Source organism: Micromonospora sp. NPDC049662, from assembly GCF_040675055.1.
Lineage (GTDB): Bacteria > Actinomycetota > Actinomycetes > Mycobacteriales > Micromonosporaceae > Micromonospora.
Genome location: NZ_JBFAOC010000003.1, coordinates 111,990 through 225,050, shown reverse-complemented (window position 1 = coordinate 225,050; position 113,061 = coordinate 111,990). Strand labels below are relative to the sequence as shown.

Below are 113,061 nucleotides of genomic sequence, written 5' to 3'. Positions count from 1 at the left end.
ACCACGAGCTTGCGGAGGCGGGGCGCCCGCTGGCAGGCGGCGAGGAGCTGCATGGTCCCGATGACGTTCTGGTCCTTCATGGCCGACCGGCCACCGTGCTGCCGGTCGGGAGAGCTGACCAACGCGAGGTGGACCACCGCGTCGACGTCCAGATCGGCGAGGAGCCCACCGAGCGAAGCCGGGTCGACACGGATCCGCTCGACCCGGTCCAGCAGATCGGTGAACTCGGCGGCCGACTCCGGCGCGTCCACACCGATGACCCGCTCGATACGCGGATCGGCGGCCAGTCGGGCCGCCACGTGGGCGCCCAGGTAACGACCGACCCCGGTCACGACGACGACCCCCGGAGCACCTGGGGTGCTACCGGGGGTCATCTGACGCACCTACCCCGACAGGCGGGATCGAGCCGGGACGACCACGGCCTGATCACCTGAGCCTCCGGAGGTCGACAGTTTGGCAAGCGACGCTGCCGGGCAGAGCCCGGCGCCGGTCACTTGCCGAGACGGCGACGCTGGACGCGGGTCTTACGCAGCAGCTTGCGGTGCTTCTTCTTAGCCATGCGCTTACGGCGCTTCTTGACCACCGAGCCCATACGACAGCCTTTCGATACAACGTGCGGGGCGGACCGGATGACACCACGCAGGTGACGACGGAGACCGCATGCGGACAACGGACCGGACCAGTCTGGGCGGCGGGGCGCACCGGCAGGGTCTCGGTCGCGCTCCAGGGTAGCCGCAGAGCCTCAGCAGGACCAACGCGCCCCCGTCCATGACGCCTAGGGGGCGCTCAATCGGCCGTCCGGTGGCTCAGGCGGTTTCCTGAAAGGCGCCTCGCAGGTATTCGTGCACCGCGTGCTCGGGCACCCGGAACGACCGGCCCACCCGGACCGCGGTCAGCTCACCGCTGTGCACGAGACGATAGACCGTCATCTTCGACACCCGCATGACCGTCGCCACCTCCGCGACGGTCAGGAACTTGACCTCCGACAGCCGTCCGTCGGACTGCGACCCGGCCATGGCTCACCGACCCATCCCATGCCCGGCGCGGGCCAACCCGACGGATGCTCCGGGCCGGGCGGCGACGCGCGTGTTACCAGTACGGTAGCGGGGCCGCTGTGACCGGCGCGATCCCTTCGTACAACTGATCATGTTTCGGTGGTCGGTTCACCCGATCCGACCGGCCGTTATCTCCCCGGCTGCGTCCGTCGTCCGGTTGCTCACTCGGCACGCAGCGCCACCACGGTTGCTCACTCGGCGCGCAGCGCCACCACGGTTGCTCACTCGGCGCGCAGCGCCACCACCGGGTCGAGCCGGCCGGCGCGCTGCGCGGGAACCACGCCGAAGACGATCCCCACCGCCGCCGACACACCGAAGGCCAGCGCCAGCGACCACCACGTGATCGCGGCGGGGATCGGTGACAACGCGTCCACCAGCAGGGCGGTACCCACGCCCAGCGCCATCCCGGTCAGCCCGCCGATGGTGGTGAGCAGCACCGCCTCCAGCAGGAACTGCACGCCGATGTCGCGGGGTCGGGCGCCGACGGCCTTGCGCAGCCCGATCTCCCGGGTCCGCTCGCGGACGCTGACCAGCATGATGTTGGAGACGCCGACGCCGCCGACGAGCAGCGAGATGCCGGCGATGGCGGCGAGCACACCGGTGAGTACGCCGAGGATGTCGCCGAGCACACCGAGGATCTGCTGCTGCGTGACCGCGCTGAACTCGGTGTCCGGGTGCCGGCGGTTCAGCTCCGCGACGATGCGTTCGCCCAGCTCGTCGATCCGTTCCCGGTCGGGCGCCTTGACGGCGATGCCGTCCACCCGCTGGGTGCCCCAGAGGCGCTGCGCGGCGGTCACCGGTACGTGCACCTCGTCGTCCCGGTCGACGCCGAGACTCTGCCCGAGGGGCGCGAACACGCCGATGACCCGGAACCGTACGCCGGCGAGGGTCACCTGCTGGCCCAGCGGATCGCGGTCGGGGAACAACGCGCGGGCCACCGAGTCGCCGAGCACCGCGACCCGCCGGCTGGTGTCCACGTCCGTGCCGGTGAGATAGCGGCCCCGGGCCAACGAGCGGGTGAACACCGTCGGCGTGGTCTCCAGCACGCCCTGGACGGTGGTGAAGTCCGAGCGCGCGCCGGCCCGCGCGGTCGCCCCCGAGGCGACGGTGACCGCGACCCGCTGGGGATCGCCGACGACGCGGGAGACCGCCTCGGCGTCCTTGAGCGTCAACGGCGAGACCACCGGCGCGGTGCCCACCTCGATCTTGCCGGGGACCACCAGCAGCAGGTTGGAGCCGAGCCCCTCGACCTGCTGCTCCACCTTCTGCTTCGTGCCGGTGCCGATGGCGACCAGCAACACCACCGACGCGACACCGATGATCACGCCGAGCATGGTGAGCGAGCTGCGCAGCCGATTGGCGCGCAACGCGTCCAGCGCGACCCGCCACGCCTCGGCGACCCTCACGCCGCACCGTCCTCGGGCTCGTCGCGGTTTGGGCCGGGGTCGAGCGGAAGGCGTCCGGTGGCTCCGGCGGCGCCACCGGAGCCACCGGACGGGTGCCCCGGGCCGTTTCCGGACACGGACCGGGGCTCCGCGCTGGGAGCGGGCACCAGTGTCTCAGGTCGACCGTGATCGACGGACGGCGGTCGATCATGAAGGACGTCGGCGCTGTCCGCCACCACCACACCGTCGCGCATGGTGATCCGGCGGGCGGCCCGCGCCGCCACCTCCTGGTCGTGGGTGACCATCACCAGCGCCACCCCGGACTCCGCGTTCAACCGCTCCAACAGTTCCAGGACGGCCGCGCCGGTCACACTGTCCAGGTTGCCGGTCGGCTCGTCGGCCAGCAGCACCGTCGGCTCGGTGACCAGCGCGCGGGCGATGGCGACCCGCTGCTGCTCGCCACCGGACATCTGGTTGGGCCGGTGGTCCAGCCGGTGCCCGAGACCGACCCGGCCCAGCATCGCCGCCGCCCGCTCCCGGCGCTGCCGGGCCGACACCCCCCGATAGACCAGCGGCAACGCCACGTTCTCCACCGCCGACGTACGCGGCAGCAGGTGGAACGCCTGGAACACGAAGCCGATCGTCTCGTTGCGCAGGGCGGCCATCTCCGGCGGCGAGAGGGTGTTGACGTCCCGCCCGCCGATCACCAACCGTCCACCGGTCGGCCGGTCGAGACCGCCCAGCAGGTGCATGAGCGTGGACTTGCCGGAGCCGGACGGCCCCACCAGCGCCACGTAGTCCCCCGGCTGCACGGTCAGCGAGACCCCGCGCAGCGCCTCGACCGACACCCCGTCGAGCTGGTACGTGCGCGACACGTCCACCGCCTCGATTGCCGGCGGGGTGTCGCTCACCGCACCTCCTGACCGTCGCGCACCTGGTCGGTGCCGCGCACCACGATGCGGTCGCCGGCCTGGACGCCGTTGAGGATCTGCACCAGGTCGGACCCCTGGACGCCCACGGTCACCGGCGCGCGGTCGGCCTTTCCGTCGCGGACCACCCACACGGCGTCCCGACCGTCGGCGGAGAAGACGGCCGAGGCGGGGACGGTCACCGCGTCGGCCGCCTCCCGTACGCGCAGGTGCACGATCGCGTTCATGCCGGGACGGGGCGTGGGGGCGGGCTCGTCCTCGGCCAGCTTTCCCGCGCCCAGCGCGAGGCGTACCCGATAGGTGACCCCGCCCTGCGCGGAGCTGGTGGGGAGCACGTCGACCGAGCGGACCGTGGCGTCGTAGCTGGCTCCGGTCACGGCGTCCAGCTCGACGGTGGCGGTCACGCCGGGCTTGACCAGCAGCACGTCGGTCTCGTCGACGTCGGCGAGCAGTCCGAGCTGCCCGGTGTCCACGATGGTCAGCACGGGCGTGCCGGCGGTGACCTGACCGCCGACCACGACGGCGTCGTCGACGCCGGCCGGCGGGCCGCCCTGCGCCGGTGACAGGGCCGACGGGTCGATCCCGGCCCCACCGGCCTGTTCCAACAGCCCGGCCAGGCCGCCGCTCGGGCCACCGCCGGCCCGGGTGCCGCCCGGCTGCACCACCCCGCCGATGGGGGCGCGCAGGGTCAACGCGTCGACGGTCGCCTTGGCCAGGTCGTACGCCTGCTGGGCCTGTAGCCGTTGCGCCGCGGACAGCGAGCCGACGGCGGAGTTCAACCCGCTGATCCCCCGCTGCACCGCGCGGACGGCCTCGTCGGCGCTCTGCGCGGCGGCGGCGTACTGCCGCTGGGCGGACGTCACCTGGGCCAGCAGCGCGTCCCGCAACTGCTGGTCGGCAATCTTCTCGGCGGCCTTGCGAGCGGCGTCGAACGCCTCGTCGGCGGCCTTGTCGGTGCCCCGCCGGCTGCTGGTCAGGTTGCCGGTGGAGACACCCCGGCCGGCGCGCTTCGCGGCGTCCAGCGCCTCCTTCGCCTGGCGCAGCCGGGCCTGGGCCGACGGGGACGCGACCACCGCGAGCACCTGACCGCGCTTCACCCGCTGTCCAGGCTGGACCCGCAGGCTGGCCAGGGTGCCGCCGGCGGGCGAGGTGAGGCTGGCGGCGGCGCGGGCCGTCACCGTCGCCGGAGCGTCGATCACCTCGCTGACCGGGCTACGGGCGGCCGCGGCGAGCGCGACCGGCGGTTGGTCGTCACCGCAGGACGCGGCGGTGGTGGCGGTGAGGACGGCGACGGCGGTCAGGGCGATGAGCAGGCGGGGCCGCGTGGCGCTTGCGGGCCTCGGCAGGTCGGGGCTGCGCATCCACTCATCCTATGGGGCTGGCCGTGGCAACCTTAGCGGCCGAGCAGCAGGTGCAGCCGACTCAACTGACTGAGGCTCTGGCTTCGAAATCGACCGCCGTACCGATCGAAATGAAGGGGCAGCGCCAGCCATGTTCAACAGGCGCTCAGACGTTACAGTCCGTCACTATAGCAATGTCCATGTATATCAATGATCCGTTGACATCAACGTCGACAGCAACCGACGCAGACGCCGTCAACCACCGGCACACGTTCGCGGCAAACGCCAGCCCGGCCACCTTCGCGCTGACTACCAGATCATGTTACGAGCGGGTGCATCAACAACGCTGGAGAAGCCTGCCCTTGATCTTGGAAATCGCGTCAGATGGAGGACCAGACTTTGTGAAATCCCCTCCTTAAAACTCACCCCACGCCGATTGAGCGCTAGATCCAACTGTGAATGCCCTGGCTTCCGTTTCGTCAAATATTGCCACCAGGCCATCTGGCAGATACCCGAGGTCATCACCACTCATTTCGCCGAGCGCGACGACAGCCGACCGACCATGGGAAAAGTCGAAGCGCATTGACCAAAGCGCTTCCGGGCATCCTTCGTTAGGAACGTGAAAAGCGCCCACTATATTCGCGATTGTCTCTCCAAGCAACGGCCGCCACTCCGGCGTTGCGCTTACGTCGAGGAAGTCGACGCCGCCAAACTCCCCGGCAAGAGAATCCGTCAAGAGACCAACGCCCAGCCCTTCGTTTAGCCCTTGCATTTCCCAGCGCACCACGAGTGACCCTCCCCCCTCCAGGGAGAACTTGAGCGCCATGTCAATCTCATGAACAGTGTCGTGACGATGCCCATTCGGCCACTCGCCACCAGATACAGGCTGATAGCCGACGGCCGAAACATTTTGGCCGACCACCTTTGCAGCGAGCACATCGAAAGCTCTTGGCTGCCCAGCAGCAAGATCCCACGGGAGGATGATCTTGTCCATTAATACCGCCCAAAGTATTGGAATGCGCCATTCTGATCAAAGGTAGCACCAAAACCTCGCTGGCCTGTTGGCCCCGGCATTGTGTACCTCGTCCCGCCCCGAAAACCTCCGCTAGTGACTGGAGAGCTTGTCGTCGCCGGGTTTGTCAGAATGTCGTCCAAGAGATTCTGGCCTGCCTCATCCAACTGCGCACCAGGAACGGCATCCAATTCACCACGATCCATGTGCTTTTGATACGCCCGACCTGCCGCCGTCCTACCACCCTTAGCGGCCCGCTGCCCGCTTTGCGACAGCGCAGTCAGGTCCGGAGTGCATGGTCCTGTGTTGTGCACGAGGACCGGGGTTTTGCCGGCGAGCACATAGTACGTGTGGATGCCATCAACGGTTAGGTTGTAAGCGAGGGCGGCGTGGACAGTGTCGGGGCGGAGGCCCACCGCCAATCGGGTTCGGCCGTCCGATGACAACACGAGGTCGCCCGCGTCGAGCTCGTCAGCCCGCTGCCACTCCCGGTCTGTCTGGTTCCAGAACGGATGATCCTCGGTCGTGGTGATCACCGCGCCAACCAGCTGGAGCTCGATGAGATCGTCCTGGTGGACCCAGACATGAGTGATGACTCGGGGACCCTGCTCACCGGTCTCCGGGTCCGCCGCCATCACCTCGTCTCCGGCCTCCAACTCATCCAGTCGCTTGGTGGCGCCATCGGCCATCAGGACTTCGGTTTCACCGCTGAAGCTCATGCAGCCGCAGTTACAGCCACCGCCGCGACCAGGACGCCCACCCTGTAGTCCCGTACGGGCCGCGGCGTTGGCCGCGCCGATCGCACCGCTCTGGAACATCTCGTCTGCTGGCAAGGTCGCTGCCAAGATGTCGACGTACGGGCTGTAGAGCTGCTCGATCCACTCCTGGCAGCCGCCCGGCCGTCCCATGTCGTGGCAGATGTTCATGGCGAGCGCGCGCTCGTCCTGCGCCTCGAGTAGGTCGTTGCTGAAGGCCGACGCCGAAAGCCACTCGGCACGCTGATCGTTCCACCGGCGGGCGAACTCCTCCAGCGGCACCGTTTCGGGCACCACGATCACTTTTCCGAGGACTCGGGGATGCTCCCGCTTCCGGTCCCTGGTGCTCGTCTTGCCGTTCGCGTCGCCCCACGCGATGTTCGCCTCAGTGCCGCAGCCACCCGGGCAGCCGCCGGCACCCCGACCGTCGCCCTCCTTCAGCGGACGCGGGTCGTAACCGCGGCAGTCGTACTCCCGGCAGTCGGCGGGGATCAGACCGTCCGGGTCGCTCATCGTGACCGGGGAGTTGTTGGCGTAGGAGTAACCATTCCACTGCTGCGGATCGGCCGGGTCCTGCAACGGGTCCACCGAGACGAACCGACCAATTGTCGGGTCGTAGTTGCGGGCGCTGACCTGGGTCAGGCCGGTGTTCGTGTTGAGTGGCTGGTTGAGGAAGCCGCGGTTGTCCGGTGCCGTGACGGTGGAGCCGCGCGGCGCGCCGTACGGGGTGTACTGCCGCCAGGTCGGCACCTGGGCCGTGTTGTTCAGGTAGAGGCTGGGCGTGCCCTGGTGGTCGGGGATGGTGAACCCGTACGCGTTGCCACTACCCGTGCGGTAGGCCATCGCGCCGCTCGGCAGCGGGTAGTAGCGGGTGCCGCTGAGCGCCTGGGTATTGGTGTTGAGGGTGATCTGCTGACCGGGCAGGTAGAGGGTGGTGACCCCCGGGTCCTTCTGGATCAGCAGGTTGCCGTCGGCGTCGTACAGGAAAGAGCTGTTGCCGTCCGTGCCGCCGGTCACCGACGCCAACTCACCCGCGTCGTCCCAGTTCAGGGTCTGGGTGCCCTGTCCGGCCTTGCGGGTGGTCATGTTGCCCGCGTCGTCGTAGCCGTACGACGTGCTGCCGGTGAGCCCACCGGTGGTGGTGGTGCTCGTCAACGTGTGCGGCTGGCCCTTGGCGTTGCCGTCGTAGGTGTAGCCGGTGGTGGTGTCGTTACCCCCGGTCAGTGAGTACTGGGTCTGGCTGCTCCGGTTGCCGAGCGGGTCGACGCTCCACTCGGTCCAGTAGGCGCTGGTGGCGCCGATGCCGCTGCCGACCATGGCCCGGTTACCGACGGTCGGCGCGACGGCGCAACCGTCGGTCGCCGTCCACGCCTTGGTGAGCCGCCGCAGTGCGTCGTACCGGTAGCACTCCGTCTCGGAGACCGTCGTCGGCTCGTAACGGGTGTTGACCGTCTTCGTGATGTTGCCGTACGTGTCGTACTCGTAGCTCTGCTTGTCGACGTCCGTGGTCGTGGTCGTCGTCTTGGTCACCAGTTGCTGATTCAGCCGCCCGTTGTGATCGTCGTAGATGTTGACGATGGAGGCCACGCTCGGCGGGAGGCCGAGCACGTTGCGGGTGATCCGACCCCAGGCGTCGTAGTCCGCGGACGCGCTGTAGCCGGCCAGCCCCGCGGTGACGGTCGGCAGGTCCAGGATTCCGCTGTAGCTACGGATAACGGTTTCGGCAGGCAGGTTGCCGCGCGCCGGATAGGTGTCGGTGAGGGGGATTCCGATCGTTGCCGAGTAGGTGTGCCCGAACGCGTACGTGTTGCCGAGCGCCCCCTCGACGGCGGGAATGGTGATCGTCTCGCCCTTCGAGTTGCCGAAGGAGTCGAAGTTGATCCACTGGGTGCTGTACTCGGCGCCGTTGCGGAAGGCGGTCGCGGTGGTCAGCTTGCCGATCGCGTTCGTGATCGACGCCGCGTTGTTGTCGTTGTCGTACACCCAGGCGGCCAGCTTGTTGCTGGCCGACTGCGCCGACGTCGGCGCGGCGAAGCTCGCCGTGCGACGGTTGATCTTGTCGAAGGTGGCCGAGGTGGTCTTGCCACGGCCGTCCGTCGACTCGATGACGTTGCCGGCGCCGTCATAGCGCATGCTGCTGGTGCCGGCGTCCGGGTCGTCCTTGCCGGTCACCCGACCCAGCAGGTTGTACGTGGTGGTCCACACGTTGCCGGCACTGTCGGTCAGGGTCGACTGGTTGCCGTGGCCGTCGTACCCGTAGCTGCTGTCTACCGTGGTACCGCCGGTCAAGCGGTACAGGCCGGTGAAGGAGTTACTCGGCGACACCAGCGCCGGCGCGGCCGTGTACTGGAGTTGCTTCTCCAGCCGGCCCATCGGGTCGTTGACGGTCGCGGTGACGGTGCCGCCGGTCGGCGGGATGACCGTCGTGCGGTCCCCGTTGTACACGGTCCTGGTCGACGATTTCACCACGCCGTCGCGTGCGCTCTCGGCCAGGATGACCCGGCCGAGCCCGTCGTAGGTGTTGTAGGTCTGGTTCAGGGCCTTCTTGACCAACGAGTCCGTGTACGACGGCGTGGTGTTCGGCCCGGTGGAGGCGTCCCACCAGCCGTTGTAGGTCGCCCGCACCCAACCCCGACTGTCGTAGAACGAGTCGGAGATCATCCGACCACCCGGGTTCGTGTCCGACTGGGTCTGCCGCACCCGGTAGAGGGCGTCGTAGATGGTGGTCGAGGTCCGGTACGAGTTGTTCTTGTTGAGGGTTTCGGTCGTCGTGGCGGTCACCCCGGTGTTCGACACCGCGTAGCTGTGCTTCACGTTCGCCAGCGCGCTCGTGGGCCGGGACGCCAGCCAGACCGCCGTCAACCGACCGAGCGCGTCGTACTGGGTGCTGGTGACCACCCCGTTGGCGTCGGTGCTGCTCGTGGGCAGATTGCGCAGCGTGGTGATGGTCGTGGAGGTGGCGTGACCCTCCGCGTTCTCCAACTTCATGCCGGTGGTCAGACCGGCCGTATTGTCGGTGTAGGTGGTGATGGTCTTGTTGCCGTTACCGTCCCAGCTTCCGGTCACCCGCCCGTACGCGTCGAACTCGGCCTTGTCGGTGGTCTGGTAGACGTACGCACCGGAGACCCAGTCGGACGCCTTGCGAACCATCGTGACGTTGCCCCGCGTCGGGGCGGCCTGCGGAAACGCCTCCGCGAACTGCGTGTCGTCGTAGTAGGTCCGAACGTGCGAGACGACCTGCGCCGGCCGGCTGACCGTGGTCGGGGCGGCCAGCGTGTTGGTGCTGCCCGGCACCGAGGCCGGCGAGCCGGCGCGGAAGCCGGCGCAGGCCACCGACACCGTCTCGATCTGGCTGGTCAGGCCGACCAGGTTGAGACCGGTGTTGGCCGCGGCGTACGTCGTGCTCGTACACCGGTCGTAGGTGGGATTCGCCGGCACAGTGTGGTCGTACGAGTGTTGCAACAGCCCGAAGGTCGGCGAGCTGATCGACGAGTCGTACGACATGTCGGACTGGCTGTACCGCCAGGTGGTGCTGGCGCCGGAGGTGACGGCCTGCCGCCGCCACGTCTGCACCGGCGCGGTGAACGTCGCGGTCAGGTCCGGGAGTCCGGTGCGGCTCCGGGTCGCGGTCGCGTCCGAAACCCAGTACGAGGTGACCGTCGAGCTGTCGACCGGGCCGCCGTCGCCCAGGTACGAGGTGGTCTCCAGAGCACGACCAGCGAGCTGGTCGACGTCCTCGTGGACCCCTCCCGCGCTGTCGGTGACGGTGGCGACCGCGGTGCTGTTGTTCTTGCTCATGCCCCGGTAGTAGGTGGTCTCGGCCAACGTGCGGGGGTCGTTCACGCCGTCACCGTTGCGTACACGGACCTTGCCGTACCCACGGAACTGGCCGTAGGTGCGGTACTTGGCCTTGACCACCTCGTTGTCGTCGTAGTGCCAGGCAGCGCCGTCGAGGTATTGGTAACTGGTGGAGGTGGCTGGCGCACCGCCGGTCGGGTCGGTCGAGGTGACCCGGGTGACGGCGTACTTGTTGAACCAGTCGCGGATCTGGTCCGGCAACCCCTCCGGGGTCCAGTAGACCGGGTAGCAGGACTTGGTGTTGGTGGCGGGACTGATCGTCACCGGCGTCGTGCAGGGTTCGGGCAGCTCGTAGCTGGGCGAGACGACCGAGCCGGTCTCGGTGGTGATCGTCGCGATGCGCTGCCGGTAGAACGAGGGGTAGCCGCTCCTGACCTCCACGCGGTTGGGGAGCTTAATGCCGGTGAACGACACCGAGGGCAGGGTGATGGCGCTGGTCGAGCCGCCGGAGGTGGTGTCACGCCCGGTACGGGTGATCGACGTCAGCCACAGCGTCGGCGCGGTGCCGTCACCTGTCGCCGGCATCGTGTGCGCGAGGGCGTAGGAATCGACCTTCTTGTACGGAGTGGTGCTGGTGTCGTACTGCTGGGTCTCGATCGAGGCCAACCGCACGGTGGAGAAGAAGGACGGGCTCCACGCCTTGCAGTCGGTGCCGGAGTTGCAGACGAGGTCGAACGGGACGTCCGGCCAGTTCGCCTTGTTCGCCTCGTTCAACGGCTTGCAAGTGCCCGACAGGCAACGGTCGTCGGTGTTGAACACCACCTGGTTGGGGACGATGCCGTACGCGCCGTTGTCACGGAAGCCGTAGTCGATCCGGGCCAGGTTGCTGTCCCGGATGTACATCACGTCCGTGGCGCCCTCGTTGCGCCCGTAGTAGTTGGTGGCCTGGTTGTAGTAGTAGGCCATCGCATTGCCGTGGACGTCCTTGACGTAGTCGAGGTTCCACCGGTACGCCATCGTGCAGACCGACGAGCTGAAGCCTGCCGAGTCGTAACAGGGGTCGCCGGAGTGCGCCGAGTAGACCGGGACGTAGTCGACCGACTTGGTCTCGGGCTTGTTGGTGGTCCACCCGGGCAGGCGGTTGCGACCGAACTCGTAGACCGTGCCGTCCCGTTCGGTCACCCGCCAGTAGTCGGTGTCCTCGGTACCGCTGCCGTTGCCCGAGTTCATTACCCGGGTGACCACGGCACCGGTGTCGTTCTGCACCTTCCAGGTGTCCTTGGCGGAGTCCCAGATGAGCGAACTCGACGATCCGTTCAACGCGATGGTGAGGATCGGGCCGGCGTAGCACCGGTCGTTCGTCTTGACCGGCGACGGGCTGCCACCCGGGTCGTCCGAGCAGGAGACGAAGGTCTGCTCGACGTACGACTTCGGGGTGGTCCAACCGTCGCCGACCCACGACGCCTGCGCGTTGGTGGCCACGGTCTGGCCGTCGACACTTGCGGAGTCGTAGGAGAGAGCCAGTTGCGGCACGAGCTTCGACCGGGTCGGCGGCACGGTCAACGGGTACGAGTAGGTGAAGGAGCCGGTACTGCCACCCGCGCTCCACGAGCCGGACGGCTTCAGGTCGGTCGCCGCGTATGTGCCGCCCTTGCCGCCCTCTTCGCCAACACCGGCGACGGCGGCGAGGACCATCGCCGGGGCGGCCGAGCGACTGTCGCCGCCGACAGTCGTCAGCGGCACCTCGGCCGACACCGACTTGGCCGCCTGATCGTTCGTGGAAGGCACCCGGATCGGCGTCCGGCAGGCGGCGAGCGAGGGCGTGGTGAGCGCACATGCCGGCAGTTGCACGAGCCGAAGACGGGACCCGTAGTTGCCGCCGTACGCCTCGGTGAACTCGGCATAGTCGACGCCGACATGCACGGAGCCGCTGGCGCGTTCACTGTCCGTCGGAGTCAGCGACAGCAATACGCCGTCCACGCCGGCGGCCTCGGTGGTCGCCCGGTCCGCGATCTGGACCCGCATCTGCCGGGGTCCGGCGTAACGACCACCCTTCGCGACCGGCGCCACCCATACCGGGGTGCCCGCGGCACGGGTGCTCCCCGGTGCCGCGGTGCGGGTCGCCGAAGCCGAGCCGACCAGCTCCACCGTGGCCGACGCGGCCTTCGGCCATGCCGTCCGCGACGGTCGATGGGTCGACTTCGCCTGGTCAGGTGGGGTAACGAAGTGCGTGGGCAACGGCTTGACGCCGGTCACGGATCGCCCGGGCGACATGGGCGGCAGCTTGGACAGGCCGCCGTCATCGGGCTTCGCGACCGCTGGCGTCCCGGTCAGCAGGCTGGCCATCAGCGACGTCGCCGCAGTAAGCGCCACCAGACGTCTGGGCCCTGTGACCAAACGTAATCCCCCGTGCCCGACCATTGCACCCTCACCTCTGCGAGATCCGGAAAAACACGCAGGGTGTTACGTCGCGCACCCCCGTGGCGCGATCAATGTTTCACGTCGGCTCCGCACCAATGGTCACAGGAAGATAACGAATGACCGAGGTCGGACCGGCAAATCCAACGCAGTGAGTTCCAAAGGGGCATCTCTGCGTGACACACGTCGTTCCGCGCAGGCGGCCAGGCTGGTTCACTGCTGCCGCCCACCCGGACGTACCCACGTCCGCCGGACGACGAACTCGACCGGGATCCTCTGGATGCACCCGGGAGCCTCCAATGGTTCCCTCGCTCCTCGGGTCTCGCTCGCCACCGACTGGTGAACAACAGCGGCGGGTCGGATGCCCCCGCCGCACCGTGGATCGAGCAGCTAGCCGGCGGTCGCGCGGACGTACGCCACGCACTCGTCGTGCAACGTCGACCAGTCCTCGCCGAACGCCTCGTCGGCGGCGGCCGCGAGCGTCGCACGGTCGTGCACCACGGCCTTGAAGAACGTCAACAGCCGCTCCGGCCCGAACCGGTCGACGAGGTGGCGGACGGCGAGGTAACCAACGCCGTAGCTGCCGCCGACCCGGTCGGCGGGCGCGTCGTCGGTCGGCGTGACGCCCTCCAACCGGCCGTCCCAACCGCCCTGGACCAGTTTGCGCACCTCAGCGAGCCCTTCGTACCGGTCGACCGGCCGACCGCCGGAACCCGAGAACTCGGCCAGCCCTTCGACGAGCCACCACGTCGTCTTGCCCGGGTATCCGCGCTCGGGCAGCGACGCGGCGTGGGTCAGCTCGTGCCGGAGCAGGTCATCGGCGCCGCTGCCGGGCAGCCCGTCGGCGTTGAGCACCACCTCGTGGTGGCCGCCACCGACCGTCACCGCGTAACCGCCGGTCCACTGTGGTCGCCCGCCGCCGTACCAGCGCTGCCACTCGGTGCGGCCGGCGTAGAAGATCCGGTAGCGGTCCGGGGGCGAGCCCGTCACGACGTACGTGTCGGCGACCTTCGCCGCCGCCTCGGCCTGGGTGAGCAGGGCGGGCAGCTTGCCGCGCAGCGCGGGTGTGGTGGCGACGATGGTCCGCGCGCCGACCGCCACGACCAGGTCGCTGATCTCCCACGGCCGGGTGCCGGTCTCGACGGACTTGGACTCCTCGACGGCGACCAGTCGGGGCGTGTCGCCGTTCTCCCGCCAGCGGGTGCCGATCAGCACCGGACTCGGTCGGCAGTCCGCCACGACGAAGCAGTACTGGAAGCGCACCAGTAGCCGCCACTCCCCCGGCCTGCCGACGACCGGCGTGGGCAGACCACTCGGCTCGGCCCGCCAGACGGTCACCTTGAGGGCGCGCAGGGCGGCGAATCGGCGGCGCAGGTCGGCGTGCGCGGCCGGATCGGCGATGGCGAGGAAGGCGGTGCGGTCGCCGCCGAGCAACGCCGTGGACTGCTGCCGGAGCTGCGCGGTCATCCGGTCGGACAACCCCCGTGCGACGGCGGTGGCCGGGTCGTCGGTGGCGGTGGCCCCGGCCCGGCTGAGCGTGGCCCGGCCGGCAGCCTCCCGGATGGCCCCAACCACCAGCACCGCCGGAAGACCGCAGCCCAGCAGCAGGACGACAACGACGAGTACGGTCCACAGCGGCCAGAGCCGCCGCGGTGCTGGCTGCTGCACCCCGTCAGTCACCCGCCGAAGGGTACGACCAATCGGCGAATCGGGCGAGGCCGACCCGGTCCGATCGGTCGGGTCAGGCCCCGCGAGCCGGCCACGAGCGGAACGCGGTGTCCAGCCCGGCGACCAACTGGTGGTACGACCGGTCGACCTCGCGGGGCAGACCGAAGCCGCCGGCGGCCTCCAGGGCGATGAAGCCGTGCAGGGCGCTGCGCAGGGCGCGGGTCGCGTCCACCGCGTCGTCGCCGGTGAGCCCGTAGCCGCGCAGCACCGCGAAGATGGCGCCCACCGCGCGTTCGCCGGCCTCGACGTGCTCCGGGTCGGACGGGTCGGGCACCCGCTGGGTTGTCGGGTAGCGCCCGGGGTGCCGGCGGGCGTACGCGCGGTAGGCGTCGGCCATCGCGCGCAGGGCGTCCCCCCCGGCCCGGCCGGCGGCGGCAGTGGTCAGCTCGGTCGCCAGCTCGGCGGTGGCGAGCGCGGCGAGCTTCTGGTTGAGCGCGTCGGCCCCACGGATGTGCTTGTAGAGGCTGGGCAGCGCGACGCCGAGTCGGCTGGCGAGCGCGGCGAGGGTGAGCTGTTCGTAGCCGACCTCGTCGGCGAGCCGGGCGGCCTCGCGCACCACGGCCTGCTGGTTGAGCCCGGCCCTAGGCACCGACACACACCCGGCTAGCTGTCATAGCCTGAAAGCTAACTCCGCTAGCCGGGCGCGTCAAGCGACGGTTACTTCTTGGAGATCAGGGCGCGGCCGAAGAAGACCAGGTTCGCCGGGCGCTCGGCGAGCCGACGCATCAGGTAGCCGTACCACTCGTCGCCGTACGGGACGTACGTGCGCACCGTGTAGCCCTCGCCGGCCAGCCGGGCCTGCTCCTCGGGACGGATGCCGTAGAGCATCTGGAACTCGAAGCGCTCCGGCCCCCGGTCGAACCAGCGCGCCCGGTCCTCGCCGATCGAGATCATCCGCGGGTCGTGCGTCGCCAGCATCGGGTACCCGTCGCCGGACATCAGGATGTTCATGCAGCGGACGTAGGACTTGTCCACCTCGCGGGCCGACTGGTAGGCCACCGACTCCGGCTCCTTGTAGGCGCCCTTGCACAGGCGCACCCGCGACCCGGCCGAGGACAGCTCCCGGCAGTCCGACTCGGTCCGCCGCAGGTACGCCTGGAGCACCGCCCCCGTCGACGGGAAGTCCTTGCGCAGCTTCGCCAGCACCTCCAACGTCGAGTCGGTGGTGGTGTGGTCCTCCATGTCCAGCGTGACCGTGGTGCCCGCCTTGTCGGCGGCCGCGCAGATCGCCCGCACGTTGTCGTACGCCAACTGTTCGTCGAACATCTGGCCCAGCGCGGAGAGCTTCACGCTCACCTCGGCGGCCGGCGTGAGCCCGGCCCCGGAGAGCATCGACAGCAGCTTCAGGTACTCGTCCCGGGTGGCCGTGGCCTGCTCGGGGGTGACGGTGTCCTCGCCCAGGTGGTCGAGGGTGACGGCCAGCCCGTCGTCGACGAGCCCGCGGGTCGCGCGCAACGCGTCGTCGGTGGCGGCGCCGGCGACGAACCGGCGGACGACGTCCCGGGTGTACGGGGCGGTCGCGACGAGCCGCTCGACCTGGGATGACCGGGAGGCGGCGAGGATGACGGAACGGAGCATGAGCCGAGCGTATCGCCCCTGCCAGGAGCCCCGCCCGGCGGCGGCTGCGCCTGCGGCGCTTGTGTAAGGAAGGGCCCCTTGTACAACAGATTCCGTTAACAAGGTGCCCTTCCTTGCCTGGGGCTGCGGCGCTGGCGTCGATCGGCTACAACGATGCCGTGAACCAAAGCCCCCACCGCCGGCTCCGGTCGGCCTCCGTGCAGCTCGGCGCGCTCACCGCTCTCGCGCTCGCCCTCTCCGGCTGCAACATGACCTCCGACGACGACGATGACGACTGCGCCCTCGGGCCGGTCGGTGGCGGTGGCACGGTCGCGCTGGGGATGCGGGTGTCCGCCCCCACCGCGGGGCGGACCGGCGGCGAGCCGACGACCGCCGCCCTGCCCGAGCGCGGCGGGTTCGGCACCCACCTCGCCTCCTGCGGCGGCTGACGTGCGGCGCGAGGCCGTGACGCCCCGGCCCGACTGGGACGCCACCATCCGGGCCCAGGGCCTGGTGTACGTCGACACCGAGCTGCCCGACGGCGGGATCATGTCGTACTGGGACGAGACCGCCGCGTACGCCTTCGACCTGGACGAGGTGCTGCGGCTGGAAGAGGCCACCGAGGAGCTGCACCGGATGTCGGTGGCCGCCGCGGAGTACGTGGTGGCCCAGCGCCGGTACGCCGAGTTCGGCATCCCGGAGTGGGCCGCGGAGGCGGTGGCCCGGTCCCTGCGCGAGGCGCCGCCCACCCTCTACGGGCGATTCGACCTGGCGTACGACGGCACCTGGCCGCCGAAGATGCTGGAGTACAACGCGGACACCCCGACGGCGCTCGTCGAGGCGAGCATCGTCCAGTGGTACTGGCTGGAGCAGACCCGCCCGGACCTGGACCAGTGGAACAGCCTGCACGAGCGGCTGGTCGGCGCCTGGGCCAAGATCGGCGCCGGGCTGCACGACCCCCGGGTGCACGTGCTCTGGTCGAACGAGGAGGAGTCGGGCGAGGACCACATGACCGCCGGCTACCTCGCCGAGACCGCCCGGCAGGCCGGCCTGGACGTCGCGCTGCAACCCATTCAGGAGATCGGCTGGGACGGCCGGCGCTTCGTCGACGCCGCCGACCGCCCGGTGACCACCTGCTTCAAGCTCTACCCGTGGGAGTGGATGCTCGCCGAGCCGTACGGGCCGCCGGCGCTGGCCCCGGGCACCCCGACCACCTGGATCGAGCCGGCCTGGAAGCTGCTGCTGTCCAACAAGGCGCTGCTCGCCATCCTCTGGGAGCTGTACCCGGGTCACGAGTTCCTGCTTCCGGCGTACCTCGACTCGCCGCGCGGCATGCCCGAGTACGTGGCCAAGCCCCTGCTCGGCCGCGAGGGCGGCTCGGTACGCATCGTCACCGCCGCCGAGGAGATCACCAACCCGGGGATCTACGGCGACGAGGGCTGGTGCTACCAGGAGTTTCGGGCGCTGCCGCAGTTCGACGGCAACCGGACGGTGTTGGGTAGCTGGATCGTCGACGGCGAGTCGGCCGGGTTGGGAGTCCGCGAGAGCGCGAGTCTGATCACCGACGGCTACGCGCGGTTCCTACCGCACTACATCGACGCGCCACGCGCCCCGTGAGTCGTCTACCGTTGGGGTGTGAACTTCGACGCGTACGCCCGGACCGGCGTTGACCTGGTCAACGCCCGCCTGGACGACCTCGACGACCTGCGGGCCCTGTTCCCCGACGACAACGCCTGGATGCGCGACGAGGTCGCCGACCGGGACGTCGCCATCTTCCGACGGGCTCAGAAGCGGTTGCGCGATGTCTTCGAGTACGGCACCTCGGGGCGCGACGCCCAGGCGGTGACCGAGCTGAACGCGCTGTTGGAGGCGTTCCCGGTCCAGCCGCGCATCTCCGGGCACGACTCCAGTGACTGGCACATGCACGTGACCAGCCGGGGTGCCTCGGTCAGCGCCGAATACCTGGCCGGCGCGGTCTGGGGGCTCTCGGTGTGGCTCTGCGAGTACGGCAGCGCCCGCTTCGGGGTCTGCGCCGACGAGCGGTGCGGCAACGTCTACCTGGACACGTCGTCCAACTGCTGCCGGCGGTTCTGCTCCGAGCGCTGCGCCACCCGCTCGCATGTGGCGGCGCACCGGGCCCGCAAGCGGGCCGCGGTCGGCGAGCAGGCGCCGGTCGCCCCGCAGCCGACCTCGACCGCTGAGTCGCTGACCCCGGTCAGTTGACCGGGGCCACCGGTCAGACGTCGACCGGTGACGGCGCGGTGAGGTGCTCGCGGGCGAACTCGAGCGAAGTCCGCAGGTCCGCCTCGCGCACCGCGCGGCTCTTCGCGCCCCGGGTCGCCACCTCGACGGCCACCGCGCCGGTGAAGCCCCGGCCGGCCAGCGAGGAGAGCAGCTCCCCGCAGGGCTGGGTGCCGCGTCCGGGCACCAGGTGCTCGTCACGGCCCTCGCCGGTGCCGTCGCCCAGGTGCACGTGGGCGAGCCCCGCGCCCATCCGGTCGGCCATCGCGAGGGGGTCACTGTGCGAGGCCGCGCAGTGGGAAAGATCCAGGGTGTACGACGGGTAGCCGGTGTCGGTGGGATCCCATCCGGGGACGTACGGGACGAACTGCCGGCCCGCCATGCGCACCGGGTACATGTTCTCCACGGCGAAGCGGAGCCCGGAGAACCGCTCCTCGACTCTGGCCAGCCCCTCGGCGAACCCGCGCGCGTAGTCGCGCTGCCAGGTGAACGGCGGGTGCACCACCACCGTCGGCGCACCGAGCGTCTCGGCCAGCTCGGCGGCCTTGCGCAACCGCTGCCACGGGTCCGGGCTCCACACCCGCTGCGTCACCAGGAGACAGGGCGCGTGCACCGAGAGCACCGGAACGCCGTAGTGCGCCGACAGGCCGCGCAACGCGCCCGCGTCCTGGCTGACGACGTCGGTCCACACCATCACCTCGACGCCGTCGTAGCCGAGCGCCGCGGCCAGCTGAAACGCCGCAGCGGTCGGCTCGGGGAAGACCGACGAGCTGGACAGGAGCACGGGGACTCGGGACGTCACACCTGCCAGCCTAGCCCGGCTGTCACGGGGTCATCAGGACGAGCATCGGCAAACCCGTCGGCGGCCCAGGGGCGGTCACATCGGTTCGAGTTGATCGAGCCGACGGAGGATGACCCCCTCGCGCAGGGCCCACGGGCAGATGTCCATGGCATCCAGGTCGAGCCGGCGCATCACCGCCTCGGCGACCACCGCGCCCGCCAACAGTTGGTGGGCCCGGCCCGCGCCGACGCCCTCCAACTCCATCAACTGCGCGGGCGTCATGTGCCGGATGAAGCCGATGATCTGCCGCAGGCCGGCACGGGTCAGCCTGCGGTGCACCCAGAGGCCGGCGCCGGACGGTGCCGCGCCGGCCAGTCGCGCCAGGGTGCGGAACGTCTTCGAGGTGGCGGCCACCCGGTCCCAGCCCACCTCGGTCATCTGGTCGACCACCTTGTCCAGCCGGCTGTCGACGTACTCCCGTAGCTTGGCGACGGCCTCGGCGGACGACGGCGTGGTGCTGGCCGGGTCGACCCGCAGTTGCTCGCGGGTGAGACGCCCGGCGCCCAGCGGCAGCGAGACCGCCACGTCCGGGTCCTCGTCGATTCCGGCAGCGATCTCCAGGGAGCCGCCACCGATGTCGAGCACCAGCAGACGCCCCGCCGACCAGCCGAACCAGCGCCGTACCGCCAGGAACGTCATCCGTGCCTCGTCCGCGCCGGAGAGCACCTCCAGGCGTACGCCGGTCTCGTCACGGACCCGGGCGAGCACGTCGGCCGCGTTGGTGGCGTCGCGGACCGCGGAGGTGGCGAACGCGATCAGGTCGTCGGCCTCCAGCCCGGTCGCCGCCGCCCTGGCCATGCCGACCGCCTTGACCAGGCTGTCCGCACCCACCTCGGTCAACGCCCCGTCCGGACCGATCTGTTCGGCGAGACGCAGGACGACCTTCTCCGAGTGGGCCGGCCAGGGGTGCGCGCCGTGATGCGCGTCGACCACCAGCAGGTGCACCGTGTTGGATCCGACGTCGAGGACACCCAGTCGCATGGTGAAGACCCTAGGTGCAACACGTTCGTGCGGCTCGTCGGCCCGCGGACGGCACCACGCGTACGCTGGTCCGGGTGACGATGGAGCTCCGCGTGCTGGTGGACGACCCGGGGGACCCGCGCAGCCGTGAGGTGCCGCTGGACTTTCCCCGGGAGTGGATCGAGTTCGCCGACCCGGCGGACGAGACCCACCTGATCCGGGCCGACCTGACCTGGCTGCTCTCCCGCTGGACCTGCATCTTCGGCCAGGGCTGCCACGGCATCATCGCCGGCCGGGCCGCCGATGGCTGCTGCTCGCACGGGGCGTTCTTCACCGACCCGGACGACGAGAAGCGGGTCCGCCGCGCCGTCAAGCTGCTCACCCCGTCGACCTGGCAGCACTTCCAGCGCGGGTTCAAGAACTGGACCGACGAGGACACGATCGACGGCAAGAACCCCGCTCGCCGCACCGCCACCCAGGGCGCCGACGGGCCGTGCGTCTTCCTCAACGACGCCGACTTCGTCGGCGGGGGTGGTTGCGCGCTGCACGCCCAGGCGCTGCGCGACGGGGTGCACCCGCTCGAATACAAGCCGGACGTCTGCTGGCAGCTCCCCATCCGGCGTGACCAGGACTGGGTGAAGCGTCCGGACAACACCAAGGTGTTGGTCTCCACCCTGTCCGAGTTCGACCGGCGGGGCTGGGGCGCCGGTGGGCACGACCTCGACTGGTGGTGCACCTCGTCGACCGACGCGCACGTCGGGGCCGAGCCGATGTACCTGTCGTACGGCCCGGAGCTGACCGCGCTGATCGGCGCGGCGGCGTACGAGCGGCTGGCCGAACTGTGCGCGGCCCGGGTACGACAGGGCCTGGTCGCCCCCCACCCCGCCGACGATCTCTAGCCGATCTTGGTAGCACTGTTGCTACCATATTCGGATGGCAATGACCCTCCGGCTGGATGACGAACGCGAACGGCGACTCCGTCTCGTCGCGGACGAGGAGGACCGATCCATGCACGCCGTCGTGGTCACCGCCATCGACGACTACTTGGCGCGACGGAACGCCAAGGAGTTCGGCGACCTCGCCGACGAGATCATCGAACGACACGCCACCCTGCTCGCGCGCCTGGCCGAGTGATGGCAGAGGTTCGATACCCCACGCTCGCCGATGTGGCCGGCATCGCCCGCAAGCTCGGCGTGGGGATCAGGGACGCCGGCCTCGTGGAGTCGGCGGTGGCTCGGCCGAGAACGAGCGTCTTCGGCGAAGACGCCTACCCCGATCTCTGGACCAAAGCGGCAGCGCTGCTGCACTCACTGGCGAACAACCACCCGTTCGTGGACGGCAACAAACGGATTAGCTGGATCGTGACTGTCGCCTTCCTGTTGCAGAACCGCACCGTCAGCATCGACCAGCTCGACGAGACCGATCAGGACGTCGCGTACGACCTCGTCATCGGCGTGGCGGAGAGTCGCCTGACGGAAGTCTCCGAAATCGCCGCCGCCCTGCGCAAACTGTTCTGAGCACACGAAGTCAGTCGAGGGCGGCATCGACGAGTGTGCGGGCGGTCTGCTTCGCGGCCTCGGCGATCGCCGGATCGCCGTCCAGCACGCCGCCGGCGAGCCCACCGTCGAGCAGCAGGGTGAGCTGCCGGGCGAGCAGTTCCGGGTCGGCCGCCCCGGCCTTGCGGGCCAGCTCGGTCACCCAGGCCCGGACGACCGTCTTGTGCTCCACCGTCCGGGCGTGCACCGGACCGCCGGCGGGCGACTCGGCGGCCGTGTTGATGAAGGCGCAACCGTGGTAGCCGTCCCGACGACAGGCACTGACGAGGGCGTCGAACATCCCGACGAGCTGGTCGCGCGGCTCGTCGCCGGCCTCGCGGGCCGCCGCCCGCAGCGCGCCGAACCACGCCTGGTCGACCCGGTCCAGGTACGCCAGCACGAGGTCGTCCTTGCGCGGGAAGTGCTTGTAGAGCGTCGCCTTGGCCACGCCCGACTCGGCGATGACCGTGTCGACCCCGACGCCGCGTGGCCCGTGCGCGTAGAACAGCCGGAACGCGGTGTCCAGGATCCGGTCCCGGGCCGAGCCGGCCGGCGTGCGGTGCACGGGCATCGGCACTCCCTCATCGTTGCTGGTGACGGGCACGATTTTACAGACAGCTCGGTCTACAGACAGCTCCGTCTGCTGCCGCTCGGTCTGCTGCCGCTCGGTCTGCTGCCGCTCGTCGGTCCGCCGCCGGGGCTGACGGTGTCCTCGACTCCTGTCGAGCTGCCCCAGATATGGGGCTGAGCCGTCGAGGCCAAGCCGTCGAGGCCAAGCCGTCGAGGCTGAAACCTTTTCAGCCGCAGCGCGCTCGACCGCCGCCCCATATCCGGGGCAGCTCGACACGGCACAAGGGATAAGCGCCCTACCGCGCCGAACCCGCGCCGCCCCATTTTTCGGGCAGCTCGACACGGCACGAGGGATAACTGCCCCCTCCCCCGCCGCACCGCAGCCCAACCCCCCGCCGCCACATCTTCAGGGCAACTCGTCACGGGGCGAGGGATAGGCGCCGCGCCGCAGCCCGGACCCCGCAGCCCCATCCCCGGGGGCAACTCGACACGGGGGAAGGGACGGGCGCGATGCCAGCGTCCATGAGGGACAGCGGTAGACAGACCTGTCTGTTAGCCTACGGACAGTCGGCGCGAGGCCACCGCGCCCGAGTGGAGGATCGATCGACATGCGCATCGCAGTTCTCGGCACCGGCTCGGTGGGACAGACCATCGCGGCCCGCACGGCGGAGCTGGGCCACCAGGTCACCATCGGCACCCGGGACGTCGCGGCCACGCGGGCCGGCGCCTACGCCGCCTGGGCCGCCGAGCACCCCGAGGTCGGCCTGGAGACCATGGCCGTGGCGGCGGCCGACGCCGAACTGGTCGTCAACGCCACCAGTGGCACCGGATCCCTGCCGGCACTAACCGCGGCCGGCGCGGCGAACCTGGCCGGCAAGGTCCTGCTCGACATCGCCAACCCGCTCGACTTCAGCGCGGGTTTCCCGCCCGTTCTGACGGTCAACGACACCGACTCCCTGGCCGAACGGATCCAGCGGGAGTTCCCGCAGGCCAAGGTCGTCAAGTCGCTCAACACGCTCACCGCGGAGCTGATGGTGCGTCCGCGCCAGCTCGCCGACGGCGACCACAGCGTCTTCGTCTCCGGCGACGACGCGGAGGCGAAGCGCATCGTCACCGACCTGCTCGTCAGCTTCGGGCACACCGACGTCATCGACCTCGGTGACCTCTCCACGGCCCGGGGCACCGAGATGCTGATGCCACTCTGGCTGCGGCTCTACGGCCGGCTCGACACCGCCATCTTCAACGTCAAGGTCGTCCGCTGAGCGGACGCCGACAGCCCGAAGGGGGTCCACGCCGGGCGCGGACCCCCTTCGGATCGGCCGATCACGGCTCGAACTTGTAGCCCAGACCCCGCACGGTGACGATGAAACGCGGCGCCGACGGCTCTGGCTCGATCTTGGAGCGCAGCCGCTTCACGTGCACGTCCAGCGTCTTGGTGTCACCGACGTAGTCGGCGCCCCACACCCGGTCGATGAGCTGGCCCCGGGTCAACACCCGGCCCGCGTTGCGGAGCAGCAGTTCCAGCAACTCGAACTCCTTGAGCGGCAGCTGCACGGCACCGCCCTCGACCGTCACGACGTGCCGCTCGATGTCCATCCGCACCGGGCCGGCGGCCAGCGTCGGAGCGCCCGCCTCGGCGACCTCCGGGCTCTGCCGCCGCAGCACCGCCCGGATGCGGGCGACCAACTCCCGAGGGGAGTACGGCTTGGTGACGTAGTCGTCGGCGCCGATCTCCAGGCCGACCACCTTGTCGATCTCGCTGTCCCGCGCGGTGACCATGATGATCGGCACGGCCGAGCGCTGCCGGAGCTGCCGGCACACCTCGGTCCCCGACATCTCGGGCAACATCAGGTCGAGCAGCACGATGTCGGCGCCGGTTCGGTCGAACTCGGTGAGGGCGTCGGTGCCGGTCGCGGCGACCGAGACCTCGAAGCCCTCCTTACGGAGCATGTACGACAGGGCGTCGGAGAACGACTCCTCGTCCTCGACCACCAGAACGCGGCTCAACGGGGATTTCCTTTCCATTGCTGTCAGACCTGCCGAAGCTCGGCCGGACCGGCCTCGATCCCAACCGGCGGCAGTGTCGCCAGCAGGTCGTCAGGTGGGCTGGCGGGCAACCGTAGGGTGAACGTCGATCCACCCCCAAGAGTGCTCGACACCTCCACCCGACCGCCATGGTTGCTCGCGATGTGTTTCACGATGGCCAGGCCGAGCCCGGTGCCACCGGTGGCACGTGAGCGGGCCTGGTCGGCCCGGTAGAACCGCTCGAAGATCCGGTCCACGTCCGTCGGGGCGATGCCGATGCCCTGGTCGGCGACCGCGACCTCGACATGTTCGCCGTCACCGCGGAGGGTGACCCGCACCGTGGTGTCCTCGCCCGAGTAGTTGATGGCGTTCTCCACCAGGTTCGCCACCGCCGTGGCGAGCTGGCTGTCGCTGCCGTACGCGGTGAGACCGCGCTCGCCGTCGACAGTGACCTCGACCCCCCGGGCGGCAGCCGTGGTCCGGGTGCGGTCGACCACCTCGGCGATCACCCAGTCGAGCGCGACCGGCTCCGGCGGCGGCTGCGGCTCGGCGCCCTGGAGCCGGGTCAGCTCCAGCAGCTCCTGCACCAGCCGGCCCAGCCGGGTCGACTCGTGCTGGATCCGTTCGGCGAACCGGCGGGCGGCGACCAGGTCCTCGGAGAGGTCCGGCGCCGTGGCGTCGGCCGGCTCGGTGGCGTCCAGCAGCGCCTCGGCGAGCAGTTGCAGCGCCCCGATCGGGGTCTTCAGCTCGTGACTGACGTTCGCCACGAAGTCCCGCCGGACCCGGGTCAGCCGGTGTGACTCGGTCACGTCGACAGCCTCGACGGCGATGAAGCCGTTTCCGAGACCCATGGCCCGCAGGTGCACGCCCAGCGGGTTCTCCCCCGCGCTGTCGCGGCCTCGGGGCAGATCCAGCTCGATCTCGCGCCGCACGCCGGTGCGCCGCACCTGACCCGCGAGGGTACGGATCAACGGGTGCGCGGCGATCGAACCCGGTGTGCTGCCGGTCCGTAGGAGCCCCATGGCGCGGGCGGCCGGGTTGATCAGGACGGGGACGTCGTCGTCGTCCAGTACCACGACACCGGCGCGGAGCGAATCGATCGTCCGACGGCCGAGCCCGGCCTGCTGCGAGTCGGCTATCGCGGGCCTCCCTGTGCTCCAGCGGGAGCTCGCGCTACCCGTCGACGTGGAGCCGCCGCGCGCCGGCAGGAACCGGGGCAGCAGGACACCGACGACCACTCCGGCCGCCAACGCCACGGCCACCACGACCGCCACTGCCCACTCCACCCGGCGATCGTAGGGTCATTGTTAACCTGGCTACCACACAGAACGGGACGAATCACCCTCACTTCCGAAAGTGTTCACCCCCACGTCTGGCGTCGTTCACCCTGGTTCATCCGGGGTCCGTCAACGCCCCCTACCGTTGGCGTCGCACCTGCTCAACCCCTGCGCCGACACCCGTCGGCGGCGACCGACCACAGGACGTGATGATGCGCGACGAGTTCCGGGCCGACCTTCAGATCGTCAGCCAACTGCTGGTGGACATGGCGGAGGGCATCCGCGCCGCCATGCGCCAGGCCACCCGGGCCCTGCTCACGGCCGACCGGCAGGCCGCCGAGACGGTCATCGAGCGGGACGCCGAGATCGACGACCTCTACCGGCACGTCGAGGAGCGGGTGTGTGACCTGCTCGCCCGGCAGGCGCCGGTCGCCTCCGACCTCCGGGCAATGATCACCGCGCTGCACGTGGCGGCCGATCTGGAGCGGATGGGTGACCTCGCCGAGCACGTGGCGAAGACCGCGCTGCGCCGGCACCCCTCCCCGGCTGTTCCGGCCGAGCTGCGGACGGTCTTCACCGAGATGTCCGACATCGCCGACCGGATGGCCGCCAAGATCGGTTCCGTGCTGGCTAAGCCCGACGTCGACCTCGCCGCCGAGTTGGACCGCGACGACGACGCCATGGACGAGCTGCACAAGAGCCTGTTCGCGGTGCTGCTCGGCGACGACTGGCCGTACGGGGTGGAGACCGCGATCGACGCCACCCTGCTGGGCCGGTTCTACGAGCGCTTCGCCGACCACGCGGTGAACGCCGGCGAGCACGTGATCTACCTGATCACCGGCGAGAACACAACCACCGCCAGCTGAAGTGCAAGGAAGGGCCCCTTGTTATCGCTTTTTGCATAACAAGGGGCCCTTCCTTGCACTTAGCGGCCCTGGTTGGCGACCGCGGCGGCGGCTTCCTTCGCTGCCGTCGGGTCGAGGTAGGTGCCGCCCAGGGTGAGCGGGCGCAGCTGCGGGTCGAGGTCGTAGCGCAGCGGGATACCGGTCGGGATGTTGAGCTTGGCGATCGCCTCGTCGGAGATCTGGTCGAGGTGCTTCACCAGGGCGCGCAGCGAGTTGCCGTGCGCGGCCACCAGCACCGTACGGCCGGCCAGGATGTCGGGCACGATCGAGTCGTACCAGTACGGAAGCATCCGCTCGACGACGTCCTTGAGGCACTCGGTACGCGGCATCAGCTCGGTCGGCAGCAGCGCGTACCGCGGGTCACCCACCTGCGACCACTCGTCGTCGTCCGCGATGGGCGGCGGCGGGGTGTCGTACGACCGGCGCCAGAGCATGAACTGCTCCTCGCCGTACTCGTCAAGGGTCTGCTTCTTGTTCTTGCCCTGTAGGGCGCCGTAGTGGCGCTCGTTGAGCCGCCAGGACCGGCGCACGGCGATCCAGTTCCGGTCGGCGGCGTTGAGCGCCAGCTCGGCGGTGCGGATAGCCCGGCGCATAACGCTGGTGTGCACGACGTCCGGCAGCAGGCTGTGCTCGCGCAGCAGCTCGCCGCCCCGCCGTGCCTCGCCCTCGCCCTTCTCGGTCAGGTCGACGTCCACCCAGCCGGTGAAGAGGTTCTTGGCGTTCCAGTCACTCTCGCCGTGCCGCAACAGGACCAGCGTCCCGACGGTGGGCCCCTCGCTCGCAGTCATGCGGATCATCCTGCCTCAACCCGGTTGCGGACACGCGGGCACCCGTCGTGACGACCACCACGTGAAAAAGCGGGTGACCTGCGATTCCGGCCGGCACTAGGGTTGGTAAGGCACGGCAGTCAGATCGGTCATTACTTGTAAGCGGGGGCACCACGTGCGGACGATGCGGAGCTGGTTCACGGACACCACCGGGGGCCTACCCAGGACCTTCTGGTACCTGTGGTCCGGCACCCTGATCAACCGGCTCGGCTCGTTCGTCCTCGTGTTCCTCGCCATCTACCTGACCCAGGAACGTGGCTTCTCGCCGTCTCAGGCTGGCCTGGTGCTCGGTCTCTGGGGCGTCGGCGGCGCGGTCGGCACCACCGCCGGCGGGGCCCTCGCGGACCGGTGGGGCCGCCGGCCGACGCTGCTCACCGCGCATGTGGGCGCGGCGACCATGATGCTCGCCCTCGGGCTGGCCCGGGAACTCTGGGCGGTCGCGCTGGGCGCCCTGCTGCTCGGCATGTTCGCCGAGGCCGCCCGCCCGGCGTTCGGGGCCATGATGATCGACGTGGTACCGGCGAAGGACCGGCTGCGCGCCTTCTCGCTCAACTACTGGGCCATCAACCTCGGCTTCGCCTGCGCCGCCATCCTCGCCGGTCTCGCCGCGCAGGCCGACTACCTGCTGCTGTTCGTGGTCGACGCGGGCACGATGCTGATCACCGCGCTGATCATCTTCGTGCGGGTGCCGGAGACGAGCCACGGCGGATTTCCCGTCGCCGCGACCACCGCCCCGCGCGGCGCCCTGCGCACGATCCTCGCCGACCGGGTCTTTCTCGGCTTCGTGACGCTGAACCTGTTCGCCGCGCTGGTGTTCCTCCAGCACATCTCGATGCTGCCGATCGCCATGGGCGACTCCGGCCTGAGCCCGGCCACGTACGGCTCGGTGATCGCCCTCAACGGTCTCCTCATCGTCGTCGGCCAGCTTTTCGTGCCCCGGCTGATCCGGGGGCGCAACCGCTCGCAGGTGCTCGCCGTCGCCGCCGTGGTGATGGGCGTCGGGTTCGGGCTGACCGCGTTCGCGGGTAGCGCCTGGTTCTACGGGCTGACCGTGTTGATCTGGACGGTCGGCGAGATGCTGAACTCGCCGTCGAACTCCACGCTGATCGCCGAGCTCTCCCCGGCCGAACTGCGCGGTCGGTACCAGGGCGTGTTCGGCCTCTCCTGGCAGATCGCCGGTGCGAGCGCGCCGATCCTGGGCGGTCTGGTGCGTGAGCACGTCGGCAATGCGGCGCTGTGGCTCGGCTGCGCCGCGATCGGCGTGCTGACGGCGGTGGCCCACCTGGCGTCCGGCCCCGCCCGCGAGCGGCGGGCCACCGCGCTGCGGCACGCCGCCGAGGTCGCGGCGCCGGTGGGCACCCGTTCGCCGCAGCCCGCCGAGGCCGCGGCCTGAGTCCGGTACGACCACCGCGCGCAGGCCCGACTACCGTTCAGGAGAAACGGTTAAGAAACTGAACTGTCGGGAGGTCGCATGCACGCCCTGCGGCGCTGGTGGCAGGACACCGCAGGCGGGCTCCCCGGCGCATTCTGGTACCTCTGGGCAGGGCTGCTGATCAACCGGGCGGGCGCGTTCGCCATGCTCTTCCTGTCGCTCTACCTCACCGACGCCCGGGGCGCCAGCGCGGCGGTGGCCGGCGTCGTCGTCGGGGCGTACGGGGCCGGTGGGGCGGTCGGCGTGCTGTTCGGTGGGGTGCTGGCCGACCGGTGGGGGCGCCGATCGACACTGCTCGCCGCCCACCTGGTCACCGCCACCCTGATGGCGGCGCTGGCCTTCAGCCGTCCGCTGCCGCTGATCGCGGCGCTCGCCGCGCTGGTCGGCGTCGCCCACTCCATGCCCGGCCCGGCGCTCGTGGCGGCGATCGTCGACGTGGTGCCCGCCGACCGGCGCTCGCGCGCGTTCAACCTGGAGTTCTGGGCGTTGAACCTCGGGATGGCGGTCGCCTCGCTGCTCGCCGGGCTGGTGGCCGAGGCGAGCTTCACCGCGCTGTTCCTGGTCGACGCGGGCGCCACGCTGACCGCCGCCGCCGTCATCGGCTGGAAGGTTCCGGAGACCCTGCGGCGGGCCACTCCTGTCGCCCAGGCCAGCCACCCGACTCCCGCCCGGCCCCGCCGGCCGGGACTGCTCACCGTCCTCAGCGACCGGATCTTCCTGGTCTTCGTCGGGCTCACCTTCGTGCTGGCCGTCCTCACCCTGCAGACCTCGACGATCATGCCGCTGGCGATGCGCGCGGACGGCCTGGGACCGTCGGCGTACGGCCTGGTCGTGGCCCTCGGCGGCGCGCTGATCGTGCTGGGGCAACTGTTCGTGCCCCGCCTGATCGACCGACGCCGCAAGGCCGTCGTCCTGGCCGCCTCCACCGCCCTGCTGGCGGTCGGCTTCGGAGTGCTCGCGGTCGCCGACCACCTGGCCGTCTACCTGGGCGCGGCGGTGGTCTGGACGGTCGGCTCGATGCTCGCCGCCCCGCCCAACGCCCAGATCAACGCGGATCTCGCGCCGCCGGACCTACGCGCGCGGTATCAGTCGGTCTTCTATCTGACGTTCCCCGCCGCGGCCTTCGTCGCGCCCATGCTGGGCGGGGTGAGCCTGCAGTACCTCGGCGACCGGCACTGGCTGATCGTCGCCGGGTTGGGCGTCCTGGCCGCCGTCGGCCACCTGCTGGCCGGGCCGCCCCGCGAGCGGCACGTCGACGCGCTGCGCCGGGCCGCCGACCGGGAGCCGGCAGACCGGGTCCCGACAAGCTGACCGTACGACGGCAAAGCGCCCACCATGGCCCGAAGGTCATTGGTGGGCGCTCGCCGGTGTGGGGCCGGCGGCGGCGGGCAACACTCACCCCCGTAAGCATCGCCCGCTCGCGCCGCCGGTCCAAACAGGTGGGCACCGTCCCCCAACGGTTGGTCCACCCGTCCCCTCGCACCTCGCCTGGTGCGCGGATCTGATCGATCCGCCGCTCCCCCGAACGTTTCCAAGCGTGGTGCGGCGCAATAAAGCTAGTTCGGCCGGATTCTGAATTCAACCCGAATGGGATGTCTCGCCGGTCACAACTGACGAGTATCCCCAGCTCCGGCCTCGGTCTCTGGCAACAGCCGGGTACCCGTCGAGCATTCCCGCAAACACCTCATCCGTCCTCACGATCGGGTGACTCGGTGCGGAAGAAGTTGCTCTGCCGACCGTCGCGCATCTGCTCCTGGTAGATCAGATTGAGCCGGCGCAGATCGAAGGTGTGGAACCACTCATCCCAGGTGATCTCGCGAATCCGGCTGCTTTCCCGGTATCCGGGAATGTTGAAGGTCAGAACGCCCGCCCGGCCCTCCCGTTCGGTACCCGCGATGGTCGCCGGCTTCGCGCCTCGCGCTCGCGCCCAGCGCTGGATCACCTCGTGATTCGCGGTGATCAGACTCCGACCCGGTCGCTCCGGCCGGTCGGCGATCGACGCGATCACCTGCGAGCTGCGGACCGACCGTCCGCTGCCCCGCCCGGTCCGGATCCCACCGGCCGCCGTGCCCGTCGACCGGCTCGCCGTGGCCCGCTTCGCGGGAGCCGCGCTCTTCGCCGTGGCCCGCTTCGCGGGAGCGGCGCGCTTGGCGGCCGGTCGGGCCGGCGCCTTCTTCGCGGGCACCTTGCGCGCCGGCGCGGTACGGGCGGTCGCGGAGGTCCGACGCGCCGCCGTCGACTTCGCCGCCGTCGTCTTCTTCGCGGTGGCCGACTTACGGGCCGCCGTCGACGTCCGTGCGGTCGTCGTCTTCTTCGCCGCCGCCGTCTTCCGCGCCGGGGTGGCTCTCTTCGTGGCGGCCGTCTTCTTCGCGGCGGCTCGCTTCGCCGGGGCGCTCTTGTTCGCGGGCACGGCCTTCGCGCGACTCGGCGCAGCCCGCGCCGCCGACTTCTTCGTCGCGGCGGCCCGACCCGCCGACGCCCTGCTGCCGGACGCCCGGCCGGCCGGCCCGGTGCTGCGCCGACCTGCGCCACCGGCATCCGAACGCATCGAGCGCACCAACTGTTTCACCAGGTCGGGCTTGCGCATGGCGGAGATACCGGAAACCCCGCGCTTGCGCAGTTGCCCGCGGATGTCGTCCACCCGCATCTGCGAGATCGCCGACTCGGAGACCCCGGGCGTGCCCGGAGTCTGGTTGCCGGCCTGCCGTTTGGTCCGGGTCGCAGTCCCGCCGCGACCTGAGCTGTTCCGCTGAGCCATGGGACGCTCCGCTCCTCGACACTCCGTCCTCGGCGCGCGGGGGTCCCTGTGCCGCACCGCGCGCCGCGGCATACCCCGCCGGAGAGAACCCAACCGCGTCGATCTTGCACTTTCGGTGGCGGCACAAGGGGCATGGCAGCCCAAAACGACCACCGAAAGTGCAAGATCGCGGAAATCGGAGGGTGGGGTCAGGGCTGGGTGGGGTTGGCGGGCTCGAAGAGGTGGGCGAAGGCGGCCAGGTTCGCGGTCGACTCGCCGCGCTTGACGCGCCACTCGTACTCGCGCCGGATCGAACTGCCGAAGCCGATCTCCAGCATCGTGTCGAAGGACTCGTCGGAGTAGGTGAGCACCGAGCCGAGCAGCCGGTCGAGCTCGTCGGCGTCCACGCCGGCCGGGTTGACCCGGCCGGTCAGGTAGACGTCGCCGGCCGCGTCGATGGAGAAGGAGACGCCGTACATCCGGGCGTTGCGCTGCAACAGCCACGCCCACAGCTCCTCGCGGCGCTCATCGGGCTGGCGCATCACGAAGGCCTCGATCCGTAGCGCGTGCTCGCCGACGATCAGGTTGCAGACCGTCTTGAGCTTGTGGGTGCCCGGCAGGGTCACCGCGTACGCGCCGGGACCGGTCGACTCCCAGGCCAGGTCACGGTCGGCGCAGACCGACTCGATGAGGGTCGCGAGGTCGCTTTTCGGGCTCACCGGGCCCACTCTACGACCGACCCGGCGCACGCACCCGGGTGGCGAGCGCCCGTGGTCACCAGGAGCAGGAGAGCGCCGGGTCGCAGGCCAGGTCGGCGGCGAGCCGGGCCCGGCGGGCGGCGATCGCCTCGCCGTACACGTCGAGCAGCCCCGACACCGTACGGTCCCAGGAGAAGTGCTGTGCGTGCTGCGCCGCGCCCCGGGACAGCGTGGCCCGCAGGGCGCTGTCCGGCAGCAGGCGACTCAGCGCGCGAGCCCAGTCCACCGGGTCGTGCCCGTCGATCAGCACCCCGCTGACGTGGTCCCGCACGGCGGTCACCAGGCCGCCGACGGCAGCGGCCAGCACCGGCGTACCGCAGGCCTGGGCCTCCAGGGCGACGAGCCCGAAGGATTCGTTGTGCGACGGCACCGCGACCAGATCGGCGGCCCGGTACAGAGCCGGCAGGTCGTCGCCGGTGCGCGGCGGCAGGAACACGACCCGGTCGGTGACGCCGAGCGTGGCGGCCAGCTCGATCAGGGCGGTCGGCCGGTCCAGGCCGCTGCCGCTGGGCCCGCCGCAGATCACCACGGTCACCTCGTCGGCCAGGGCGGGGTCACGCTCGCGCAACGCGGCGACGGCGCGGATCAGCACGTCCGGCGCTTTGAGTGGTTGGATCCGACCGACGAAGGCCACCACGTACCCGTCGACCGGCAGCCCCAGCCGGAGGCGGGCGGCACGGGCGGCCAGGTGGCGGTCGCCCGGTGCGGGGCGGAACCGGGCCAGGTCGACGCCCGGCTGCACGACCGTGACGTGGGCGGGGTCGGCGTCGTACCGCTCGACCAGGTCGCGGGCCTCCACGCGGGTGTTGGCGACCAGTTGGTCCGCCTCGGCGACCACCTGCTCCTCGCCGATCACCCGGGCCTTCGGTTCGGGCCGGTCGTCGGCCGCGAGCTGGGCGTTCTTGACCTTCGCGAGGGTGTGCGCGGTGTGCACGAGCGGCACGCCCCAGCGTTCCTTGGCCAGCCAGCCGACCTGGCCGGAGAGCCAGTAGTGGGAGTGGATGAGGTCGTAGTGTCCGGGCGGGCGGGACGCCTCGGCACGCAGCACCCCGGCCGTGAAGGCGCAGAGCTGGCCGGGCAGCTCCTCCTTGGTCAGCCCTTCGAGCGGGCCGGACATGATGTGCCGCACCTGCACGCCGGGGGCCATCTCGACCACCGGCGGAAGGTCGCCCGAGGTGGCCCGGGTGAAGATCTCCACCTCGACGTCGGCCTCGGCGAGCCGCCGGGCGACTTCCAGGATGTACACGTTCATCCCCCCGGCATCGCCCGTTCCGGGCTGGTGCAGGGGGGATGTGTGGACGGAGAGGGTGGCGATGCGCCGGGGTCGCGGCCACGGTCGCGCACCTCGCTGACGACCGACACCGGTGTGCAGTTCCGCCACGTCCGCTCCTTCTGTCACGGTTAATGCCGTCACGCACGACCGGCGCTTCTCGGTCAACCTGTACGCCGGATGTCATCTTCCCCATCGGGCAACGGAAATGCGTCGGCGCGGCCGCCCGGCGTGACGGACCTCATCACGAACGGCCGCCGACACAGCCCGACGCCCGGTCGGGATCGGCGGTGCGGCGCGGGTGACAATGACCCGATGACCTCTGTCGCCATCGTCACCGGAGCGTCCAGCGGGATCGGCGCGGCCACCGCCCGCCGGCTCGCCGCCGAGGGCTTCCACGTACTCGCCGCCGCCCGCCGCGCCGACCGTCTCACCGATCTCGTCGCCGAGATCACCGCCGCTGGCGGGCAGGCAACCGCGGTGACCTGCGACGTCACCTCGGACGAGTCGGTGGCCGGGCTCGCCGAGGCCGCCGTCCAGGCGTCCGGGCCGGTCACCCTGCTGGTCAACAACGCCGGCGGCGCACGCGGCCTGGACCCGGTGGAGTCCGGCTCGCTCGACGACTGGCAGTGGATGTACGACGTGAACGTGCTCGGCACGCTGCGGGTGACCCAGGCGCTGCTGCCGGCGCTGGAGGCGTCCGGCTCGGGGACCATCGTGGTGGTCTCCTCCACGGCCGGGCTGACCGTGTACGAGGGTGGCGGCGGCTACACGGCGGCGAAGCACGCGCAGACGGCCATCGCCGGCACGCTCCGGCTGGAGCTGTGCGGCCGGCCGCTGCGGGTCATCGAGATCGACCCGGGGATGGTGCAGACCGAGGAGTTCGGGCTGGTCCGCTTCGGCGGGGACGCCGAGCGGGCCGCCGCCGTCTACGCCGGGGTCCCCGGGCCGCTGGTCGCCGAGGACGTGGCCGACTGCATCGCCTGGTGCGCCACCCGCCCCGAGCACGTGAACGTCGACCGGCTGGTGGTCCGGCCTCGTGCGCAGGCCGCACAGCACAAGGTGCACCGGGTCTCCTGACCCCGGGACCGGACGCATGAGCGGGGCTCCACGACGCCGGCCCCTCGGGGTGGTCACCCGGGGCACCACCAACCCGAACCGGCTCCGCCGGGTGGACAACTGGATCGTGGCGACCTGCGCCGACCGGCTGCGGGACGCGGCCGATCCGCTGGTGGTGGACCTGGGCTACGGCGCGACGCCGGTCACCGCCGTGGAGCTGCGGGCGCGGCTGGCGGCGGGGGTCCGTCGGGACGTACGCCTGGTCGGGCTGGAGATCGACCAGGCGCGGGTGGCCGCCGCGACGCCGGCCGCCGACCCGCCGGGCCTGACCTTCGCCCGGGGTGGCTTCGAGCTGGCCGGGCTCCGGCCGGTGCTGGTCCGCGCGTTCAACGTCCTGCGACAGTACGACGAGAGTGACGTGCAGGACGCCTGGCGCACGATGACCGCCGCGCTCGCCCCGGGTGGGGTGCTCGTGGAGGGCACCTGTGACGAGCTGGGCCGGCTGGCGAGCTGGCTGCTCCTCGACGCGGACGGCCCTCGGACGTTGACCCTGGCCGCGAAGCTCACCACGCTGGGCAGCCCCGCCGAGCTGGCCGAGCGGCTACCCAAGGCGCTGATCCACCGCAACGTTCCGGGCGAGGCCATCCACGATCTGATCCGGGCGCTGGAGGACGCCTGGCGGAGTGCGGCTCCCTATGCCACGTTCGGCCCCCGCCAACGCTGGGTGCGCGCGGTGTCCCAGCTCAAGGCTGAGGGCTGGCCCGTGCTGTCCACTCCGCAACGCTGGCGTCAGGGCGAGCTGACCCTCCCCTGGCCCCCGGAGGGTTAGAGAGTGCAGTTGATCAGGACTGGTTCGGGGTGCAGGGTCACGCCGAAGCGGGCGTGGACCTCGTCGCGGATGGTGTTGGCCAGCATCAGCAGGTCGCCGGTGCTGGCGGTGCCGCTGCGGTTGGTCAGGGCGAGGGTGTGCTTGCTGGAGATGGCGACGCCGCCGGGACCGGGGTGGCCCTTGGTGAAGCCCGCCTTGTCGATCAGCCAGGCCGCGCTCACCTTGACCAGCCCGTCCGCCCCGGGCCAGGAGGGCGGGTCGCCCACCTCGGCGGAGCGTTCCAGGAGTTGTTCGTACGTCGCCCGGTCCAGGACCGGGTTGGTGAAGAAGGAGCCGACCGAGCGGGTGTCGGGATCGGTGGCGTCGAGCACCATGCCCTTGCCGGCGCGTAGTCGCAGCACCGCCGCCCGAGCCTCGGCCAGCGGCACCTGGTCGCCGACCTCGACGCCGAGCGCCCGGGCCAGTTCGGCGTAGCGCACCGGACCGGACAGCGGCGAGCGGGCGAGCCGGAAGTCGACCGAGAGCACGATCCAGCGGTCCTGGTACTTGAAGATGCTGCCCCGGTAGGCAAAACCGCACTCGGCGGCGGGAACGAGCTGGCGGGTGCCGTCGAGGCGGTCGTACACCTCGACGGCGGTAATCGTCTCGGCGACCTCCTGGCCGTACGCGCCGACGTTCTGGATCGGGGTCGCGCCGGTCGAGCCGGGAATGCCGGAGAGGCACTCCAGGCCGGCCCAGCCGTTACGGACAGTGGCGGCCACCAGGTCGTCCCACGGCTCGCCGGTCTCGACACGGACGGTGACGGACTCGGCGTCCTCGGCGAGTACCCGCAGGCCGCCCGAGCGCACCAGCACGACCGTCCCGGGGAAGCCATCGTCGCCGATCACCACGTTGCTGCCGCCGGCCAGGACGAGGATCGGCTCGTCCGTGGCCTGGACCGCCCGGATGATCTCGTCGGCACTGGTCGCGGCCACGATCCGCCCGGCGGGCCCGCCCATCCGTAGCGTGGTGTAGCCGGCCAGTGGACCCGGAATGGCACGATCGGCTTCGGTTGTCGGCTGGGCGTAGGCGTCTGACACGTCTTTCACCTTAGGCTGATGGGCAGCCGTGGCACCTACTGGTGGCCCGGCACCCCCGGGAGGATGGCGATGAGCAGAGTGCAGGGCAGCAAGGATTTCTGGATTGGGGCACTCCGGGCCGAGGGTCCGGCGTTCGCCGCGGCGGTTGCCGAGGCACCGCCGGAGACACCCGTGCTGTCCTGTCCCGGCTGGACGGTCAATGATCTCACTCTGCACCTTGCGGGCCTCTACCACTGGGTTTATTCGTTCGCCGGGTCGGGCAGCACCGAGGCGCCGCCCCGCCGGGACGCGTCCGAAGTGCCGTCCGGCGTGAGCGCCCTCCAGCTCTGGCAGCACGGGTACGACCAGTTGATGACCCTGTTCGACGGGCTCGACCCGGAGGCGCCGGCCTGGAACTGGGCCCCGCAGCCGAAGAAGGCCGGTTTCTGGCCCCGCCGGATGGCGCACGAGACGGCGGTGCACCGCTGGGACGCCCAGCTCGCCATCGCGGCCGGTGAGCCGGTCGAGGCGAAGCTGGCCGCCGACGGGGTGAGCGAGGTGCTGGACACCTGGTTGCCGGCCGGCCGGCGGCAGGTGAAGGGCGACTGGCGCGGGGTGGTCCAGCTCGCGGCGACCGACGCGGATCAGGAGTGGTATCTGCGGCTGCGCGGTGAGGGGGTGGCGCTGCTCGACACGGCGACCATCTTCGACCACGACGACCACCACGCCCGCGCGCAGGTCAGCGGCACCGCGAGCGACCTGCTGCTGGCGCTCTGGGGCCGGGTCAGCTTCGAGACGCTCGACGTGACGGGCGACCGCGCGCTGCTGGAGGGTCTGCGTACCGGCTGATCCCAGCGACAGCCGCGCGTGACGAGGGCGTCACCCCTGGTGGGGTGACGCCCTCGTTCGCCTGCCGCCCGAATTCGTGAGAGCGCTCTCTTGACAGGGTGCGAGCGACCCACCACCCTGACGTGAGAGCGCTCTCTTGGTCTTCTACCACCACCTCATCACCCTGAGAGAGGTCCATACGATGGCTGTCCTTCCGCGCCGCCGCCTCGCCGCGGTGGCCCTCGCCGCAACAGCCGCCCTGCTCGTCACCGCCGGCTGCGGCGGCGGTGACGACGCCGAGGCGGACGGGCCGATCACGCTGACCGTCGACGTCTTCGGCCAGTTCGGCTACGACCAGCTCTACCAGGAGTACATGGCCGCGCACTCCGACGTGAAGATCGTCGAGCGGGGCACCGGCAGCAACCTCGACGAGTACTCACCGAAGCTGACCCAGTGGCTCGCCGCCGGCCGGGGGGCCGGCGACATCGTGGCCATCGAGGAGGGTCTGCTCGTCGAGTACAAGGCGAATCCGAACAACTTCGTCAACCTGCTGGACCACGGCGCCGCCGACCTCAAGGGCAACTTCCTGGAGTGGAAGTGGAACGCCGGCCTGACCGCCGACGGCAAGCAGCTCATCGGCCTCGGCACCGACGTCGGCGGCATCGCCATGTGCTACCGCAAGGACCTCTTCGAAAAGGCCGGCCTGCCCACCGAGCGGGACGAGGTGTCGAAGCTCTGGCCCACCTGGCAGGACTACATCGCCACCGGGGAGAAGTTCGTCGCCGCCAAGACCGGGGCGTCCTTCCTCGACGCGGCCACCAACACCTTCAACACGATCCTGTTGCAGACCGCCGGCAACAGCACCGGCTACAGCTACTACGACACCAGCGGCAACGTCGTGGTCGACAGCAACCCGGCCGTACGACAGGCCTGGGACACCACGATGGACATCATCGACTCAGGCCTCTCCGGTAAGTACGGCTCGTGGTCCGAGGAGTGGGTGTCCGCCTTCAAGCAGACGAAGTTCGCCACCATCGCCTGCCCCGCGTGGATGACCGGGGTCATCGAGGGCAACGCCGGCCCGGCCGCCAAGGGCAAGTGGGACATCGCCCGGGTGCCCGGCAACGGCGGCAACTGGGGTGGGTCGCACCTCGCCGTACCGAAGCAGAGCAAGCACCAGGCCGAGGCCATCGAGCTGGCCAAGTTCCTGACCAGCGCCAAGGGCCAGATCGGCGCGTTCAAGGCCAAGGGGCCGCTGCCGTCGTCGCCGCAGGCGCTCGACGACCCGGCGATCGCCCAGTCGACGAACGCGTACTTCTCCGGTGCGCCCGTCGGGTCCATCTTCGGCACCGGCGCGAAGAGCCTGAAGCCGGTCTACATGGGCCCCAAGAACCAGGCCGTGCGTACCGAGGTGGAGAACGCCGTACGCACCGTGGAGCTGGGCCAGCGCAGCCCCGCGCAGGGCTGGACGGACGCGGTGACCAACGCCAAGAAGGCCGCCGCCAAGTAGCCCGAGCCAGCGTGCGGGCGGGCGCCGGACCCCGGTTCCCGCCCGCACGACGGAAAGGAGTCACCGGGCATGACCGTTCAGCTCGACGCCCGCCCACCGGTCGCACCGTCGGCCGGACCCCACCGCCGATTGTCGGGTCGGCTCAGCCACCTCGACACCCGCTACTCGCCGTACCTCTACATCGCCCCGTTCTTCCTGCTCTTCGCGGTGTTCGGGGTCTACCCGCTGGCGTACACCTTCTGGGTCTCGCTGCACGACTGGGACCTGCTCGGCACCGACCATCCGTTCGTGGGCGCGGAGAACTACACCCGGCTGCTCGCCGACGTGGACTTCTGGCACGCGCTGGTCAACACGCTCGGCATCTTCGTCATCTCGACCGTGCCGCAGTTGCTCGCCGCGCTCTGGTTGGCCAACCTGCTGAACCGGGGCCTGCGGGGGCGTACGGGCTGGCGGATGGCGGTGCTCGTCCCCAACGTGACCTCCACGGCCGCCGTGGCGATCGTCTTCGGGGTGCTCTTCGGCCGCGAGTTCGGCATGGTCAACTGGCTGCTCGACCTCATCGGGCTGGACGCGATCGAGTGGAAGTCCAACCGGATCGCCTCCTGGGTCGCGATCTCCGCGATGGTCGACTGGCGGTGGACCGGCTACAACGCGTTGATCCTCCTGGCCGCGATGCAGGCCATCCCCCGGGACCTCTACGAGGCGGCGGCGATCGACGGCGCGAGCCGGGCCCGACAGTTCTGGTCGGTCACCGTACCGCTGCTCAAACCGACGATCATCTTCTGCACCATCATCGCCACCATCGGCGGCCTTCAGCTCTTCACCGAGCCCCGGATGTTCCACTCCGGCACCAACCCGATCCGCGGCGGACCGCTGCGCGAGTCGCAGACCCTGACCATGTACATGTTCGAGAACGCCTTCGCGCCGCACTACAACTTCGGCTACGGCTCGGCGGTGGCGTGGCTGCTCTTCGCGCTCATCGCACTCGTCGCGGCCGTCAACGTGCTGGTCCTGCGCCGCCTCGGCGGGAAGGAAACCCGATGAGTCGGCTCTGGCGGGCCAGCCCGCTCACCTACTTCGCCCTGGTCGGCGCCGCCGTCCTGTCGATCTTCCCGATCTGGTGGATGTTCGTCGTGGCCAGTCGTACCAGCGACGCGATGGGCCAACTGCCGCCGCCGATCACGCCGGGCAACAACCTGGGCGCGAACATCGCCCGGCTGTTCGACAACACCGACGCGTACTTCCTGACCGGCCTGATCAACTCGGTGATCGTGGCGACCACGGTCACCGTCTCGGTGGTCTTCTTCTCCAGCCTGGCCGGGTTCGCCTTCGCGAAGCTGCGCTTCCGGGGCCGCAACGCGCTGCTGTTGGTCATCATCGCGACCATGATGGTGCCGACCCAGCTCGGGGTGATCCCGCTCTACCTGCTCATGACGAAGTTGCAGTGGAACGACCGGCTGCCCGCGGTGATCGTCCCGGTGCTGGTCACCGGGTTCGGGGTGTTCATGATGCGGCAGTACGCCGGCCAGGCCATCAGCGACGAGCTGATCGAGGCCGCCCGGATGGACGGCTGCGGCACCGCGCGGATCTGGTGGCACGTGGTGCTGCCGGCGCTGCGCCCGGCCGCCGCCGTGCTCGGTCTGCTCACGTTCATGACCACCTGGAACGACTTCCTGTGGCCGTACGCTGTGTTGAACGACCCGGCCAATCCGACCGTTCAGCTCTCCCTGCGGGCGCTGTCCGACGGGTACTACCAGGACATGTCGCAGGTCTTCACCGGCACGGCCATCGCGACGCTGCCCCTGTTGCTGGTCTTCGTGCTGTTCGGTCGCCAGATCATCGGCGGGATCATGGAAGGTGCGGTCAAGGCGTGAACGAGATCCGATTTCCCGAACACTTCCTCTGGGGAGCGGCCACCGCCGCGTACCAGATCGAGGGCGCGGCCCGCGACGACGGTCGCGGTCCGTCCATCTGGGACACCTTCTGTCGTACGCCCGGAAAGGTCTACCAGGGCCACACCGGCGACGTCGCCTGCGACCACTACCACCGGTACGCCGACGACGTGGCGCTGATGGCCGAGCTGGGCCTGGCGGCGTATCGGTTCTCGATCGCCTGGCCCCGGGTCCAGCCGGACGGCAGCGGTCCGGTCAACCCGCGCGGGCTCGACTTCTACGACCGCCTCACCGACACCCTGCTCGCCCGGGGCATCGACCCGATCGTCACCCTCTACCACTGGGACCTGCCGCAGAGCCTCGAGGACCGGGGCGGCTGGACCAACCGGGAGACCGCCGAACACTTCGCCACGTACGCCACCGCCGTCCACGCCCGCCTCGGCGACCGGATCGACACCTGGACCACCCTCAACGAGCCGTGGTGCTCGGCCTACCTCGGGTACGGCAACGGGGTGCACGCCCCGGGTGCACAGGACGGGGCGGCCGCCTTCACCGCCGTACACCATCTGCTGTTGGCACACGGCCTGGCCGCGCGGGCGCTGCGCGCGGCCGGCGCGCGCAGCGTCGGCATCACCATCAACCCGGCAGATGTACGACCGGCCGACCCGCAGAGCGCGGCCGACGCCGCCGCCGTCCGCCTGGTCGACGGCCTGCACAACCGGATCTTCCTGGACCCGCTGCTGACCGGCGGCTACCCCGACGACGTACGCGAGCACGTGGCGCGCATCGTCGAGCCGACGTTCATCCACGACGGCGACGAGAAGGTGATCGCCGCCCCGATCGACCTGCTCGGGCTCAACTACTACGCGCCCACCTACGTGGCGGGGCGGCCCGACGGCGACGGCAACGGCGCGTACCCGGGCACCGAGGGCGCCGTGCACTTCCTCCCGCCGAGCGGACCCCTCACCGACATGGGCTGGATGATCGAGCCGGCCGGGTTGACGCGGCTGCTGGAACGGATCGCCGCCGACTATCCCGGCGTGCCACTGCTGATCACCGAGAACGGCGCGGCGTTCCCCGACAAGGCGGGCACCGAGTCGCCCGAAGGGCTGGGGCAGGTGATCGACAACGACCGGATCGCCTACCTCGACGGGCACCTGCGGGCCGCCCACGAGGCGATCTCCCGGGGCGTTGATCTGCGCGGGTATCTCGTATGGTCATTGTTGGACAACTTCGAGTGGGCGGAGGGTTACCGCAAGCGGTTCGGGATCGTGCACGTCGACTACCTGACCCAGCGGCGCACACCGAAGGCCAGCGCCCGGTGGTACCAGGAGGTGATCTCCCGGAACGGGCTGTGACGAGCGGGGGACAGTCACGATGACGACGGCGCACCGGCCGACGTTGGAGGCGGTGGCGGCACGGGCCGGGGTGTCCAGGGCCACCGTGTCCCGGGTGGTCAACGGCTCCACCACCGTCGCCGAGCCGATCCGGGAGGCCGTCAAGCGGGCGGTCGCCGAGTTGGGGTACGTGCCCAACCTCGCCGCCCGCAGCCTCGTCACCCAGCGCACCGACTCGATCGCCCTGGTCATGCCGGAGGCGGCCACCCGGGTCTTCTCCGACGACCAGGTCTTCCCCGGCATCATCCGGGGCGTCAGTCAGGAGTTGGAGGCCGCCGACAAGCAGTTGGTGCTGATGCTGGCCGGCTCACCGGCCGGGCACCAGCGGGTCGAGCGGTACACGACCGGCCGCCACGTCGACGGGGTGCTCTTCGCCTCGCTGCACGGCGCCGACCCGCTGCCCGGCACGCTGGCCCGCCTCGGCATCCCGGTGGTGGTCAGCGGCCGGCCGCTCGGCGACGTACCCGTGCCGTACGTGGACGTCGACCACGTCGGCGGCGTCACCGCCGCCGTCCGACACATGATCGACAGCGGTCGGCGGCGGATCGCCACCATCGCCGGCCCGCAGGACATGGTCGCCGGCATCGAGCGGCTGAACGGCTACCGGGACGCGGTCGCCGCCGCCGGGCTACCCGAGATGGTCGCCGTCGGCGACTTCACCCGGGAGTCCGGCGCGGCGGCGATGCACCAGCTCCTCAACGACCACCCCGACCTGGACGGGGTGTTCGCCGCCTCCGACCTGATGGCGCACGCCGCCCTGCGAACGCTGCGTGCGGCCGGTCGGCGGGTGCCCGAGGACGTGGCGGTGGTCGGCTTCGACGACATCGAGACCGCCGCGTACACCGAGCCGCCGCTGACCACCGTCCGCCAGCCGATCGTCGAACTCGGCCGACGCATGACCCGCCAACTGCTGAGGCTGGCGGCCGGCGAGGCGATCGAACCGGCGATCATGCTCGACACCGAGCTGATCATCCGCGCCTCGGCCTGACCGCTCCCGCGCTCCTAGATCCGCGCAACTTCCGGGAAATAGTGGCCTCACGACGCCGGGATGCCACTATTTCCCGGAAGTAGTGACCAGGCATCGAGGTGCAGGGGGCGGTTAATCCGTCGCTACGGCGGGCGATCGTCGTTAGCCTCGCCGGCATGCCGGATCCTGTCGCGCTGCTGCACGTGCCCGCCCTCTCCGACGTCGCCGAGTACGCCTACGCGGCGACCGTCGAACCGCCCGCTCGGCTGGTGTTCACGGCCGGCGCGTGCCCGCTCGACGCCGAGGGCCGTACCGTCGCGCCGGGCGACCATGCCGCACAGGCCCGGCAGGTGATGACGAACCTGGAGACCGCGCTCGGCGCGGCCGGCGCGCGACTCACCGACGTCGTCAAGACCACCGTGTACGTGGCATCGTCGCGGCAGGCCGACCTGGTGACCGTCTGGGAGGTGGTCCGGGACTTCTTCGGCGACCACGATCCGCCCAGCACCCTGCTCGGTGTGGCCGTGCTCGGCTACACCGACCAGCTCGTCGAGGTCGAGGCCGTCGCCGCCGTACGGACGGGGGCCTGACATGCGCATCCGCGAAGCCCGGCCGGACGACGCCGCAGCCGTGGTGGCGCTGCGGACGATCGTCCACCCGTACCTGGTACGCGGGGTCGAGTCGACCCGCAAGATGCTGGCCGAACCGCCGCCGCACGAGGGTTGGATCGCGTTCGTGGCCGAGGTCGACGGCCAGGTGGTCGGCTGGACGTCCGCCGAGCCCAACACCTCGACCTCGGTGCAGGGCTTCGGCAACGTCAACACGCTGCACGTACACCCGGATCATCGACGGCGCGGCATCGGGACGGCGCTATTGACCGCCGCGACCGATCACCTCCGCCCTCTCGGGATTCGCCGCGTACGCGCCACGGCCGCGACGGACTCGCTGCCGTTCGCCCGCCACCACGGGTTCGAACCGAGCCGCGAGGTGCGCTACTCGGCGCTGGATTTGACCCCGCCGCCCGCGCTGCCCGAGCCGCCGCCGGGCGTACGGCTGCGGCCGATCGCCGAGATGGACCCGCACCTGCTCTACGAAGCCGACGTCGCCTCGGCCGTCGACGAACCCGGTGACGTGCCCGTCGACACGGTCACCTTCGAGAGTTGGCGGTACGACGTCTGGGACGAACTTGGCCTGGACAAGACGGCCAGCACCGCAGCCGAAGTCGACGGCGAGGTGGCCGCGTTCAGCCTGGTCAAGCGCGACGGCGAGCGGATGTGGTCGGATTACACCTGCTCAGTCCCGGCGTACCGGGGTCGGGGACTGGCCCGGCTGGCCAAGACGGCGGCGCTGCACCGGGCCGCCGCTGCCGGCGTACGGATCGCGTACACCTCGAACGACGAGTCGAACGCGCCGATGCTGGCGATCAACGCCCGGCTGGGCTACCGCCCGGTGGCGTCGCAGTGGACCTGCCTGGCCGACCTCACCTGATCAGTCACCCAATGCCTCCGCGACGCTCGGAGCGAAGGCGCAGGGCGGCGGCGATGTAAGTTTCCTGCTCGGTGACCCCGGCAGTGAGATCACCGTGGCACGAGAAGGCATCGAGGCGACTCCGCTCACGCTTGCGACCCGCATAGCCATGACCCAGGCGGAGATCGCGAAGTCTCCGGAACCCCTCGCCGTCCGACTGTCGGACCGGCACGTTGCCATGTCCGTCTGGGTCCTCGACGACGAGGCGATCGTGGCTACCCACATCGGCGCAGGACTAGGGCAGGATTCGGTGACCATGCACCTCCGACGCCGCGAGGCGGGTGGCCCGTTCGATCGTTACGTGGAGCACTTCGAGTCGCTGTGGAATGACGCGGCTCCGACTGGCGCACGGTGATCACTTGATGGTGACCAGTTGCCAGAAGCGATTTCCAACTGGTCAGCATCAAGTGATCAAGCCACGTGGCCTACGCCGCCTCGAAGACGTCGCGGGCTGTCGCGTGGGTGTCCGCGCCGAAGAGCACCAGGCGGGCCTCCGTGACCGTGGCCGGAGTGGCTGAGCGGAGCACCGTCAGCGCCTGGCGGACCGCGTCGTCGACCGGCCAGCCGTAGATGCCGGCGGAGATCAGCGGGAACGCCACCGTGGCCGCGCCCAGTTCGTCGGCCACCCGCAGGCTGTTGGCGTAGCAGTCGCGCAGCAGCCCCGACCGGTCCTCGGCGGCCGAGAAGACCGGGCCGACCGTGTGGATGACCCAGCGGGCCGGCAGGTTTCCGGCGGTGGTCGCCACCGCCTGCCCGGTGCGGAGCCCTTTGCCGTACTTGGACGCACGCAGCGCCCGACAGTCGGCCAGGATGGCCGGGCCGCCGCGTCGGTGGATCGCGCCGTCCACTCCACCGCCGCCGAGCAGGGACGAGTTCGCGGCGTTCACGATGGCGTCGACCCGCTGGTCGGTGATGTCGCCCTGAATCAGGGTGATCTCCACGTCAGCTCTCCTCGATCGACTGGCCCAACGACCGGCGGGCCAGCAGGGTCGCGCCGGCGACGGCGGCCGGCATGACCAGCACCGCTCCGAGCGGGATGAGGAAACACAGGAAGACCGCGACTCCGAAGCCGAGCGCGGTCGGCCGGTCCGCCTTGAGGATGGTCCGGCGCTGCGGCAGCCGCATGCCGCGTCGGTAGAACGGCGCTCCGACCAGCTCGACGGCGAGGAACCAGCCACCCACGGCCGCCCCGATCACCGGTACCACCGTCTGGCCCACCACCGGGATGAACCCGGCGAGGAAGAGCGGGATGCCGACGAGCGCGGTGAGGGCCACCAGGCGTACGGAGTCGGCGGTGCTGCGGCGCAGCGAGGACCAGAACGGCACGTCCACGGCGTCCGAGGTGCCGCCGAGCCGCTCCTCCACCTTCTCGGAGATCTTCTCGTAGAACGGGTCGCCGATGACCAGGGTGACCGCCGTGAAGCTGATCACCGCGAGCAGACCGCCGATCCCCAGGAAGGCCAGGCCGGCGATCACCCGGACCAGGCTCCGGCCGGTGCTCGACCAGTCGTCGGCGAACGGGGTGACCAGGGCGGCGAGGTCGTCCACGAAGTAGACGAGGGTGGCGTACGCGGCCACGAAGAGCACGCCGGAGATCAGCGCCGGCACGATACCGAGCAGCATGAGCTTCGGGCTGCGCACGTAGAGGCCCAGTCCGCGCAGGAGCAGCCGCACCCCGAGGAGGAAGCGTCCGACGGCCCCGGTGACCGGGCTGGCGATTCTGCTGGCGTCCACGATCGAGCAGCCTAACGACAGTTGATCGAAGCGGCACGGGGCAGGATGGGCGGGTGCGTGCCTCCCGACTGATCTCGTTGCTGCTGCTGTTGCAGGCGCGCGGGTCGATGACGGCCGGCGAGCTGGCACACGAGCTGGAGGTCTCCGAGCGGACCGTCTACCGGGACGTGTTGGCGCTGTCCGCCGCCGGTGTTCCGGTCTACGCGGACCGGGGCCGGGCCGGCGGGTACCGGCTGCTCGGTGGCTACCGGACCCGGCTGACCGGGCTGAACCGCGACGAGGCGGAGGCCCTGTTCCTGGCCGGTCTGCCCGGCCCGGCCGGCGACATGGGTCTGGCCGACGCGGTCGCCGCCGCCGAGTTGAAGGTGCTCGCCGCACTGCCACCGGCCCTGCGCGACGCGCCCGTACGCACGGGTCAGCGGTTCCACCTGGACGTGCCGGGATGGTTCCAGGAGACGCCGCCACCGCCCTGGCTCACCGAGCTGGCGCGGGCGGTCTGGGGTGACCGGGTGGTACGGCTGCGCTACCGGCGGGGCGGCGACGAGGTGACCCGGCACCTTCAGCCGTACGGACTCGTGCTCAAGAACGCGACCTGGTATCTGGTCGGTCGGGTCGGCGACGACATGCGCACCTACCGGGTGGACCGGGTGACCGGCGTCGAGGTGGACGACGAGCGGTTCGCGCGCAACGAGGGCTTCGACCTGGCCGGGCATTGGCGCGAGCAGGCCGGGTCGTTCCTGCGGACCATACTGCGGGCCGAGGTCACCGTCCGGCTGAGCCCCGCCGGCCTGCGCCAGCTCCGGCACGTGGTCGACGCTCCCGAGGTGTACGACGAGGTCGTCACCACCATCAGCGAACCGGACGGGCAGGGCTGGGTGGTGGCGCGACTGCCGGTGGAGACCGTCGACGTCGCGTACGCCCAGTTGCTGGCGCTGGGCCCGGAGGTGGAGGCGCTCGACCCGCCGGAGCTGCGTGGACGCCTGGCGGACGCGGCACGCCGGGCCGCCGCACGTTACGACGGCCCGGCGGTGGCGGACGACGTCAGCGGTAGCCGGTGACGTCGGCCGGCTTACCCGCCTCGACCACCTCGACGATGTACCGGATGGCCTCCGGTTGGCTCCCGTCGACGTCGGTGAAGCCGTACACCTTGGACAGCGTGCCCGCGTCGACGGACTGGCCGGTCCAGCGGGCCTTGTCCTCGTCGGCGGCGAGCGCGGCCACCGCGCGGCCCACGAAGGCGGGCGTCTCGGAGATCAGGAAGTGCGGGTCGGTGGCGGCCCCGTCGCGCCAGTTCTCCTCGGTGACCCCGAAGTGCTCCAGCATCGCCTCGGAGCGTAGCCAGCCGGGGGTGAGTGCGACGGCTGTGCCGCCGTGCGGTTTCAGCTCGTGCGCCTGACTGAAGGCGAGCCGGTTGACCGAGGTCTTGGCCAGGTCGTAGAAGACCGAGAGGCGGTAGTTCTCGTCGTTGTACGCCTTGGTGCCGTCACCGATCTCGACGACCAGGCCACCGGGCTTGCGGATCAGCAGCGGCAGGGCGAAGTGGCTGGTGATGATGTGCGTGTCGACGGCCAGCCGCAGGGTGCGGAACCCCTTGTCGAGAGGCTGCTCCCAGACCGGCTTGTCCCAGGTGACCAGGGGGTCGCCGCCCCAGATGTCGTTGACCAGCACGTCGAGGCCGCCCTGCTCGGCGTCGATCCGGGCGACCAGGTCGCGGACCTGCTCCGGCACCAGATGGTCGACCTGCACGGCGATGCCGGTGCCGCCGGCCGCGGTGACCAGTTCGGCGGTCTCCTCGATGGTTTCCGGCCGGTCCATCTCCGAACGGCCGGCGCGGCTGCTGCGACCGGTGGCGTACACGGTGGCGCCGGCGGCGCCCAACTGGACCGCGATCTGTCGGCCGGCGCCCCGGGTGGCACCGGCGACGAGCGCGATCTTTCCTGCGAGCGGTGGTGTCATGCCTGCGAGGCTGCCAGCGATACCTGACAGCCGACGTCCGAATTCGTCAATCCACCAGCCGGACGCGGACGCGCCGGTTGGCCCGACCCTTGCTCTCCACCTTGACGACCTGCACCTTGCCGATCTGGGCGGTGGACGCGACGTGGGTGCCGCCGTCCGCCTGGACGTCCAGACCGACGATGTCGACGATCCGCACCTCCTGCTCGTCCGGCGGGATGAGGTTGGACTGGGTGCGGATGATGTCCGGCAGAGCCAACGCCTCGGTACGCGGCAGCACCCGGGTGGCGACCGAGCGGTCGGCGGCCACCTCGGCGTTGACCAGCTCCTCGATGCGGCTCTTGAAGTCCGGCGGCACCTCGGGCAGGTTGAAGTCCATCCGAGCCTCGCCCGGTTCCATCGAGTTGCCCGTCACGAGCGCGCCGAAGTCGCGGAACACCACGCCGCAGAGCACGTGCAACCCCGAATGGGTACGCATCAGACGGGTGCGGCGCTCGTCCTCCACCGCGCCGACGACCTCGGTGCCGACCGGCGGCAACGGGTCACCCTCGGCGGGGATCAGGTACGGGTCATCGCCCTTGCGGGTACCGACGATCCGGGTCTGCACGCCCTGCCAGAGCAGTACGCCGTGGTCCGGCGGTTGACCGCCACCACCCGGGTAGAACGCCGAGCGGTCGAGCACGATGCCCTGCTCCGGGTCGGCGTGCAGGACCGTGCAGGTCCACTCGCGCAGGGTCGGGTCCGCGAGATCCAGCCGGTGCGTCCGGCCATGCTGTGTGACGCCCATGACAGGGCACGTTACTCGTTGAGGAAGCCGGAGATGCGCTCCCGCAGGTCGGCGCGTTCCGACCAGAGGAACCCGGGGCGGTCGTACACGTGCAGAGTGGCCCGGGGCAGCGCGGCGGCGAGCTGCTCGGCGACCTCGACCGGGTGCAGGTCGTCGCCCGCGCACCCGATCACCAGGGCCGGCGCGGTGACCGCCGACAGCACGCCGGCGTCGTCGAGCGGCACCTGCCCCGCCAGGGTGGCCAGGCCCTCGTCCAGGCCGTCGCGGAGCAACTGGTCCAGCCGCTGCCGCAGGTACGCCCAGCCGGCCGGCGTGTTGCGCACCGCCGCCGGCAGCTCCAGCGAGACGACGTCCGCGACGGCCCCCGCGTCACCGCTGGCCACGGCATCCACCAGGGCGCCGACGCGGTCCCAGGCGGCCGGACCGCGCGGCTGGTCGAGCGCCGCCGGCAGGAAGAACACCAGCTTCTCGAAGCGCTCCGGACTCTCCGCGAGCAGGCGGCAGAGCGCCCCCGCGCCGAGGCTCGCCCCGAACGCCCGGCTGGCGCCGCCGAGATCCGCGATGGCCCGCAGGTCACGGGCGAGGTCGAGGTAGGTCCACGAGCCGGGCGGCGCGTCCGAGCGGCCGTGCCCCCGGAACTGGAAGAACAGCCGACGACCGGCCACCCCGCTGCCGAACGGTCGCGTGGTGGCGATCCCGTTGCCCAGCCCGTGCGCGAAGACGGTGACCGGGTCACCGACGCCGGTGACCAGGCGTTCCAACTGCACGCCGTGCGGCGTGTCGACGAGCTCGGTCTCCGGATCGGGGATCGCGGGACGGCCGGTGCGCGGCCCACCCGGGCCCGGACCGAAGGTGCGGGGGCCGCTGTCCGGTGGAGGAGGCCAGCGGAAACCTCTCACCAGAACCCTTTGCCGTTGCCGTCGCTGAGGTCGCGGAGACCGACCCGCACGTCGAGCAGGTAGATGAGCGCGGCGGCGATGCCGATCAGTCCGAAGAGGCTGATCGGACCGCGGCTGAGCAGGATCAGGACGAGGCAGACCGCGAGGATCGCGATCCAGCCGCCCTTGGGCAGCGTCCCGATGGCGGCGAAGGCGTCGGACCGCTGCGTGATGGCATGCACCAGCGCGACACCCTGAATGATCAACGCGAAGACGAGCAGGATCAGCTCGATCACGTAACGGACTTCGAACGCGAAGATCGGCGCGGCGGTGGCCATGCCGGCAAGTTTATGTCGACGACCCCGACTACGTCCGACAAGGACGCCGTCGGGATCGCCGACAGGTGTGAACTACTCGGCCGCCGGGCGGGTCCGCTTGGTGGCCCGAGGCAGCTTGGCCGACGGGGTCTCGGCCGGCTTCGCGGCCTTCGCCCGGGTCGCCTTCTTGACGGCGGCCGGCTTGGCCTCTGCGATCTCGGCGACCTCGGTCGGGCTCGGCGCCTCCGCCGGGGCGGGCGTCGCCTGCGCCGTCGTAGCGGTCTGAGCCGTGGCCGTGGTGGCGGTCTGAGCCGTGGCCGTGGCCGTGGTGGCGGTCTCGGCCGTGACCGTCGTCGCCTCGGTGGCCTCGATGTCCGCGTTGACCGTCTCGGCGGCCTCCAGCACGCCGACGCCGACGACCCGCTCGCCGCGAGCCACCAGCGCGCCGTACGCGGCGAACGCCCGCTCCTGGGCCGCCTGGGCCGCGGTGACCACCACGGCCGCGTTGCGGGTGGCGGCGGCGCGCAGCTTCTCGATGTCGGCGACCTCGCGCAGCTTGGCCAGGTCGGCCGACTCGCGCAGCTTGGCCAGGTCCAGCTCGGCCTGTGCGCGGTCGCGCAGGGTGCCGGCGGTCTCGTTGGCAGTACGGAGCGTCTCGGTGGCCTTCTGACGCAGCTCGAAGCCCGTCAGCACCGCCCGGCCGCCCAGGTCGGCGACGACCCGGGTGCCGTGCAGACCGACGGCCATGGGCAGCTTGCGGAGCTGCTCGATGGCCAGCTCGGCCGCCCCGGCGGCGGCGTAGATGGGAGCGGGGATGCGATTGGTCTTCGGCTCGGTCATGACGTCTCCTCCTCGGCCGTCTCGGCGGCCTTCTTCTTCTCGGGGGTGCTGCTCGGGGCGTTCGTCCCGGGGGTGCTGCTCGGGGCGGGTGCGGGGCCCGCCTCGGTCACGGCGACCGACTCGAGCACGGCCTCGGTCGGGGTGCCGCCCTCGGTGGTGGGGCCGGTCGCGGCCAGGTTGGCCACGTCGGCGGGCCCGTCGGCGACATCGGTCGGGGTGGTCGCCCCGGCTGCGGCCTGGGCCTCGGACAGCCGGGCGTTCTCCCGGCGGAAGGTCTCGTAGATCTGGCTGAGCGACTGCTTCTGGGCCATCGTCAGGTCGGGGTCCACCGCGATGGCGGCGAGCACGCCGTGGCCCTCCTTGTCGTCGAGCAGCCCGGCCCGCAGGTACATGGCCGGGGTCGACACCCGCAGCGCGCTGGCCAGCTGCTGGAGCACCTCGGCGCTCGGCCGGCGTAGGCCGCGCTCGATCTGGCTCAGGTACGGGTTGCTGACCCCCGCCTGCTCGGCGAGCTGGCGCAGCGAGATCTTGGCGTTACGGCGCAGATCGCGGATGAACCCGCCGACGTCGGGGAGGTCCTTTGGGGTCGCCATGGTGCCGACGCTAACCGGATCCGCTAACTCCTGCAAGCAAAATGCTAGCCAAAGTTAGCAAGGTCTCAGCGTCCCGTTTGCGCCCCACCCCAACCGGTCCGTACGGTCCGTTGGTGCACAAGATCACAGTCAATGGAGCAGTTCTCGCGTACGACGAGGCCGGCAGCGGTTCGCCCGTCGTCCTGCTGCACGCCGGCATCGCGGACCGGCGCATGTGGCGGGGCGTCGTACCCGCGCTCGCCGCCCGACACCGGGTGATCGTCCCGGACCTGCGCGGGTACGGCGACTCCGAACTGCCGCCGACGCCGTTCGCACACCACGACGACGTGGCCGGCCTGCTGGACGCTCTGGACCTGCCACAGGCCGCCCTGGTCGGCTGCTCCTTCGGCGGGTCGGTCGCCGTCGACACCGCCCTGGCCCATCCGGACCGGGTGAGCGCGCTCGCCCTGCTCGACACGGCGGTCTCCGGCAACGAGTGGTCCGACGAGGCCAACGAGCTCTGGGACGACCTGGTCGGCGAGGTCGACCCGGACGACTTCGTGGCGGGCGCGGCCGGCGAGGTGCGCTTCTGGGTGGTCGGTCCGGCGCGTCAGCCCGCCGACGTCGACCCCGAACTGCTGGCGTTCGCGCAGGAGATGGACCAGCGCGCCCTGGCCGCCGAGTTGGCGCTCGGCGCGGTCGAGGTGGGAGAGCTGACGCCACCGGCGATCGGCCGTCTCGGCGAGCTGAAGATCCCCGTCCTGGTCACCGCCGGCGCGGCAGACGTACCGGACATCCGCCAACTCGCCGACCGGATCGCCGCCGAGGTCCCGAACGCGACACGACTGCCGGACGTCCCGGACGCCGCGCACCTGCTCCCCCTGGAGCGCCCCGAGGCCGTCAACGCCGCCCTCCTGAACTTCCTAACCTGAGCACCCACCCGACTCCAGCACCCGCCACCCCGCACCCGACCTCCAGCACCCGGCACCCGGCACCCGGCACCCGGCACCCGGACAAGCGTGATGCCTCAGAGTCATCTTGATGACTCTGAGGCATCACGACCACCGGCGACCGTTCCACCCCAGCCACACCGCCACCTAACGATTGCACTCACCCTTTGACCCCAGGGCGGCTCGAGTGGCAATAACTTCATGATCAACGGGGTGGGGTGGGGGCGAGACCGGGAGGTGGGGGTTACCAGAGGGGGCGGATTGCGCCTACCGGGACGCCGCCGCCGAAGAGCGGCACCTCGGCGTACTCGGTCAGCACGGGAGCGTCCACGCCGAGCCGCCGCAGCGCCGAGACCAGGACCGGCATGCGCGCCCGGTCGGCCCCGTCGTCGATCTTGAGGGCCACCGCGCCGACGCCCGGCAGTCCGACCGCGAACACACCCTCGGCGCCGATCTTGGCCAGGAGGCCCGGAACACCGCGCATCAGCCGGGTGTCGTCGGCCTGGGTACCGCCCACGATCTCCGGGTGGGCCCGCATCGCGTCGGCCACCCGGCGCGGCGCCGAGCCGGGCTCGGCGTCGACGAGCCGGAGGTACGCCCCGGCCAGGCCGGTCAGCGACACCGCGAGTACCGGTGCGCCGCAGCCGTCCACGCCCACCGCCGCGGTCGGCTCGCCGGTGAACTCCTCGACGGTCGCCCGCAACCGCTGCTGCAACGGGTGCTCCGGCCGCCAGTAGCCGTCCCGGGGCCAGCCGGCGGCCCCGCAGGTCAGCAGCATCCCGCTGTGCTTGCCGGAGCAGTTCATCTGGACCCGGCTCGGCCCACCCCCGGCGCGTAGCACCGCCTCCCGGGCCGCCCCGCCCGCCGGCAGGTCGGGCGGGCAGTGCAGCGCCGAGGCGTCCAACCCGGCCCGGTCGAGCAGCGCGCCGACCCGGGCCAGGTGGAAGTCCTCCCCCGCGTGGCTCGCCGACACCAGCGCCAGGTCGGTCGGGTCGCTGAGCGCAAGGCCGGCGCGGAGCATCCCGATCGTCTGCATCGGCTTGCTGGCCGAGCGCGGAAAGATCGGCGCGGTCACGTCCCCGGCGGCGGCCAGGGTCGCCCCGGTCGCGTCCAGCACCACCACCGAACCGCGGTGCCCACCCTCCACGAACCCGGACCGGACCACCTCGGCGAGCGGCACGCCGCCCTCGTACGTCTTTCCCACGTGCTGGACGGTACCCAGGGGATCGGGCCGCCCGTCGGCGGGGTGACCAGGTCGTCAACCGCGCGGGTGACAGGGGCGGGGGAAGCCCGTGGCCTTACAGCCCGAGCAGCGCGCGAGCCTCGGTGGTGCTCAGCGGCGGCCGCTGGGCGAGTTGGGCGAAGCCGACCGCGCGGGCGACCAGCTGCATGTTGGACTCGACCGGACGACCCTTGGCGTACGTCACCGTGTCCTCCATGCCGACCCGCAGGTGCCCGCCCGTCGAGAGCGAGGCCAGCAGCACCGCAATGGTGCTGCGGCCGATGCCGGTGGCCGAGAACGTGGTGCCCTCGGGCAGGTCCCGCAGCATCCGGTGGGCGGCGACGAGCGTCTCGGTGGTGCCCGGCATGCCGCCCGGCACCCCCATGACGAAGTCGACGTGTACGTGCCCGCCCGCCGGCAGCCCGTACCTGCCGAGCAGCCGCTGCAACGCGGACAGGTGACCGAGGTCGAAGATCTCGTACTCCGGCACGATCCCGCGCTCCTGCATCCGGGTGTGCAGGTCGACGATGAACTCCCAACGGTTGAGGAAGACGTCGTCGCCGAAGTTGACCGTGCCCATGGTGCAGGAGGCCATGTCGGGACGGGCGTCGAGCACGGCGAGCCGGGACGCCTCCGGGTCGGTCACCGCGCCGCCGGACGAGAGCTGCACGATCAGGTCGGTGTTCTCGCGCAGCGCCGCCACCGTCTCGGCCAGGCGGGCCGGGTCGAGGGTCGGCCGGGCCTCGTCGTCGCGGATGTGGACGTGGATCACGGCGGCGCCGAGCGCCTCGCACTCCTTGGCGGTGCGCAGCAGCTCGTCCAGCGTCACCGGCAGTGCCGGCACCTCCGCCTTGGCCGACTCCGCGCCCGTCGGGGCCACCGTGATCAACGTCCCTGTCGTCATGCCGGCGATCCTAGACGTGCCGGTCAGGACGGGTCGATCGCCGCCGCGGTCTCACCGATCATCAGAGCGGCGTCGTCCGGGACGTTCCGCTTCAGGACGGCGAGCGCGACCTGACCCAGTTCGTGGTGCAGCACGGCGGTGCCGACGAAACCCACTGCCCGTCCGTCGAGGGTCACCGGCGTACCGGCGGTCGGCGGCTGGTCGGTGGTCACCCCGTCGAGGTGCAGCAGCACCAGGCGGCGGGGTGGCCGGCCCAGGTTGTGCACGCGGGCGACCGTCTCCTGACCCCGGTAGCAGCCCTTGTCCAGGTGCACGGCCGGGCCGATCAGGTCCACCTCGGCCGGGATCGTCCGGTGGTCGGTGTCCACCCCCACCCGGGGCTGCCGGGCGGCCACCCGGATCGCCTCGTACGCCCAGAGGCCGGCGACCGGCACGCCCGCGCCGCGTAGCTCCGCGACGACCTGCTCCATCGCCGAGCGGGGCACCAGCAGGTCCACCCCGAGGAGGCCGCGTCGCGCCCAACCGCCGATCGACAATGGTCGGACGTCGTACCGGATGCCCGCCCGGGGCGGCACGGCCCCGGCGGCGAACTTCGGACCCGGCACCGGGATCAGGTCCGGTGCGGCCAGCCCGGTCACGCCGAGCGTCCCGACGGCCTCCGCCGCCGCCGGACCGACCAGCGACAGCAGCGCCCGTTCGGCGGTGGCGTCGCGGGGGTCGACCTTGCTGAAGAACCGCATCTTCTCCAGGTACGCCAGCAGGCCGTCGGTCGCTCCCGGCTCGGTGTCCAGCCAGGTGGTCTCGCCGTCCTCGGCGACCAGGGCGTGCTGCTCGACGTGCCCGTGCGGGGAGAGCACCAGCAGTTCGGTGCCCTCACCGGCGGAGAGCGTCGACAGGTGCTGCGAGGTGATCGTGTGCAGCCAACCGGCACGCTCCTCGCCGGGCACCGCGACGATCCCCCGGTGCGACCTGTCGACCAGGCCGACCTCGGTGTCAAGTACGCGCTGCTCGCGCAGCGGATCGCCGTAGTGCGCGGCCACGCCCCGCACCCCGGCGGCGACGTGCGCCGGGTCCGGCTGATCGCGGCTGGCCTCGTCGATGCTCTCGACGGCCACCGCGCCCGCGATGTCGATCATTTGTGGTCCCCGTTCTCGCACCGGCCGCAGACGCCGAAGAGTGACACGTGCCCGATGTCCACCCGGAAGCCCCGCTGCGCGACCAACTGGTCGGCGAGCGGGCGGAGCAGCTCCGGATCGATCTCGTCGATCGCGCCGCACTCCCGGCAGACCAGGTGGACGTGTTGGTGCTCACCCGCCGCGTGGTACGTGGGCGAACCGTGCGACAGGTGGGTGTGCGTCACCAGGCCGAGCCGTTCCAGCAGCTCCAGCGTGCGGTAGATGGTGGTGATGTTGACCCCGGCGGCGACCTCCCGCACGGCGGCGTGCACCCGCTCCGGGGTGGCGTGGCCCAGATCGAGCACCGCCTGCAGGACGAGCTGCCGTTGCGCCGTCAGCCGCAGCCCACGGGCCCGGAGCATTTCCGCGAGGGAGGATTCGGACACCGTCCGATCATAGTTCGACGAACGCGCCGACTCCCTACGCGCGGTTGTCCCCCGCTACGCTCGACGGTCATGGTGACGTCGTCCGTCGGCAATGTCCCGGCCACGCCGAGCGCGCGGATCGCCGTGCTGGGTCGGGGCCCGATCCCGGCGGACGAACCCGTGCTCCGCGGCGACGACCTGGGCGTCCTGCGCGGCGACGGCCTCTTCGAGTCGATGCACCTGCGCCACGGGCGACCGTGGCTCCGCGACGAGCACCTGGCCCGGCTGATCACCGCGGCGGCAGCCGTCGAGCTGGACCTGCCGCCGACCGACGCGCTGACCGATCTGCTCGACTCCGTGCTCGTGGGCTGGCCGGCGGAGGTGGAGGGCGCGTTACGGCTGGTCTGCACCCGGGGCTCGGAGGCCGGCGGTCCGCCGACCGTCTACGCCACGCTGACCGCCGTGCCGGCGTCGTCGCTGGCGGCGCGACGGAACGGGATAACCGTGGCCGTCCTGCCGCTGGGGGTGCCCGCCGACGCGCGTACCGGGCTGGACTGGCTACCGGCGGGCATCAAATCCACCTCGTACGCGGTCAACAGCGCCGCCCGCCGCTGGGCCCGACGGGCCGGGGTGGACGACGTGCTCTGGGTCTCGTCCGACGGGTACGCCCTGGAGGGGCCGATCGCCAACGTGGTGTGGCTCACCGGTGACACGATCTGCACGGTGCCCGCCGCCACCACCGGCATCCTGCCCGGCACGACCGTCGCCTGGCTGCTCGCCCACGCGCACGAGCTGGGCCTGGACGGTGCCGAACGGATGGTGACGCCGGCGGAGCTGCACGCCGCCGACGGGCTCTGGTTCAGCTCCTCGGTACGCGGACTCGCCGAGGTGCGGATGCTGGACGGGGTACGCCGGGACCCCTGCCCGCGTACCCCCGCCCTGCACGAACTGCTGGGTTTCCCCGTCGACTGAGCCGTCAGCCGCCGACCCGGACGAGCCGCGCCGACAGGTGCGGGCTGAGCGGGTGACCCATCGCGGCCATCTCCTGTGCGTACAGCAGCGCGCCCTCGACGATGCCGAAGAGCCGGTGACCCCCGGTGACCTCCTTGGCGGTCGCCGTCCGCACCACCGCGTCGGTGGCGAACTCGACCTGGGTGCCGGTGCGCTTGCCGAGATGCAGCTCCATGACACCGGTCGGAGTCGTCAGCAGGGCCTCCAACTCGTCGGTGGCCCGGCCGTCCACCAGCACCGGCCGCCACCAGCCGACCTCACGCCCGGCCGGGCGGACGGGCCGGCTCTGCTCGTCGAGGATCCAGGCCCGCGACTCGTAGTGCAGGAACGGCCGGCCGTCGTGGCTGATCCGGATCTCCTGCGCGTAGTCGAAGTCCTCGATGGTGGGGAAGCCGCCCTTGCCCCGGCCCCGCCACAGACCGATGTACGGCAGCAGGCCGTCCAGCGCCGGGTGCAGCTTCGGCCCGACGCGCAGGTCGTGGCTCTCCTCGTACGGGTACTCCTCGACCGGCGGCGCGTTGAGCCACGGCGGTTGCAGCGGATTCTCGTCGCTCACTGTGCGCTCACCAACGTCCCCTTGAAATCCTTACCGCCAGATAGACCAGGCCACCGGCGAGCGCGCCCAGGCCGGCGACCAGCAGGCTGACGAACCCGATCTCGGTAACCATCCCGACCATCCTATGCTGGGCCCCATGGCCCGCTCTCTCGTCGTCAAGGTCACCGCCGGTGCGGACGCCCCGGAGCGGTGCGCGCAGGCGTTCACGGTCGCCGCCACGGCGGTCGCGGCCGGCGTGGACGTCTCGCTCTGGCTGACCGGGGAGTCGACCTGGTTCGCGCTGCCCGGCCGCGCCCAGGAATTCGAGCTGCCGCACTCCGCGCCGCTGGCCGAGCTGCTGCACGTCATCCTGACCAGCGCTCGGGTGACCGCCTGCACCCAGTGCGCGGCCCGGCGGGAGATCGGCCCGGAGGACGTACTGCCCGGTGTGCGGATCGCGGGCGCCGCGGTCTTCGTCGAGGAGGCGTTGGCCGAGGGCGCGCAGGCACTCGTGTACTGACCCCTGACTCAGCCGGATGGCGGAGTGCGAATACCGACCCGGCAACCCGAAGCGCTGCCTACGATTCGGATGTGACCGAGGCGACCCAGCGGTTCTTCGAATCCCTGCCGGCGCGGGCACCGACGGTCCTGCGCGGCCTGGCCGCCGGAACCCTCCAGATCGACCTCGGCATCAACCACCAGACCGAGCACTGGCTGGTCCGGATGCGGCCGGGCGAGGTGCGGGCCACCCGCGAGCGAGGCCCGGCCGACGCCATCTGGTACAGCAGCTCGGCCCTGTTCGACCGATTGATCGCCGGTGAAGCCCAGGCGCTCGCCGCCGTGCTGCGCAACGAGAGCACCTTCAGCGGCGACGTGGTGCTCTTCCTGGCCTTCCGCCGCTTCTTTCCGGACCCGCCGGGCACGAGGGACCCGCGCGAGGTCGCCCGCGAGGCAGTCGGGCGGCGTTCGTGAAGGATCTCGTCAGCATCCTGGACGGCAACACCTTCCTGGTCACCGACCACCGTGGGGACATCGAGCCGTCCTTCGACTTCCCGACGGGACTGTTCTCGTTCGACACCCGCTTCCTGTCGAGCTGGGTGCTCACCCTCGACGGGCAGCGGTTGCACGCTCTCTCCGTGGACACCAGTGAGTCGTACCGGACCACGTTCTTCCTCGCGCCCGGCGAACCCACCCACTACCTGGACGCCAAGGCGTCGGTGATCCGCAGCCGCGAGATCGGGGGTGGCTTCGACGAGGAGCTGACCGTCCTCAACCACTCCGGCGAGGAGGCCGATTTCATCGTCCGGGTCGAGATGGGCAGCGACTTCGCCGACCTGTTCGAGATCAAACACGCCCAACAGAAGGTGGGCCGGACGACGGTCGCGGTGACCGACAACGAGCTGCGCCTGACGTACCGGCGGGAGGCCTTCCACCGGGAGACCCGGATCCGCTCCACGGCACCGGCACAGGTCGACCCCGCCGGGATGACGTTCCGCGTCCGGGTCGACAGCAACGGCGAATGGACGACCCGGCTGCGCATCTCCACCACCGTCTTCGGCGCGCGGGGCGAGGACATCCGCACGACCCTGCCGTACGCGGGCGGCCGCGGCGGGGACGCCATCCGCGCCGAGCACCGGGAGCTGATCGACCGGGCGCCGAAGCTCGGCTGCGACTGCGAGCCGCTGGCCGGGGCGTACCGGCGCAGTCTCAACGACCTGGCCGCGCTGCGCTACGAGTCGATCGCCCTGGGCGTACGGCTGATCGCCGCCGGGCTGCCGTGGTTCATGACCCTCTTCGGTCGGGACAGCATCATCACCTCGTTGCAGGTGCTGCCGTTCCTGCCGGAGCTGATCCCGCCGACCGCGCAGATGCTGGGCGGCCTTCAGGGGCACCGGGTGGACGACTTCCGGGACGAGGAGCCGGGCAAGATCCTGCACGAGCTGCGGTACGGCGAGACCGCCGGCTTCGAGGAGCAGCCCCACTCGCCGTACTACGGCTCGGCCGACTCCACCCCGCTGTTCGTCATCCTGGTCGACGAGTACGAGCGCTGGACCGGCGACACCGCGCTGGTCCAGCGGTTGGAGCCGCAGGTCCGCGCCGCGCTGGACTGGATCGACACCTACGGCGACCTGCTCGGCACCGGTTACCTGTCGTACCGCACCCGCAACCCGGAGACCGGCCTGCAGAACCAGTGCTGGAAGGACTCCTGGGACGGCATCTCGTACGCCGACGGCCGGCTGCCCGGCTTCCCCCGGGCCACCTGCGAGTTGCAGGGCTACGCGTACGACGCGAAGGTCCGCGCCGCCCGGCTCGCCCGCGAGGTCTGGGACGACCCGGCGTACGCCGACCGGCTGGAACGGGAGGCGGCGGAGCTCAAGCAGCGGTTCAACCGCGACTTCTGGATCGCCGACCGCGGGTACTACGCGCTCGCCCTGGACGCCGACGGTCAGCAGGTCGACGCGCTGACGTCGAACATCGGGCACCTGCTGTGGAGCGGGATCGTGGACGAGCCACGGGCCGGCAAGGTGGCCGAACACCTCCTCGGGCCGCGGCTCTTCTCCGGCTGGGGGGTGCGGACCCTGGCCGAGGGCGAGGGCCGGTACAACCCCATCGGCTACCACGTGGGCACCGTCTGGCCGTTCGACAACTCGATCATCGCCTGGGGGTTGACCCGGTACGGCTACCGGGAGGAGGCCGGGCGAATCTGCGACGCCATGCTGGCCGCGTCGGAGTACTTCGGCGGGCGGCTGCCGGAGGCGTTCGCGGGCTACACCCGCAGCCGCACCGGCTACCCCGTGGAGTACCCCACCGCGTGCAGCCCGCAGGCCTGGTCGAGCGGCACGCCGCTGCTGTTGCTACGCGTGATGCTCGGCCTGGAACCGCAGGGTGAACATCTGATCATCGACCCGGCCGTGCCGCCGGGCATGGGCCGGGTGGAGCTGCTGGACATCCCGGGTCGCTGGGGCCACATCGACGCGTTGGGGCGCAGCCGCGATCCGGACGATCGAGGCACGGGCGGCTGACCCGCCTCCTCAGTCGGGGCAGCCGACGGTGGCGGCCACGCGTGCGGCGGCCGGACCGAGTTCGGCCAGCACGGTCACGTCACCCGCGCGGTACGCGTACACCGGCGGGTTGTCCAGCAGTGGGGTGCCGCCGGCCAGCGCGGCGAGGGCGCTGGTCTCGGCCGGGCCGGGACCGGCGGCGGACCGTGCGGTACGGGCCAGGGTGCCGTCCGGGCAGGGCGCGGTGACCAGGTCCGGCGCGCTGCCGGTCGGCCGTCCCAGCGCGGTCAGGGCGGCCGTGAGCGCCGCCGCCTCCGGGCCGACGGCGGTGGCCGGCGGCGGGTCGTAGCCGGCGCCCGGCGGCCGGCACCCCGTGTCGACGGTCAACCGCAGCCGGCCGTCCCCGGTCGGCCGCCCCGCGACGGCGACGAACTCTCCGGCGTCGGCGCGTAGTTCCGGACCGTCCAGGCCGGGGCCGACGCCGGCCCGCCAGCTCGCGGGCAGCCGGTCGGCGATGCCGGTCAGTACGGCCCGCCCGGTGTCGGCGGGCGCCAACACGGCGATCTCGCGACGCAGCCGCGCGCCGTCGGCGAGTGGGGTGACGCGGCAGCCCGCGCTGACCCGCGCCGGTCCCAGCTCCAGCAGCCCGGTCGTGCCGGCGGCCCGGGCCAGCTCGCCGACCGCCCTGTCGACCACCGGAGCGGCCTCGGCGAGGGTGCGCTGCTCGCGCACCGTCGGTGGGTCGTCGCGGACCGACATCCAGGTGAGCCCGGCCAGCAGGAGGGCCCAGAGGACGGTCGCGACCAGCAGCCAGCGCCGCCCGCGCCGGGCGGGCGCCGGCGGGGCGGGGTCGCTCGACGAGGGCCAACCCGTCTGGACAGCACCGCTCACCCGGCCATGGTGTCACGAGCCGTCCTCCGCTCTCGAAAGGCAGTGGTCGACGACCCGACAGCCCGCCTTTCGGCCGGCATAACGCCAGGTCACCGGCCGATCGTTAGGCATTGAGCACCGTCCGAGCAGGTCCCGGACCCAACGGGACCCGATGTGGGGAGGAACAGTGCTCCAACCACCACCGAATGCGAGATCCGTCCGCTGGCGAACGGCCGTGGCATGCGTCGCGGCCCTGCTGGCCCTCACCGCCCAACCCGCCGTCGCCGCCCGACCCGCGCCCACGCCCGCCCGCGTCGACCAGCGGCTGCTCCGCCAGCTCGGCGCGACGGGCACCGGCAGCTTCCTCGTCTACCTGCGCAGCACCGCACCGGTGGCGCGGACCGCCAAGCTGCGTGACCCGGACGACCGGGCCCGCGAGGTGCACCGGCTGCTCACCACGACCGCCACGCGCACCCAGAAGGGCCTACGCACGCTGCTCAGGAACCGCAAGGCGGCATACACCCCGTACTGGATCGCCAACGCGGTCCGTGTCACCGGGAATCGCGCGCTGCTCGACGAGATCGCCAAGCGGCCGGACGTGGCGAGGATCGAGCCGAGCCGCAGTTATCCCCTGCTGCGGCCCACCCCGGCCACCGGCAGCCACGCGGACGCGAACGGCCCGGAGTGGGGGCTCACCAACATCAACGCCCCGCAGGTGTGGAGCGAACTCGGCGACCGGGGCGACGGCGTGGTCGTCGCCACGATCGACAGCGGCGTCCAGTACGACCACCCGGCGCTGGTCGGGGCGTACCGCGGCAACCTCGGCGGTGGCGTCTTCAACCACGACCACAACTGGTACGACCCGGCCGGCGGGTGCCCCAGCGCCGCGCCCTGCGACAACGTCGGCCACGGCACACACACCACCGGCACGATGGTCGGCGACGACGGTGCGGGCAACCAGATCGGCGTCGCTCCCGGCGCGAAGTGGATCGCCGCGAAGGGCTGCGAGACCGACTCCTGCACCGACGCCTCGCTGCTCGCCGCCGGCCAGTGGGTGCTGGCCCCGACCGACCTGAACGGGCAGAACCCCCGCCCCGACCTGCGCCCCGACGTGGTCAACAACTCGTGGGGCGGCGCCGGCGGCGACCCGTGGTTCGAGCAGACCATCGCGGCCTGGCGCGCTGCCGGCATCTTCGGGGTCTTCTCCGCCGGCAACGACGGCCCGGCCTGCGGCAGCGCCGGCTCACCCGGAGACAACGCCAACGCGTACGCCGTCGGCTCGTACGACGTGCAGAACACCATCTCCGACTTCTCCGGGCGGGGCGCCGGCACCGAAGGACGGTCGTACAAGCCGAACGTGGCCGCGCCCGGCAGCAACGTGCGCTCCAGTGTTCCCGGCGACTCCTACGCCGCGTACGACGGCACCTCGATGGCCGCGCCGCACGTCTCCGGCACGGTGGCGCTGCTCTGGTCGGCCGCGCCGACCCTCCGGGGCGACGTCGCCGGAACCGAGGAGCTGCTGGACCGCACCGCCCGCGACGTCGACGCCACCGCCTGCGGAGGCACCGCCGCCGACAACAACGTGTTCGGCGAAGGTCGGCTGGACGCGTACGCGGCGACGCGGGCCGCGCCGCGCGGCGCCGTCGGACGGATCACCGGCACGGTCACCACGGCCGGCGGCGGCGACCCGATCGCCGGCGCGACCGTCGGCGACGGCGCCCGCAGCGTCACCACCGGCGCGGACGGCCGGTACGCGCTGACCGTGCCGGCCGGCGAGGCGACGGTCACCGTCAGCGCCTACGGGTACGCCGGACAGAGCGCCACCGTCACCGTCACCGAGGGCGGGGCGGTCACCCGGGACTTCGCCCTGACGGCCAACCCGACGGTCACCGTGGCCGGCCAGGTCACCGACGCCTCCGGGCACGGCTGGCCGCTCTACGCCCGGATCGAGGTCACCGGCCGTCCCGGTGGACCGGTGTTCACCGACCCGGCCACCGGCCGGTACTCGTTCACCGTGCCCGGCAACGCCACGTACCGGCTCACCGTCACCGCCCGCTATCCCGGCTACCGCACGGTCACCCGGGACGTGGTCACCGGCGGCGACCCCGTGACGGCCGACCTCGCCGTACCGGTCGAGACCGGATGCACGGCGGCCGGCTACACCGGCAGCTTCGGCAACCCGCTGCTGCGGGAGAGCTTCGACAGCGCCGCGACGCCGGACGGCTGGTCGGTACGGGACCGCACCGACGACGGCGGCTGGACCTTCACCGACGCGGGCGAGCGGGGCAACCTCACCGGCGGCAGCGGCGCCTTCGCCATCGCCGACAGCGACCGTCTCGGCTCCGGCCGGACCCAGGACACCGACCTGGTGACCCCGAGCGTCGACCTGCGCGGCACGCCGGCGCCGGTGCTGCGTTTCCACAGCGACTGGCGGGCGGTCGGCGTGAGCGACACCGCCGACGTGGACGTCTCCACCGACGGCGGCGCCACCTGGACCACGGTCTGGCACCAGACCACCAGCCGGCGCGGGCCGGTCGTCGAGGAGGTGCCACTCGACCCGGCGGCCGGGGCCGCCACGGTACGGGTCCGGTTCCGCTTCCACGGCAGCTTCGCCTGGTGGTGGCAGGTGGACGACGTGCAGGTGGTCAACCGCGACTGCGTACCCGCCCCGGGCGGGCTGGTGCTCGGGGTGACCACCGACCGCAACACCGACACGCCGCTCGACGGGGTCACCGTGGTCAGCGCCGACCGCCCGCAGGACCGGGGCAGGTCGGCGCCGACGCCGGACGACCCGACGATGCCGGACGGCTTCTACTGGCTGTTCTCCGGGCTGACCGGGGCACACCGGTTCACCGCCAGCCGGACGCCGTACCAGGTGGCCGCCGAGACGGCGAGCGTGCCGGCCGACGGTGTCCGCCGCCTGGACGTCGCGCTGGCGGCCGGTCGCCTCACCGTCACACCGACGACCGTCCGGTCGTCCCAGCCGTACGGCAGCACCCGGACCGCGAAGCTGACGGTACGCAACACCGGCAGCGCGCCGGCCGCCGTCAACCTGGTGGAGCGCAACGGGCGGTTCGATGCGCCGTCCAGAGCCGGAGCGCCCCTGCGGGAGCAGCGGATCAAGGGGATCAGCAAGACCCGTACGGGCACCGCGTACGGCGCGTCCGGGACCGGGACCGGGACGCAGGACGCCTGGACCGGTATCGCCACCCTTCCGGCGGCGGTCTACGACAACGCGGCGGCCACCCTCGACGGCAAGGTGTACTCCGTCGGCGGCGGTGGCGGCAGCGGGCTGGAGCGCAAGGCCTGGCGCTACGACCCCGACACGGACACCTGGGCGGCGCTGCCCGACCTGCCGAGCGGCCGGGCGAAGCCGGTCGCGGCGGCCGTCGGCGGCAAGCTGTACGTCCTCGGTGGCTGGGGCGTCGACGACGACACCGTCGCCTCCGTGGACGTGTTCGACCCGGCCACCGACACGTGGAGCACGCTGGCCGGGCCTGGCAACCCGTTCCCCGTGGCGGCGGCCGGCGGGGCGGTCACCGGCGGGAAGATCTACCTGGTCGGTGGCTGCCAGGACAACGACTGCGCCGAATCGGACCGGCTCGTCGTCCTCGACCCGACCACCGGCACGTTCCGCACCGGCGCGGCGTACCCGCACCCGGTGTCCTGGCTCTCCTGCGGCGGGATCGGCAGCGCGGTCTACTGCGCCGGTGGCACCGGCGACGCCGACTACACCGACGCCTACCGGTACGACCCGGCGGCCGACGCGTGGCATCCCCTGCCCGACCTGCCGGTGGACCTCTGGGGCGCCCAGTACGCGGCGGCCGGTGACCTCCTGGTCCTGGCCGGTGGAGTCACGGCGGCGTCCACCACGGTCACCAACCGGACCATCGCGTACGACCCGGTGGCGGGGAGTTGGCGCGACCTGCCCAACGTCCAGTCCGGTCGGTACCGGGGCGCTGCCGCCTGCGGCGCGTACCGGATCGGCGGTTCGCCGTCCCCCTTCGTCGGCTCCCCGGACGCCGAACGGCTCAGCGGCCTGGAGCTGTGCGCCGGGGAGGCGGACCTACCCTGGCTGACCACCAAGCCGGGCACGTTCACCCTCGCGCCGGGGGCCTCCCGGACGGTCACCGTCAAGATGCGTGCCACGGCCGCCGCCGATGTGGCCCAGCCGGGCACCTACTCAGGCGAGCTGGGTATCGCGTCCGACACGCCGTACCGGGTTCCGGCGGTGCCGGCGCGGATGACCGTCTCGCCGCCGGCGAGCTGGGGCCGGATCCAGGGCAGCGTCACCGGGGTCACCTGCACCGGCGCGACCGTCGGGGTCGCGGCGACGGTACGGGTCAACCGGGTGGGTAGGACGACCGGCTGGACCCTGACCGCGAACCCGCAGGGCCGGTACGTCTGGTGGCTGCCCAAGGGCCGCTACGAGGTGATCGTCGCCAAGGACGGGTGGATACCGCAGACGCGGCGCACCCGCATCAGGGCGGGCCTCGTCGAGACCGTCGACGTCGTCCTCGCCCCGGTCTCGTCCTGCACGAGAGCCACCGGCATCTGACCGTGCCTACGGGTGACCGGCGGCTACCAGGCCGCCGGTCACCCCGCACCGGTCGTCTTGTCGGACTCTCCCCCGGCACACTGTCATCTAACCGACACCGACACATCCACAAAGCCAATGCCATCGATGAACGGTGGGTAGTGGACTAGTGACGCGAGCATCCACGAGGTGGTCCGCGTCGTCGGAGGGAGGCAGTAGGGTGACGCCAATAGCGACGTCGTCGGCGGCGAGAGGACCAGCAATGGGCACCGCCATCGTCAAGACCCCGCAGGAGCTACGCGAGTGGCGAGAGCGTCTCCTGGAACGCGTCCACATGACCAAGGAAACGCTGTACGACCTGGGGCGCAACTTCGAGCTTCGAGCCGACGAACGCGGCATCTACGAGATGGTTCGCTCTATCGACTACCTGCTCGGCGATGACGACTGACGGCCTCGCCGTCCCTCCCGATCTCATCGCCAGAGCCAGCGCCTTCGCCGACGACATTACCGCCCGAGTGCACCGGGTGGTCAGAACGGAGAAGAGCCTGTCGGCACTGCTGATGCCCGGCCGAAACGGCGGCCGGGTCATGGTGGGCATCGTCGAGGGGGACAACTTCGGCACCTTCCCCCTGTACATCGACAACCGGCACCGCCTCGATTTGCTGGTCAAGTTCAACTGCTGCCTGGATTCGAGTGGCAAGCATCTGGCCACGGATTCGTCCTGGCTCCATGTCACCATGAAGGGCGACAAGGCACCGCTGTTCCGCTACGAGTACGTCCGAGAGGCCCAGAGCGGGGTGCCCTGCGCCCACCTGCACGTACACGGCCACCGCGACGAGTTCGCCTTCGTGATGCAGGACGGGGCACGAGGACGCCCCAAGGCGCGCAAAAGACGGCACGAAGTGCCCCGGCTGGCGAAGTTTCACTTCCCGCTCGGCGGACACCGCTTCCGGCCCTGCGTCGAGGACGTTCTCCAGGCCGTCGTGGAGGAGTTCTGCGTCGACACCGTGCCCGGATGGCGGGACGCAGTGGACGAGGGCCGCGAGGAGTGGCGCCGGCTACAACTGCTCGCCGCGGTCCGCGACGCCCCCGGCGTCGCGGTGCAGGCACTCGATGAGCTGGACTACAAGATCGCTCCGCCCGACTCGGTACCAGCCGACAACCCGGGCAGGATGCGCGCCTACTGACCGCTCCACGACGACCGGGGCCGGCCACCCAGGAGGGTGACCGGCCCCGGTCGATCAGAGCGGTGGGTCAGGCGACGGTGACGGACACCTCGTTGATGCCCCGGCCGGCGGTGACGGCGGTGTCGCCGTTGCCGTGCCGGGACAGCGCCCGCAGCGTCCAGGCGCCGGGTGCGGCGAAGAACCGGAACTGGCCGGCGGCCGAGGTGACCACCTCGGCGGTGAACTCGCCGGTCGAGTCGAGCAGCCGGACGTACGCGCCCGGCACGACCTCGTCCGCCGCCGACCGGACGACGCCGGTGATGACGGTCTCCTTCTCAAGGTCCAGGCTGGCCGGCAGGGGCGCGGCCTGGTCAGGTGCGGCGCAGCCCGCAGCGGTGGGAGCGGTCATCGTCAGGCCTCCCCTGGCTCGTCGCCGAGCGCGACCGGCACGCCGACCAGCGAGCCGTACTCGGTCCAGGAGCCGTCGTAGTTCTTCACGTTGCGGTGACCGAGCAGCTCCTGCAGCACGAACCAGGTGTGCGAGGAGCGCTCGCCGATCCGGCAGTACGCGATGGTCTCCTTGCTGTCGTCCAGCCCCGCGTCGCCGTAGATCTTGCGCAGCTCGTCGTCGGACCGGAAGGTGCCGTCCTCGTTGGCCGCCTTGGACCACGGGACGCTGATCGCCGTCGGGATGTGACCGGCCCGCTGCGCCTGCTCCTGCGGCAGGTGGGCGGGGGCCAGCAGCCGGCCGGCGAACTCGTCGGGGCTGCGCACGTCGACCAGGTTCTTGGTGCCGATCGCGGCGACGACCTCGTCGCGGAAGGCCCGGATGGAGGTGTCCGGCTCCTGCGCGACGTACTGGGTCGCCGGGCGGGGCGTCGTCTCGGTGACGAGCGGGCGGGCGTCCAGCTCCCACTTCTTGCGACCACCGTCGAGCAGCTTGACGTCGCGGTGGCCGTAGAGCTTGAAGTACCAGTAGGCGTACGCCGCGAACCAGTTGTTGTTGCCGCCGTAGAGGATCACGGTGTCGTCGTTGCTGATGCCCCGCTCGGACAGCAGCGCCTCGAACTGGGCCTTGTTGACGAAGTCCCGGCGGACCGGGTCCTGGAGGTCGGTCTTCCAGTCGACCTTGATAGCGCCGGCGATGTGGCCGGTCTCGTAGGCCGAGGTGTCTTCGTCGACCTCGACGAAGACGACGCCCGGGGCGTCGAGGTTCTTCTCGGCCCACTCGGCCGAGACGAGTGCGGTGTCGCGACTCATCGATTCACTCCCTGGTGAGGATGGATGGTGAGCCAACGCGCGAATATCGATGGGTTGAACTGTCGCACCGCGCGCGGGACCCAGCGGAAGGACGGGATCACGGGTTCGTGCGACGGCGCCGCTGCCGGGCGTTCGGTGGGATCACCGGAAAGGGTCGAGGACCCTGCGTGCCGGTGGCCGCCGTCAGGCGGCCGAAAACAGCCCCGCCGTCAGATGACAGGGCGACACAGGCAGGTGGCCACGCGGCACAGGTCGACCGCGCGCCGTTTGGTGAGGTGGGTCCCCATGGTCAGGCAGCCTACCAGCGATCCGGAGGGCTGCCACCGTGCCGACCACCATCCGGGAATCGTCCGGCTGCCGGGCCGCTGTGGCGTCCCAGCGGACCGGGCTGTCGACGCACGACTCAGCTGACCGAGTTGATCGGTACGTTCTTCGCGTCGGCGGTGACGGCCAGCCCTTCGGGCAGCGGCTGGACCTTGCGGACCGTGAGTTGGAACGGCAGGTCGGGCAGCGGCACGTCGATGGAGATGCTCTTTGCGTAGTTGCTGAGGATCGTGCGGGCCAGCGGCAGGTTCGGGAGCCCGGCGGCGTCCAGGTTGTTGAAGCGCAGGGCGACCGCGCCGTTCTTGGCGACGGTGACGTCGGCGGTGCCGGCGACGGTGAACTTCGTGCCGAGGATGTCGACCGGGGCGCTGACGGCCAGCTTGCCGCCCTGCTCGCCGAGGGTGAGGCCGGGTCGCTTCAGCAGCGCGGCGAGGCTCTCGTAGCTGATCGTGCCGGTGCCGTCGACCGTGTCGGCCACGACGTCGCCCTGCCCGGTCCGCAGCGTGTCCAGCGACGCCCGCACGTTGCGGGCGTCGACGTCCAGCACCGGCAGCCGTACGGCGTCACCGTCGACCGAGGCCTGCACGTCCCGCAGCGAGATGGAGATCCGCTCGTACCGCCCGTCGAGCACCTGCGTGAGGAACGGCATTCCACCGACCTCGACGTCGGGCGCCGCGGACTGCGCGCCCTGGTTGCTGATCTCCTGGCTGACCCGTTCGGCGATGAGCCGCTCGGCCACCCCGACCGCCACCCGGTCGGCGACCACCAGCAGGCCCGCCACCACGAGGAGCAGGACGACCAGGCCGATGAGCAGCTTGCGTCCGCGCCGTTGGGGCCGGGCCTGCTGCTGGTCGTCGACCGGATACTCCTGGGCCACGCCGCCTCCTGTCTCCGCCCGCCGCGACACGGCGGGTCGTCCGAACCGGTGCCGCTGCGCGGCGCACCCGTAGGTACCCGAGCGGCACCGACCTCAACCGTGGGCTCAGAGGAAGAGCATGCACATGGCGTACGCGGCGGGCGCAGCCAGGGCGAACCCGCCGAGCGGCCCCTGCATGTGCCGGGCGACCCACATGGTGGGCGGCTCTCCGGCCATGAGGCGACCTGCCTCCGCGTACCCCACCGCGAGGTCGGTGAGGACGGCGGTGACGGCCGCGACCAGGCCGATCACCGCGGCCCTGGTCGGGGTGAAGGGTGCTACCAGATAGCCGCCGAGCAGCGCGCTGACCAGCGTGCCCACCATCGCGCCGCCGACGACGCCGGCCGCGCCCCGGGGCACCTGCGGGGCCAGCCGGGGCCACGGCAGCACCGCGTCGGTGAGCCGGGCGACGGTGAGCGCGACCCCGCTCGCGGTCAGGCAGACGGTGATCGCCTGGGTGCCGGCGGGGATGCGGCTGAGCACGATCAGGGTGCCGAAGGCCACGACGCCGACCACGATGAGCAGGGTGGCGCCGAGGGAGTCGGTGACCCGGACCCGGTCGACGCGGCGGACCAGTTGGCCGAGCACGGCGGCGAGGAAGCCGCCGACGGCCAGGTAGCCCAGCGGCGCCAGGCCGGCGATGTCGCTCCGGACGGCGGCGACGTCGGCGGCCGCGGCGACGGCGGCGCTGATCCCGCCCACCAGCAGCAGCGCCGGTGGGCGCATGGCCATCGTCCAGGCGAGCACGAACAGCAGTTGGACGCCGAAGACGATGACGGCGAACGGCAGGCGGTGACCCGGGCCCGACGTCTGCGCGCCGAGCACCAAGCCCACGCCGAGCAGCGCGGCGAAGCCGGCGATGGTCAGCGCCAGCGGGCGGTGCACCTCGACCGGAGGGACGACCTCCTCCTCCGGCTCGTCGGTCTCTTCCTCGGTACGACGGGCCGGCTCACCGGCGCGGCGGGCCCGGCGCGGTCCACCTCCACGGCGCTCGCCGTCGGCGACAGCCGGCCCGGTGCGCGGCGCGGGTGGGTGGCCACGGGTCGGAGCGGCCGGACCCGGACGGGGTCCGTCGGTCCACGAGTCGCGGCCGGCGTCCGGCGAGGTGGAGGGAAACACGCCCCGATCGTGCCAGATCGACCGCCCGGTGCAGTGGTCGCGGGTTTCAGTAACGTTAAAACCTGTGCCACGATCAGGGGCAAGCTAGACAAACGGGAAATGGCCTGACGGTGCAGCCGAGGCGATCGGCTACGCTCAACGCGTTACCCGCCCGTCAGCGACGCCGGGACCACGCAATTTCTCAGCGCACTCCCTCACGAGTGTGTCTGGTCGCGTGCGGCGATGCGCCGCCGGGACGGAGGTGATCGTGGAAATCCTGCTGCTGGTGACTGCGCGCGCAGGCGAACCGTCGGCTGTGTTGCCGGCTCTCGACCTGCTGCCACACTCGGTGCGCACCGCGCCGCGCGACGTCCGCACCCTTGTTGCCGGGCCCAGCCCCGACGCGGTGCTGGTGGACGCCCGGTCGGAGTTGAGCGAAGCTCGGGCGACCTGCCGGATGTTGCACGCCACCGGGCTCGGGGTGCCGCTGGTCGCGGTCGTCACCGAGGCCGGCCTGATCGCGCTGAACGCGGACTGGGGCGTCGATGACGTCATCCTCGCCTCGGCCGGTCCCGCCGAGGTGGAGGCCCGGCTGCGGCTCGCGGTCGGCCGCCTGAGCAACGCGACGGCCGGCGCCGGCGGCTCGATCCGGGCCGGGGAACTCACCATCGACCCGGACACGTACGCGGCGAAGCTCAAGGGCCGCCCGCTCGACCTCACCTACAAGGAGTTCGAGCTGCTGAAGTTCCTGGCCCAGCACCCGGGCCGGGTGTTCACGCGCGACCAGCTGCTGCGCGAGGTCTGGGGATACGACTACTTCGGCGGCACCCGGACGGTGGACGTGCACGTCCGACGGCTGCGCGCCAAGCTCGGCTCGGAGTACGAGTCGATGATCGGCACGGTCCGCCAGGTGGGCTACAAGTTCGTCGTACCCCCGTCGCGTTCGCTGCCGGAGACGGAGCACGCGCCGTTGCCCGTCTAGCTTCGCCCGATTCCCCATATGCCCCTTTTGCGCAGCTTGGCAGTCCTATTCTGACTGCCGGGTTTGTCGCAAAAGGGGGCAAGGGTGCGCGCAGGTAACACGGGGGCGACGGGCCGGGGGCTCCGGCCGACCGGGTGGAAGCCGTGACGCGGGTCAGCTCGACCGCGCGCGTGGCAGGGATCGTGACAGTGGTGGTGGCGGCGCTGCTCGGCTCCGCGTACGTGCTGGGCCGTAGCCTCGTCCCGGACCAGACCCGGCAGCACGCCACGGGCGTCACCACCGACGCCACCGGGCCCCACTACGCCGACCAGCCTCCCGAGCAGCCGTCGACCGAACACCCGAGCACCAGCCAGAGCGCCGCCGGTCCCGCCGAGGCCAGCCAGGACGGCACGGGCCGGGACGCCGGGGGCGACAAGCTGTTCGGCGCCCACACGGACACCGGCACCGCCCGCCTCGCGCTGACCTTCGACGACGGGCCGGACCCGCGCTACACCCCCCAGGTCCTCGCGCTGCTGCGCGAGTACGACGTCAAGGCCACGTTCTGCGTGGTGGGCGAGAACGCCCAGGACCACCCCGACCTGATCCAGGCGATCGTGGCGGACGGCCACACGCTCTGCAACCACTCCTGGCACCACGACGTCTCGCTGGGCAACCGGTCCGCCGACCAGATCCGCACCGACCTGATCCGCACCAACGAGGCCATCCGGGCAGCCGTGCCGGACGTCCCGGTCGTCTGGTACCGCCAACCCGGCGGCGCCTGGACCTACCCGGTGGTGTCGGTGTCCCGGCAACTCGGCATGACCCCGCTGCACTGGTCGGTGGACCCGTCAGACTGGCAGGCGCCCGGAGCCAACAAGATCGCCACCACGGTGCTCACGCAGGCGCAACCCGGGGCGGTCGTCCTCATGCACGACGCGGGCGGCGACCGGCAGGGCACGGTCGACGCGCTGCGCCGGATCCTGCCCGAACTCACCGCACGGTACGAGCTGGAGGCGCTGCCCACCGACCCCACGTGAGGCGGCCACCTTCCTCGGGCGACGGGTCCGGGACGCTACTCGGGCGACAGTCCGGGACGCGCCTGACGCAACGGCTACGGTGACGGGATGAGCAGCGCGGAACCGACCAGCGACCAGGTCACCCGGACCGACCGACTGTCCCCCGCGGAGATCGCCGGCGTACTGGCCCTGGCCCGAACGGCGGGCGACACCGACGGCGCGGACCCGCTGGACGAGCACGTCCTGCTCCGCCTGCGTGACGCGGACGCTCCGGCCGTACACCTGCTCGCCCGCGCCGACGACGGCACGCTGACCGGGTACGCGCACCTGGACACCACCGACCCGGTGGACGGGATCGGTGTCGAGTTGGTGGTGCACCCGGCGTACCGGCGGCGCGGCACCGGCCGCGCGCTGGCCCGGGGTGTGCTCGCCTCGGCGACCGGACCGCTGCGGGCGTGGGCGCACGGCGACCACCCGTCGGCGGCGGCGCTCGCCGTGGACCTGGGGTTCGCCCGTGCGCGGGTGCTCTGGCAGCTCCGCCGACCGTTGGCGGCTCCACTGGGCGAGCCGCGCCTGCCCGACGGGGTGGCGCTGCGCGCGTTCCGGCCGGGGGCGGACGACACGGCGTGGCTGGCCCTGAACGCGCGGGCCTTCGCCGAGCACCCCGAGCAGGGCCGGTGGACCCCGGACGACCTGCGGCTCCGCCTCGCCGAGCCGTGGTTCGACCCGGCCGGCTTCCTGCTCGCCGAGGAGACCTCGACCGGTCGACTGCTCGGCTTTCACTGGACGAAGGTGCACGAACGGCCCGGGTCGGCCCGGATCGGCGAGGTGTACGTGCTCGGGGTGGAGCCGACCGCGCACGGCGGCGGCCTGGGCCGGGCGCTGACCACGGCGGGGCTCGCGTACCTGCGGGACAGGCGGGGCCTGGACCGGGTGATGCTCTACGTCGACGACTCGAACACCGGGGCGGTCGCGCTGTACGAGCGGCTGGGCTTCGCCCGGTGGTCCGCGCACATCAACTACCACCTCGGCTGAGCGGCAACGGGCACTGAAGTGCCCCGGTTCACTTAACGGACAACTCACCCTCAGCGAGCGGTCACCTCGGGGGCCGGACCTGTTCACCCTGCGTTCACTTGCGACCGGCGAACCGGCTACCTGGCACTTCTAACTTTCGTGTCAGCCGGTCAGTGCCGGTCCTCGGGCCCCGGGATCGGGGCGCCAAGTCAGACGCGAAGGGAAACCCCTCAGGTGAAGCTCCAGCGGTACGGCACTATTGCCTGCCTCGCTCTTGCCGCGACGCTCGGCCTCAGTGCATGCGGCTCGGACAACAACGAGCCCACTTCCGGCGCCAGCGCCTCGGGCTCCGCCGCCGCGGTCGACTGCGGTACCGGCACGGTGAACGCACAGGGCTCGTCGGCCCAGAAGAACGCCATGGCCGAGTGGATCAAGGCGTACCAGCAGAAGTGCGCCGGCACCACCATCAACTACGAGGCTTCCGGTTCGGGCGCCGGCATCCAGGCGTTCATCGCCGGGACCGCCGACTTCGCGGGCTCCGACTCCGCGCTCAAGCCGGAGGAGCAGCCGCAGGCCGACGCCAAGTGCGCCGGCGGCAAGGCTCTCAACCTGCCCATGGTGATCGGCCCGGTCGCGGTCGTTTACAACGCCGGCAGCGGCGTGGACAACCTGCAGTTCAAGCCGGCCACCCTGGCGAAGATCTTCGCCGGCAAGGTCACCAAGTGGGACGACCCGGCCATCAAGGCGGACAACCCGGACGCAAAGCTTCCGTCCGCCGCCATCCAGACGGTCCACCGCTCGGACGAGTCGGGCACCACCGACAACTTCACCAAGTACCTGTCGAAGACCGCCGAGTCGGACTGGACCTTCAGCAACGCCAAGGCGTGGAAGGCCCCGGGTGGTATTGGTGCCGCCAAGTCCGACGGTGTGGCCAGCAAGGTCAAGAGCACGGTCGGCACGATCAGCTACGTCGAGTGGTCGTACGCCGAGAACTCCAGCCTGAACATGGCCAAGGTGCAGAACGGTGCCGGCGAGTGGGCCGCGCTGACCGCTGAGTCGGCCGGCAAGACCATCGCCGGGGCGAAGATCGAGGGCCAGGGCGACGACCTCAAGCTGTCGATCGACTACAACACCAAGGAGGCCGGGGCCTACCCGATCGTCCTGGCGACGTACGAGGTCGTCTGCAGCAAGGGCCTCGCGGCCGACAAGCTGAAGCTGGTCAAGGGTCTGCTGAGCCACGCCGCCAGCGCTGAGGGCCAGAACTCCCTGACCGACCTCGGCTACGCCCCGCTGCCCGAGACGGTCCGCACCAAGGTCGAGACCGCGGTCAAGAACCTCTCCTGATCCGAGACCACCACACCTCCGCAACCGAATCGAGCGAGCAGATGGGTGAAACCCCTCACCGCTCGGCCGACGCCGGCACCGGTGGGACGCGCGTGACCCAGAGTCACGAGTGGCCCGCCGGTGCCTCGGCGCGTGTGGCCGAGGCACCAGTCAGCACCCGTTTCCCGGGCGGCACCGGGCTGGGCGGCGGCGGCGACACGCTGCCCCGAAACCGGAAGTTCGGGGCCGAGCGGGCCTTCCGTGGCCTCACCCTGGCTGCCGGAACGACAGTGTTGGTCATCATCGTGGCCATCGCGGTCTTCCTGATCGCGAAGGCGATCCCGGCCCTACGCGCCAACTCCGCGAACTTCTGGACCTTCGAAGGCTGGTTTCCGAACGACAACCCGCCCACGTTCGGCATCGGCGCTCTCGCCTTCGGCACCGTGCTCACCGCCACCCTGGCGCTGCTCATGGCCGTACCTGTGGCAATGGGCATCGCGCTCTACCTCTCCCACTACGCTCCGCGCAGGCTTGGCAACAGCCTCGGCTTCCTGATCGACCTGCTGGCTGCCGTACCCAGCGTGGTGTTCGGCCTCTGGGGTCGCGACTACCTCATCGGCCCGGTGTCGGACCTCTCTGTCTGGCTCAACAAGTACTTCAGCTGGATCCCGATCTTCGGCGGCGACGGCCCCTACGGCAACTCGATCCTGCTCGGTTCTCTGGTACTGGCCATCATGATCCTGCCGATCGTCACCTCGCTCACCCGCGAGGTGTTCCTCCAGACGCCGAAGGCCAACGAGGAAGCCGCCATCGCCCTGGGCGCCACCCGTTGGGAGATGCTCCGCACTGCGGTGCTGCCGTACGGCCGTCCCGGCATCATCGCCGCGGTCATGCTCGGCCTGGGCCGAGCGCTGGGCGAGACCATCGCGCTGGCGTTGACCCTCGGCTCCACCTACGCCATCTCGTTCAACCTGCTCGAGTCCGGTGGTAACACCATCGCGGCCAACATCGCCAACCGATTCGCCGAGGCGAACGAGACCGGTCGGGGCGCCCTGATCGCCTCCGGCCTCGTGTTGTTCGCGATCACCTTGATCGTCAACATCATCGCGCGGGCGATCATCTACCGCCGCCGGGAGTTCACGGAGTCCGCCGCATGACCACAACCGTCACCTCCCACCGCACCCGGCCGCCGGCCCAGCCGGCTTCACTGCGGGCCCGGCGGCTGCCCTGGTACGCCGCACCGGTCATCGCCGTGGCGGCCCTCGCACTCTCCGCCGTGATCGTTTACGGCGGAGACATCGGCGGCCCGGTCCTCGTCGTCGTCCTCGGCGCGATCCTCTACCTGGCCGGGCTCTTCGCTGCGGCCAACGTGGTCGAGGGGCGTCGATCGGCCCGCAACCGTACCTGGAGCGCGCTGATCCACTCCGCGTTCGTGCTGGCGGTGCTGCCGCTCATCTCGGTCGTCTGGACGCTGGTCAGCAAGGGCACCGAGCGGCTGGACGGCAACTTCTTCCAGACCTCGATGAACAACATCGGGGCCCGGGACGCCAACGGCGGCGCGTACCACGCGATCATCGGCACGCTGGAGCAGGTCGGCATCGCCACCCTGATCACCGTCCCGCTCGGCATCCTCTGCGCCATCTACATCGTCGAGTACGGGCGGGGTCGGTTCGCCTTCGCGATCCGGTTCTTCGTGGACGTCATGACGGGCATCCCGTCGATCGTCACCGGCCTCTTCGTGCTGGCGTTCTGGGTGCTGATCGTGTCGCCCTGGTTCAACGACGGCCGGCCGAGCTTCTCCGGCTTCGCCGCCGCGCTGGCCCTTGCCGTACTGATGCTGCCCACGATCGTCCGGTCCACCGAGGAGATGCTCCGCCTCGTGCCGGCCCCACTGCGCGAGGGCGCATACGCGCTCGGCGTACCCAAATGGAAGACGATCCTGCGGGTGGTCCTGCCGACGGCACTGCCCGGCATCGTCACGGGCGTCATGCTCGCCATCGCCCGCGCGGCCGGCGAGACCGCGCCGGTGCTCCTGGTCGCCGGCGGCGGCGCCGCGATCAACTTCAACCCCTTCGAGAACAACCAGTCGTCGCTGGCCCTCTTCGTCTACCAGCAGGCCGGCGAGGCGTCGAAGTATTCGCCGGCACGGGCGTGGACCGCGGCACTCACCCTGGTCGCCCTCGTGCTCATCCTGACGATCGCGGCGAAGCTGCTGGCCCGTCGCAACAGGCTCAGCCGATGAACCCCGGAGGTACCACCATGGCCAAGCGCGTCTCCGCCTCGAACGTCACCGCGTACTACGGCGGCTTCAAGGCGATCGAGAACATCAACCTGACCGTCGAGCCGAAGACCGTCACCGCTCTCATCGGGCCGTCCGGTTGCGGCAAGTCGACGTTCCTGCGGTCGATCAACCGGATGCACGAGGTGCTGCCGGGGGCCCGCGTCGAGGGCAGCCTGACCATCGACGACCAGGACATCTACGACCGGGACGTGGACGTCACCGCGGTCCGGCGCACGATCGGCATGGTCTTCCAGCGGCCGAACCCGTTCCCGACCATGAGCATCTTCGAGAACGTGGTGGCCGGGCTGAAGCTCAACGGGGTCCGCAAGAAGTCGATCCTGGAGGACGCGGCCGAGAAGGCCCTGCGTTCGGCGAACCTGTGGGACGAGGTCAAGGACCGCCTCGGCAAGCCGGGCGCGGGCCTCTCCGGCGGTCAGCAGCAGCGGCTCTGCATCGCCCGGACCATCGCGGTCGAGCCGCAGGTCGTGCTGATGGACGAGCCCTGCTCGGCCCTGGACCCGATCTCCACGCTGGCCATCGAGGACCTGATGTTCCAGCTCAAGGACAAGTTCACGATCATCATCGTGACCCACAACATGCAGCAGGCCGCCCGGGTGTCGGACCGGACCGCCTTCTTCTCGATCGAGAAGACCGGCGACCCGGGCCGGCTGATCGAGTACGACAACACCCAGAAGATCTTCAGCAACCCGAGCGTGAAGAAGACCGAGGACTACATCACCGGCCGCTTCGGCTGAGCCGCCGGACTGCACTCGACGACGCTGGCGGCGGGCTCAGCTCAGGACGAAGCGGGGCTCGCCGTTCGGCGGCAGGTCCAGGCGTGGGGTGACGGGGGTGGCGGCGTCGCGATCCGCCGCCGCGCTTGCCACTCCCGCCAGGTCGCCGGCCGCCGCAATCTGGGCCAGCGTTACCAGGGTCGGTGGCAGCATGGTCAGCTCGCCGGCCTGGGCCCGGGCCAGCGCGTCCGCCGGCCGGATCCACAGCGTGTGGTCGGCCTCGCCGGAGACGTCGCGGGTCCGCTGTCCGGCCGGCAGCAGGGCCACGAAGAAGTACGTGTCGAAGCGGCGCGGCTCGAACTCCGGAGTGATCCACCGGCTCCAGGGCAACAGCAGATCAGACCGCAGGGTGAGTCGGCGGTCGGCGAGCAGTGCGGCGAAGCCCAGCCGACGCCCCTCCAGGTCCTGCCGGGCCGTCTCCCAGTCGTCTCCGCTGACGTCACCCACCACCGTCGCCGGGCCGGGCCCGGCGAGCAGCACACCCGCCTCCTCGAAGACCTCCCGGGCGGCAGCGCAGACCACCGCCTGGGCGGCGTCCGCGCCCACTCCGAGCCGCCCCGCCCAGTCGGTCGGCGTCGGCCCAGCCCAGTCCAGGTGCGCGTCGGAGTCGGAGCGGTCCACCCCGCCGCCGGGGAAGGCGTACATCCCGCCGAAGGTCATGGCGGCGACCCGGCGGATGACGTACACCTCGAAGTCGGTGTCGGTCGGACGCAGCAGCAGCACGGTGGCCGCGACCCGCGGCGTCGCCGGGCTGCCGCCCTCGGCCTGGAACCGGCGGGCGTGCTCGACCAGGGCGGCCGGCGCGGCGAAGCCGTCGCTGTCGATCGTCATGCCCGCGAGCCTAGTGTCCGGCCCCGCTGTCGCCGGGCGAGCGTCAGGCGACGAGGCAGCCGGCTCGGTGCGACCGGTCGCCGCCGCGAGCGTGATGACTGTGTGGCATCAATATGCCGCACAGTCATCACGCTCATCGCGGCGTCAGGCCCGGGACCACCGCACCGCTGGCCGGGCAGAGACGGGCTGGGCAGCAGCGGGCCGTTCAGCTGGCTCGGCTAGCGTTCGACGCATGACTCGTTGGGGCATCCTGGCCACCGGCCACATCGCCAGCCGTTTCGCCGAAGACCTCCGGCTGGTGCCGGACGCCGAACTGGTCGCGGTCGGCTCCCGCTCCGCCGACAGCGCGCGGCGGTTCGCGGACACGTACGGCGCGCAGCGGGCGTACGGCTCCTGGGTGGGGCTGGCCGCCGACCCTGAGGTCGACGTGATCTACGTGGCCACTCCGCACGCCGCGCACCACGAGGCGGCGCTGACCTGCCTGACCGCCGGCCGCGCGGTGCTGCTGGAGAAGCCGTTCACCCTCGACCTGGCCACCAGCACCGAGCTGGTGGACACCGCCCGCGCCGCCGGGGTCTTCCTCATGGAGGCCATGTGGATGCGGACTAACCCGCTCATCCTCCGCGCGGTCGAGCTGATCGCCGAGGGCGCCATCGGCACGGTGCGCAACGTGCGGGCCGACTTCGGGGTGGCCGGGCCGTTCCCGCCGGAGCACCGGATGCGCAACCCGGCGCTGGGTGGGGGCGCGCTGCTCGACCTGGGGATCTACCCGATCAGCCTGGCGCACCTGCTGCTGGGCGTGCCGCAGCACATCCGCTCCTGGGCGCACCTGGGCCCGGAGGGGACCGACGAGAACACCGGCATCCTCCTCGGGTACGACAGCGGGGCGGTGGCCACGCTGAGCTGCGGCATGGTCGGCGCGAGTTCGTTGGCTGCCTCGATCACCGGCAGCGCCGGCCGTATCGACCTGCCGGAGCCGTTCTTCCGGCCGGCCTCGCTGACCCTGTACCGGGACGGCGCCGAGCCCGAGACGATCACCGCCGAGGAGGCCGGCAACGGCTACCAGTACGAGGCGATCGAGGTGGGGCGCTGCCTGGCCGCCGGGCTGACCGAGAGCCCGCTGGTGCCGCACACCACGACCCTCGAGGTGATGACCCTGCTGGACACGGTCCGGGAGCAGATCGGCGTGCGTTACGAGTGAACGCGAAACGGCCCCCGGACAGCCGGGGGCCGTTTCGGGCACGCGGACCGGTCAGCCGAAGAGCGGCCGGACCAGCAGGTAGGTGACGCAGGCGATCAGCGCGGCCGCCGGGAACGTGATGATCCAGGCGATCACGATGTTGCCGGCGACGTTCCAGCGGACCGCGGAGAGTCGCTTGGTCGCGCCCACGCCCATGATCGCCGAGGTGATCGTGTGGGTCGTGGAGATCGGGGCCTTGAGCACCAGGGCGTTGAAGTAGAGCACCGCGCTGGCCACCGTCTCGGCCGCGAAGCCCTCCGGCGGCCCGAGGTCGATGATCTTACGACCCAGGGTGCGGATGATCCGCCAACCACCGGCGTACGTGCCGAGGGCCAGCATGGTGGCCGAGGTCCAGAAGACCCAGCCCGGGATGTGGGTCTTGCTCTCCTGGAAGCCGCCGGTGTAGAGCGCCAGCACCACGATGCCCATCGTCTTGGCGGCGTCCTGCATGCCGTGGCCGACCGACATGGCGGCGGCGGAGACGGTCTGCGCGTGGCGGAAACCCCGGTTGAGCTTGCCCGGCTGACCCTTACGGAACAGCCAGAGGATCGCCAGCATCAGCAGGTAACCGAGGGTGAGGCCGACGATCGGCGAGAGCACCATCGGCAGGATGACCTTCTCGCCGATGTTGCCCCACTGCACGATGCCACCGCTGGACAGCAGGGTCGCGCCGACCAGGCCGCCGAAGAGCGCGTGCGAGGACGACGACGGCAGGCCGAAGTACCAGGTGATCAGGTTCCAGGCGATGGCGCCCAGCACCCCGGCGAAGACCACCCCGAGGCTGCTCACCCCCGTGGGGAGGGTGACCAGGCCGTCGCCGACGGTCTTCGCGACGCCGGCGCCGAAGTGGGCGCCGATGAAGTTGCCGACCGCGGCGAGGCCGAGGGCGATCCGGGGTGTCAGCGCGCGGGTGGAGACGCTTGTCGCGATCGCGTTGGCGGCGTCGTGGAAGCCGTTGGTGTAGTCGAACGCCAGGGCCACCGCGATCACCGCCAGGACGGCGATGAGTTCGGTAGACACCGGTTCAGGACTCCTTGACCGCGATGGTCTCGACCGTGTTGGCCACGTGCTCGAAGGCGTCGCAGGCGGCTTCCAACTCGTCGGCGACCTCCTTCATCTTCAGCACCGTCAACGCGTCGTACTCGCCGGAGAAGAGCCGGACGAGGAGCTGCCGGTTGATCCGGTCGCCCTCGTTCTCCAGCCGGTTGCACTCGATCCAGTAGTCCTCGAGATCCTTCATCGACTGCAGCCGGGGCATCGCCTCGGCCGTCAGCTTGGCCTGCTGGTCGAGCACGTTGACCATCTCGTGCAGTTCGCGGGGCAGCGCCGGCAGCTCGGTGAGCCCGTACAGGTAGAGCAGGTCGCCGACCGCCTCCAGGTGGTCCATCACGTCGTCGAGCAGCGAGCCGAGCCGGTAGATGTCCTCCCGGTCGAAGGGCGTGATGAAGGTCGAGTTGATCTTCTTGTAAAGATCATGCGTGATCTGGTCGCTGTCGTGCTCGACCTCGGTCAGTCGCTCGCTGACCGACTGCACGTCGACACCGGGCAGGGCCAGTTCGTTCAGCAGCGTGGTGCCCCGGACCAGGTTCTGCGCGGCCCTGGTGAAGAGCTCGTAGAAGGCGCCCTCGGTGGGGCGGAAGGAAAACTTCACAGCACAGACCTCGTCGCGTCGGTGGAAGGGTGGCGGCGTCCGTGGGCGTCCGCTCGGTGAATGCTAGGAAACGCCAGATCCGCAAATTCGCCGGCCCACCCCTGGTCGGACCACATTCACCGCTCGTTCACCTAGTGTTCATCTCGGGCGTCCCAGCCGTCCCCGCTCCCCCAGCAGCCAACCGCTCGCGCTCGTGCGCCACGTCGAAATCGGCAGGCGGATACCCCAGCCGGAGCGTGTCGAACGTCTCCTTCAGCAGATGGGCCACCGCCCAGTCCCGGTACCACTTACGGTCCGCCGGCACCACGAACCACGGCGCGGCGTCCGTGCCACACCGGCTCAGGGCCTCGGCGTACGCGGCCTGGTAGTCGTCCCAGTGCGACCGGGAGTCGACGTCCGACGGGTTGTACTTCCAGTGCTTACGCGGGTCCGTGAGCCGTTCCAGCAGCCGCTCGCCCTGCTCGGCGTACGAGATGTGCAGCATCACCTTGATCACGGTCACGCCATCCTCGGTCAACTCCCGCTCGAAGGAGTTGATCTCGTCGTACCGGGCCCGCCAGATCGCCTCCGGCACCAACGCGCCGACCCGGGCGATCAGCACGTCCTCGTAGTGCGACCGGTTGAACATGCCCACGTACCCCGCAGGCGGCAACTCCCGGCGGATCCGCCACAGGAAGTCGTGTTGCAACTCCTCCTCGGTCGGCGGCCCGAACGAGCGGATGTGCAGGCCCAGCGGGTTCATAGCGCCCGCCACCCGCTTGATCGTGCCGTCCTTGCCACCGCAGTCCATCGCCTGGAGCACCAGCAGCACCCGGTGCGCGGGACGCGTCGACCCGGCCTTCGCCATCGCGAACAGCATCTCCTGCTGGCGGCCCAACTCCTCGCCGATCAGCTCCACCTGCGCGCGGGCCCAGGTCTTGCGGCGTTCGCCCATCTCCTCGGCGGCCGGCAGGCCGGGCGTGGACCGGGGATCGATCGCGGCGAGATCCACCGGAGCGGTGACCCGCAACAGATCCCGCACGGACCCACCGCGCGGCGTCACGATCCGACCGCCCTGCTCCTGCCGGGATTCGCTCATCTGAGGATCATCGCCCACCCGCGCGCCATCCGCCCGGCGAGCCCGACGCGCCGGCTCAGACCACCAGGGCCAACCACTTACGGTACGAGGTGGCGAACGGTTCGGTGCCGTCGCCGAGAGCGCCGTACAACCACCGGGCCGCCGCCTCGGCCTCGACCACCACGTCGTCCGGGTAGCCGAAGCGGGCCCGGTGCTCGGCGAACTCGTCCTCGTCCAGCAGCTCCACCACGCCGGTGGCCCGCCGGCGGACCACGTCCAGGTCGAGATCGATCAGGTGGACGGTGTCGTCGGACTCCCAACGGGCCGGAGTGGCGATGTCGCAGTAGACCTCGCTGGTGCGCGGCGGGGGGTTGAACATGCACGTCCACCAGGCGTGGTGCGGCACCAGCAGGACGAAGGGGATCTTCTCCACCGACGGCCGGCCGTGGTAGACCGACTCGGTGCCGAACGGGACGCCGAGCCAGACGCCGAGGTCGTCCTCGGCGAGGCGGCGGGCCGGGTAGTCGCGGTGGGCGCTGCCGTCGTACTTGCGGTAGATCACTCGGACCACGTCGCTCGGCATGATTCGCACCCTAACCGATAGCGCCCACACGTCGTAGTGCCGCCGTAACCGGACGGCGCCGGCCGGCGGAGCCGACGGCGGGTACGCGCCACGCGGGCGGATGGGCGCGGTCGGTGTCGGCGGCGACGGGTACCGTCGCACGGTGACTCCGCCCCGCACCGCCACCGGTTCCGCCACCCCCTCGGCCCGTGGCGCAGGCCGGCGGCGGGGCGCCCGGCCCAGCGGCACGGAGCTGCTCGCGGCGGCGGTCGGCGCGGTCCCCGGCGGCACCGCGCGGCCCGGCCAGCAGCAGATGACCACCGCCATCGAGGATTGCGTGACCAGCGGCGAGCACCTGCTCGTGCAGGCCGGCACCGGCACCGGCAAGTCACTGGCCTATCTCGCGCCGGCCCTCACCGTGGACGGCCCGGTGGTGGTCTCCACGGCCACGCTGGCGTTGCAGTCCCAACTCGTCGACCACGACCTTCCCCGACTGGCCGACGCGGTCGAGCCGCTGCTCGGCCGCCGGCCCACGTTCGCGGTGCTCAAGGGTCGCCACCACTATCTCTGCCTGGCCCGACTGGACAACTCCACCGCCGACGAGCCGGAGGACACCCTCTTCGACGCCCCGGCCACCCGCCCCGGTGGCGGCACCAAGTGGCTCGGCGAGGCCGGCCGGCTGGGCAAGCAGATCGAGCGCCTGCGTGACTGGGCCGAGAAGACCGACACCGGCGACCGCGACGAGCTGGACCCGGGCGTCGACGACCAGGCGTGGCGGCTGGTCTCCATGCCGTCGCGGGAGTGCGTCGGCGCGACCCGCTGCCCGTTCGGCGCGGAGTGCTTCGCCGAGGCGTCCCGGGCCCGCGCCCGCGAGGCCGACATCGTGGTGACCAACCACAGCCTCCTCGCGGTGGACATGCTGGCCGAGCGGCACATCGTCCCGCCGCACAAGCTGCTGATCGTCGACGAGGCGCACGAGCTGGCCGACCGCGTCTCCTCCGCCGCCCAGGCCGAGCTGGTGCCGGAGATGATCGACCGGTCCACCCGGCGGGCCCGCCCGCTGCTGCGCCCGGAGACGGCCGACGCGCTCGTCGCCGCCGGTGACGCCCTCGCCGTCGGGCTGGCCGAGGCGCCGGCCGGTCGCCTCACCGCCGGTCTGCCGACCCCGTTGCGCGAGGCGTGCACCCTGCTCGACTCGGCCACCCGCGCCGCCCTGGACGCCATCGGCGACATCAAGTCCGACGACCCGGATCCGGTGCGCAAGCAGCAGGCCAAGGCCGCGATGGACGACCTCTCCACCACCGCCCAACGGCTCCTCGAAGAGGCCGACCACGACGTGGCCTGGGTGGAGAAGAACGACAGCGGCAACCGACGGGCACTGGTGGTCGCACCGCTGTCGGTCGCCGGCACCCTCGCCGCCCACCTGTACGACGAACGCACCGTGGTCGCCACCTCGGCCACCCTGGCGCTCGGCGGTCGGTTCGACACGGTGGCCCGCGCCCTCGGCCTGGACGCGCCGCCGGTTCCGGCGTCGCCCGCCGCCGCCGCGCAGGCCGCCCGCACCGGCGCGGGTCGCCCGGCCGCTGAGGCACCGGGCCGCCGGCTGGCCGACGCCACCACCATCCCGGCGACCGAGGGGCCGGGCTGGCGCTCGCTCGACGTGGGCTCGCCGTTCGACTACGCACGGCAGGGCATCCTGTACGTCGCCGCGCACCTGCCCCGGCCCAGCGTCTCCGGGCTGCCCGACGCGGCCGGTGAGGAGCTGCTCGGGCTCGTCGAGGCGCTCGGTGGTCGTACTCTGGGGCTCTTCTCCTCCCGGCGGGCCGCGACGCAGGCGGCGGAGCTGCTGCGCGCGCGGACCGACCTGCCGGTGTTGTTGCAGGGCGAGGAGGCGCTGCCGCTGCTGGTCCGCCGGTTCCGCGAGGAGCGGTCGAGCTGCCTGTTCGGGGTGATGTCGCTCTGGCAGGGGGTGGACGTGCCGGGCGACGCCTGCCAGCTCGTGGTCATCGACCGGCTGCCCTTCCCCCGGCCCGACGAGCCGCTCGCGGCGGCCCGCGCCGCCGCCGTGGACGCGGGCGGCGGCTCCGGGTTCGCCGCCGTCAGCGTGCCGATCGCCGCGGTACGCCTCGCGCAGGGCGTGGGCCGGCTGATCCGAGCCACCGGCGACAAGGGGGTCGTCGCGGTGCTCGACTCACGCCTGGAGACCGCCCGAGGCTACGGACCCTTCCTGCGCCGTTCCCTGCCCCCGTTCTGGTACACGACCCGCCCCGAGGTGGCCCGCGGCGCCCTGAAACGCCTGGCCACCACGTAAAAGCCCGCGCCCCGGACTCGGGCCCCGAACTCCGCGCCGATCTTGCAGTTTCGGTTGCCGATATGGTGCTTTTGGGCCCTATTGTCACCACCGAAAGTGCAAGATCGCGGAGTCCGGGGGTGGGGGCGGGCGGTCAGGGGGCCTGCGAGGCGACGACCACGGCGTCGGGCGGGGTGTCGGGGACCGTCCGGGCGACGAGGCGGCGTACCGCGGTGTTCAGCACCGCGATCAGTGGGACGGAGACCAGCGCGCCGGTGATGCCCGCGAGCACCACGCCGGCCGCGATCCCAATGATCACCGCGAGCGGGTGGATGGCCACCGCCCGGCCCATGATGATGGGCTGGAGCACGTGCCCCTCGACCTGCTGCACACCGATCACGGCGCCCAGGATGATCAGCGCGGTGACCGGGCCGCTGTCGACAAGCGCCACCAGCACGGCGACACCGCCGGAGAGCGCCGCACCGACGATCGGGATGAACGCGCCGAGGAACACCAGGGCGGCCAGCGGGAAGGCGAACGGCACGTCGAAGATGACCAGGAAGATGCCGATGCCGACGGCGTCGATGAAGGCGACCAGCACGGTCGCGCGGACGTACGCGACGAGGGTCTGCCAGGCGGCCCGGCCGGCGTCGTCGACCTTCCAGCGGGCGGCCACCGGCAGCAGCCGGACGACGAAACGCCAGATCTTGTTGCCGTCGCGCAGGAAGAAGAACGTCGCGAACAGCACCAACAGCGTGCCGGTCAGCACCTCCGCCAGCGTCGCCGCGGTGCTCAGCGCGCCGCTGGTGAACTTCGAGGTGTTGTCGTTGATCCAGCCCTGCGCCTCGTCGATGTACCGGTCGAGCTGGGTGTCGGACAGGTGCAACGGGCCCGTCTTCAGCCAGTTCTGGATCTGCCGGACGCCCTCGGAAGACTTCTGGCTCAGCTCCGGAACGCCCCGGATGAACTCGTTGACCACCAGGGTGAGCGTGCCGATGACCGCCGCCAGACCGCCGACCAGCACCACGGCCGTCGCCAGCGAACGGGGCAGCCGGGCCCGCAACAGCCAACCCACGGCCGGCGCGAGCAACGCCGAGAGCAGCAACGCGATGGCCAACGGGATGATCACGATCCGGACCGTGCCGACGATCCGGAGCAGCGCCCAGGCCACCACACCGATCACGATCAGCCGCCAGCACCAGGCGGCGGCGATCCGCAGGCCGTGCGGCACGTCGGCGTCGTCCCGGCTGGACGTCGAGCTGTGCAGGTCCACCGGGGGCTCCGCGCCGACGACCGTGGCCTGCGCCGGGGCGGCCGGCCCGGGGACGGCCGGCGAGGCGATGCCGGGCGTCTCCGGCGCGTCGCTCGGGGTCTCCTGGGCGGCGCGTACCGACTTCTTTTCTGACTGGTAGGCGCGGCGCAGCCGCCCGCGTACCCGCTCGAAGCGGCTCAAGCGCACCTCCTGGCAGAAGAGTCGTCCGCCCACGGCGACAGGTCGGACAGCATACGTCCGTTCCCGACACCGTAGGGCAGTTCCGCCACACAATGCCCGCACGACCATGGGCGTAACCACCGGCGGCCGGTCAGCTGCGACACGGTAGCGTCTGCCCCGTGACCGCCGACCAGGATCTCGACTCCGGCCTGCCGATCCGCCTGCTGCACGACCGCGTGCTGGTGCGGATGGAGGGCAGCGAGGGCGAGCGTCGCTCCACCGCAGGAATCGTCATCCCGGCGACCGCAGCGGTCGGCAAGCGCCTCGCGTGGGCCACCGCCGTGGGTGTGGGGCCGAACGTCCGCGCCATCGTCTCCGGCGACCGGGTGCTCTTCGACCCCGACGACCGCTCCGAGGTCGAGCTGCACGGCCGCGGGTACGTGCTGCTGCGCGAGCGCGACGTGCACGCCGTGGCCGCCGAGCGGATCGAGAACGACCCCACCGGCCTCTACCTGTAGCCGCCCCGCCCCGGGCCCGACCGCTTCGTTTGTCGGACCGTACGACGGGAAGCCAGCCGGCGACCGTTGCCCTGGGGAGGGACGATGCCGGTATTCGTGAAGAAACTGCTGACCTGGGGCAGCGTCGCGTTCCTGATCTACTTCATGGCGTTCCGGCCGGACGGCGCGGCGCAGTTGTTCAAGGGGATCGGGGCGGCGTTGATCGCCATGGCCCAGGGACTCGGCGACTTCCTCACCACCCTGATGACCTGACCCCGCCGGCCGCGCCGCGAGACCGCCCGCCCGCGCTCAGGCGTTACCGGGCGGCCACGGCGCGGCGGGGCGCAGGCCGTGCCAACCGGGCGGCGGATAGTTGCCGACCGGGGGCGGCGGGGCGAGCACCACCGGAATGGGCACCACCGGCTCGTCGGGCGCGGACACCGATCGCTGCGTGCCGTCCGGAAAGCGCAGGTGGTACTGGCTACCGTCCCAGACACCGACCGGGGCCTGCGGGTCGCGGCCCACGAAGTACGACCGGTACGCGGTGATCGCCTCCAGGAGCTGCCGCTCCTCGACGGCGGTCCGTTCCCGGTCGGACGGCTTACGGTCCAGACCGCGCAGCGTCCCGTCCCGCAGCAGGGCCAGCCGCGTCGCAGCGAGCTGGTACCCGCGCATGGCACGCGCACCGGCGTCGCCGCCGACGCGGCGTGCCCAGCTCCGGGCGGCGTGCCGACGACCCAGGCTGCTCAGGGCGGCCACCTCCGGTGGGCTCAACCAGCCGGCGCGTACGTAGTCCGGCAGCGTCCGTTCGGTGAGCCGCCCTTCCCAGGCGCGCAGCCACACGGCCAGCCCGACCACGCCGAAGAACACCGGCACCATCAGGCCCAGGAAGCCGTACAGCATGATCACGGCCTCGCCGGTGGCCTGGGTGAGCGTCGGCAGCAGGTTCCACGTGCCGTGCAGCATCATCGCGAGCAGCAGGCCGGCGATCGGGGCCAGCACCCGGACCCGCCGGTCGGCGCTCCGGGAGGCCACGCCGAGCCCCACGCCGGTCATCGAGGTGAAGAGGGGATGGGCGAACCCGAACAGGAGGATCCGCACGATGAAGATGGCGATCACCTGTTGGGTGCCGGTCGCCGGGCCGTACCGGTCGGCACCGGCCGCGTAGCCGTACCCGCCCAGGTAGAGGATGTTCTCCACCATGGCGAAGCCGACCGCGGAGAGCCCGCAGTAGACCAGGCCGTCGGTGATCCCGGACCACTCCCGGCGGCGGAACACCAGCAGCAGGATCGGGCCGAGCGCCTTGGTCAACTCCTCGATGAACGGCGCCACCAGTACGCCGGTCAGCGCGTCCGGCAGCCCCCAGTCGGCGAATCGTCCGGCGGCGAACTCGTTCACGTTCAGCGAGGCGGCGGTGGAGACGAACGCCCCCCAGGCGAAGCAGAAGACCAGGTATTTCAGGGGTTCCGGTTCGTACCGGTCGAGCCAGAGGAAGCAGGCGACCAGCACCGGAACCGGCAGGATCGCGGCGCCCACCCCGATGAGCAGCGCGTCGAGGCCGAGCGACTGACCGAGGCGGACGACCATGAAGACCGCGCACGCGGCGATGAGCAGCACCACCCCGGCCAGCACCAGGAACCGCAGCCAGCCGAAGCGGCGCGGCGGCATCCCGGGTGACGTGCCGGCGGGCGGAACCGCGGGCGGGTGCGGCGGCGACGGCAGGGGTGCACCGGGCGGGGTGTCGGCCATGCGGTCAGCGTAGCCATCCCCCGCCGGCTGGTCCGGTCGCATCCACAGCCGCTATGCTGCCGGCAGGTCACGAGCGCCAGCGTCAAGCCCCGGCTTGCTGGCCGGCAACCCTCGTCGAGTTCGCGGTGGGGTGCCCCGGGTGATGACCGGGCCCAGCCCGATCGGCGTGCTGGGCAAGCGCGGACCCCGTCCCGATGCCATACCCGGGGTCCCTGACCCCGGAGGTTCCGGCGTGTCCGTCACCCTCGTACCCTCGCTGCCCAGCCTGCCCGCTCTCGCGTCCCCGCCGTCGGCGGCGCTCGACGTGCTGGGCGTGCCCGGCGAGATCAACCTCGACTACGCGGCCACCGCGCCGTGCGCGCGGGCCGCGGCCGACGCGGTCACCGAACTGCTGCCCTGGTACGCCAGCGTGCACCGGGGCGCGGGAGCGCTGTCGCGGCGCTGCACGCTGGCCTACGAGCGGGCCCGGCAGACCGTCGGCGACTTCCTCGGCGCGGGCGCCGATGACCACGTGGTCTTCACCCGCAACACCACGGACGCGCTCAACCTGCTGGCCCGGTCGTTGCCGGCCGGCACGACGGTGGTCACCTTCGCCGGTGAGCACCACGCGAACCTGCTGCCCTGGCCGCGCGGCTCGGTACGCCTGCCGGTACCCGCCAACCCGGCCGGGGCGGTACGCGATCTCGCCGCCGCGCTGACCGAACTGCGCCGCGACAGCAACCCCGCGCTGCCGGTGCTGGTCGCGGTGACCGGGGCGAGCAACGTGACCGGTGAGCTGTGGCCGGTCGCCGAACTGGCCCGGGTGGCCCACCGGCACGGCGCCCGGATCGTCCTCGACGCGGCGCAGCTCGCCCCGCACGTCCCGGTCGACAGGCGCACGCTCGACGTGGACTACCTGGCCGTCTCCGGCCACAAGCTGTACGCCCCGTTCGGCGCGGGTGTGCTCGTCGGCCGGGCGGACTGGCTGGACGCGGCCCCGCCGTACCTCGCCGGTGGCGGGGCCACCAGCCACGTCGGGCCGGCCACCCACGACGTGACCTGGGCGACCGGTCCGGCCCGGCACGAGGGCGGCACCCCCAACCTGCTCGGCGCGGTGGCGCTGGCGGCGGTGTGCGCGGCGTTGACCGACGCCGACCGGGTCGCGCTCGCCGCCCGCGAGCAGGCGTTGCTGGCCCGGCTCCGCGCCGGCCTCGCGGCCCTGCCGCACGTCGTGGAGTTGCGGACCTTCGGCCCGGACGCGCCCCGGGTCGGCATCGTGTCGTTCGTGGTCGCCGGCCAGGACTCGGCCACGGTGGCCGCCCGGCTCGCCGCCGAGCACCACATCGGCGTACGGGACGGGTTGTTCTGCGCCCACCCGCTGGCCCGGCGGCTGCTCGACGAGGCTGCCTCGCGTACCGGCCGGAGGGATCTGCCGCCGACCGCGCTGCGTGCCAGCATCGGTCTGGGCAGCACCGCCGCCCAGGTGGACCGGCTCCTTGCGGCGCTCGCCGAGCTGGCCTGAGGCGCGTTCTCAGCCGACTGGCGGGGCGGTGGGTGGCTTCGGCGCGTCGCCCGGCTCGGCGGGCTCACCCACCGGCCGCTCCTGGTCCCCGAAGGAGGTGCGGATGCAGCGGTTCGCCTCCTCCTGCTCAATGCCGGAGGCCACCAGCAGGTCACTGGCCGTGGTGCGGATCTGGGCGATCACGACGCTGCCGGAGAAGCCCACCCCCTCCCCGTACGCGCGGCCGGCCTCGCTGACGGCCCGCAGCGACCGCTCCCGCGCCTTCTGCGGCTCCTCCCCCGCCGCGAACTCGTGTTTGAGCAGCCGGACCGACTCGGCGAGGTGGCCGATCGCGTCCGGCATGGGGTCGGGCACCGGCTCGTCGTCCTCGATCAGGGTGACGGACCGGCGGATCAGGGTGCCGGAGTTGCGCATCGCCCGGTCGATCGGGTCGGCCGCCTCCGCGTAGTGGACGAGTTCGTCCCGGCGGTGCCAGCGGGCCGGCGACAGGGTGGCGGTCTCCTTGGCGCCCTCGATCGCCTCGCTCAGGGTGGCCAGCTCGTCCTTGTTGTTGCGCAGCCGTTCCAGCGCCCGCTGGATGGTGGCGCGGTCCCCGGAGCGCAGGCCGTCGGCGGTGGCGTCGAGCTGCGCCGCGAGCAGGTCCAGCGCCGGCCGGGCGGCCCGGTTGATCACCCGGAGCGGGTTCAACGGCAGCAGCACCGCCGTCACCAGCAACGCGACGCCGCCGCCGAGGAACGCGTCGACGAAGCGGGGGATCTCCAGATTCTGGGTGGACGGGCTCAGCGTCACGATCAGCACCGCCGTGGCCGCCGCCTGGATGACGATGGCCACGCTCGCCCCGGCGAAGATGGTGAGCAGGATCGCCACGGTGACCACCAGACCGAGCTGCCACGCGCCGGTGCCGAGGAAGTAGATCAGCAGATCGCCGACGGCCACCCCGACGCCCACCCCGACGATCAGCTCCACGGTCCGGCGGAACCGCTGACCCACCGACGCGGCCAGGGTGCCGACCGCGGAGATCGGCGCGAAGACCGGCTGCGGGTTGCCGAGCACCTTGTGCGAGACGAGGTACGCCAGGCCGGCCGCCAACCCGGCCTGGACGGCGAGCCCACCGGCCATCCGCACCCGGTGCAGCCGGTCGTGCAGGGTGGCCCGGCTGCGATGCTTGAGTTGCTCGGTGGCCTCGGCGATACGCGCTCCGTCGACGTCCACCAGTCCGTCGCGCAGCGGCACACGCCGCACCGTCGGAGGTCTCTTGTCCCGGGCCACCGCCATGGGCGCGACTACCCGTGGCAGACCCGCTGAATCCTCCCGCCGGCGCGCGGTGCGGACGAATGCGGCAGACTCGGACGGTGGCCGATCTGCTGGAACGGTGGCGGGCGGCGGTCCGCGCCGCCGGCGCGGAAACCGACGAGCACGCGACTCTGGCCGGTGAGCGGCTGCTCGCCCGCTGGCGGGAGCCGCACCGGCAGTACCACACCGTCACGCACCTGGCCGCCGTACTCGATGTGGTGGACCGCCATGCCGGGCTGGCCGAACGGCCGGACCTGGTCCGGTTGGCAGCGTGGTGCCACGACGCGGTCTACGACCCCCGGGCCGCCGGTGACGCCAACGAACGGGACAGCGCGGAACTGGCCGGGAGCCTGCTCACCGGGCTCGGGGTACCCGAACCCGCGGTGGCCGAGGTCCGTCGGCTGGTCCTGCTCACCGCCGGGCACCGGGTGACGGCGGACGACGACGACGGCGCGCTGCTCTGCGACGCCGACCTCGCCGTGCTGGCCGGCCCGCCGGCCGCCTACGACCGCTACGCGGCGGCCATCCGACGGGAGTACGCGCACGTGCCCGACCCGGCCTTCCGCACCGGTCGGGCCCGCGTTCTCACCGGGCTGCTGGAACTGCCCGCGCTGTTCCGGCTGCCGCCGCTGGCGCAACGGTGGGAGGCCTCGGCCCGCGACAATCTTCGTCGTGAGCTGGTAACTCTCACCGGGCCGGCGAACCGCTGAGGTGCTTCGGGCGGCGCAGCCCGGCGTCGCGCAGCAGCCGGACCAGTTCCCGGCTCGGCACCACCCGGGCGCCGAGCCACACCGCCGCCGCGAACCGATCGGCCGGAATGTCGTAGTGGTCCCGGTCGAAAGCGCGTCGGGGTGCGCCCAAGGCCTCCGCGAAGGCGTGCAACTCGGCGTAGGAGACATCGCTGATCAGGTGCGACCAGAGCCGACCGCGCCACGGCCAGGCAGGCCGGTCCAGGTAGAGCATGTCGCCAAAGCTAACCCGCGTTGATGACCGCTGACACACGGCTTAGCCTCGGCGGCATGGCCCCCACCGGACTCCTCGACGACCTGCGCGCCGCCCTGGGCGAGAACGCCGTGCTCACCGACCCGGACCTGCTGCGCGGGCACCAGCGCGACGAGGCCGACCTCTGCGCCGCCGGCGTACCCCTCGTGGTGACCCGTCCCCGGACCACCGAGCAGGTGGTCGCGGTGGTCCGCGCGGCGGCCCGCCACGGCGTACCGGTCGTGCCGCAGGGCGCGCGAACCGGGCTGGCCGGCGCGGCGAACGCGGTGGACGGCTCGGTGGTGCTCAGCACCGTCGCGATGGACGAGATCCGGGAGATCGACCCGGTGAGCCGCATCGCGGTCGTCCAGCCGGGCGTCGTCAACGCCGCGCTCGCGGCGGCGGTCGCGAAGCAGGGCCTCTGGTACCCGCCGGATCCCGGCTCCTGGGAGTCGTCCACGATCGGCGGCAACGTGGCCACCAACGCGGGCGGCATGTGCTGCGTGAAGTACGGCGTGACCACCGAGTACGTGCTGGGCCTGGAGGTGGTGCTCGCCTCCGGGGAGGTGCTGCGCACCGGCCGGCGCACCGCCAAGGGGGTGGCGGGCTACGACCTGACGCGGCTCTTCGTCGGCTCGGAGGGCACCCTCGGCGTGATCACCGAGGTGACCGTGGCGCTACGGCCCGCCCCGGCCGACTCGTTGACCCTGGTGGCGGTCTTCGGATCCACCGCGGCGGCGGGCACGGCGGTGGCCCAGATCGCCGCGCGGGGCCTCACCCCCAGCCTGTTGGAGTTGCTGGACCAGACCCACCTGCGGGCGATCGAGGCGTACCGGCCGATGGGCCTGCGGACCGACGCGCAGGCCCTGCTGCTGGCCGCCGCCGACACCGGTGACCGGGCCGCCGACGACCTGGCCGCCGTGGCGCAGGTGTGCGAGGCGGCCGGCGCCGAGGAGGTCTACGCGGCCACCGACGCGCTGGAGGCGGCGGCGTTGTTGCAGGCCCGTCGACTGGCCCATCCCGCGATGGAGAAGTTCGCCGCCGACACCCACCCCGGAGGCAGCGGCGGCCTGGTGATCGACGACGTGGCCGTGCCGCGCGGTGCGCTCGCCGCGCTGCTCGACGGGGTGGCCCGGATCGCGGCGGAGTGCGAGGTGCCGATCGGCGTGGTGGGGCACGCCGGGGACGGCAACATGCATCCGAACATCGTCGTCGACCGGGCCGACCCGGAGAGCGTGCAGCGAGGTCGGCGGGCGTTCGACGAGATCATGCGCCTCGGTCTGGACCTGGGCGGCACCTGCACCGGCGAGCACGGCGTGGGCCTGCTCAAGCGGGAGTGGTTGGCGCGGGAGATCGGCCCGGTCGGCGTCCGGGTGCACCAGGCGATCAAGTCGGCGCTGGACCCGGCCGGTCTGCTCAACCCCGGCAAGGTGCTCTGACGGGCTGCGCTCAGCCCTTGACCTCGGCGGGCGTGGCCTGGGTGAGCAGCAACAGGATCTCGCCGGCCACCGGCGGGCGCTCCTCACCCGGGCAGTCCTGCGAGGAGATCAGCCCGGACGAGGTAAGCAGGCTCGACGTGAGCGCGTCGATGCAGGTGGTCCGGTACCGCCGGGCCTGGTCGGTCTCCTCGGCGAGCCGGGGGTCGGCGAGCAGCACCTGCAGCCGCTCGGTCTGCTCCGGCGCCAGCCGGCCGCGGGAGGTGACCCCGTCACCGGCGCAGTCGAGGCACTGCCACGAGCCGTCCCGCTCGACGCTCAGGGTGCGCAGCGGAGCGTCCGCTCCGAGGCGTTGGAGCAGACTGACCTGCCCCTGGGCGACCGTCGTGGGGACCTCGGGGGTCGATTGGCCGGCCGCCGAGCCGGCCGGCGGAGGGGCGGCCGGCGTCTCGGCGTCGTCGCGACCGAGCAGCGAACACCCGGCCAGGGCACCGACGAGCACCACGGCGAGAACGGGGGCGAGCAGAAGGGGGCGCGCGCGGTACAGCACGCGCGGAAACCTACCCCACCGTAGGTAGCGTTCGAAACCACCATCCGGGCCGCTATAGCTAGTTACCCATCGGTAGCGTTACATACCGGTCATCTCGCCGTGGGTCGCAGCTCCGCCTGATCGTCGCCACCCCGGTCCGCGGCGTACCCGCGGGCGTCCGGCACGCCGAGTCGCGCGGCGTCCGCCCCGGCGTCGTCCGGCATGAGCTGGGACCGGCGCTCCGCCTCGACCCGCGCGCGGTAGTGCTCGACCTCGGCGGCCCGGGTGGCCGCGTCCCACCCCAGCACCGAGCCCATCAACTCGGCCGCGTGCTCCGCCGACTCCAGGCCACGGTGACTGGTCTCGAACGAGATCCGGGTACGTCGGGTCAGCACGTCCTCCAGGTGCAGCGCCCCCTCGGCCCGCGCCGCGTAGGCGACCTCGGCCGCCAGGTACTCCGGAGCGCCGGCCAGCGGCGACGCGAGCAGCGGCTCGGCGTCGACAAGCGCCAGCAGATCGAGGGTGAGGCTGCCGTACCGCTCCAGCAGGTGCTCCACCACCCCCACCGGAACACCGTGCCGCCGGGCCAGGTCGGCCCGGTCCCGCCACAGCGCCGCGTACCCGTCCGCGCCCAGCAGCGGCAGGTCGGCCGTCCGCGACGCCCGGCCGCCCCCCAACCGGCGTACGGCCCGGTCGACCACGTCCGACGCCATCACCCGGTACGTCGTGTACTTGCCACCGGCCACCAGCAGCAGCCCGAGCATCGGCTCGAACACCGCGTGTTCCCGGGACAGCTTCGAGGTGGAGTCGGCCTCCCCGGCCAGCAGCGGGCGCAGCCCGGCGTAGACGCCCTCGATGTCGGCGGTCGTCAGCGGCCGGTCCAAGACGGTGTTGACCTGCTGCAACAGGTAGTCGATGTCGCGTGCCGAAGCGGCCGGGTGGGACCGGTCCAACCGCCAGTCGGTGTCCGTCGTACCGATGATCCAGTGCCCGCCCCACGGGATGACGAAGAGCACCGACGTCGCCGTACGCAGGATCAGCCCCGTCTCCCCGGTGATCGCCGAGCGGGGCACCACCAGGTGCACGCCCTTCGAGGCGCGCACCCGGATGCCGGGCCGCAGGCCCACGTCGTTGAGCATCCGGGACATGTCGTCGCTCCACACGCCGGTGGCCGCGATGACGGTGCGGGCCTGCACCTCGAACTCCGCGTCCGGCGAGCCGGGCGGGGCCTCCAGGTCGCGGACCCGGACACCGGTGACCTCCCGCGCCTGGCGGATCAACCCGACGGCACGGGCGCTGCTCACCACCGTGGCGCCGAGGCTGGCCGCGGTGCGGGCCAGGGTGACGACCAACCGGGCGTCGTCGACCTGCCCGTCGTAGTAGCGGATCGCGCCGGCCAGGGTGTCGGCACGCAGGCTCGGGAAGATCCGCCGAGCGCCCTCCCGGGTGAGGTGCCGGTGCAGTGGCATGCCCCGGCCACCGCCGAAGAGACCGGCGAAGGCGTCGTACGCGGCCACGCCCGCGCCGTAGTACGAACGGCGGAAGACGCGCGCCGGCAGGTCCCGCAGACCCCGGCCGGCGGGCAGCGGCACGAGGAACGGCACCGGACGGACCAGGTGCGGCGCGAGCCGGGTCGCCAGCAGACCGCGCTCGGTCAGCGCCTCGTGGACCAGATGGAACTCCAACTGCTCCAGGTAACGCAGCCCGCCGTGGATCAGCTTGCTGGATCGGCTCGACGTGCCCGACGCGAGGTCGCGCGCCTCGACCAGGGCCACCTTCAGGCCCCGGGACGCCGCGTCCAGGGCGGCACCGGCACCGGTCACCCCACCCCCGATGACCAGGACGTCGAAGCGTTCGGCGCGGAGTCGGCGCAGGTCTGCCGCACGACGGATCGGCGAGAGCTGCCCGGCGACGGACCGGGAGACATTGGGATCACGCACTCATCCACCGTAACCGCCGTACCAGCCGGTCGACACGTGCCGCCAGCTCCGCCCCGCCCGCGTTCCACCTCGACCGGCCGCAGATCTCGGACAGTTCCCGTTGGCGGCCACCGGGAAGTGTCCAAAGATTTTCCGGGTAGCCGTAGGGTTCCTGGATGCATGGTCATCCTGGAGTCGACGACCGCAGCTCCCCGTGGCCGGTGGTCGCGGCCGTCTTCGTCGGCTGCTGGACCGTCGCGGTCACGGTGGCCAGCCAGACCGGTGGCTGGCTGACCGATCAGGTGCTGCTGGGCTTCGGACGGGACCGGGTGGGCTGGCTCTGGCCGGTGCTCGGCCTGGCCGCCGTCGTGCTGGCCGGCACGCCCGCCCTGCTGCTGGCTGTCCTGCCCCGCTCGGCCGCTGTCCGGGCCACCGGACGGGTGTGGCTGCTCGGTGCGCTGACCCTCGGTGTGCTCACCCTGCTGCGGGTGGTGCCGCCCGTGCACCACGAGGCCTACCTCGCCACGCTGGCCGCGACGGCGCTGCTCGGCGCGCTCGCCGTCAGGTGGTCGGGACGTCGGCGGACGTACCCCGGGCCGGCTGGCCTGGTCGACGGCCCGGCGCCCGGCGGCGAAGGCGACGCCGCGCGGACCGATGCCGCCCCGACCGACGCCGCGCGGACCGACGCCGCCCCGACCGTCGCCGCGCGGACCGATGCCGCCCCGACCGACGCCGCGCGGACCGAATCCGACCCGGGGCGGGCCGTCGCCGCGCGGACGGGGGCCACCGGTGACGCGGAGCTGGCGGGGCGCGGCTCGCGTCGGCCGGGCGCGGTGCCGCTGCTGGCGGTCGCCGCCGGGTTGGCGCTGTTGCTGCCGTGGGCCTGGCTGGGCGCGCTCGGCGGCCTGCTGGAGACGGTCCTCGCGGTCCTGGCAGCCGCCTCGCTGGGCGGGCTGGCCGCCATGCTGCTGGACGCCACCTTCTGGTCCCGGTTCGCGGTCGGCCGGCCACCCCGACCGGCCCGCCTGGTGCTGGTCGGTGGCCTCGTCGCCGGGTTGGCGCTGCTGCTGCTCGCGGCCGGGACGGGCCAGTCCGGCGCGCAGCTGCCCGCCCTGCTGACGCTGCCGCCGACCGGTTTCGTGCTCGCCGCGCTCTGGGCCGCGACCTGGCGGCCGGCCACCGGGAGACTGGTCGCGGCCTCGCAGCCCGGCGTCGACACGACCGATCCGGCCCGCGTGGGCCGGGTCGCGACCGGCTGGCTGGTGGGCCTGGCCGCCCTCGGGCCGCTGGCCTTCACCGATCCGGAAGAGATCACTCTGCTGCTGGTCGGCACCCGCGACGTGCCGTTCTGGGTTGCGGCCGCCGCCGGCGTCGGCCTCGCCGTCGCGGTCGTCCTCGCCATCGGGTACGCGGTGCTGCTGGCCCGCCCGGCGGCACGTACCCCGAGTCGCCGGGTGGCCGCGCTGGCGGCGGCGGTCCTGCTGGTGGCGGTGGGCGTGGTCGACGCCGGGCCCGGTCAGCCCGGCCTGTACGGCGAGCGGCTGCTGGTGGTGCTGCGCGAGCAGGCCGACCTGAGCGGCATCCCGGCCGGCGCAACGGGACAGGCCGGGCGGGATACCCGGGCAACGGAGGTCTACCGGCGGCTGGTGGCGACCGCAGACCGTACGCAGGCCGACCTGCGCCGCACGGCGGGGCGGCTACGGCTCGACCCGGTGCCGTACTACCTGGTCAACGCGGTCGAGGTGGACGGTGGTCCGGCCGTGCGCGCCTGGCTCGCCCGTCGGCCCGAGGTGGCCCGGGTGCTGATCAGCCAGCGTCTACGGCCCCTGCCCGCCCCGGCGGGGCAGACCCGGGGCACCGCGCCGGCACCGACCGGCCCGGAGTGGAACATCCGTCAGCTCGGCGCGGACCGGGTCTGGTCCCAGCTCGGGGCGACCGGCGCGGGGATCGTGGTCGGCAGTTCCGATTCCGGCGTGGACGGCAGCCATCCAGCGCTGCGGCCCGGGTTCCGGGGCGGTGACGACTCCTGGTACGACCCGTGGGACGGCACCCGGGCACCGAACGACCAGGGCGGGCACGGCACCCACACGGTGGGCAGCGCGGTCGGGCGCAACGGCATCGGCGTGGCCCCGGACGCGCAGTGGGTGGGCTGCGTCAACCTGGACCGCAACCTGGGCAGCCCGGGGCACTACCTGGACTGCCTCCAGTTCATGCTGGCGCCGTTCCCCGCGGGGGGTGACCCGTTCACCGACGGCCGGCCGGAGCGCGCCCCGCAGGTGCTGACCAACTCGTGGAGCTGCCCCTCGATCGAGGGTTGCGACCGGGGCGCGTTGCTGCCGGCCACCACGGCGCTGGACGCGGCCGGGATCTTCGTGGTCGCCGCCGCCGGGAACAGCGGCCCGTGGTGCGCGTCGATCGACGAACCACCCGCGCCGTACGCGAACGTGCTGACCGTGGGCGCGGTGGACGCGCAGCGACGCGTCGCGGAGTTCTCCTCGCGCGGGCCGGTGGAGGGCGGCGCGGGCAAGCCGGACGTGCTGGCCCCCGGGGTGGGGGTCGTCTCGGCCATGCCCGGCGGCGGGTACGCGGCGCTGGACGGCACGTCGATGGCGACCCCGCAGGTGGCGGGAGTGGTCGCGCTCATGTGGTCGGCGAACCCGGCGCTGATCGGCGATCTGACCCGGACCCGGCAGATCCTGCGGGACACCGCCACGCCGGCCGAGCCGACGTACCGCTCACGCAATCCGAGTGACGCCTGCGGCACCCCGGCGAACGTCACCGGCGCCGGGCAGGTCGACGCGTACGCCGCCGTCCGCGCCGCCCGGGGGTGAGCAGGGCGGGAGGCGGCGGGTGATCTAGGGTCGGCACCCATGGACGCCGAGATCACCGTCACCGAGCTGGCCCTCGATCTCGCGCCCACCGTGGCGCGGCTCTGCGCGCAGGCCCTCGACCTGCCCGAGGACGCCGCCGAGGCGGACGCCGTCGTGGACGTCCTCTGGCCGCGGGCCGCCGTCGACCGGACGGTGATCGGGCTGGGGGCGTACCGGGCCGGCGACCTGGTCGGGGTGCTGCTCTGCTCGGTGTCGCCGACGGAGCCGGGCATCGGGCACGTGGACCTGGTCGCCGTACTGCCGGGGCAGCGTCGCCGGGGCGTGGGCCGCAGCCTGGTCGCCCGGGCCGAGCGGGCGCTCGCCGAGCACGGCGTGACCGAGGTGCTGCTGGCCGGAAACCCGCCGTACTACGCCTGGCCGGGCATCGACGTGCGGTACACGCCGGCGGTGTGCGCGGCCCTCGCGCTCGGCTACCAGCAGGACCGGACCGCCTGGAACATGACGGCGGACCTGTCGTACGACGAGTCCCCGGCGCTGCGGTCGACGGAGGCCGCCGAGCGGCGGCTGGCCGGGCAGGGCATCACGGTACGGCGGGCCGAGCCCGCTGACCTGCCGGCGCTGACCGCGTTCGCCCGGTCCACCTTCGGCGGCGCCTGGGACGGTGAGCTGGCCGGATCGGTGGGCCGCGAGGGGGCCGGCTGCCACCTGGCGGAGCGGGCCGGCGAGGTGCTGGGCTTCGCCGCCTACGGATCGTCCCGGCCGAGCTGGTTCGGGCCGATGGGCACCGCCCCGGCCGCCGAGGGCTCGGGCATCGGCGGAGTGCTGCTGCGACGCTGCCTGCGGGATCAGCGTGCGGCGGGACTGGACCGGGCGGAGATCGGCTGGGTGGGGCCGGTGCCGTTCTACTCGGGCAGCGCGGGTGCGCGGATCGAGCGGGTCTTCTTCCTGTACCGGCGACGGCTTGGGGCCGAATAGCGGTCAAATGGGACATTGACCCATTCGTCCGCGTCGGGCATCGACGCCCCCTACCGTTTCGGTAGAGGAGGCAGCCATGACCACGGATGACGACCAGACCGAGGACGGCCCGCCGATCACCTGGAAACCGGCCGACGAACTGCCCGGCCAACTGCCGTTCGACCGGCTGGACTACGGCGACGCCGAACAACTGGCCGAGATGAGCACCGACGGCCGACCGGCGACCGAGGAACCGCAGGAGATGGTGGACGCGCCGATCCGGTCGCTGCCGCCGTACGACCGGGCGCAGAAGCGCCGCAACCAGCGTCCACTGCCCACCTGACGACGAACGGGGCGGACCGCGTCAGCGGCCCGCCCCGTTCGGTGTGTCGGAACTGGACTCAGAAGTCCATGTCCCCGCCACCCGGGCCAGCCGGGGCAGCCGGGGTCTTCTCCGGCTTGTCCGCGACGACGGCCTCGGTGGTGAGGAACAGCGCGGCGATCGACGACGCGTTCTGCAGCGCCGAACGCGTCACCTTGGCCGGGTCGATGATGCCCGCGGCCAGCAGGTCGACGTACTCGCCGTTGGCGGCGTTGAGGCCGTGACCCGCTTCGAGGTTACGGACCTTCTCCACCACGACGCCGCCCTCGAGGCCGGCGTTGACGGCGATCTGCCGCAGCGGGGCGTCCAGCGCGACCTTGACGATGTTGGCACCGGTCGCCTCGTCGCCGACCAGGTCCAGCTTGTCGAAGGCGGTCTTGCCGGCCTGCACCAGCGCGACGCCACCACCGGGGACGATGCCCTCCTCGACGGCCGCCTTCGCGTTGCGAACGGCGTCCTCGATGCGGTGCTTGCGCTCCTTCAGCTCGACCTCGGTGGCCGCGCCGACCTTGATGACCGCAACGCCACCGGCCAGCTTGGCCAGCCGCTCCTGCAGCTTCTCGCGGTCGTAGTCGGAGTCGCTCTTGTCGATCTCGGCCCGGATCTGGTTGACCCGGCCCTGGATCTGCTCGGCGTCACCGGCACCGTCGACGATGGTGGTCTCGTCCTTGGTGACGACGACCTTGCGGGCGTGGCCCAGCATGTCGACGCTGACGGCGTCGAGCTTGAGGCCGACCTCCTCGCTGATGACCTGGCCGCCGGTGAGGATGGCGATGTCGCCCAGCATGGCCTTGCGGCGGTCACCGAAGCCCGGCGCCTTGACGGCGACCGACTTGAAGGTGCCCCGGACCTTGTTGACGACCAGGGTGGCCAGGGCCTCGCCCTCGATGTCCTCGGCGATGATCAGCAGCGGCTTGCCGCCCTGCATGACCTTCTCCAGGATCGGGAGCAGGTCCTTCACCGACGAGATCTTGCTGTTGACGATCAGGATGTACGGGTCGTCGAAGACGGCCTCCATACGCTCCGGGTCGGTCATGAAGTAGGCCGAGATGTAGCCCTTGTCGAAGCGCATACCCTCGGTGAGCTCCAGCTCCAGCCCGAAGGTGTTGCTCTCCTCGACGGTGATGACGCCTTCCTTGCCGACCTTGTCCATCGCCTCGGCGATGATCTCGCCGACAGTGCTGTCGCCAGCGGAGATGGAGGCGGTGGAGGCGATCTGCTCCTTGGTCTCGACGTCCTTGGCGAGCTTGGACAGCTCCTCCGAGACGCTCGCGACCGCGGCCTCGATGCCCCGCTTCAGGGCCATCGGGTTGGCGCCGGCGGCCACGTTGCGCAGGCCCTCGCGAACCAGGGCCTGGGCCAGGACGGTCGCCGTCGTCGTGCCGTCACCGGCAACGTCGTCGGTCTTCTTGGCGACCTCCTTGACCAGCTCAGCGCCGATCTTCTCGTACGGGTCCTCGAGCTCGATCTCCTTGGCGATGCTCACACCATCGTTGGTGATGGTGGGGGCACCCCACTTCTTCTCGAGCACGACGTTGCGGCCCTTGGGGCCGAGGGTCACCTTTACGGCGTCGGCGAGCTGGTTCATGCCCCGCTCGAGGCCGCGGCGCGCCTCTTCGTCGAACGCGATCATCTTGGCCATACGGCGTTGTCCTCCTGGACACTCACGGGCCACCCGAGATGTGTGCCCCGGATGGGCCGCCTGGTGTACGCACCTTGGGACGTCGCCACCTGGCGACGACGACGTCCTTCGGCCGGGCCGGATAGCCCGCGACGACCGGCCATGTGCTGCCCCGGTGTCTCCACACCGGCGCAACCAGGCCCCACCGTCCCGACCATTGGCACTCACGGTATGCGAGTGCCAATGACTTGTTTAGCACTCTCACCTGCCGAGTGCAAGCACGATGAGCCCGGTCAGTCGAGTTCCGCAGCCAGTGTGGCCCCGTTCACGGGCCCCTCATGAGCCCGTTGCTCGGCGTACGTGATCAGCAGACCGACCAACTGGGCGAGGTGGGCCGGCAGGGCCAGCACCGCCGTGACGGCGATGACCACCACCACCCCGACCGCGGGGCCCGGGGACGCGAACGGATCCTCGCCGAACGCGCCGGTGCCGGCGGACTCCAGGATGCCGGGCACCACGGTTCCGATGATCACCGCCGCGCCCACCAGGGCCACCCGGCCGAGCAGCATTCCGAGCCGGTCGTGGAACATCCGGAACGACCGGCCGATCGGGTTGTCCCGCTCGAACAGGTAGACCGGGCCGGCCATGCTCAACGCGAACGCCAGGTAGATCCCCGGCAGCACGCAGAAGCAGACTCCGATGCCGATGAGCAGGCTGACCAGCAGCGTCCAACCCCACAGGCCGACGGCCCGGCGCAGCCCGTACCGCAGCGCCGCGTCGAGCCGGGCGGGCCGGCCGGCCGCCTGCTGGGTGATCACCCAACTGCCCGCGGCCCAGCCCAGCGCCTGCACCAGGCCGATCAGCAGGCTGCCGCCGACCAGCACGACGACGAGGGTCAACAGGCTGGTGGCGAAGTTGTCCGGCAGCCCGGCCGACGGGTCCGTCTCGGCCTGCGCCGCCCAGGTGGGCGACGGGTCCAGACCGAACGAGATGACCGACAGCACCGCCGCCGGCAGGACCTGGGTGAGCAGCATGATCGGCACCAACTGCCGCCAGCCCCGGCGCAGCGCGCCCCAGAACCGGTCGAACCAGCCCCCGATACCGGCACCGGGCGGAGTGACCAGGGCGTCGTTCGGGTCGAGGCCGTAACCCGGCGGGTACCAGCCGACCGGCGCCCCCGGATACCACGGCTGAGCGCCGTAGGGACCGGCCCCCGGCGGGTAGCCGCCGGTGGGCGGAAAGGCCCAGCCCTGCGGCGGCGGACCACCGGGCTGACCCCATGCTCCCTGGGCGGGATCCCAGCCCGGCGGCGGACCAGCGGGCTGACCCCATGCCTGCGCCGGGTCCCAGCTCTGCGGCGGCGGGCCCGCGTGCGGCAGGCCAGCGTCCGGGACGGGCGGGGTGCCCGAAACTGGTGACGCGCCGGAGCCGTCGCCGGGTGACGTCGGGTCGGGCCGGCTCGGCTCACCCGGCCCGGAGGGCGTGGCGGGTGGCGGCGACTGGTCGGTCATGAACCCTCCTCAGCATCGGCTGGAACGGTTCACGATCTTCCCGGGCCGGCGTCCGCGCCGCAGCCCCGACTCGCCAGCCGGTCGCGCAACAGCCGGCGAGCAGATCGGGATCGGTCAGCCGATGACGCGGACGTGCTCCGCCTGCGGGCCCTTCTGACCCTGGGCGATCTCGAACTCGACCCGCTGACCGTCGTCGAGCGCCTTGTAGCCGTCCATCTCGATCGCGGAGAAGTGGACGAACACGTCCTGACCGCCGTCGACGGCGATGAAGCCGTAACCCTTCTCGGCGTTGAACCACTTCACAGAACCCTGTGCCACGGTGCACTTCCCTCACTCTGCGCGGCGTTGCCTGCCCGGCCGTCCGGCACCGCCGGACACCCACGAACCACCACCTCAGCGATCGACGGCGACCGTTGAAAGAGGTGATCGAAATCGCACGCTACACGAGGAGTGACGGGAGCGCACGACCACAAATCGGGCATAGTTCGTAGCGATCCGAGGGTCCGTCGGATTCATGACGATGGTTGCGTTTGGACCGGATCGAGGGGGTCTGGCGGCACGGGTCACCGGTGCGCGTCCGCCCCTGTGGTAGGCATGCGGGCATGAGCACCGACACGGGCTCCGCGCCCCTGCGGCAGGCGCGGATCCACCGGGTACGACCGCAGGACGCCGCCCGGATGCGGGCGCTGCGACTGGAGATGCTCGCCGACGCGCCGTTGGCCTTCCTGGAGACGTTGGCGGATGCCGCGGCCCGACCGCACAACGAGTTCGCCGCCCGGGTGGCGTTCACGTCGACCGGTCCGCACACCGCGCAGTTCGTCGCGGATCCGGGCGGCCGGCTCGTCGGGCACGCCGGTGGAACGGTCGCGCCGAACGAGCCGGGCCTCACCGTGATCTACGCCGTGTACGTCACGCCGGCCTGGCGGGGCAGCGGGCTGCTCGGCGAGCTGATCGACGGGGTGGCCGCCTGGTCGCGGGACTGCGGCCGGCCGGAGCTGATGTTGGAGGTGGTGGTCGGCAACGACCGCGCCTACCGGGCCTACCAGCGCCTCGGCTTCAAGGACACCGGCGTACGGGTCCCCCACCCCACCATCCCCGCCCTAACCGAACTACAAATGCGCCGAACAGCCTAACCCCCCTCCCCCCCACCGACCCCGGTGATCAAGAGGTTCGCGTCAAGAACAGCGTCATTTCTGACGCGAACCTCTTGATCACCACGAGAGGTCAGGCGTGGCGGCGGGACTGCACGATCCGGAACCGGTTGGCCACGTAGGCGCCGTCGGTCAGGGCGGAGTTGGCCGCCGCGTTGGCGCCGCTGCCGTGGAAGTCGGAGAAGGCCGCCGACTGGTTCACGAAGACGCCGCCGGTGAGGTTGGCGGACAGGTGCACACCGACCTCGACCGCGACCGCCTCGGCGGCGTCCAGCACCGCCTCGTCGGTCGAGTAGACCCCGGCGGTCAGCGCGCCCTTCTCGCCGATGGTCCGGCGCATCAGCTCCAGACTGTGCGCGGTGGAGTCGGTCGCGATGGCGAACGAGATCGGCCCGAACCACTCCCGGCCGTACGTCTGGGCGTCGTCCGCGGTCAGCTTCACGACCGTCGGGGTACGCACCACCGCGTCGGCGTACGACGGGTGCGCCACCGTCCGCGACTCCAGCACCGGCTCGCCAACCTTGGTGACCTCGGCCAGCCGCTCCAGCACCCCGTCGTTGACGATGGCGCCGGTCAGCTCGACCCCCCGGGCCGGGTCGGCGGTCAGCTTGCCGATCGCCGCCGCGATCCCGCCGGCCACCTCGTCGAAGCTCTTGTGCCCCTGGTCGGTCTCGATGCCGCCGGCCGGGATGAGGATGTTCTGCGACGTGGTGCACATCTGCCCGCTGTAGAGGGTCAGCGTGAAACCGAGGTTGCGGCACATGCCGGCGAAGTCGTCGGTGGAGTCGATGACGACCGTGTTCAGGCCGGCCTTCTCGGTGTAGACCGACGCCTGCCGGGCGTGCGTCTCCAGCCAGTCGCCGTACTCGGTGGAACCGGTGAAGTCGACGATCTTGACGGCCTGGTGCAGGGCCAGGTCGCTGGCGAGCTTCTCACCGGGGGCCTCGGCCGCCAGCAGGACCAGGTTCGGGTCGAAGCCGGCCTCGGCCAGCACCTCCCGGGCGTACTTCACGGTGATCGCCAGCGGCAGCACCGCGCGCGGGTGCGGCTTCACGATCACCGGGTTACCGGTGACCAGCGACGCGAACAGCCCGGGGTACGAGTTCCAGGTCGGGAAGGTGTTGCACCCGATCACCAGCGCCACGCCACGCGGGACCACGTGGAACGTCTTGATCATCCGCAGCGGGTCGCCCTTGCCGGCGGCCTTCTCCCAGCCGGCCGTGCCCGGGTGCCGGGTCATCTCGGCGTACGCGTACGCCAGCGCCTCCAGCGCCCGGTCCAGCGCGTGCGCGCCACCGGCCTGGAAGGCCATCACGAACGCCTGCCCGCTGGTGAACTGCACCGCGTTGGCCAGCTCGAAGATGTGCTTGTGCAGCCGGTCGAGGATCTCCAGGCAGACGCCCACCCGGGCCTGCGGGCCGGCGTCGCGCCAGGCCGGCAACGCGGCGGACGCGGCGGCGACCAACTCGTCGGTGCCGGCGTGCGGGTACCGCACCGCCAGGTCGACGCCGAACGGGCTCGTCTCGGTGGCGATCCGCTCGCCAGCGGCGGGCTGGTCGAGGGGAAAGTCAGCACCGAGGTACGCCTCGAAGGCGGCCTTGCCGTCGGCGGCGGCGGTCTCGCCGTACACCCGGGGGCTGGGGGACTCGGGATAGGCGGACCAGTAGCCCCGCTCCGTGATCGCGGTCAGCGCACGGTTGAGGGTGTCGGCGTGCCTGTCGTACAGGGGATGCGGGGTCTCCGTCATGCCGCCATCATGCCTGAGCAAGGTCCGCGAGCAGTAGCGGCGGATACCCGTCAGAGAGTGAGCTGCCAGTTGTCCCAGGCGTCCACCGGGCGGAACCCGAGCTGCTCGTTGATCGCCACCATGTAGCTGTTGCTCGCCGCGTTCCAGGTGTCGATGACGCGTACGGCGGGCTCATGGGTGAGCAGGTGGTGCAGGTTCTCCGCCTTGGCGATGAGGCCCAGCCGGTGACCACGGTGGGCCGGGTCGACGAGGGTGATCTGCTGGTACGCGTGCCAGTCGACGGAGGCGCCCACGTCGAGCAGGGTCCAGGCGACCAGCCGGCCGGACGCCTCGTGTCGCATCGCGAGGTGGTAGCGCCGCCGACCCCGGGCGTCCAGGGCGCGTTCGTTGCCCCGGATGCGCTCGGCGTCGACCTGCTCGGGTTCCCACTGCACGTCGCCCATGGGCGCGTCCGTCATGAGCCGGCCGTCCAGGTAGGCGATGTCCGCCAGGTACTCCGGCGGGGTGGTGCCCTGCCAGGAGACGGACCGGTAGCCCTCGGCGCGGGGCTGGGCCTCGGCCAGCGCCGCTCGCAGCGCGACCCGGTCGATGTCGGCGATGGCCAGCCGGCGGCGCACCTCGGCCAGCGCGGAGTGCGCGCCCATCGCGGTGGCGAACGCCGCGCCCGCCGCCGGTCGGGCCGGACCGCCGGGTAGCGCGGCGACAGCCATCACGACGACCCGTTTGCGGTCGTGCTCGCGGAGCAGGCGTACCCCGTACTCGTGCAGGGCCCGGCCGACGCCCCGGCGACGCAGGTCCGGACGGACCGTCAGCTCGGCGGTGGCGTTGTCGGTGTTGTCGAGCTGCGGCAGGTCGAGCTGAAGGTAACCGGCGGGCACCCCGTCCAGCCGGGCCAGCGCCCAGAGGGAGCGGGTGCCGGGCATCGGGGTGTGAAATTGGGCGTCGAAGCGTTGCCGGCAGGACGGCGGGAAGTCGGGCAGGTCGGCCTCGGTGGCCGCCGCTCCGATCCGGTACGCCTCGTCGACCGCGGTCCGGTCGGTGCCGTCGAACGGCGCGATCGTGATGCTCATGTGGGCGAGCCTGGCAGGTGCAAAAGCGACAGGGCCAGCGAATTTTCGCTGGCCCTGTCGGACGTGGTCGGGAGGGACACTCGCACAACGCCTCCGGCGTTGGGTCGCAAGAACTTCAAAAGTCTTCGGCGAAATGCCCTCCCGCACGGAGCATCTTGCGCCGTCCGGTTCCTGCCGTCAAGTCCTGCGCGGCGGGTTTTCCACACTCACAGCGAAAATCCAGTCACCCGGTGGATTCAGCCGAGCAGGCCGGCGTCGCGGGCGGCACGCAGGGACGGCTTGATCTGGTGGGTCGGGCCGACCTGGGCGGCCACCGCGTCGATCGTCTTCAGTCCTTCGCCGGTGTTGAAGATGACCGTCTCCGCCGTGGGGTCGAGCCGGCCGGACTCGACCAGCTTGCGCAGCACCGCCGCGGTGACGCCGCCCGCCGTCTCGGCGAACACCCCGGTGGTACGGGCCAGGTCGCGGATGCCGGCGCGGATCTCGTCGTCGTCGGCGTACTCCATCCACCCGCCGGTGCGGCGCACCGCCTCCAGGGCGTAGAGGCCGGCGGCCGGGTCGCCGATGTTGAGCGACTTGGCGATGCCGGTGGGCTTGACCGGGATGATCGTGTCGGTGTCGGCGTGCAGGGCCGTCGCGATCGGGTTGCAGCCGGCCGACTGCGCCCCGAACACCTTCCAGCCGCCCGCCGGGGCCTCGACCAGGCCGATCTCGACCAGCTCGGAGAACGCCTTGTCAATCTTGGTGAGCAGTTCGCCGCTGGCCATCGGGATGACCACCTGGGCGGGGATCCGCCAGCCGAGCTGCTCGGCCACCTCGTACCCGAGGGTCTTGGAGCCTTCCGCGTAGTACGGCCGGACGTTCACGTTGACGAACGCCGTGTCCTCGAACTCGTCGGTCTCCACCAGCTCGCCGCAGAGCCGGTTGACGTCGTCGTACGAGCCGTCGATGGCGACCAGTTCGCCGCCGTACACAGCGGTGGTGATGACCTTGCCCTGCTCCAGGTCGCTGGGGATGAAGACGATCGAGGGCACGCCGGCGCGGGCGGCGTGCGCGGCCACCGAGTTGGCCAGGTTGCCGGTGGAGGCGCAGGCGAACCGGGTGAACCCGAGCGCCTTCGCGGCGGTCAGCGCCACCGAGACGACCCGGTCCTTGAACGAGTGGGTCGGGTTGGCGCTGTCGTCCTTGACCCAGAGCGGCGCGGTGATGCCCAGCTCGGCGGCGAGGTGCGGGGCCGCCACCAGCGGGGTCAGCCCCGGGTCGAGGGTGACCCGGGTGGCCGGGTCCTGCCCGGCGGGCAGCAGCGCGGCGTACCGCCAGATGTTGTTCGGGCCGGCCTCGATCTGCTCGCGGGTGACCGTGGCGAGGGCCGCGGTGTCGTAGTCGACTTCCAGCGGACCGAAACACTCGTAACAGGCGTGCTGGGCGGCGAGCGGGTAGCGGGCCGAACAGGCGCGGCAGACGAGGGCGCGGGCGGGGCTGGCGGAGGTGTCGATGCCGGAGGCGGCGAGCGTCGACGTCATGTCGAGAGTCCTCTCATCTTTCCCCGCATCGCACGGTGCGGCGGGGACGGAATTGGCACCTGCCCCGCGGGTCGCTCAGCGGTGAGCGCGCGGGGTGGTTGCCGGGGCGTCGTCGGGCCGTATCCCTCAGCCCCTCTGGATGAGGTATGCAGTTGTGCCGTCAAGTCTAGGCAACGTTGCCCGGCGCCTCCACCGGGCATCCCAGCCAGTGGGTCAGCGGGCCGCCACCGCCACCGGGTCGACCACCGCGACGGGATCGGTGACCGCCGTCGACCGGGGCGACGACGAGGGCCGGGTGCGGGTGCGCGCCGCGAGGTTCGCGGCGACCAGGGCGGCGATGGTGATCGCCGCGCCGACCAGTTCGACCCCCTCCGGCCGGTAGCCACGGGCGATCTGCACGACGAACGTGGTCACCGGGACGAGGTTCATGAACAGGGCGGCGTTGGCCGCGCCCAGCCGCTGCACACCGGTGTTCCAGGCCAGCACCGCGACGACGGCGGCGACGAGCACCGCGTACGCCAGTTGGGGGGTGACCGCCACCAGGTCGGCGGCGGCCGGCGCGTGCTGCCACCCGACGGCGTCGGCGCCGATGCTCGCGACCAGCATGGCGGCCGTGCCGGCGAGCGCGGTCAGCGTGGTGAAGCGCAGCGGTGACCACGCGCCGAACCGGGTCGCGCCGTGGGTGTAGATGGCCCAGCCGAGCACCGCGCCGATCATCATGAGGCCGCCGAGACCGAACTGGCCGAGCCCGGCCAGGCTTCCGCGGGTGATCACCAGGCCGACGCCGAGGAGCGCCACCAGGGAGAGGGCCAGCAGGGCAGGCTTCGGCCGTACGCCGTCCCGGGCCCACCGGACCAGTTGGGTGATGATCGGGGTGGTCGCCACGAACAGGGAGATCTGCTGCGGGGCGGCGTGTTCGAGGGCCAGGTTGGTGAGCAGGTTGAAGCCGGCGAAGCCGACGACACCCAGCACCACCACCTCGACCCCCCGACCGCCGAGGCGCAGCGCGGCGGACCCCTCGCGGAACAGCAGGATGCCGACCAGGATGACGGCGGCGAACAGATAGCGGGCGGTGGTCAGGTTGAGCGGGTCGACCCTCGCCAGCGCGGTGGCCAGGATCGGGAACATCGCACCCCAGGCGAGCGCGGCGAGCAGTGGGTAGGCGGCGGCGCGGGATCGCATCGTCAGCTCCAATGTTCGAGTATCTTCGAACCAACGACACCGACCTTAGGGTGTTGTTCGATCGTTGTCGAACAAGGGTTAGGCTGGTCACATGGAGCTGCACGAACCCGACCTGACCGCCGTACCGGTCACCGCCGTACTGGCCGCGCTCGCCGATGACGTGCGGTTGCAGATCGTCCGGGCGCTCGCCGAGGGCGGCGAGGCGGCCTGCGGCAGCTTCGACTTCGGCGTCTCGAAGGCGACCCGGAGCCACCACCTGAAGGTGCTGCGCGAGGCCGGCCTGACGCGTACCCGGGCCGCCGGCACGAGCCGCCTGGTCCGGCTGCGCCGCGACGAGGTGGACAAGCTCTACCCGGGCCTGCTGGACGCGGTCCTCACTCCCCTCCCGCCAGCCTGACCCGCTCGATGCCTGCTGGCGCTGGTGACGGCGCCGGCACCTGCCACGGAAGCGCGCGGGCGCGCATGTCATCCGCACCTCCTTTGGAGCTGAATCGCTCACGGCATCACCGGAAGGACGACTCCCTCCCCGACCGGCACGCGTCGCCGGAGCCGACACGCCGAGGCTCCGGCGACGCGTGCGCGGGGTACGTCAGGCGTTCACCGGGCTGGGCTCGGCCATCGACGGCGAGGGCGCGTCGGCGCGACGCTTGAAGAGCAACGAGTCGAGCGCCCACGGGCCCGAGCCGAGCGTCGCTACCAGCAGGAACGACCAGCAGAAGAGGGCCGACAGCTCACCGCCGTTGCGCAGCGGCAGCAGGTCGTCCGGCTGGTGCACGACGAAGTAGGCGTACGCCATCGAGCCGGACGCGAGCAGCGCGGCGGGTCGGGCGAAGAGTCCGACCAGCACCAGCGCGCCGCAGATGAGCTGGATCAGGGCAGCCCACCAGCCCGGCCAGGTGCCGAGCGGTACCGCCTTGCCGGTCATCGGGTTGCCGCCGAACAACCCGAAGACCGACGAGAGGCCGTGCAGCGTGAACAGCAGGCCGATGACGATGCGGAACAGGGACAGGGTCGGCCCGCCGAGCCGAGAGACGTTCATGGAGACCTCCATCGAAGGGGACAGATCTCTTCCATGGTGGGGCCTCGCGGCATCGATGTTAATAAATTCCTTGCTAGTGGGAAAATCCCCGTCGGTAGCACTCAGAGCGCAGTGCTGGAGCTGCGACTTTGCCCTGATTTGAACTACACACGGCGGCGCCTCGCCCACTGGGAGCGCTCCCGAACCCTCAACGTACCGGCTGGGCTGCTACCCGTACACCCTGTCGAGCCGCCCCGGATGCGGGGCAAGCGACTGTCAGGGGGGTGCCGCGACTCGGGCGTCACGCCACCTCGCTCGTCGAGACACCATTGTCTTTGCAGACCGAAAGATCGAGAACATGCGGCCTGCGGCGTCGTCCAAGAACAACGACTCGGGCCGGGACTGCAAAGACGCTTCGATGTCGGATAGTGTCCGGTCCGACACGGGGCGCGATATCGCTTCGCATCAAGGTCTGGAGGCGCGCATGGCGAGCATCGAGGAAGTCAAGGCAGCGCTTGCGCAGGCCGCCGAGCAGGGCAACGCAACTCAGCAGCAGATTCGCGCCGCCGTCGAGGCCACCGAGCAGACCTTGGCGCGGCTGCGCGCTGTGGCCGCCGGTACTGGGCACCCGGCACTGGCCGAGGCTATCGCCCGCGCCGAGCAGAGCAAACAGCGCCTCGTGGAGGCGATGACGCTGCTTCAGGGCAGCTCGCAGGCCGCCCGAAACTACATGAGCGTCCTGGGCTGAGGGCCTTGGTTGCACTCCGGCTACTGCTTGACGACGGGGAGAAGGCGTGAGTCGACAGACGTCCCGGCTGATGACGGCGGACAACCTCGGCGCACTGCTCTCGCCCCTTGCCGCCGCGACGACCGTTG

Annotated in this window: 111 protein-coding genes and 2 riboswitches (2 of these 113 running past the window's edge); of the genes, 51 read left to right on the top strand and 60 right to left on the bottom strand. The window is 71.5% G+C overall.

Annotated elements, in window-relative coordinates; all coding sequences use genetic code 11:
* The 11 genes from AB0J36_RS04215 to AB0J36_RS04165 form a co-directional block, all read right to left on the bottom strand.
* Nucleotides 1–374: the beginning of an NAD-dependent epimerase/dehydratase family protein gene (locus AB0J36_RS04215; RefSeq protein WP_357172339.1), read on the bottom strand. It extends 703 nt beyond the left edge of the window; the window shows 374 of its 1,077 coding nt (coding positions 1–374); the start codon lies at nt 372–374; the stop codon falls past the left edge of the window.
* Nucleotides 375–490: 116 nt separating this feature from the next.
* Nucleotides 491–592 carry an AURKAIP1/COX24 domain-containing protein gene (locus tag AB0J36_RS04210; RefSeq protein WP_007465623.1) on the bottom strand — a complete coding sequence of 34 codons (102 nt, stop codon included), beginning with the start codon at nt 590–592 and terminating at the stop codon, nt 491–493.
* Nucleotides 593–806: 214 nt separating this feature from the next.
* On the bottom strand, nt 807–1,016 hold the full coding sequence (locus tag AB0J36_RS04205) for a helix-turn-helix domain-containing protein (RefSeq protein WP_007465625.1): 210 nt from the start codon (nt 1,014–1,016) through the stop codon (nt 807–809).
* A 260-nt stretch (nt 1,017–1,276) separates the two neighbouring features.
* Entirely contained in the window at nt 1,277–2,461 is a 1,185-nt protein-coding gene (locus AB0J36_RS04200) for an ABC transporter permease (RefSeq protein WP_357129170.1), read from the bottom strand.
* Nucleotides 2,458–3,351, bottom strand: a complete 894-nt coding sequence (locus AB0J36_RS04195; protein WP_357129167.1) for an ABC transporter ATP-binding protein — start codon at nt 3,349–3,351, stop codon at nt 2,458–2,460. The genes AB0J36_RS04200 and AB0J36_RS04195 overlap by 4 nt, the downstream gene beginning before the upstream one ends.
* Nucleotides 3,348–4,730 carry an efflux RND transporter periplasmic adaptor subunit gene (locus AB0J36_RS04190; protein ID WP_363660105.1) on the bottom strand — a complete coding sequence of 461 codons (1,383 nt, stop codon included), beginning with the start codon at nt 4,728–4,730 and terminating at the stop codon, nt 3,348–3,350. Before AB0J36_RS04190 ends, AB0J36_RS04195 begins: the two co-directional genes overlap by 4 nt.
* Before the next feature lie 394 nt (nt 4,731–5,124).
* The gene (locus AB0J36_RS04185) at nt 5,125–5,703 is read right to left on the bottom strand and encodes a hypothetical protein (protein WP_357129161.1); all 579 of its coding nucleotides are present in this window, start codon (nt 5,701–5,703) and stop codon (nt 5,125–5,127) included.
* Nucleotides 5,703–12,647 carry an RHS repeat-associated core domain-containing protein gene (locus AB0J36_RS04180; RefSeq protein WP_363660104.1) on the bottom strand — a complete coding sequence of 2,315 codons (6,945 nt, stop codon included), beginning with the start codon at nt 12,645–12,647 and terminating at the stop codon, nt 5,703–5,705. Before AB0J36_RS04180 ends, AB0J36_RS04185 begins: the two co-directional genes overlap by 1 nt.
* 435 nt (nt 12,648–13,082) lie before the next feature.
* Complete coding sequence (locus tag AB0J36_RS04175) at nt 13,083–14,372, bottom strand: hypothetical protein (RefSeq protein ID WP_363660103.1); 1,290 nt, start codon at nt 14,370–14,372, stop codon at nt 13,083–13,085.
* Nucleotides 14,373–14,433: 61 nt separating this feature from the next.
* On the bottom strand, nt 14,434–15,009 hold the full coding sequence (locus tag AB0J36_RS04170; protein WP_357129152.1) for a WHG domain-containing protein: 576 nt from the start codon (nt 15,007–15,009) through the stop codon (nt 14,434–14,436).
* A gap of 68 nt (nt 15,010–15,077) precedes the next feature.
* Entirely contained in the window at nt 15,078–15,998 is a 921-nt protein-coding gene (locus AB0J36_RS04165) for a proline dehydrogenase family protein (protein WP_355050821.1), read from the bottom strand.
* Nucleotides 15,999–16,156: 158 nt separating this feature from the next.
* Here AB0J36_RS04165 and AB0J36_RS04160 point away from each other — a divergent pair, with 158 nt between their 5' ends.
* The 3 genes from AB0J36_RS04160 to AB0J36_RS04150 are packed head-to-tail and all read left to right on the top strand — an operon-like array spanning nt 16,157 to nt 18,200.
* The gene (locus tag AB0J36_RS04160; protein WP_357172353.1) at nt 16,157–16,426 is read left to right on the top strand and encodes a hypothetical protein; all 270 of its coding nucleotides are present in this window, start codon (nt 16,157–16,159) and stop codon (nt 16,424–16,426) included.
* Between the two features lies 1 nt (nt 16,427).
* Nucleotides 16,428–17,594 carry a glutathionylspermidine synthase family protein gene (locus AB0J36_RS04155; protein ID WP_357129146.1) on the top strand — a complete coding sequence of 389 codons (1,167 nt, stop codon included), beginning with the start codon at nt 16,428–16,430 and terminating at the stop codon, nt 17,592–17,594.
* 18 nt (nt 17,595–17,612) lie between these two features.
* On the top strand, nt 17,613–18,200 hold the full coding sequence (locus AB0J36_RS04150; protein ID WP_357129143.1) for a CGNR zinc finger domain-containing protein: 588 nt from the start codon (nt 17,613–17,615) through the stop codon (nt 18,198–18,200).
* 13 nt (nt 18,201–18,213) lie between these two features.
* Here AB0J36_RS04150 and AB0J36_RS04145 read toward each other — a convergent pair whose 3' ends face one another.
* Together AB0J36_RS04145 and AB0J36_RS04140 are read right to left on the bottom strand one after the other, a co-directional pair.
* Nucleotides 18,214–19,020 carry a sugar phosphate isomerase/epimerase gene (locus AB0J36_RS04145; protein WP_357129140.1) on the bottom strand — a complete coding sequence of 269 codons (807 nt, stop codon included), beginning with the start codon at nt 19,018–19,020 and terminating at the stop codon, nt 18,214–18,216.
* Between the two features lie 75 nt (nt 19,021–19,095).
* Nucleotides 19,096–20,040, bottom strand: a complete 945-nt coding sequence (locus AB0J36_RS04140; RefSeq protein WP_357129137.1) for a Ppx/GppA phosphatase family protein — start codon at nt 20,038–20,040, stop codon at nt 19,096–19,098.
* 80 nt (nt 20,041–20,120) lie between these two features.
* On the opposite strand from AB0J36_RS04140, the gene AB0J36_RS04135 reads away from it, so the two are divergent.
* From AB0J36_RS04135 to AB0J36_RS04125, 3 genes are read left to right on the top strand one after another with little or no spacing between them, the layout of a single operon-like run.
* On the top strand, nt 20,121–20,918 hold the full coding sequence (locus AB0J36_RS04135; protein ID WP_357129255.1) for a hypothetical protein: 798 nt from the start codon (nt 20,121–20,123) through the stop codon (nt 20,916–20,918).
* A 34-nt stretch (nt 20,919–20,952) separates the two neighbouring features.
* Nucleotides 20,953–21,153, top strand: a complete 201-nt coding sequence (locus AB0J36_RS04130; RefSeq protein WP_355050827.1) for a hypothetical protein — start codon at nt 20,953–20,955, stop codon at nt 21,151–21,153.
* Between the two features lie 32 nt (nt 21,154–21,185).
* The gene (locus AB0J36_RS04125) at nt 21,186–21,536 is read left to right on the top strand and encodes a type II toxin-antitoxin system death-on-curing family toxin (RefSeq protein WP_357129134.1); all 351 of its coding nucleotides are present in this window, start codon (nt 21,186–21,188) and stop codon (nt 21,534–21,536) included.
* 10 nt (nt 21,537–21,546) lie between these two features.
* On the opposite strand, the gene AB0J36_RS04120 is transcribed toward AB0J36_RS04125, so the two are convergent.
* The gene (locus AB0J36_RS04120; protein ID WP_363660102.1) at nt 21,547–22,125 is read right to left on the bottom strand and encodes a TetR/AcrR family transcriptional regulator; all 579 of its coding nucleotides are present in this window, start codon (nt 22,123–22,125) and stop codon (nt 21,547–21,549) included.
* Nucleotides 22,126–22,732: 607 nt separating this feature from the next.
* On the opposite strand from AB0J36_RS04120, the gene AB0J36_RS04115 reads away from it, so the two are divergent.
* Nucleotides 22,733–23,386 carry an NAD(P)-binding domain-containing protein gene (locus AB0J36_RS04115; protein ID WP_357129129.1) on the top strand — a complete coding sequence of 218 codons (654 nt, stop codon included), beginning with the start codon at nt 22,733–22,735 and terminating at the stop codon, nt 23,384–23,386.
* 61 nt (nt 23,387–23,447) lie between these two features.
* Here AB0J36_RS04115 and AB0J36_RS04110 read toward each other — a convergent pair whose 3' ends face one another.
* Both AB0J36_RS04110 and AB0J36_RS04105 read right to left on the bottom strand, forming a co-directional pair.
* Nucleotides 23,448–24,131 carry a response regulator transcription factor gene (locus tag AB0J36_RS04110; protein WP_039906992.1) on the bottom strand — a complete coding sequence of 228 codons (684 nt, stop codon included), beginning with the start codon at nt 24,129–24,131 and terminating at the stop codon, nt 23,448–23,450.
* Between the two features lie 23 nt (nt 24,132–24,154).
* Nucleotides 24,155–25,435: an ATP-binding protein gene (locus AB0J36_RS04105; protein WP_363660101.1), complete on the bottom strand. Its 1,281-nt coding sequence runs from the start codon at nt 25,433–25,435 to the stop codon at nt 24,155–24,157.
* Nucleotides 25,436–25,638: 203 nt separating this feature from the next.
* Here AB0J36_RS04105 and phoU point away from each other — a divergent pair, with 203 nt between their 5' ends.
* Nucleotides 25,639–26,292: a phosphate signaling complex protein PhoU gene (phoU, locus tag AB0J36_RS04100; protein WP_355050832.1), complete on the top strand. Its 654-nt coding sequence runs from the start codon at nt 25,639–25,641 to the stop codon at nt 26,290–26,292.
* Between the two features lie 59 nt (nt 26,293–26,351).
* Here the strand turns inward: phoU and AB0J36_RS04095 are convergent, their stop codons facing one another.
* Nucleotides 26,352–27,119, bottom strand: a complete 768-nt coding sequence (locus tag AB0J36_RS04095) for a phosphoglyceromutase (protein ID WP_355050833.1) — start codon at nt 27,117–27,119, stop codon at nt 26,352–26,354.
* Between the two features lie 154 nt (nt 27,120–27,273).
* On the opposite strand from AB0J36_RS04095, the gene AB0J36_RS04090 reads away from it, so the two are divergent.
* Nucleotides 27,274–28,551, top strand: coding sequence for an MFS transporter (locus AB0J36_RS04090; protein WP_357172365.1), 1,278 nt, complete (start codon nt 27,274–27,276; stop codon nt 28,549–28,551).
* 78 nt (nt 28,552–28,629) lie between these two features.
* Nucleotides 28,630–29,901, top strand: a complete 1,272-nt coding sequence (locus AB0J36_RS04085; protein WP_357172368.1) for an MFS transporter — start codon at nt 28,630–28,632, stop codon at nt 29,899–29,901.
* A gap of 373 nt (nt 29,902–30,274) precedes the next feature.
* Here AB0J36_RS04085 and AB0J36_RS04080 read toward each other — a convergent pair whose 3' ends face one another.
* The 3 genes from AB0J36_RS04080 to mshA form a co-directional block, all read right to left on the bottom strand.
* Nucleotides 30,275–31,138, bottom strand: a complete 864-nt coding sequence (locus tag AB0J36_RS04080; protein WP_357172771.1) for a hypothetical protein — start codon at nt 31,136–31,138, stop codon at nt 30,275–30,277.
* Nucleotides 31,139–31,536: 398 nt separating this feature from the next.
* Nucleotides 31,537–32,046 (bottom strand): YbjN domain-containing protein, encoded by a 510-nt coding sequence (locus AB0J36_RS04075; RefSeq protein WP_357129116.1) that lies wholly within the window; start codon nt 32,044–32,046, stop codon nt 31,537–31,539.
* Between the two features lie 55 nt (nt 32,047–32,101).
* Nucleotides 32,102–33,466 (bottom strand): D-inositol-3-phosphate glycosyltransferase, encoded by a 1,365-nt coding sequence (gene mshA, locus AB0J36_RS04070; protein WP_363660100.1) that lies wholly within the window; start codon nt 33,464–33,466, stop codon nt 32,102–32,104.
* A 204-nt stretch (nt 33,467–33,670) separates the two neighbouring features.
* On the opposite strand from mshA, the gene AB0J36_RS04065 reads away from it, so the two are divergent.
* Together AB0J36_RS04065 and AB0J36_RS04060 are read left to right on the top strand one after the other, a co-directional pair.
* A complete protein-coding gene (locus AB0J36_RS04065; RefSeq protein ID WP_357172370.1) occupies nt 33,671–34,435 on the top strand; it encodes an SDR family oxidoreductase in 765 nt (254 codons plus the stop codon).
* 16 nt (nt 34,436–34,451) lie between these two features.
* Complete coding sequence (locus AB0J36_RS04060; RefSeq protein WP_357172373.1) at nt 34,452–35,243, top strand: class I SAM-dependent methyltransferase; 792 nt, start codon at nt 34,452–34,454, stop codon at nt 35,241–35,243.
* Here the strand turns inward: AB0J36_RS04060 and AB0J36_RS04055 are convergent.
* Complete coding sequence (locus AB0J36_RS04055; RefSeq protein ID WP_363660099.1) at nt 35,240–36,322, bottom strand: UDP-N-acetylmuramate dehydrogenase; 1,083 nt, start codon at nt 36,320–36,322, stop codon at nt 35,240–35,242. The genes AB0J36_RS04060 and AB0J36_RS04055 overlap by 4 nt on opposite strands.
* Nucleotides 36,323–36,391: 69 nt before the next feature.
* Between AB0J36_RS04055 and AB0J36_RS04050 the strand changes: the two genes are divergently transcribed.
* The 9 genes from AB0J36_RS04050 (at nt 36,392) to AB0J36_RS04010 (ending at nt 44,777) form a co-directional block, all read left to right on the top strand.
* On the top strand, nt 36,392–37,150 hold the full coding sequence (locus AB0J36_RS04050) for a maleylpyruvate isomerase family mycothiol-dependent enzyme (RefSeq protein ID WP_357129102.1): 759 nt from the start codon (nt 36,392–36,394) through the stop codon (nt 37,148–37,150).
* Between the two features lie 181 nt (nt 37,151–37,331).
* On the top strand, nt 37,332–38,639 hold the full coding sequence (locus AB0J36_RS04045) for an extracellular solute-binding protein (protein WP_357129099.1): 1,308 nt from the start codon (nt 37,332–37,334) through the stop codon (nt 38,637–38,639).
* A gap of 69 nt (nt 38,640–38,708) precedes the next feature.
* Nucleotides 38,709–39,683 carry a sugar ABC transporter permease gene (locus AB0J36_RS04040; protein WP_357129096.1) on the top strand — a complete coding sequence of 325 codons (975 nt, stop codon included), beginning with the start codon at nt 38,709–38,711 and terminating at the stop codon, nt 39,681–39,683.
* Nucleotides 39,680–40,513, top strand: coding sequence for a carbohydrate ABC transporter permease (locus tag AB0J36_RS04035; RefSeq protein WP_355050844.1), 834 nt, complete (start codon nt 39,680–39,682; stop codon nt 40,511–40,513). The genes AB0J36_RS04040 and AB0J36_RS04035 overlap by 4 nt, the downstream gene beginning before the upstream one ends.
* Entirely contained in the window at nt 40,510–41,889 is a 1,380-nt protein-coding gene (locus tag AB0J36_RS04030) for a GH1 family beta-glucosidase (protein WP_357172381.1), read from the top strand. The genes AB0J36_RS04035 and AB0J36_RS04030 overlap by 4 nt, the downstream gene beginning before the upstream one ends.
* A gap of 19 nt (nt 41,890–41,908) precedes the next feature.
* Nucleotides 41,909–42,916, top strand: a complete 1,008-nt coding sequence (locus AB0J36_RS04025; protein WP_357129089.1) for a LacI family DNA-binding transcriptional regulator — start codon at nt 41,909–41,911, stop codon at nt 42,914–42,916.
* Between the two features lie 155 nt (nt 42,917–43,071).
* Entirely contained in the window at nt 43,072–43,485 is a 414-nt protein-coding gene (locus AB0J36_RS04020; protein ID WP_355050847.1) for a RidA family protein, read from the top strand.
* Nucleotide 43,486: 1 nt separating this feature from the next.
* Nucleotides 43,487–44,383, top strand: coding sequence for a GNAT family N-acetyltransferase (locus tag AB0J36_RS04015; RefSeq protein WP_357129083.1), 897 nt, complete (start codon nt 43,487–43,489; stop codon nt 44,381–44,383).
* A gap of 148 nt (nt 44,384–44,531) precedes the next feature.
* Nucleotides 44,532–44,777, top strand: coding sequence for a hypothetical protein (locus AB0J36_RS04010; protein WP_357172384.1), 246 nt, complete (start codon nt 44,532–44,534; stop codon nt 44,775–44,777).
* A gap of 70 nt (nt 44,778–44,847) precedes the next feature.
* Here the strand turns inward: AB0J36_RS04010 and AB0J36_RS04005 are convergent, their stop codons facing one another.
* Together AB0J36_RS04005 and AB0J36_RS04000 are read right to left on the bottom strand one after the other, a co-directional pair.
* Nucleotides 44,848–45,363: an O-acetyl-ADP-ribose deacetylase gene (locus AB0J36_RS04005; RefSeq protein WP_357129077.1), complete on the bottom strand. Its 516-nt coding sequence runs from the start codon at nt 45,361–45,363 to the stop codon at nt 44,848–44,850.
* A 1-nt stretch (nt 45,364) separates the two neighbouring features.
* Nucleotides 45,365–46,156 carry an EI24 domain-containing protein gene (locus tag AB0J36_RS04000; RefSeq protein ID WP_357129074.1) on the bottom strand — a complete coding sequence of 264 codons (792 nt, stop codon included), beginning with the start codon at nt 46,154–46,156 and terminating at the stop codon, nt 45,365–45,367.
* Nucleotides 46,157–46,209: 53 nt separating this feature from the next.
* Between AB0J36_RS04000 and AB0J36_RS03995 the strand changes: the two genes are divergently transcribed.
* Nucleotides 46,210–47,214 (top strand): WYL domain-containing protein, encoded by a 1,005-nt coding sequence (locus tag AB0J36_RS03995; RefSeq protein ID WP_357129071.1) that lies wholly within the window; start codon nt 46,210–46,212, stop codon nt 47,212–47,214.
* Here AB0J36_RS03995 and AB0J36_RS03990 read toward each other — a convergent pair.
* The 6 genes from AB0J36_RS03990 to AB0J36_RS03965 all read right to left on the bottom strand — a co-directional run bounded on the left by AB0J36_RS03990 (nt 47,198) and on the right by AB0J36_RS03965 (nt 51,524).
* Entirely contained in the window at nt 47,198–48,112 is a 915-nt protein-coding gene (locus AB0J36_RS03990; RefSeq protein WP_357129068.1) for an SDR family oxidoreductase, read from the bottom strand. The two genes, AB0J36_RS03995 and AB0J36_RS03990, sit on opposite strands and share 17 nt — an antisense overlap.
* Before the next feature lie 46 nt (nt 48,113–48,158).
* Entirely contained in the window at nt 48,159–48,896 is a 738-nt protein-coding gene (locus AB0J36_RS03985; protein ID WP_151488505.1) for an alanyl-tRNA editing protein, read from the bottom strand.
* 11 nt (nt 48,897–48,907) lie between these two features.
* On the bottom strand, nt 48,908–49,795 hold the full coding sequence (locus AB0J36_RS03980; protein WP_357129064.1) for an alpha/beta hydrolase: 888 nt from the start codon (nt 49,793–49,795) through the stop codon (nt 48,908–48,910).
* Complete coding sequence (locus AB0J36_RS03975; RefSeq protein ID WP_355050857.1) at nt 49,792–50,112, bottom strand: DUF2516 family protein; 321 nt, start codon at nt 50,110–50,112, stop codon at nt 49,792–49,794. The genes AB0J36_RS03980 and AB0J36_RS03975 overlap by 4 nt, the downstream gene beginning before the upstream one ends.
* Nucleotides 50,113–50,184: 72 nt before the next feature.
* Nucleotides 50,185–50,931, bottom strand: a complete 747-nt coding sequence (locus tag AB0J36_RS03970; protein WP_357172390.1) for a hypothetical protein — start codon at nt 50,929–50,931, stop codon at nt 50,185–50,187.
* The gene (locus AB0J36_RS03965; RefSeq protein ID WP_357129058.1) at nt 50,928–51,524 is read right to left on the bottom strand and encodes a helix-turn-helix domain-containing protein; all 597 of its coding nucleotides are present in this window, start codon (nt 51,522–51,524) and stop codon (nt 50,928–50,930) included. The genes AB0J36_RS03970 and AB0J36_RS03965 overlap by 4 nt, the downstream gene beginning before the upstream one ends.
* A 113-nt stretch (nt 51,525–51,637) precedes the next feature.
* On the opposite strand from AB0J36_RS03965, the gene AB0J36_RS03960 reads away from it, so the two are divergent.
* Nucleotides 51,638–52,435: an alpha/beta hydrolase gene (locus AB0J36_RS03960; RefSeq protein ID WP_357129055.1), complete on the top strand. Its 798-nt coding sequence runs from the start codon at nt 51,638–51,640 to the stop codon at nt 52,433–52,435.
* Nucleotides 52,436–52,697: 262 nt separating this feature from the next.
* On the opposite strand, the gene AB0J36_RS03955 is transcribed toward AB0J36_RS03960, so the two are convergent.
* From AB0J36_RS03955 to AB0J36_RS03940, 4 genes are all read right to left on the bottom strand, one after another.
* Nucleotides 52,698–53,657 carry an asparaginase gene (locus tag AB0J36_RS03955; protein ID WP_363660098.1) on the bottom strand — a complete coding sequence of 320 codons (960 nt, stop codon included), beginning with the start codon at nt 53,655–53,657 and terminating at the stop codon, nt 52,698–52,700.
* Nucleotides 53,658–53,751: 94 nt separating this feature from the next.
* Nucleotides 53,752–54,579, bottom strand: a complete 828-nt coding sequence (locus AB0J36_RS03950) for a 3-keto-5-aminohexanoate cleavage protein (RefSeq protein ID WP_357172396.1) — start codon at nt 54,577–54,579, stop codon at nt 53,752–53,754.
* Between the two features lie 23 nt (nt 54,580–54,602).
* Nucleotides 54,603–55,715 (bottom strand): folate-binding protein, encoded by a 1,113-nt coding sequence (locus AB0J36_RS03945; protein ID WP_357129046.1) that lies wholly within the window; start codon nt 55,713–55,715, stop codon nt 54,603–54,605.
* Nucleotides 55,712–56,140 (bottom strand): Fur family transcriptional regulator, encoded by a 429-nt coding sequence (locus AB0J36_RS03940; RefSeq protein ID WP_357129042.1) that lies wholly within the window; start codon nt 56,138–56,140, stop codon nt 55,712–55,714. The genes AB0J36_RS03945 and AB0J36_RS03940 overlap by 4 nt, the downstream gene beginning before the upstream one ends.
* 69 nt (nt 56,141–56,209) lie before the next feature.
* Here AB0J36_RS03940 and AB0J36_RS03935 point away from each other — a divergent pair, with 69 nt between their 5' ends.
* Nucleotides 56,210–57,091: an aminotransferase class IV gene (locus AB0J36_RS03935; protein ID WP_357172398.1), complete on the top strand. Its 882-nt coding sequence runs from the start codon at nt 56,210–56,212 to the stop codon at nt 57,089–57,091.
* A gap of 4 nt (nt 57,092–57,095) precedes the next feature.
* On the opposite strand, the gene AB0J36_RS03930 is transcribed toward AB0J36_RS03935, so the two are convergent.
* Entirely contained in the window at nt 57,096–57,686 is a 591-nt protein-coding gene (locus tag AB0J36_RS03930; protein ID WP_355050865.1) for an FABP family protein, read from the bottom strand.
* 7 nt (nt 57,687–57,693) lie between these two features.
* Nucleotides 57,694–57,798 carry a small membrane protein MtfM gene (mtfM, locus tag AB0J36_RS03925; protein WP_267897534.1) on the bottom strand — a complete coding sequence of 35 codons (105 nt, stop codon included), beginning with the start codon at nt 57,796–57,798 and terminating at the stop codon, nt 57,694–57,696.
* Between the two features lie 12 nt (nt 57,799–57,810).
* Between mtfM and AB0J36_RS03920 the strand changes: the two genes are divergently transcribed.
* The 3 genes from AB0J36_RS03920 (at nt 57,811) to AB0J36_RS03910 (ending at nt 60,688) form a co-directional block, all read left to right on the top strand.
* Nucleotides 57,811–58,185: a DsrE family protein gene (locus AB0J36_RS03920; protein WP_357129035.1), complete on the top strand. Its 375-nt coding sequence runs from the start codon at nt 57,811–57,813 to the stop codon at nt 58,183–58,185.
* 71 nt (nt 58,186–58,256) lie between these two features.
* Nucleotides 58,257–58,637, top strand: a complete 381-nt coding sequence (locus AB0J36_RS03915; RefSeq protein WP_357129032.1) for an SCP2 sterol-binding domain-containing protein — start codon at nt 58,257–58,259, stop codon at nt 58,635–58,637.
* The gene (locus AB0J36_RS03910) at nt 58,634–60,688 is read left to right on the top strand and encodes a glycogen debranching N-terminal domain-containing protein (protein ID WP_357129029.1); all 2,055 of its coding nucleotides are present in this window, start codon (nt 58,634–58,636) and stop codon (nt 60,686–60,688) included. The genes AB0J36_RS03915 and AB0J36_RS03910 overlap by 4 nt, the downstream gene beginning before the upstream one ends.
* Nucleotides 60,689–60,697: 9 nt before the next feature.
* On the opposite strand, the gene AB0J36_RS03905 is transcribed toward AB0J36_RS03910, so the two are convergent.
* Nucleotides 60,698–61,558 (bottom strand): hypothetical protein, encoded by an 861-nt coding sequence (locus AB0J36_RS03905; protein WP_357172404.1) that lies wholly within the window; start codon nt 61,556–61,558, stop codon nt 60,698–60,700.
* 151 nt (nt 61,559–61,709) lie between these two features.
* Here AB0J36_RS03905 and AB0J36_RS03900 point away from each other — a divergent pair, with 151 nt between their 5' ends.
* The 3 genes from AB0J36_RS03900 (at nt 61,710) to AB0J36_RS03890 (ending at nt 67,261) form a co-directional block, all read left to right on the top strand.
* On the top strand, nt 61,710–66,095 hold the full coding sequence (locus AB0J36_RS03900; RefSeq protein ID WP_363660097.1) for a S8 family serine peptidase: 4,386 nt from the start codon (nt 61,710–61,712) through the stop codon (nt 66,093–66,095).
* Between the two features lie 241 nt (nt 66,096–66,336).
* Nucleotides 66,337–66,522 (top strand): hypothetical protein, encoded by a 186-nt coding sequence (locus AB0J36_RS03895; protein WP_357129021.1) that lies wholly within the window; start codon nt 66,337–66,339, stop codon nt 66,520–66,522.
* The gene (locus AB0J36_RS03890; RefSeq protein WP_357129018.1) at nt 66,512–67,261 is read left to right on the top strand and encodes a hypothetical protein; all 750 of its coding nucleotides are present in this window, start codon (nt 66,512–66,514) and stop codon (nt 67,259–67,261) included. Before AB0J36_RS03895 ends, AB0J36_RS03890 begins: the two co-directional genes overlap by 11 nt.
* Nucleotides 67,262–67,328: 67 nt before the next feature.
* On the opposite strand, the gene AB0J36_RS03885 is transcribed toward AB0J36_RS03890, so the two are convergent.
* From AB0J36_RS03885 to AB0J36_RS03865, 5 genes are all read right to left on the bottom strand, one after another.
* The gene (locus AB0J36_RS03885; protein WP_357129015.1) at nt 67,329–67,649 is read right to left on the bottom strand and encodes a DUF1416 domain-containing protein; all 321 of its coding nucleotides are present in this window, start codon (nt 67,647–67,649) and stop codon (nt 67,329–67,331) included.
* A 2-nt stretch (nt 67,650–67,651) separates the two neighbouring features.
* Complete coding sequence (locus tag AB0J36_RS03880; protein WP_357129012.1) at nt 67,652–68,500, bottom strand: sulfurtransferase; 849 nt, start codon at nt 68,498–68,500, stop codon at nt 67,652–67,654.
* A gap of 209 nt (nt 68,501–68,709) precedes the next feature.
* Complete coding sequence (locus AB0J36_RS03875; protein WP_310503780.1) at nt 68,710–68,787, bottom strand: Ms5788A family Cys-rich leader peptide; 78 nt, start codon at nt 68,785–68,787, stop codon at nt 68,710–68,712.
* Between the two features lie 116 nt (nt 68,788–68,903).
* Nucleotides 68,904–69,701 carry a DUF2993 domain-containing protein gene (locus AB0J36_RS03870; RefSeq protein ID WP_357392824.1) on the bottom strand — a complete coding sequence of 266 codons (798 nt, stop codon included), beginning with the start codon at nt 69,699–69,701 and terminating at the stop codon, nt 68,904–68,906.
* Nucleotides 69,702–69,806: 105 nt separating this feature from the next.
* The gene (locus AB0J36_RS03865) at nt 69,807–70,859 is read right to left on the bottom strand and encodes a hypothetical protein (RefSeq protein WP_357129006.1); all 1,053 of its coding nucleotides are present in this window, start codon (nt 70,857–70,859) and stop codon (nt 69,807–69,809) included.
* Between the two features lie 241 nt (nt 70,860–71,100).
* Here AB0J36_RS03865 and AB0J36_RS03860 point away from each other — a divergent pair, with 241 nt between their 5' ends.
* The 7 genes from AB0J36_RS03860 (at nt 71,101) to pstB (ending at nt 78,188) form a co-directional block, all read left to right on the top strand.
* Nucleotides 71,101–71,820 carry a response regulator transcription factor gene (locus tag AB0J36_RS03860; protein ID WP_357129003.1) on the top strand — a complete coding sequence of 240 codons (720 nt, stop codon included), beginning with the start codon at nt 71,101–71,103 and terminating at the stop codon, nt 71,818–71,820.
* 182 nt (nt 71,821–72,002) lie between these two features.
* Nucleotides 72,003–72,836, top strand: a complete 834-nt coding sequence (locus AB0J36_RS03855) for a polysaccharide deacetylase family protein (protein WP_357172413.1) — start codon at nt 72,003–72,005, stop codon at nt 72,834–72,836.
* Between the two features lie 87 nt (nt 72,837–72,923).
* The gene (gene mshD / locus AB0J36_RS03850; protein ID WP_357128997.1) at nt 72,924–73,850 is read left to right on the top strand and encodes a mycothiol synthase; all 927 of its coding nucleotides are present in this window, start codon (nt 72,924–72,926) and stop codon (nt 73,848–73,850) included.
* Nucleotides 73,851–74,063: 213 nt separating this feature from the next.
* The gene (pstS, locus tag AB0J36_RS03845) at nt 74,064–75,173 is read left to right on the top strand and encodes a phosphate ABC transporter substrate-binding protein PstS (protein ID WP_357128994.1); all 1,110 of its coding nucleotides are present in this window, start codon (nt 74,064–74,066) and stop codon (nt 75,171–75,173) included.
* 41 nt (nt 75,174–75,214) lie between these two features.
* On the top strand, nt 75,215–76,309 hold the full coding sequence (gene pstC / locus AB0J36_RS03840; protein WP_357128991.1) for a phosphate ABC transporter permease subunit PstC: 1,095 nt from the start codon (nt 75,215–75,217) through the stop codon (nt 76,307–76,309).
* On the top strand, nt 76,306–77,394 hold the full coding sequence (pstA, locus tag AB0J36_RS03835; protein WP_357128988.1) for a phosphate ABC transporter permease PstA: 1,089 nt from the start codon (nt 76,306–76,308) through the stop codon (nt 77,392–77,394). The genes pstC and pstA overlap by 4 nt, the downstream gene beginning before the upstream one ends.
* Before the next feature lie 17 nt (nt 77,395–77,411).
* Nucleotides 77,412–78,188, top strand: a complete 777-nt coding sequence (gene pstB, locus AB0J36_RS03830; RefSeq protein ID WP_099848932.1) for a phosphate ABC transporter ATP-binding protein PstB — start codon at nt 77,412–77,414, stop codon at nt 78,186–78,188.
* A 36-nt stretch (nt 78,189–78,224) separates the two neighbouring features.
* Here the strand turns inward: pstB and AB0J36_RS03825 are convergent, their stop codons facing one another.
* Complete coding sequence (locus AB0J36_RS03825; RefSeq protein ID WP_357128985.1) at nt 78,225–79,058, bottom strand: NUDIX hydrolase; 834 nt, start codon at nt 79,056–79,058, stop codon at nt 78,225–78,227.
* A 232-nt stretch (nt 79,059–79,290) separates the two neighbouring features.
* Here AB0J36_RS03825 and AB0J36_RS03820 point away from each other — a divergent pair, with 232 nt between their 5' ends.
* On the top strand, nt 79,291–80,259 hold the full coding sequence (locus AB0J36_RS03820) for a Gfo/Idh/MocA family oxidoreductase (RefSeq protein WP_357172419.1): 969 nt from the start codon (nt 79,291–79,293) through the stop codon (nt 80,257–80,259).
* Nucleotides 80,260–80,310: 51 nt separating this feature from the next.
* Here the strand turns inward: AB0J36_RS03820 and AB0J36_RS03815 are convergent, their stop codons facing one another.
* The 4 genes from AB0J36_RS03815 to AB0J36_RS03800 form a co-directional block, all read right to left on the bottom strand.
* The gene (locus tag AB0J36_RS03815) at nt 80,311–81,318 is read right to left on the bottom strand and encodes an inorganic phosphate transporter (RefSeq protein WP_357128979.1); all 1,008 of its coding nucleotides are present in this window, start codon (nt 81,316–81,318) and stop codon (nt 80,311–80,313) included.
* 4 nt (nt 81,319–81,322) lie between these two features.
* On the bottom strand, nt 81,323–81,949 hold the full coding sequence (locus AB0J36_RS03810) for a DUF47 family protein (protein ID WP_355050883.1): 627 nt from the start codon (nt 81,947–81,949) through the stop codon (nt 81,323–81,325).
* Between the two features lie 127 nt (nt 81,950–82,076).
* Nucleotides 82,077–83,027 (bottom strand): PPK2 family polyphosphate kinase, encoded by a 951-nt coding sequence (locus AB0J36_RS03805; RefSeq protein WP_357128975.1) that lies wholly within the window; start codon nt 83,025–83,027, stop codon nt 82,077–82,079.
* Nucleotides 83,028–83,082: 55 nt separating this feature from the next.
* Nucleotides 83,083–83,589: a DUF402 domain-containing protein gene (locus tag AB0J36_RS03800; RefSeq protein WP_357128972.1), complete on the bottom strand. Its 507-nt coding sequence runs from the start codon at nt 83,587–83,589 to the stop codon at nt 83,083–83,085.
* 100 nt (nt 83,590–83,689) lie between these two features.
* Between AB0J36_RS03800 and AB0J36_RS03795 the strand changes: the two genes are divergently transcribed.
* Nucleotides 83,690–85,879, top strand: coding sequence for an ATP-dependent DNA helicase (locus AB0J36_RS03795; RefSeq protein ID WP_363660096.1), 2,190 nt, complete (start codon nt 83,690–83,692; stop codon nt 85,877–85,879).
* 133 nt (nt 85,880–86,012) lie between these two features.
* On the opposite strand, the gene AB0J36_RS03790 is transcribed toward AB0J36_RS03795, so the two are convergent.
* Entirely contained in the window at nt 86,013–87,311 is a 1,299-nt protein-coding gene (locus AB0J36_RS03790) for an AI-2E family transporter (RefSeq protein WP_363660095.1), read from the bottom strand.
* Nucleotides 87,312–87,469: 158 nt separating this feature from the next.
* Between AB0J36_RS03790 and AB0J36_RS03785 the strand changes: the two genes are divergently transcribed.
* Together AB0J36_RS03785 and AB0J36_RS03780 are read left to right on the top strand one after the other, a co-directional pair.
* Nucleotides 87,470–87,808, top strand: a complete 339-nt coding sequence (locus AB0J36_RS03785; protein WP_357128963.1) for a co-chaperone GroES — start codon at nt 87,470–87,472, stop codon at nt 87,806–87,808.
* A gap of 84 nt (nt 87,809–87,892) precedes the next feature.
* A complete protein-coding gene (locus AB0J36_RS03780) occupies nt 87,893–88,060 on the top strand; it encodes a hypothetical protein (RefSeq protein ID WP_355050889.1) in 168 nt (55 codons plus the stop codon).
* 36 nt (nt 88,061–88,096) lie between these two features.
* On the opposite strand, the gene AB0J36_RS03775 is transcribed toward AB0J36_RS03780, so the two are convergent.
* Nucleotides 88,097–89,578 (bottom strand): PrsW family intramembrane metalloprotease, encoded by a 1,482-nt coding sequence (locus tag AB0J36_RS03775; RefSeq protein WP_357128960.1) that lies wholly within the window; start codon nt 89,576–89,578, stop codon nt 88,097–88,099.
* Between the two features lie 23 nt (nt 89,579–89,601).
* Nucleotides 89,602–89,722, top strand: a riboswitch (SAM riboswitch).
* A gap of 70 nt (nt 89,723–89,792) precedes the next feature.
* Between AB0J36_RS03775 and AB0J36_RS03770 the strand changes: the two genes are divergently transcribed.
* Nucleotides 89,793–91,037, top strand: coding sequence for an aminotransferase class V-fold PLP-dependent enzyme (locus AB0J36_RS03770; protein WP_357129248.1), 1,245 nt, complete (start codon nt 89,793–89,795; stop codon nt 91,035–91,037).
* Nucleotides 91,038–91,046: 9 nt separating this feature from the next.
* Here AB0J36_RS03770 and AB0J36_RS03765 read toward each other — a convergent pair whose 3' ends face one another.
* Entirely contained in the window at nt 91,047–92,249 is a 1,203-nt protein-coding gene (locus AB0J36_RS03765) for an FUSC family protein (protein ID WP_357129244.1), read from the bottom strand.
* 140 nt (nt 92,250–92,389) lie between these two features.
* On the opposite strand from AB0J36_RS03765, the gene AB0J36_RS03760 reads away from it, so the two are divergent.
* Nucleotides 92,390–93,040 (top strand): metal-dependent phosphohydrolase, encoded by a 651-nt coding sequence (locus AB0J36_RS03760; protein WP_363660094.1) that lies wholly within the window; start codon nt 92,390–92,392, stop codon nt 93,038–93,040.
* Here the strand turns inward: AB0J36_RS03760 and AB0J36_RS03755 are convergent.
* Nucleotides 93,018–93,293 carry a DUF4031 domain-containing protein gene (locus tag AB0J36_RS03755; protein ID WP_357128955.1) on the bottom strand — a complete coding sequence of 92 codons (276 nt, stop codon included), beginning with the start codon at nt 93,291–93,293 and terminating at the stop codon, nt 93,018–93,020. The genes AB0J36_RS03760 and AB0J36_RS03755 overlap by 23 nt on opposite strands.
* Before the next feature lie 56 nt (nt 93,294–93,349).
* On the opposite strand from AB0J36_RS03755, the gene AB0J36_RS03750 reads away from it, so the two are divergent.
* The gene (locus AB0J36_RS03750) at nt 93,350–94,750 is read left to right on the top strand and encodes an FAD-linked oxidase C-terminal domain-containing protein (protein ID WP_357172433.1); all 1,401 of its coding nucleotides are present in this window, start codon (nt 93,350–93,352) and stop codon (nt 94,748–94,750) included.
* A gap of 10 nt (nt 94,751–94,760) precedes the next feature.
* Here the strand turns inward: AB0J36_RS03750 and AB0J36_RS03745 are convergent, their stop codons facing one another.
* Both AB0J36_RS03745 and AB0J36_RS03740 read right to left on the bottom strand, forming a co-directional pair.
* The gene (locus AB0J36_RS03745; protein WP_357128949.1) at nt 94,761–95,297 is read right to left on the bottom strand and encodes a hypothetical protein; all 537 of its coding nucleotides are present in this window, start codon (nt 95,295–95,297) and stop codon (nt 94,761–94,763) included.
* A gap of 89 nt (nt 95,298–95,386) precedes the next feature.
* A complete protein-coding gene (locus AB0J36_RS03740; RefSeq protein ID WP_357128946.1) occupies nt 95,387–97,216 on the bottom strand; it encodes a glycerol-3-phosphate dehydrogenase/oxidase in 1,830 nt (609 codons plus the stop codon).
* A gap of 155 nt (nt 97,217–97,371) precedes the next feature.
* On the opposite strand from AB0J36_RS03740, the gene AB0J36_RS03735 reads away from it, so the two are divergent.
* The 3 genes from AB0J36_RS03735 (at nt 97,372) to AB0J36_RS03725 (ending at nt 101,323) form a co-directional block, all read left to right on the top strand.
* Nucleotides 97,372–100,026 (top strand): S8 family serine peptidase, encoded by a 2,655-nt coding sequence (locus AB0J36_RS03735; RefSeq protein ID WP_363660093.1) that lies wholly within the window; start codon nt 97,372–97,374, stop codon nt 100,024–100,026.
* 39 nt (nt 100,027–100,065) lie between these two features.
* Entirely contained in the window at nt 100,066–101,001 is a 936-nt protein-coding gene (locus AB0J36_RS03730; protein WP_363660092.1) for a GNAT family N-acetyltransferase, read from the top strand.
* A gap of 76 nt (nt 101,002–101,077) precedes the next feature.
* Entirely contained in the window at nt 101,078–101,323 is a 246-nt protein-coding gene (locus AB0J36_RS03725; protein ID WP_357128937.1) for a hypothetical protein, read from the top strand.
* 58 nt (nt 101,324–101,381) lie between these two features.
* Here AB0J36_RS03725 and groL read toward each other — a convergent pair whose 3' ends face one another.
* The 3 genes from groL to AB0J36_RS03710 form a co-directional block, all read right to left on the bottom strand.
* Complete coding sequence (gene groL, locus AB0J36_RS03720) at nt 101,382–103,004, bottom strand: chaperonin GroEL (protein ID WP_357128934.1); 1,623 nt, start codon at nt 103,002–103,004, stop codon at nt 101,382–101,384.
* 272 nt (nt 103,005–103,276) lie between these two features.
* Entirely contained in the window at nt 103,277–104,494 is a 1,218-nt protein-coding gene (locus AB0J36_RS03715) for a hypothetical protein (protein WP_363660091.1), read from the bottom strand.
* A 114-nt stretch (nt 104,495–104,608) separates the two neighbouring features.
* Nucleotides 104,609–104,812, bottom strand: a complete 204-nt coding sequence (locus AB0J36_RS03710; protein WP_124815530.1) for a cold-shock protein — start codon at nt 104,810–104,812, stop codon at nt 104,609–104,611.
* Between the two features lie 284 nt (nt 104,813–105,096).
* Here AB0J36_RS03710 and AB0J36_RS03705 point away from each other — a divergent pair, with 284 nt between their 5' ends.
* Complete coding sequence (locus AB0J36_RS03705) at nt 105,097–105,627, top strand: GNAT family N-acetyltransferase (protein ID WP_363660090.1); 531 nt, start codon at nt 105,097–105,099, stop codon at nt 105,625–105,627.
* A gap of 91 nt (nt 105,628–105,718) precedes the next feature.
* On the opposite strand, the gene paaN is transcribed toward AB0J36_RS03705, so the two are convergent.
* From paaN to AB0J36_RS03685, 4 genes are all read right to left on the bottom strand, one after another.
* Complete coding sequence (paaN, locus tag AB0J36_RS03700) at nt 105,719–107,392, bottom strand: phenylacetic acid degradation protein PaaN (RefSeq protein WP_357128924.1); 1,674 nt, start codon at nt 107,390–107,392, stop codon at nt 105,719–105,721.
* 50 nt (nt 107,393–107,442) lie between these two features.
* The gene (locus tag AB0J36_RS03695; RefSeq protein ID WP_357172451.1) at nt 107,443–108,462 is read right to left on the bottom strand and encodes a GNAT family N-acetyltransferase; all 1,020 of its coding nucleotides are present in this window, start codon (nt 108,460–108,462) and stop codon (nt 107,443–107,445) included.
* A gap of 236 nt (nt 108,463–108,698) precedes the next feature.
* Nucleotides 108,699–109,985: a threonine synthase gene (thrC, locus tag AB0J36_RS03690; protein WP_357172454.1), complete on the bottom strand. Its 1,287-nt coding sequence runs from the start codon at nt 109,983–109,985 to the stop codon at nt 108,699–108,701.
* Between the two features lie 10 nt (nt 109,986–109,995).
* Nucleotides 109,996–110,131, bottom strand: a riboswitch (SAM riboswitch).
* 67 nt (nt 110,132–110,198) lie between these two features.
* Entirely contained in the window at nt 110,199–111,167 is a 969-nt protein-coding gene (locus AB0J36_RS03685; RefSeq protein ID WP_363660088.1) for a DMT family transporter, read from the bottom strand.
* Nucleotides 111,168–111,258: 91 nt separating this feature from the next.
* On the opposite strand from AB0J36_RS03685, the gene AB0J36_RS03680 reads away from it, so the two are divergent.
* On the top strand, nt 111,259–111,564 hold the full coding sequence (locus AB0J36_RS03680) for a metalloregulator ArsR/SmtB family transcription factor (protein WP_357392342.1): 306 nt from the start codon (nt 111,259–111,261) through the stop codon (nt 111,562–111,564).
* 192 nt (nt 111,565–111,756) lie between these two features.
* On the opposite strand, the gene AB0J36_RS03675 is transcribed toward AB0J36_RS03680, so the two are convergent.
* Nucleotides 111,757–112,206 (bottom strand): DoxX family protein, encoded by a 450-nt coding sequence (locus AB0J36_RS03675; RefSeq protein WP_357392341.1) that lies wholly within the window; start codon nt 112,204–112,206, stop codon nt 111,757–111,759.
* A gap of 463 nt (nt 112,207–112,669) precedes the next feature.
* Between AB0J36_RS03675 and AB0J36_RS03670 the strand changes: the two genes are divergently transcribed.
* Nucleotides 112,670–112,933, top strand: coding sequence for a hypothetical protein (locus AB0J36_RS03670; protein WP_363660087.1), 264 nt, complete (start codon nt 112,670–112,672; stop codon nt 112,931–112,933).
* 46 nt (nt 112,934–112,979) lie between these two features.
* Nucleotides 112,980–113,061, top strand: the 5' portion of a protein-coding gene (locus AB0J36_RS03665; RefSeq protein WP_363660086.1) for a hypothetical protein. It continues 404 nt past the right edge of the window; the window shows 82 of its 486 coding nt (coding positions 1–82); the start codon lies at nt 112,980–112,982; its stop codon lies beyond the right edge, outside the window.

Coding starts and splice junctions, on each gene's coding strand:
- AB0J36_RS04210 (WP_007465623.1), bottom strand. CDS start 592: ATGGGCTCGGTGGTCAAGAAGCGCCGTAAGCGCATGGCTAAGAAGAAG.
- AB0J36_RS04205 (WP_007465625.1), bottom strand. CDS start 1,016: ATGGCCGGGTCGCAGTCCGACGGACGGCTGTCGGAGGTCAAGTTCCTG.
- AB0J36_RS04190 (WP_363660105.1), bottom strand. CDS start 4,730: ATGCGCAGCCCCGACCTGCCGAGGCCCGCAAGCGCCACGCGGCCCCGC.
- AB0J36_RS04185 (WP_357129161.1), bottom strand. CDS start 5,703: ATGGACAAGATCATCCTCCCGTGGGATCTTGCTGCTGGGCAGCCAAGA.
- AB0J36_RS04165 (WP_355050821.1), bottom strand. CDS start 15,998: ATGCTCCGTTCCGTCATCCTCGCCGCCTCCCGGTCATCCCAGGTCGAG.
- AB0J36_RS04140 (WP_357129137.1), bottom strand. CDS start 20,040: ATGCGACTGGGTGTCCTCGACGTCGGATCCAACACGGTGCACCTGCTG.
- AB0J36_RS04135 (WP_357129255.1), top strand. CDS start 20,121: ATGGAGCTCCGCGTGCTGGTGGACGACCCGGGGGACCCGCGCAGCCGT.
- AB0J36_RS04130 (WP_355050827.1), top strand. CDS start 20,953: ATGGCAATGACCCTCCGGCTGGATGACGAACGCGAACGGCGACTCCGT.
- AB0J36_RS04120 (WP_363660102.1), bottom strand. CDS start 22,125: ATGCCCGTGCACCGCACGCCGGCCGGCTCGGCCCGGGACCGGATCCTG.
- AB0J36_RS04115 (WP_357129129.1), top strand. CDS start 22,733: ATGCGCATCGCAGTTCTCGGCACCGGCTCGGTGGGACAGACCATCGCG.
- phoU (WP_355050832.1), top strand. CDS start 25,639: ATGCGCGACGAGTTCCGGGCCGACCTTCAGATCGTCAGCCAACTGCTG.
- AB0J36_RS04095 (WP_355050833.1), bottom strand. CDS start 27,119: ATGACTGCGAGCGAGGGGCCCACCGTCGGGACGCTGGTCCTGTTGCGG.
- AB0J36_RS04085 (WP_357172368.1), top strand. CDS start 28,630: ATGCACGCCCTGCGGCGCTGGTGGCAGGACACCGCAGGCGGGCTCCCC.
- AB0J36_RS04080 (WP_357172771.1), bottom strand. CDS start 31,138: ATGCGTTCGGATGCCGGTGGCGCAGGTCGGCGCAGCACCGGGCCGGCC.
- AB0J36_RS04065 (WP_357172370.1), top strand. CDS start 33,671: ATGACCTCTGTCGCCATCGTCACCGGAGCGTCCAGCGGGATCGGCGCG.
- AB0J36_RS04060 (WP_357172373.1), top strand. CDS start 34,452: ATGAGCGGGGCTCCACGACGCCGGCCCCTCGGGGTGGTCACCCGGGGC.
- AB0J36_RS04050 (WP_357129102.1), top strand. CDS start 36,392: ATGAGCAGAGTGCAGGGCAGCAAGGATTTCTGGATTGGGGCACTCCGG.
- AB0J36_RS04045 (WP_357129099.1), top strand. CDS start 37,332: ATGGCTGTCCTTCCGCGCCGCCGCCTCGCCGCGGTGGCCCTCGCCGCA.
- AB0J36_RS04040 (WP_357129096.1), top strand. CDS start 38,709: ATGACCGTTCAGCTCGACGCCCGCCCACCGGTCGCACCGTCGGCCGGA.
- AB0J36_RS04035 (WP_355050844.1), top strand. CDS start 39,680: ATGAGTCGGCTCTGGCGGGCCAGCCCGCTCACCTACTTCGCCCTGGTC.
- AB0J36_RS04025 (WP_357129089.1), top strand. CDS start 41,909: ATGACGACGGCGCACCGGCCGACGTTGGAGGCGGTGGCGGCACGGGCC.
- AB0J36_RS04020 (WP_355050847.1), top strand. CDS start 43,072: ATGCCGGATCCTGTCGCGCTGCTGCACGTGCCCGCCCTCTCCGACGTC.
- AB0J36_RS04015 (WP_357129083.1), top strand. CDS start 43,487: ATGCGCATCCGCGAAGCCCGGCCGGACGACGCCGCAGCCGTGGTGGCG.
- AB0J36_RS04010 (WP_357172384.1), top strand. CDS start 44,532: ATGACCCAGGCGGAGATCGCGAAGTCTCCGGAACCCCTCGCCGTCCGA.
- AB0J36_RS03990 (WP_357129068.1), bottom strand. CDS start 48,112: ATGACACCACCGCTCGCAGGAAAGATCGCGCTCGTCGCCGGTGCCACC.
- AB0J36_RS03985 (WP_151488505.1), bottom strand. CDS start 48,896: ATGGGCGTCACACAGCATGGCCGGACGCACCGGCTGGATCTCGCGGAC.
- AB0J36_RS03975 (WP_355050857.1), bottom strand. CDS start 50,112: ATGGCCACCGCCGCGCCGATCTTCGCGTTCGAAGTCCGTTACGTGATC.
- AB0J36_RS03970 (WP_357172390.1), bottom strand. CDS start 50,931: ATGACCGAGCCGAAGACCAATCGCATCCCCGCTCCCATCTACGCCGCC.
- AB0J36_RS03965 (WP_357129058.1), bottom strand. CDS start 51,524: ATGGCGACCCCAAAGGACCTCCCCGACGTCGGCGGGTTCATCCGCGAT.
- AB0J36_RS03950 (WP_357172396.1), bottom strand. CDS start 54,579: ATGACGACAGGGACGTTGATCACGGTGGCCCCGACGGGCGCGGAGTCG.
- AB0J36_RS03945 (WP_357129046.1), bottom strand. CDS start 55,715: ATGATCGACATCGCGGGCGCGGTGGCCGTCGAGAGCATCGACGAGGCC.
- AB0J36_RS03935 (WP_357172398.1), top strand. CDS start 56,210: ATGGTGACGTCGTCCGTCGGCAATGTCCCGGCCACGCCGAGCGCGCGG.
- mtfM (WP_267897534.1), bottom strand. CDS start 57,798: ATGGTTACCGAGATCGGGTTCGTCAGCCTGCTGGTCGCCGGCCTGGGC.
- AB0J36_RS03920 (WP_357129035.1), top strand. CDS start 57,811: ATGCTGGGCCCCATGGCCCGCTCTCTCGTCGTCAAGGTCACCGCCGGT.
- AB0J36_RS03900 (WP_363660097.1), top strand. CDS start 61,710: ATGTGGGGAGGAACAGTGCTCCAACCACCACCGAATGCGAGATCCGTC.
- AB0J36_RS03895 (WP_357129021.1), top strand. CDS start 66,337: ATGGGCACCGCCATCGTCAAGACCCCGCAGGAGCTACGCGAGTGGCGA.
- AB0J36_RS03890 (WP_357129018.1), top strand. CDS start 66,512: ATGACGACTGACGGCCTCGCCGTCCCTCCCGATCTCATCGCCAGAGCC.
- AB0J36_RS03885 (WP_357129015.1), bottom strand. CDS start 67,649: ATGACCGCTCCCACCGCTGCGGGCTGCGCCGCACCTGACCAGGCCGCG.
- AB0J36_RS03880 (WP_357129012.1), bottom strand. CDS start 68,500: ATGAGTCGCGACACCGCACTCGTCTCGGCCGAGTGGGCCGAGAAGAAC.
- AB0J36_RS03875 (WP_310503780.1), bottom strand. CDS start 68,787: ATGGGGACCCACCTCACCAAACGGCGCGCGGTCGACCTGTGCCGCGTG.
- mshD (WP_357128997.1), top strand. CDS start 72,924: ATGAGCAGCGCGGAACCGACCAGCGACCAGGTCACCCGGACCGACCGA.
- pstC (WP_357128991.1), top strand. CDS start 75,215: ATGGGTGAAACCCCTCACCGCTCGGCCGACGCCGGCACCGGTGGGACG.
- pstA (WP_357128988.1), top strand. CDS start 76,306: ATGACCACAACCGTCACCTCCCACCGCACCCGGCCGCCGGCCCAGCCG.
- pstB (WP_099848932.1), top strand. CDS start 77,412: ATGGCCAAGCGCGTCTCCGCCTCGAACGTCACCGCGTACTACGGCGGC.
- AB0J36_RS03825 (WP_357128985.1), bottom strand. CDS start 79,058: ATGACGATCGACAGCGACGGCTTCGCCGCGCCGGCCGCCCTGGTCGAG.
- AB0J36_RS03820 (WP_357172419.1), top strand. CDS start 79,291: ATGACTCGTTGGGGCATCCTGGCCACCGGCCACATCGCCAGCCGTTTC.
- AB0J36_RS03805 (WP_357128975.1), bottom strand. CDS start 83,027: ATGAGCGAATCCCGGCAGGAGCAGGGCGGTCGGATCGTGACGCCGCGC.
- AB0J36_RS03800 (WP_357128972.1), bottom strand. CDS start 83,589: ATGCCGAGCGACGTGGTCCGAGTGATCTACCGCAAGTACGACGGCAGC.
- AB0J36_RS03795 (WP_363660096.1), top strand. CDS start 83,690: ATGGGCGCGGTCGGTGTCGGCGGCGACGGGTACCGTCGCACGGTGACT.
- AB0J36_RS03780 (WP_355050889.1), top strand. CDS start 87,893: ATGCCGGTATTCGTGAAGAAACTGCTGACCTGGGGCAGCGTCGCGTTC.
- AB0J36_RS03775 (WP_357128960.1), bottom strand. CDS start 89,578: ATGCGACCGGACCAGCCGGCGGGGGATGGCTACGCTGACCGCATGGCC.
- AB0J36_RS03755 (WP_357128955.1), bottom strand. CDS start 93,293: ATGCTCTACCTGGACCGGCCTGCCTGGCCGTGGCGCGGTCGGCTCTGG.
- AB0J36_RS03750 (WP_357172433.1), top strand. CDS start 93,350: ATGGCCCCCACCGGACTCCTCGACGACCTGCGCGCCGCCCTGGGCGAG.
- AB0J36_RS03735 (WP_363660093.1), top strand. CDS start 97,372: ATGCATGGTCATCCTGGAGTCGACGACCGCAGCTCCCCGTGGCCGGTG.
- AB0J36_RS03730 (WP_363660092.1), top strand. CDS start 100,066: ATGGACGCCGAGATCACCGTCACCGAGCTGGCCCTCGATCTCGCGCCC.
- AB0J36_RS03725 (WP_357128937.1), top strand. CDS start 101,078: ATGACCACGGATGACGACCAGACCGAGGACGGCCCGCCGATCACCTGG.
- groL (WP_357128934.1), bottom strand. CDS start 103,004: ATGGCCAAGATGATCGCGTTCGACGAAGAGGCGCGCCGCGGCCTCGAG.
- AB0J36_RS03715 (WP_363660091.1), bottom strand. CDS start 104,494: ATGACCGACCAGTCGCCGCCACCCGCCACGCCCTCCGGGCCGGGTGAG.
- AB0J36_RS03705 (WP_363660090.1), top strand. CDS start 105,097: ATGAGCACCGACACGGGCTCCGCGCCCCTGCGGCAGGCGCGGATCCAC.
- paaN (WP_357128924.1), bottom strand. CDS start 107,392: ATGACGGAGACCCCGCATCCCCTGTACGACAGGCACGCCGACACCCTC.
- AB0J36_RS03695 (WP_357172451.1), bottom strand. CDS start 108,462: ATGAGCATCACGATCGCGCCGTTCGACGGCACCGACCGGACCGCGGTC.
- thrC (WP_357172454.1), bottom strand. CDS start 109,985: ATGACGTCGACGCTCGCCGCCTCCGGCATCGACACCTCCGCCAGCCCC.
- AB0J36_RS03685 (WP_363660088.1), bottom strand. CDS start 111,167: ATGCGATCCCGCGCCGCCGCCTACCCACTGCTCGCCGCGCTCGCCTGG.
- AB0J36_RS03680 (WP_357392342.1), top strand. CDS start 111,259: ATGGAGCTGCACGAACCCGACCTGACCGCCGTACCGGTCACCGCCGTA.
- AB0J36_RS03675 (WP_357392341.1), bottom strand. CDS start 112,206: ATGAACGTCTCTCGGCTCGGCGGGCCGACCCTGTCCCTGTTCCGCATC.
- AB0J36_RS03670 (WP_363660087.1), top strand. CDS start 112,670: ATGGCGAGCATCGAGGAAGTCAAGGCAGCGCTTGCGCAGGCCGCCGAG.